Origin of the sequence: Sphingobium psychrophilum (assembly GCF_012927105.1) — a bacterium.
Classification (GTDB): Bacteria; Pseudomonadota; Alphaproteobacteria; order Sphingomonadales; family Sphingomonadaceae; genus Sphingobium; species Sphingobium psychrophilum.
Genome location: NZ_JABBFV010000019.1, coordinates 1 through 81620 on the forward strand (window position 1 = coordinate 1; position 81620 = coordinate 81620).

71 protein-coding genes and 8 pseudogenes are annotated in these 81620 nt (G+C 61.2%); 47 read left to right on the forward strand and 32 right to left on the reverse strand.

The features are described 5' to 3' along the window. Positions 1–250: 250 nt before the first annotated feature. Positions 251–802: a hybrid sensor histidine kinase/response regulator gene (locus HHL08_RS19540; RefSeq protein WP_169574700.1), complete on the forward strand. Its 552-nt coding sequence runs from the start codon at positions 251–253 to the stop codon at positions 800–802. Between the two features lie 212 nt (positions 803–1014). Here the strand turns inward: HHL08_RS19540 and HHL08_RS19545 are convergent. Continuing rightward, positions 1015–1527: pseudogene (locus HHL08_RS19545) on the reverse strand (efflux RND transporter permease subunit); the annotation flags it as partial. 268 nt (positions 1528–1795) lie between these two features. Here HHL08_RS19545 and istA point away from each other — a divergent pair. The 4 genes and pseudogenes from istA to HHL08_RS19565 all read left to right on the forward strand — a co-directional run bounded on the left by istA (position 1796) and on the right by HHL08_RS19565 (position 6262). Then, positions 1796–3400: pseudogene (gene istA / locus HHL08_RS19550) on the forward strand (IS21 family transposase). After that, entirely contained in the window at positions 3387–4115 is a 729-nt protein-coding gene (gene istB / locus HHL08_RS19555) for an IS21-like element helper ATPase IstB (RefSeq protein WP_169574701.1), read from the forward strand. Before istA ends, istB begins: the two are co-directional and overlap by 14 nt. A gap of 147 nt (positions 4116–4262) precedes the next feature. Further along, positions 4263–6002 (forward strand): NACHT domain-containing protein, encoded by a 1740-nt coding sequence (locus HHL08_RS19560; RefSeq protein WP_169574702.1) that lies wholly within the window; start codon positions 4263–4265, stop codon positions 6000–6002. Beyond that, entirely contained in the window at positions 5999–6262 is a 264-nt protein-coding gene (locus HHL08_RS19565) for a hypothetical protein (RefSeq protein ID WP_169574703.1), read from the forward strand. The genes HHL08_RS19560 and HHL08_RS19565 overlap by 4 nt, the downstream gene beginning before the upstream one ends. A gap of 121 nt (positions 6263–6383) precedes the next feature. Here the strand turns inward: HHL08_RS19565 and HHL08_RS19570 are convergent. Beyond that, a pseudogene (locus HHL08_RS19570) lies at positions 6384–7823 on the reverse strand (IS1182 family transposase). Between the two features lie 470 nt (positions 7824–8293). On the opposite strand from HHL08_RS19570, the gene HHL08_RS19575 reads away from it, so the two are divergent. The 8 genes from HHL08_RS19575 to HHL08_RS19610 all read left to right on the forward strand — a co-directional run bounded on the left by HHL08_RS19575 (position 8294) and on the right by HHL08_RS19610 (position 15702). Beyond that, a complete protein-coding gene (locus HHL08_RS19575; protein WP_169574704.1) occupies positions 8294–8950 on the forward strand; it encodes an isochorismatase family protein in 657 nt (218 codons plus the stop codon). 65 nt (positions 8951–9015) lie between these two features. Then, a complete protein-coding gene (locus tag HHL08_RS19580; RefSeq protein ID WP_169574705.1) occupies positions 9016–9855 on the forward strand; it encodes an alpha/beta fold hydrolase in 840 nt (279 codons plus the stop codon). Between the two features lie 25 nt (positions 9856–9880). Further along, the gene (locus HHL08_RS19585; protein ID WP_169574706.1) at positions 9881–10129 is read left to right on the forward strand and encodes a XapX domain-containing protein; all 249 of its coding nucleotides are present in this window, start codon (positions 9881–9883) and stop codon (positions 10127–10129) included. After that, complete coding sequence (locus HHL08_RS19590; RefSeq protein ID WP_169574707.1) at positions 10126–12054, forward strand: amidohydrolase; 1929 nt, start codon at positions 10126–10128, stop codon at positions 12052–12054. The genes HHL08_RS19585 and HHL08_RS19590 overlap by 4 nt, the downstream gene beginning before the upstream one ends. 160 nt (positions 12055–12214) lie before the next feature. Continuing rightward, positions 12215–13123 carry a glyoxalase gene (locus HHL08_RS19595; RefSeq protein WP_169574708.1) on the forward strand — a complete coding sequence of 303 codons (909 nt, stop codon included), beginning with the start codon at positions 12215–12217 and terminating at the stop codon, positions 13121–13123. After that, positions 13120–13548, forward strand: coding sequence for a DoxX family protein (locus tag HHL08_RS19600; protein ID WP_169574709.1), 429 nt, complete (start codon positions 13120–13122; stop codon positions 13546–13548). Before HHL08_RS19595 ends, HHL08_RS19600 begins: the two co-directional genes overlap by 4 nt. Then, a complete protein-coding gene (locus tag HHL08_RS19605) occupies positions 13541–14902 on the forward strand; it encodes an alginate export family protein (protein ID WP_169574710.1) in 1362 nt (453 codons plus the stop codon). The genes HHL08_RS19600 and HHL08_RS19605 overlap by 8 nt, the downstream gene beginning before the upstream one ends. Positions 14903–15006: 104 nt before the next feature. Beyond that, positions 15007–15702, forward strand: coding sequence for a YoaK family protein (locus HHL08_RS19610; protein ID WP_169574711.1), 696 nt, complete (start codon positions 15007–15009; stop codon positions 15700–15702). Here the strand turns inward: HHL08_RS19610 and HHL08_RS19615 are convergent. Both HHL08_RS19615 and HHL08_RS19620 read right to left on the reverse strand, forming a co-directional pair. Beyond that, entirely contained in the window at positions 15699–16310 is a 612-nt protein-coding gene (locus tag HHL08_RS19615) for a TMEM175 family protein (protein WP_235955171.1), read from the reverse strand. The genes HHL08_RS19610 and HHL08_RS19615 overlap by 4 nt on opposite strands. Next, positions 16303–17232, reverse strand: a complete 930-nt coding sequence (locus HHL08_RS19620; protein ID WP_169574713.1) for a LysR family transcriptional regulator — start codon at positions 17230–17232, stop codon at positions 16303–16305. Before HHL08_RS19620 ends, HHL08_RS19615 begins: the two co-directional genes overlap by 8 nt. Positions 17233–17343: 111 nt before the next feature. Between HHL08_RS19620 and HHL08_RS19625 the strand changes: the two genes are divergently transcribed. After that, a complete protein-coding gene (locus HHL08_RS19625; RefSeq protein ID WP_169574714.1) occupies positions 17344–18042 on the forward strand; it encodes a pirin family protein in 699 nt (232 codons plus the stop codon). A 225-nt stretch (positions 18043–18267) separates the two neighbouring features. Here the strand turns inward: HHL08_RS19625 and HHL08_RS19630 are convergent. From HHL08_RS19630 to HHL08_RS19640, 3 genes and pseudogenes are all read right to left on the reverse strand, one after another. Then, a pseudogene (locus HHL08_RS19630) lies at positions 18268–18497 on the reverse strand (integrase); the annotation flags it as partial. A gap of 68 nt (positions 18498–18565) precedes the next feature. Further along, positions 18566–19726 (reverse strand): MFS transporter, encoded by a 1161-nt coding sequence (locus tag HHL08_RS19635; protein ID WP_169574715.1) that lies wholly within the window; start codon positions 19724–19726, stop codon positions 18566–18568. Continuing rightward, the gene (locus HHL08_RS19640) at positions 19723–20061 is read right to left on the reverse strand and encodes an antibiotic biosynthesis monooxygenase family protein (protein ID WP_169574716.1); all 339 of its coding nucleotides are present in this window, start codon (positions 20059–20061) and stop codon (positions 19723–19725) included. Before HHL08_RS19640 ends, HHL08_RS19635 begins: the two co-directional genes overlap by 4 nt. A gap of 106 nt (positions 20062–20167) precedes the next feature. Between HHL08_RS19640 and HHL08_RS19645 the strand changes: the two genes are divergently transcribed. The 4 genes from HHL08_RS19645 to HHL08_RS19655 all read left to right on the forward strand — a co-directional run bounded on the left by HHL08_RS19645 (position 20168) and on the right by HHL08_RS19655 (position 24454). Next, positions 20168–20974 (forward strand): LysR family transcriptional regulator, encoded by an 807-nt coding sequence (locus tag HHL08_RS19645; protein WP_206377992.1) that lies wholly within the window; start codon positions 20168–20170, stop codon positions 20972–20974. 349 nt (positions 20975–21323) lie between these two features. After that, positions 21324–21533 carry a hypothetical protein gene (locus HHL08_RS26305; protein WP_408021795.1) on the forward strand — a complete coding sequence of 70 codons (210 nt, stop codon included), beginning with the start codon at positions 21324–21326 and terminating at the stop codon, positions 21531–21533. A gap of 201 nt (positions 21534–21734) precedes the next feature. Then, positions 21735–23621: a molecular chaperone HtpG gene (gene htpG / locus HHL08_RS19650; RefSeq protein WP_169574717.1), complete on the forward strand. Its 1887-nt coding sequence runs from the start codon at positions 21735–21737 to the stop codon at positions 23619–23621. A 338-nt stretch (positions 23622–23959) separates the two neighbouring features. Then, positions 23960–24454, forward strand: a complete 495-nt coding sequence (locus HHL08_RS19655; RefSeq protein WP_169574718.1) for a nucleoside deaminase — start codon at positions 23960–23962, stop codon at positions 24452–24454. 234 nt (positions 24455–24688) lie between these two features. Here the strand turns inward: HHL08_RS19655 and HHL08_RS19660 are convergent, their stop codons facing one another. Both HHL08_RS19660 and HHL08_RS19665 read right to left on the reverse strand, forming a co-directional pair. Next, the gene (locus HHL08_RS19660) at positions 24689–24877 is read right to left on the reverse strand and encodes a hypothetical protein (RefSeq protein WP_169574719.1); all 189 of its coding nucleotides are present in this window, start codon (positions 24875–24877) and stop codon (positions 24689–24691) included. Further along, the gene (locus HHL08_RS19665; RefSeq protein WP_169574720.1) at positions 24874–25620 is read right to left on the reverse strand and encodes a Crp/Fnr family transcriptional regulator; all 747 of its coding nucleotides are present in this window, start codon (positions 25618–25620) and stop codon (positions 24874–24876) included. Before HHL08_RS19665 ends, HHL08_RS19660 begins: the two co-directional genes overlap by 4 nt. Before the next feature lie 260 nt (positions 25621–25880). On the opposite strand from HHL08_RS19665, the gene katE reads away from it, so the two are divergent. The 9 genes from katE to HHL08_RS26175 all read left to right on the forward strand — a co-directional run bounded on the left by katE (position 25881) and on the right by HHL08_RS26175 (position 37102). After that, on the forward strand, positions 25881–28055 hold the full coding sequence (gene katE / locus HHL08_RS19670; protein WP_206377993.1) for a catalase: 2175 nt from the start codon (positions 25881–25883) through the stop codon (positions 28053–28055). A 77-nt stretch (positions 28056–28132) separates the two neighbouring features. Next, positions 28133–29287 (forward strand): glycosyltransferase family 4 protein, encoded by a 1155-nt coding sequence (locus HHL08_RS19675; RefSeq protein ID WP_169574721.1) that lies wholly within the window; start codon positions 28133–28135, stop codon positions 29285–29287. Continuing rightward, a complete protein-coding gene (locus tag HHL08_RS19680; RefSeq protein WP_169574722.1) occupies positions 29280–30215 on the forward strand; it encodes a glycosyltransferase in 936 nt (311 codons plus the stop codon). The genes HHL08_RS19675 and HHL08_RS19680 overlap by 8 nt, the downstream gene beginning before the upstream one ends. After that, positions 30212–31255 carry a glycosyltransferase gene (locus HHL08_RS19685; protein WP_169574723.1) on the forward strand — a complete coding sequence of 348 codons (1044 nt, stop codon included), beginning with the start codon at positions 30212–30214 and terminating at the stop codon, positions 31253–31255. Before HHL08_RS19680 ends, HHL08_RS19685 begins: the two co-directional genes overlap by 4 nt. Beyond that, positions 31252–32367 carry an acyl-CoA dehydrogenase family protein gene (locus HHL08_RS19690; protein WP_169574724.1) on the forward strand — a complete coding sequence of 372 codons (1116 nt, stop codon included), beginning with the start codon at positions 31252–31254 and terminating at the stop codon, positions 32365–32367. Before HHL08_RS19685 ends, HHL08_RS19690 begins: the two co-directional genes overlap by 4 nt. 8 nt (positions 32368–32375) lie before the next feature. Then, the gene (locus tag HHL08_RS19695; RefSeq protein ID WP_235955173.1) at positions 32376–33041 is read left to right on the forward strand and encodes a PIG-L deacetylase family protein; all 666 of its coding nucleotides are present in this window, start codon (positions 32376–32378) and stop codon (positions 33039–33041) included. Continuing rightward, positions 33038–33628 (forward strand): SAM-dependent methyltransferase, encoded by a 591-nt coding sequence (locus HHL08_RS19700; protein WP_169574725.1) that lies wholly within the window; start codon positions 33038–33040, stop codon positions 33626–33628. The genes HHL08_RS19695 and HHL08_RS19700 overlap by 4 nt, the downstream gene beginning before the upstream one ends. Continuing rightward, a complete protein-coding gene (locus HHL08_RS19705) occupies positions 33625–34476 on the forward strand; it encodes a glycosyltransferase family 2 protein (protein ID WP_206377994.1) in 852 nt (283 codons plus the stop codon). Before HHL08_RS19700 ends, HHL08_RS19705 begins: the two co-directional genes overlap by 4 nt. A 634-nt stretch (positions 34477–35110) precedes the next feature. Continuing rightward, a complete protein-coding gene (locus HHL08_RS26175; RefSeq protein WP_328804702.1) occupies positions 35111–37102 on the forward strand; it encodes a sensor histidine kinase in 1992 nt (663 codons plus the stop codon). Between the two features lie 264 nt (positions 37103–37366). Here the strand turns inward: HHL08_RS26175 and HHL08_RS19715 are convergent, their stop codons facing one another. From HHL08_RS19715 to HHL08_RS19750, 8 genes are all read right to left on the reverse strand, one after another. Next, positions 37367–38884 (reverse strand): TPM domain-containing protein, encoded by a 1518-nt coding sequence (locus tag HHL08_RS19715; RefSeq protein WP_169574727.1) that lies wholly within the window; start codon positions 38882–38884, stop codon positions 37367–37369. Between the two features lie 142 nt (positions 38885–39026). After that, on the reverse strand, positions 39027–39869 hold the full coding sequence (locus HHL08_RS19720) for a DUF3667 domain-containing protein (protein WP_235955179.1): 843 nt from the start codon (positions 39867–39869) through the stop codon (positions 39027–39029). A gap of 74 nt (positions 39870–39943) precedes the next feature. Beyond that, on the reverse strand, positions 39944–40150 hold the full coding sequence (locus HHL08_RS19725) for a hypothetical protein (protein WP_169574729.1): 207 nt from the start codon (positions 40148–40150) through the stop codon (positions 39944–39946). 5 nt (positions 40151–40155) lie between these two features. Then, positions 40156–41343, reverse strand: a complete 1188-nt coding sequence (locus HHL08_RS19730) for a metallophosphoesterase (protein ID WP_235955174.1) — start codon at positions 41341–41343, stop codon at positions 40156–40158. 31 nt (positions 41344–41374) lie between these two features. Continuing rightward, entirely contained in the window at positions 41375–43693 is a 2319-nt protein-coding gene (locus tag HHL08_RS19735) for a xanthine dehydrogenase family protein molybdopterin-binding subunit (protein WP_169574730.1), read from the reverse strand. After that, on the reverse strand, positions 43690–44676 hold the full coding sequence (locus HHL08_RS19740) for an FAD binding domain-containing protein (RefSeq protein ID WP_169574731.1): 987 nt from the start codon (positions 44674–44676) through the stop codon (positions 43690–43692). The genes HHL08_RS19735 and HHL08_RS19740 overlap by 4 nt, the downstream gene beginning before the upstream one ends. Further along, positions 44673–45179, reverse strand: coding sequence for a 2Fe-2S iron-sulfur cluster-binding protein (locus HHL08_RS19745; protein ID WP_169574732.1), 507 nt, complete (start codon positions 45177–45179; stop codon positions 44673–44675). Before HHL08_RS19745 ends, HHL08_RS19740 begins: the two co-directional genes overlap by 4 nt. A 74-nt stretch (positions 45180–45253) precedes the next feature. Then, the gene (locus tag HHL08_RS19750) at positions 45254–45685 is read right to left on the reverse strand and encodes a MarR family winged helix-turn-helix transcriptional regulator (RefSeq protein ID WP_169574733.1); all 432 of its coding nucleotides are present in this window, start codon (positions 45683–45685) and stop codon (positions 45254–45256) included. 322 nt (positions 45686–46007) lie between these two features. Here HHL08_RS19750 and HHL08_RS19755 point away from each other — a divergent pair, with 322 nt between their 5' ends. Then, on the forward strand, positions 46008–47576 hold the full coding sequence (locus tag HHL08_RS19755) for a Na+/H+ antiporter (RefSeq protein WP_408021796.1): 1569 nt from the start codon (positions 46008–46010) through the stop codon (positions 47574–47576). Between the two features lie 167 nt (positions 47577–47743). On the opposite strand, the pseudogene HHL08_RS19760 reads toward HHL08_RS19755, so the two are convergent. Then, positions 47744–49183 (reverse strand): annotated as a pseudogene (locus tag HHL08_RS19760) (IS1182 family transposase). A 288-nt stretch (positions 49184–49471) separates the two neighbouring features. Continuing rightward, the gene (locus HHL08_RS19765) at positions 49472–50206 is read right to left on the reverse strand and encodes an SDR family NAD(P)-dependent oxidoreductase (RefSeq protein ID WP_169574734.1); all 735 of its coding nucleotides are present in this window, start codon (positions 50204–50206) and stop codon (positions 49472–49474) included. 119 nt (positions 50207–50325) lie between these two features. Here HHL08_RS19765 and HHL08_RS19770 point away from each other — a divergent pair, with 119 nt between their 5' ends. Together HHL08_RS19770 and HHL08_RS19775 are read left to right on the forward strand one after the other, a co-directional pair. Then, entirely contained in the window at positions 50326–50715 is a 390-nt protein-coding gene (locus tag HHL08_RS19770; RefSeq protein ID WP_235955175.1) for a winged helix-turn-helix transcriptional regulator, read from the forward strand. A gap of 179 nt (positions 50716–50894) precedes the next feature. Beyond that, a complete protein-coding gene (locus HHL08_RS19775) occupies positions 50895–51179 on the forward strand; it encodes a Rossmann-fold NAD(P)-binding domain-containing protein (RefSeq protein WP_169574736.1) in 285 nt (94 codons plus the stop codon). Between the two features lie 53 nt (positions 51180–51232). On the opposite strand, the gene HHL08_RS19780 is transcribed toward HHL08_RS19775, so the two are convergent. Together HHL08_RS19780 and HHL08_RS19785 are read right to left on the reverse strand one after the other, a co-directional pair. Continuing rightward, positions 51233–51793: a YkgJ family cysteine cluster protein gene (locus tag HHL08_RS19780; RefSeq protein WP_169574737.1), complete on the reverse strand. Its 561-nt coding sequence runs from the start codon at positions 51791–51793 to the stop codon at positions 51233–51235. Positions 51794–52010: 217 nt separating this feature from the next. Beyond that, the gene (locus HHL08_RS19785; protein ID WP_235955176.1) at positions 52011–52337 is read right to left on the reverse strand and encodes a hypothetical protein; all 327 of its coding nucleotides are present in this window, start codon (positions 52335–52337) and stop codon (positions 52011–52013) included. A gap of 92 nt (positions 52338–52429) precedes the next feature. Between HHL08_RS19785 and HHL08_RS19790 the strand changes: the two genes are divergently transcribed. Further along, positions 52430–52744 carry a hypothetical protein gene (locus HHL08_RS19790; RefSeq protein WP_169574738.1) on the forward strand — a complete coding sequence of 105 codons (315 nt, stop codon included), beginning with the start codon at positions 52430–52432 and terminating at the stop codon, positions 52742–52744. Positions 52745–53019: 275 nt separating this feature from the next. Beyond that, on the forward strand, positions 53020–55470 hold the full coding sequence (locus HHL08_RS19795) for a TonB-dependent receptor (RefSeq protein ID WP_169574739.1): 2451 nt from the start codon (positions 53020–53022) through the stop codon (positions 55468–55470). 94 nt (positions 55471–55564) lie between these two features. Here the strand turns inward: HHL08_RS19795 and HHL08_RS19800 are convergent, their stop codons facing one another. The 4 genes from HHL08_RS19800 to HHL08_RS19815 all read right to left on the reverse strand — a co-directional run bounded on the left by HHL08_RS19800 (position 55565) and on the right by HHL08_RS19815 (position 60571). After that, entirely contained in the window at positions 55565–56632 is a 1068-nt protein-coding gene (locus HHL08_RS19800) for a hypothetical protein (protein ID WP_169574740.1), read from the reverse strand. A 443-nt stretch (positions 56633–57075) separates the two neighbouring features. Continuing rightward, entirely contained in the window at positions 57076–58266 is a 1191-nt protein-coding gene (fdhA, locus tag HHL08_RS19805; protein WP_169574741.1) for a formaldehyde dehydrogenase, glutathione-independent, read from the reverse strand. A 78-nt stretch (positions 58267–58344) separates the two neighbouring features. Further along, positions 58345–59448: an aromatic ring-hydroxylating oxygenase subunit alpha gene (locus tag HHL08_RS19810; protein ID WP_169574742.1), complete on the reverse strand. Its 1104-nt coding sequence runs from the start codon at positions 59446–59448 to the stop codon at positions 58345–58347. Between the two features lie 58 nt (positions 59449–59506). Next, the gene (locus tag HHL08_RS19815) at positions 59507–60571 is read right to left on the reverse strand and encodes an aromatic ring-hydroxylating dioxygenase subunit alpha (RefSeq protein ID WP_169574743.1); all 1065 of its coding nucleotides are present in this window, start codon (positions 60569–60571) and stop codon (positions 59507–59509) included. Positions 60572–60653: 82 nt separating this feature from the next. On the opposite strand from HHL08_RS19815, the gene HHL08_RS19820 reads away from it, so the two are divergent. The 5 genes from HHL08_RS19820 to HHL08_RS19840 all read left to right on the forward strand — a co-directional run bounded on the left by HHL08_RS19820 (position 60654) and on the right by HHL08_RS19840 (position 65716). Continuing rightward, on the forward strand, positions 60654–61625 hold the full coding sequence (locus tag HHL08_RS19820; protein ID WP_169574744.1) for a LysR family transcriptional regulator: 972 nt from the start codon (positions 60654–60656) through the stop codon (positions 61623–61625). A gap of 169 nt (positions 61626–61794) precedes the next feature. After that, complete coding sequence (locus HHL08_RS19825; RefSeq protein WP_169574745.1) at positions 61795–62916, forward strand: thiolase family protein; 1122 nt, start codon at positions 61795–61797, stop codon at positions 62914–62916. After that, a complete protein-coding gene (locus HHL08_RS19830) occupies positions 62913–63320 on the forward strand; it encodes a Zn-ribbon domain-containing OB-fold protein (RefSeq protein WP_169574746.1) in 408 nt (135 codons plus the stop codon). Before HHL08_RS19825 ends, HHL08_RS19830 begins: the two co-directional genes overlap by 4 nt. A gap of 102 nt (positions 63321–63422) precedes the next feature. After that, positions 63423–64202, forward strand: a complete 780-nt coding sequence (locus HHL08_RS19835; RefSeq protein WP_169574747.1) for an enoyl-CoA hydratase/isomerase family protein — start codon at positions 63423–63425, stop codon at positions 64200–64202. A gap of 47 nt (positions 64203–64249) precedes the next feature. Beyond that, positions 64250–65716: an aldehyde dehydrogenase gene (locus HHL08_RS19840; protein WP_169574748.1), complete on the forward strand. Its 1467-nt coding sequence runs from the start codon at positions 64250–64252 to the stop codon at positions 65714–65716. Between the two features lie 67 nt (positions 65717–65783). On the opposite strand, the gene HHL08_RS19845 is transcribed toward HHL08_RS19840, so the two are convergent. From HHL08_RS19845 to HHL08_RS19855, 3 genes are read right to left on the reverse strand one after another with little or no spacing between them, the layout of a single operon-like run. Next, positions 65784–67001: a CaiB/BaiF CoA transferase family protein gene (locus HHL08_RS19845; protein WP_169574749.1), complete on the reverse strand. Its 1218-nt coding sequence runs from the start codon at positions 66999–67001 to the stop codon at positions 65784–65786. Next, entirely contained in the window at positions 66998–68158 is a 1161-nt protein-coding gene (locus HHL08_RS19850; protein ID WP_169574750.1) for a CoA transferase, read from the reverse strand. Before HHL08_RS19850 ends, HHL08_RS19845 begins: the two co-directional genes overlap by 4 nt. Further along, the gene (locus tag HHL08_RS19855) at positions 68155–69363 is read right to left on the reverse strand and encodes an acyl-CoA dehydrogenase family protein (protein ID WP_169574751.1); all 1209 of its coding nucleotides are present in this window, start codon (positions 69361–69363) and stop codon (positions 68155–68157) included. The genes HHL08_RS19850 and HHL08_RS19855 overlap by 4 nt, the downstream gene beginning before the upstream one ends. Before the next feature lie 205 nt (positions 69364–69568). On the opposite strand from HHL08_RS19855, the gene gcvA reads away from it, so the two are divergent. From gcvA to HHL08_RS19870, 3 genes are all read left to right on the forward strand, one after another. Beyond that, positions 69569–70525: a transcriptional regulator GcvA gene (gcvA, locus tag HHL08_RS19860; protein ID WP_169574752.1), complete on the forward strand. Its 957-nt coding sequence runs from the start codon at positions 69569–69571 to the stop codon at positions 70523–70525. 130 nt (positions 70526–70655) lie between these two features. After that, complete coding sequence (locus tag HHL08_RS19865; RefSeq protein ID WP_169574753.1) at positions 70656–71606, forward strand: SDR family NAD(P)-dependent oxidoreductase; 951 nt, start codon at positions 70656–70658, stop codon at positions 71604–71606. Between the two features lie 53 nt (positions 71607–71659). Then, complete coding sequence (locus HHL08_RS19870) at positions 71660–72442, forward strand: N-acyl homoserine lactonase family protein (protein ID WP_169574754.1); 783 nt, start codon at positions 71660–71662, stop codon at positions 72440–72442. Between the two features lie 52 nt (positions 72443–72494). Here the strand turns inward: HHL08_RS19870 and HHL08_RS19875 are convergent, their stop codons facing one another. Next, positions 72495–73316: an SDR family NAD(P)-dependent oxidoreductase gene (locus tag HHL08_RS19875; protein WP_169574755.1), complete on the reverse strand. Its 822-nt coding sequence runs from the start codon at positions 73314–73316 to the stop codon at positions 72495–72497. Positions 73317–73674: 358 nt separating this feature from the next. On the opposite strand from HHL08_RS19875, the gene HHL08_RS19880 reads away from it, so the two are divergent. From HHL08_RS19880 to HHL08_RS25720, 5 genes and pseudogenes are all read left to right on the forward strand, one after another. After that, positions 73675–75300: a GMC family oxidoreductase gene (locus HHL08_RS19880; protein ID WP_169574756.1), complete on the forward strand. Its 1626-nt coding sequence runs from the start codon at positions 73675–73677 to the stop codon at positions 75298–75300. 174 nt (positions 75301–75474) lie between these two features. Further along, positions 75475–76620: a serine hydrolase domain-containing protein gene (locus HHL08_RS19885; protein WP_169574757.1), complete on the forward strand. Its 1146-nt coding sequence runs from the start codon at positions 75475–75477 to the stop codon at positions 76618–76620. A gap of 1 nt (position 76621) precedes the next feature. Further along, on the forward strand, positions 76622–77434 hold the full coding sequence (locus HHL08_RS19890) for an SDR family NAD(P)-dependent oxidoreductase (RefSeq protein WP_169574758.1): 813 nt from the start codon (positions 76622–76624) through the stop codon (positions 77432–77434). A 25-nt stretch (positions 77435–77459) separates the two neighbouring features. Then, positions 77460–78644 (forward strand): cytochrome P450, encoded by a 1185-nt coding sequence (locus tag HHL08_RS19895; RefSeq protein WP_169574759.1) that lies wholly within the window; start codon positions 77460–77462, stop codon positions 78642–78644. A gap of 88 nt (positions 78645–78732) precedes the next feature. Beyond that, positions 78733–78846 (forward strand): annotated as a pseudogene (locus HHL08_RS25720) (2Fe-2S iron-sulfur cluster-binding protein); the annotation flags it as partial. A 235-nt stretch (positions 78847–79081) separates the two neighbouring features. Here HHL08_RS25720 and HHL08_RS26180 read toward each other — a convergent pair. After that, a pseudogene (locus tag HHL08_RS26180) lies at positions 79082–80253 on the reverse strand (3-hydroxyacyl-CoA dehydrogenase NAD-binding domain-containing protein); the annotation flags it as partial. A 107-nt stretch (positions 80254–80360) separates the two neighbouring features. On the opposite strand from HHL08_RS26180, the gene HHL08_RS19905 reads away from it, so the two are divergent. Next, positions 80361–80591 carry a hypothetical protein gene (locus tag HHL08_RS19905; RefSeq protein WP_169574760.1) on the forward strand — a complete coding sequence of 77 codons (231 nt, stop codon included), beginning with the start codon at positions 80361–80363 and terminating at the stop codon, positions 80589–80591. Positions 80592–80599: 8 nt separating this feature from the next. After that, entirely contained in the window at positions 80600–80743 is a 144-nt protein-coding gene (locus HHL08_RS26185) for a hypothetical protein (RefSeq protein ID WP_169574761.1), read from the forward strand. Between the two features lie 23 nt (positions 80744–80766). Here the strand turns inward: HHL08_RS26185 and HHL08_RS26190 are convergent, their stop codons facing one another. Continuing rightward, positions 80767–80958 carry a hypothetical protein gene (locus HHL08_RS26190; protein ID WP_169574762.1) on the reverse strand — a complete coding sequence of 64 codons (192 nt, stop codon included), beginning with the start codon at positions 80956–80958 and terminating at the stop codon, positions 80767–80769. Positions 80959–81152: 194 nt separating this feature from the next. Beyond that, a pseudogene (locus HHL08_RS26310) lies at positions 81153–81431 on the reverse strand (transposase). Positions 81432–81620: the final 189 nt, after the last annotated feature.

The following is an 81620-nucleotide window of genomic DNA, read 5'->3' on the forward strand; positions in this document are numbered from 1 at the left end:
CCACGACAACATCATCGACCTATGCTGCGACGCCTGGAATAGACTGATCGATCAGCCGTGGCGCATCATGACTATCGGACGCCGCAAATGGGCACGTGGGTCGTAATCAATGCAGCTTGGTATAACATCAGCCGATCACCAGCATCCGGCTCCAAGGCAATGGTTGACTAGCTATCCAGGCTACCCGGATGGTAAGGGATCGAATGGACAAGGATATAAGCCAGCACCTTCGCGTGATTCCCGAGAGGCTATGCGGTTTCCCCAGAACCTCGCGCTGGCCGTCGCAGCGGCGGAAGAAACTCACCTCGCTTTAGTCGTCGTTGATGTAGCGCAAGTTGGAAATCCAGTCGTTTTTGCTGATGAGGCGTTCAGGGCCTTGACCGGCCTTGACGATTTTGGGCTCCTGCAAAATCCGTTCGATCTCTTGCTCAAAAAACTATCCGATCCACGCGATTTGACGAGTGTCGAAACGATCATGGATTTCGCAACTATTGGGTCTTGGCAGATCGCGTGTCGACACTCTGACTCAACTTCGTTTCCCGCGATCGTGTTCGGCAGCCCGCTGCGCAACGAGAGTGGCAAGATTTCGCATCGCATCTACGCATTTGTTAAAGTCGGCGGTCAAGTCAGCACCATGCACGACCAGCGTAATGAGTTTTATGCGCTGTACGATCAGGCTCCTGGTTTCATTGCGATGGCAGAAGGGCCCGAACACCGCTTTACGTTTGCAAACGCATCCTACAAAAAAATTCGTCGGTCGCAGCGAGTTGGTTGGCAATACGGTAGCAGAATCCATGCCTGAAATCGCCGATCAGGGTTTCGTCGCCGTACTGGATGAGGTGTACCGTTCTGGGAAGCCCTTTATCGGGCGCGACGTGGCGATGGAAATGCTCGATCGTGCCACCGGCATGACCACCGTTCGCTATTGCGATTTTATCTACCAGGCTGTGCGTAATATCGATGGCGTAATAATCGGCCTTTTTTGCGAGGGCTATGATGTCACCGAGCAACATGGATCGCGACCAAAGCCGAGCGGACGTGCCAGAGGAACAGGCCGCAGACGATGGCGACGACGATGAATTCCTCGATCAGCTTGTGGGTGAGGTTTTCAACCGCGCGGTCGATCAGCTGCGAACGATCGTAAGTGGTGACCAAGTCGACGCCGGGCGGCAGGCTCTTCCTCAGATCTGTGAGCTTGTCCTTGACCGCGGCGATCGTTTCGCGCGCGTTCTTGCCTGAACGCAGGATGACGACTCCACCGGCGACCTCGCCTTCGCCGTTATATTCAGCGATGCCGCGCCGCATCTCAGGGCCAATCTGGATCGTGGCGACATCACCCAGCGTCACCGGCACGCCGCCCGCAGCGGTTCTGAGCGGGATCGAGCGGAAGTCGTCGAGCGACTTCAGATAGCCCGAGGCGCGGACCATATATTCGGCCTCAGCCATCTCCAGTACCGAACCACCCGTCTCCTGGTTGGCCTTTTGAATGGCATCGACCGCCTGGGCGTGAATGACGCCGTAGGCGGCGCTCCTTCCTAAGCCCTTCGCGGTCGCCGGCAACCCGTCTGCGCTGCGCTTGCGGGTGCTCCACTTCGTTGTGCCCTGCGGTGCCTGCGCCCGCCGAGGCGGGCCTTTCCAGTCGCGTTTCGCCGCCCATCCCCGCTTTCCGGGGAGGCTCATGTTTGTGGATCGGCGTGCAAAAAGGCCCCCGTTAGCGGGGTGATCGGCGTCTAAAAGGGCCCCCTCATTTCGATGGTTTAAGTAGCTGGCTGGATTTTCAGGCGGCGAGATCGGGATGTTGGTTTTGGAGACAGTTTTACGGATCCGGCGTGAGTATGCCGGAGGCAAGGCGATCAAGGCGATCGCGCGGGATCTGCATGTGTCGCGGAAGGTCATCCGCAAAGCGGTCCGAGCGCCGGAGGGCGCCTTTGATTATCAGCGCAAGGTTCAGCCGCTGCCCAGGATCGGTCCGTTTCAGGATCGCCTGAACACGCTGCTGGAAGAGAACGAGCTGCGCGGCAGGCGTGACCGGCTGCGGATGACGCGGATCCATGACCTGCTGGTGCGCGAAGGCTTTGAGGGTTCTTACGATGCGGTGCGGTGCGGTGCGGTGCGGCGCTATGCGACGCGCTGGAAGATCGAGCGGCGCAAGGACGCTGGCGATGGCGTCACCGCCTTTATCCCGCTGATGTTCAGGCCGGGCGAGGCCTACCAGTTCGACTGGAGCCATGAAGATGTCGAGATCGCCGGGGCGCCGATGCGGGTGAAGGTCGCGCATATGTGCCTGTGCGCGTCACGTGGGGTCTATGTCCGGGCCTATCCTCGCGAGAGCCAGGAGATGCTGTTCGACGCGCATGCGCGCGGTTTTGCCTTCTTCGACGGCGTGCCAGGGCGCGGCATCTACGATAATATGAAGACGGCAGTGACGAGCGTGTTCATCGGCAAGGAACGTGTCTTCAACCGGCGGTTCCTGATCATGACCGACCATTATATGGTCGAGCCCACGGCCTGCTCGCCTGCGGCGGGATGGGAGAGCCGCAGGCCAACGCCCGCAGGGCGTAACGGTCAGGTCGAGAACCAGGTGCAGACGATCCGGGGTCGCTTCTTCCAGCCCCGGTTGCGGTTCGCCAGTCTCGAAGAGCTCAATGGCTGGCTGGAGGCCGAGTGTCGGCGCTGGGCGGAACGGCAGCCCCATCCTGAACAGGGCGAGCTGACCGTGGCGCAGGTGCTGGAGATCGAACGATCTGCGCTGCAGCCGATGCTAGGGCCGTGAGCCAAAATCTATTCGGGGCTTCAATGAGAGCGAGCATGCCGTGACCGGCACCTGCCTGATCAGCTTCGACCGCAACCGCTACTCGGTACTCTCGACGGTGGCGCGACGCACGGTGCAGGTCCGTGCCTATGCGACACGCATCGTGGTTCGCTGCGGTGATGAGGTGGTTGCCGAACATCCTCGCCACTTCGGGCGCAACCGCACGATCTATGACCCCTGGCATTATCTGCCGGTGCTGGCCCGCAAGCCCGGCGCGCTGCGGAACGGTGCCCCCTTCCAGGACTGGGATCTGCCACCAGCGCTTGCCCGCCTGCGCCGCAAGCTGGGTAATGGCGACTTGCCTGTCCTGAGCGGCTGGCTTGCCAGCCAGTCGAAGGGCCGACCGCCGGTTCGTTCGTGTGCTGTCGGCCGTGCTGACCGATGGCCTGGAGTCCGTCGAAGCCGCTGTGCGTGAGGCACTGGCGACGGGCACGGCGAGCGATGACCTGATCCTCAACATCCTGGCACGACGCCGGGAACCCCCGCGTCCGCTGACGATCATCACCTCCGAGGATAGCGCTTTGCGCCATCCCCCGATCGCACTGTGCCCGTTACGACCAACTGAGGACCTTCGATGCAGCGGCATGACATGATCGAGGCCATGCGGGGTCTGGGCCTCAAGGGCATGGCGGGCGCGTTCGACGATGCCGTCACCACCGGCCTTCAGCGCCAGCGCACCACCATGGAGATACTGACCGACCTCCTGCGAGCGGAGGCGACGCATCGTCATGCCGCGTCGATCCGATACCGGATGGCCGCTGCCAGGCTGCCAGTCGTGAAGGACATCGACGCCTTCCGGTTCGAGGGTACCCCGATCAACGAGGGACTGGTGCGTTCATTGCACAGCGGCGCGTTCCTGCCCGCACGGCGTAATATCGTCCTGGTCGGCGGAACAGGCACTGGAAAGACCCATCTTGCCATCGCCATCACCGCCAATGTCGTCCGTTCCGGTGCCCGAGGCCGCTACTTCAACACGGTCGATCTGGTGACCCGCTTCGAAGAGGAGGCCAGGATCGGCAAGAGTGGCGCTCTCGCCGCCCAGCTATCCCGTCTCGATCTGATCGTACTCGACGAACTGGGCTATCTGCCGTTCGCCCGATCAGGCCGCCAGTTGCTGTTCCACCTGATCAGCAAGCTTTACGAGCAGACCAGCGTCATCATCACCACCAACATGGCGTTCGGGGAATGGCCCACCGTGTTCGGCGATCCCAAGATGACCACCGCGCTCCTCGATCGGGTCACGCATCATTGCGACATTGTCGAGACCGGCAATGACAGCTGGCGCTTCAAAAACCGCAGCTGATCCGCCCTAGCAGCGATCAATTAAAAGATGCTTTGCGCTGCGCGCGCCTCCGGTCGGGCTACGCCCTCCCTACGCCGCGCGCAGCGCAGGGAAGCCCGTCACATCAACGTTCCGCCATCCTGACAGGGGGTCCCGTTTGCGCGCCAATTGACAGTCGATGGACTGAACCGCTATTATATTCCCGCGCGCGCCAGGCAGGCCCATTATGATGACCAGCACAAGAGCGCTCTGCGGGGTGACGATGTTTCGCTCTTCGAAGCGGTACAGGATTGGCTCGTCGAAAACCGGCCGCCACCGCTCGCAATCCTGGGCGGATACGGCGCCGGCAAGAGCAGTTTCGCCAAGCGACTGATGGCGGACCAGGCGAACAAGGCACTGAGCGATCCGACGGCCAGGCGTCCTGTATTGATAAAACTAGGCAACATCACCCGATCCAGCAGCCTCGACAGCCTGCTGGGTTCACTTTTCACATCTGAATATGTCGTACGTGGATACAGCTTTCCTCGGTTCAAGGAACTCAATGCGAAGGGCCGGCTACTGATCATCCTCGATGGGTTCGACGAAATGAAGCATGCGATGACCTGGACCGAGTTTCGAAACGAAATCCAGGAGCTCAATGCTCTCAACGATGGGGAATCGCGCGTCTTACTGCTTGGGCGGCCAACAGCCTTCACATCGGATGACGAGCATCTTGAAGTGCTCAGAGGCAGGCGCCGCATTGCTGGTGGAACAAGGCGCCTGCACGACTGGCCGGAGTTTCGCGAATATGACCTCGAACCATTCACCCGCGCAGAACGGATAAGGTTCGTCGAGCAGCTTCTTCTCTCCATAGAGCTTGATCGATGCGGCGAAGCGCTTAGCGATGCGCAAATCCTGTCGGTTGAAGGACGCGCACAGGAAGTGAATGCGCTCGCCGACCTAGAGGATGAGGTTTTCGGCAAGACGGTTCATGCCAAGATTCTCGTAGATCTTGCTGTAGACCCCGACTTCGATCCCGGTGCCTTCAAAGGAAATGTCACGCGTTGGAGCCTGTACTCGGAATTTTTTGCGATGTTGGCTCGACGGGAAACAAGCAAAGCAGCGCGTAGCCCGATCGAAGGCGAGCACCGCCTCGAGTTCCTTCGTCGGGTCGCCCTTTGGCTTTGGGAAGAGCGTGACGGCATGACGTCGTTTCGAGCGTCAGACATACCGACGCAGACATTCATGGACCTTCCCGACGGCGACGCGGACAATCCTGAAGAGAAGCGCCGGGAATATCTGGCAGGGGCGTTCCTCGAAAGAAAGGCGGCGGACACCTTCTTCTTTCCACATCGCTCCTTCGCCGAATTCCTGATCGCGGAACATCTCGTTCGCCATCGGCCAGCCTCGGGGCAGCACGAACATTACGACAAATTGATCCAGGGTGGCGTGGAGACATTCTTGCAGGACGCGCCTCCAGAAGCACGCGTCGGTGAATGGGGCATGTCGCTCAGCGCCAACTCAGGCATCCTGTCCATCGAGTATCTCATGTTCCTCGGCGCCGCTGCGGGTGGCCTCGACATCTTGGCCGAAGCCATGCCCAAGGAGTCGCCCTGGCAACCACTGGTCGGTGTATTCGCCTTGCCCGTTAACGCGGTCAACGAGCGTCGCGAGATTATTGCGAACACCATCGTGTCAGCACCCCTGGAGACTGTCGCCCTGCTCCTGTGCAGAATATCGCGCTATTGGGCGTTACTGAGCGAGCTCGATATGGCGCCAAAGGAAGATGTGCTCTGCGACTATAGTCAGGTCGTCGCCGCTGCTCTTATCACCAGGGGCATCGGCTTGTCCGGGAAGACAAGCCGATGCCCCGCCACACAGTTTCTGAAACCTCAGCCGAGTTCCTCCACATGGGGCGTGCAGCCATGAACCTTGACGTCAGCGAGGACAGCCGTGCGATTGTCTTCTCGTGGGTCCGGCTCGGGGAGGAAGCCGCTCGGATCGCCGACAGCACACATCTCTCGGTAGTAGGTAGCCCGACCATCGCAGGTGTCAGCGACCTTGGTGATGAGCGAATTGCCTATTTCACCGTGCGCAACATCATGCCGCCTAAGGATTCACAATTCTTCCATCAGATGGTCTTGAAGCGGGGATGGCTGAGCAACATGTCGATCGTAAGCAGACGTTGATTGCTGTCGTGGGTAATAGGCGGCTACCGACCGAGGCTGTGTAGAAACGCTCCCGAGGTGGAAGTCGCGCGGTAGGATCGGGAGGCCGCGGTGGCGGAATGTCGGCCTTCGCATCGGCCTTTCAGGTGCGGATCGCTGCGATGAGTGGCTGAATGCCCATGATCTGGATCATCCGCTTCATATTGTAGGCCAGCACGCACAAACTCATCTCGGTTCTGACGTTTTTGAGCGTCCTGGTCAGGAAGTGGGTGCTGCCCATCCAGGATTTGAGCGTGCCAAAGACATGTTCGATAGTCTGGCGTCGGATCCCCATGGCATTGGGTAACAGGTCCAATCGCTTCTGCATGGCATCGATCACCGCTTCATGCTTCCATCGTTTGACGCGCTTCACATATTCAGTGGTGCAGCGCGGTCGCAAAGCGCAGCTCTGGCAGGCGCTCAGGTTGCGGTAATGGTCGATGTCGCCGTGATGATCCAACCGCGGACGCGCCTTGGTCAGATATTCCCCTGCCGGGCAGGTATAATGGTCATGGTCGGCGTCGTACACGAAGCCGGCCTTGGTAAATAAACCGCGCTGCGCCTAGCCGGACGTGTCGGTTCTGGGCACGCAGGGTAAAATGCCGGTGCCTTCGCATTCCATTACCTGTTCGCCGTTCATATAGTCGCGATCCGCCAGGACGGTGATTTCAGGCGCGCCGATGGCGGCTTGCGCTTGCCGACCCATCGGCGCGAGCTGTGCCCGGTCATTGCCCTCGTTCACCACTTCATGCGCGACAAAGAGGTGGTATTCGGCATCCACTGCTGCCTGCAGGTTGTAGCCGACAATGCCAGTGCCGCGACCACTGCTGTTCATGGACCTGGCATCCGGATCGGTCAGCGACACCTGATGATCGGGCGCAGCCTCGACCTGTGCGGCCATTTCCTTCAAGAAACGCATCTGGCCGCGCAAGCCCGCGATCTTTTCTCGGATCTGATCAACCCGCGCTTGCGGAACGTCGCTGGCCTCACGATCGGCACGATCGAGGGCCGCAAGGTACCGCTCGATACTGGCCTCAACCTGTTCGATCCGCTTGGCCGCTATGTGTTTTGTGTAGTTGCGATCCCGGTTGTTCACGGCTTTGAACTTGCTGCCGTCGATCGCAACGGTTGCCTGTCCGAACAGCCTCAACTGTCGACACAGAGCCACAAACTGGCTGCACACCGCCCGGATCGCTGCACCATTATCCCGTCGAAAGTTGGCTATCATCTTGAAGTCCGGTGCCAATCGACCGGTCAGCCACATCAACTCGACATTGCGCTGCGCTTCACGCTCCAGTCGTCGGCTAGACTGGATCCGGTTCAGATAGCCGTAGCGGTAGATCTTGAGCATCGTCGAAGGATGATAGGCTGGGCGCCCGGTAGGCGCTGGGTTTGCCCCGGCAAAACCAACTGCCACCAGATCCAACTCGTCGATAAACGCCTCAACGACCCGAACCGGGTTATCTTCAGCTACATAATCATCGAGCGATGCCGGCAATAAAAAATCCTGTCGGCGGTCTTGTTCTTCCACGAAACGGCCCATCGGTAAGACTCCCGAGATCCCGGAAAACTCTACCACAAAACGGCGTTTTTACACAGCCTCGACCACACCCGGTCATTCGTCGGCAGGGTCGGCAACGTCTGCAATTGATAGGAGCCGTCGTTCCAGATTGCTAAGACCTCGCGAACCCTATTGAAATAATCACACCACAGAACATCTCGACGCAGCAAAAATCGCGGTGATGCAACCGGCCTGTTCAATTACCTGGGCTTTGGCACCGAAGCGCCAGCGGCAATGGGATTTGGCTCAGTAGGGACCTACGAGCTACACAGTCCGCAGCTCGGCTCAAAGACCTGCTGAAATATTAGAACCGGGCTTTGGCTCACATCAATCATTCGATTTAATCGAACGATGGGCCAAGTTTTATCAGACTGCGCAGCAAAACTCGATACCGCTAGACCCTCAATCACACCGGAACGAGCCGAGTGTACGAAATTCGATTGGAGACCGACATGACCATCAAAGCGACCCCGACCCCCGGCAAATCCCTGATCACGCCGACCGATCACACCCTCGTGATGATCGACTTCCAGTCGCAGATGGCCTTCGCCACCAAGTCGATTTCCACCGAGCTTCTGCGCAACAACGCAGCTCTGGTCGCCAACGCAGCCGCCGGCTTCAAGGTCTCCACCATCCTGACCACGGTCGCCGTCGACAGCTTCTCCGGCCCGATGTTCAGCGAGATCACCGACGCCTTTCCCGATCAGGCGCTGCTCGACCGCACATCGATGAATACTTGGGAAGACGCTGCCGTCATCGACGAGGTCAACCGCATCGGCAAGGAGCGCATCATTTTCGCGGGGCTGTGGACCTCGGTCTGCATCGTCGGCCCCGTCGCCTCGGCCATCGATCAGGGTTTCGACGTCTATTTCATCTCAGACGCCTGCGGCGACATCTCCGAAGAAGCCCATGAGCGCGCCGTCGAGCGGATGATCCAGCTGGGCGCCAAGCCGATGACCTCGCTCCAGTACCTCCTCGAGCTGCAGCGCGACTGGGCAAGGACTGAAACCTACGACATGACCACCGGCTTCGCGAAGAAGTGGGGTGGCGCCTATGGCCTGGGCATCACTTACGCCAAGACGATGTTCAACGCCTCCGAGGCGCATTGATCCAGCCCGGCGGCCGGGCATCCCCCCCCCCGGCCGCTTCTCCCCATCGTGCCAAGGATTTTCCCATGAGCAACTTCATCACCACCACGGACGGCGTCGACATCTTCTACAAGGATTGGGGCAACAAGGACGCCCAGCCCATCATGTTTCACCACGGGTGGCCGCTGTCGTCTGACGACTGGGATGCGCAGATGCTGTTCTTCCTGTCGAAGGGCTATCGCGTCGTCGCCCATGACCGTCGCGGCCACGGCCGCTCCGCCCAGGTCGATTTCGGCCACGACATGGATCATTATGCCGCCGACGCCGCTGCGCTCGTCGCGCATCTCGACCTCAAGAACGCCATTCATATCGGTCACTCCACCGGCGGCGGCGAAGTGGCGCGCTATGTCGCCCAATATGGCCAACCTCAGGGCCGCGTCGCCAAGGCGGTGCTCGTCAGCTCGGTGCCGCCCCTGATGGCGCAGACCGATACCAATCCCGACGGCCTGCCGATGGAGGTGTTCGACGGTATCCGGGCGGCACTGGCAGCGAACCGTGCGCAGATGTACCGCGATTTCCCCACCGGGCCATTTTACGGATTCAACCGCCCCGGCGCTACCGGCCTAGCCGGCGTGATCGACAATTGGTGGCGCCAGGGCATGATGGGCAGCGCGCTTGCCCATTATGAGGGGATCAAGGCCTTTTCGGAAACAGACCAGACCGAGGACCTCAAGGCGATCACGGTGCCCACGCTGGTCCTGCAGGGCGATGACGATCAGGTCGTGCCTTACAAGAATGCCGCAGTAATACAGGCCCAGCTGTTGCAGAACGCGACCTCAAAAATCTACGAGGGCTATTCGCACGGTATGCTGACCGTAAACGCCGACGTGCTGAACGCCGACATTCTCGCCTTCATCCAGGCTTAACCCCAGACAGCGCCGGAGAACGGACATGAAAGCCTACATCCTCTCCCTCGGCGCCGGCCTCATCGTCGGCATCGTCTACAGCCTGATGGGCGTCCGTTCTCCTGCGCCGCCAGTTATAGCCCTCGTCGGATTGGCCGGCATTCTGCTTGGAGAACAATTGATCCCGGTCGTCAAGCGGGTCGCCAGTCTGCCAGAACTGGCCCGGTTCGTCCGCCAGGACTGCGCCCATCATGTGCTGGGCGAGTTGCCGACCCATGGAAAGCGCGACGCATGATGACCCGCCGCCAGCTGCTCGCCAGCGCCGCCGCCACAACCGCCCTGACTGCACCTATGGAAAGTTTCGCCATGACCCAGACCGATCTCATCCTCACCAACGCCAAGGTCACGACGCTGGACCGGGAAAATCCGCAGGCACAGGCAGTGGCGATCCGTAGCGGCAAGTTCCTGGCCGTCGGCACAGAGCAGGAGGTGCGGGCCGCCGCCGCGCCCAACGCCCGTGTCGTGGATGCTGGCGGCCGCCGCCTGATCCCCGGCCTGATCGACAGCCACATCCATGTCATTCGCGGCGGCCTCAACTATAATATGGAATTGCGCTGGGAAGGCGTGCCGAGCCTCACCGAAGCGATGGCGATGCTCAAGCGGCAGGCCGAAAACACCCCGCCGCCCCAATGGGTGCGCGTCGTCGGCGGCTTCACCGAGCATCAGTTCGCCGAGAAGCGCCTGCCCACCATCGCCGAGATCAACGCCGCCGCCCCCGACACGCCCGTCTTCATCCTCCACCTTTACGACCGCGCCCTACTCAACGCAGCAGCACTACGGGCTGTGGGTTATACGAAGGACACGCCGAACCCGCCGGGCGGCGAGATTGTCCGCGACGCGCAGGGCAATCCCACGGGCCTACTGCTGGCCCAACCGAACGCAACGATCCTCTATGCTACGCTCGCCAAGGGACCGAAGCTGCCGCAGGACTATCAACTCAACAGCACGAAGCATTTCATGCGAGAACTCAATAGTCTGGGCGTTACCAGCGTGATCGACGCGGGCGGAGGCTCGCAAAACTATCCTGACGATTATGCGGTCATCGACAAGCTGCACAAGGATGGCGAGCTGACGCTGCGCATCGCTTACAACCTCTTCACCCAGAAACCGAAGGAAGAGCTAAAGGATTTCGCCAGCTGGTCGACACAGATCAAGCCGGGCGACGGCGACGACAGCTATCGTCACAATGGTGCGGGTGAGATGCTGGTCTATTCGGCCGCCGACTTTGAGGATTTCCGTATCGCTCGTCCCGACATGCCGGCAGAGATGGAGGGTGATCTCGAACCCGTCATCCGTTTGCTTGCCGAGCGCCGCTGGCCCTGGCGCCTGCACGCGACCTATGATCAGACGATCAGCCGCGCGCTCGACGTGTTCGAGAAGGTGAATAAGGATATTCCGCTTAAGGGCCTCAACTGGTTCTTCGACCACGCCGAGACGATCAGCGATCGCAATATCGACCGGATCGCGGCCTTGGGCGGCGGCATCGCGGTGCAGCACCGCATGGCTTTCCAGGGCGAGTATTTCGTCGAGCGCTATGGCGCGAAGGCCGCCGAAGCTACCCCGCCGATCAAGCGCATGATGGATGCGGGCATCCCCGTCGGCGCCGGCACCGATGCGACCCGCGTCGCCAGCTACAATCCTTGGGTATCGCTAAGCTGGCTGGTCACTTCCAAGACTGTGGGCGGCCTAACGCTCTATCCGGTGCGTAACCGTCTCGATCGCGAGACCGCGCTGCGGTTGTGGACGGAGAAGAACACATGGTTCTCGAATGAGGTCGGTAAGAAGGGGCAGATCAAGGCCGGGCAACTGGCGGACATAGCGCTTCTATCCGACGATTATTTCAGCGTGGCCGAAAGCGAGATTGCCCATCTTCGCTCTGTGCTGACCATATTGGGCGGCAAGATCGTCTATGGCGAGGGCGGTTTTGGTCCGCTCGCACCGCAAGCGCCGAAGGCGATGCCCGACTGGTCGCCTGTCGCGACGTTCGGCGGTCATTGGCGCCGGGACGAAACGGCCAAGAAGATGGCATCGGCCTGCGGCTGCGCCTCCTCCTGCAATGTCCATGGCCATGACCATGCGGCGGCGCTCGGCGCGAGCGTACCTGCTGCCGATGTCCAGAGTTTCTGGGGCGTCATGGGCTGCGGCTGCTGGGCTGTTTGATCCTAAGAGTGCGCCCTCCTAGCTAGAGGGGTGCTCTTCTTACGTTCGATAAACTGGAACGCACTCTCTGATTTTATGCGGATCGTTTGGATGGTCCCCGTCGCGTAGCACGGGCTTGCAACCTCATCGGAAGCCCAACGCCATTCAACCGGAGAAAAAAATGAACCGCATCGCCCTCCTGATGGCGACCGCCCTGGTCGCCATCAGTCCTGTCGCCGCGCCTGCGCAATCGAGCGCGCCAACGCAAAGTTCGGCCGACGACTTTTCCGTCGGCCCGCAATATGACACCACCCATGTCTATGTCGCGCCGGAAGATTTCGATCGCTTCGTTGCGAGTTTCAGCGCCACCTTCGGCGGCATGGCAAGCAAGCAGGGCGTTTTCCAAGTTACGCCGACGGACAGCAAAACGAAGTCGCAACTCGCGCTGACCCCCGCCGGCACCGTTTCCGTCTTCGGTTTCCTCACACCGATTCCCGTCCCGTTCGGTGCCGAACGCACCGGCTATCTCGTGACCGACCTCGACGCAGCGGTCGCTTCCGCGATGCGGCACGGCGCGACGCGGCTCATCACCAGCTTTCCCGATCCCATCGGCCGCGACGTGGTGGTGCAATGGGCCGGCGGTGTAAACATGCAGCTCTATTGGCACACCGCGAAGCCCAACTATCCTGCGCTCGTTACCGTACCGGAGAACCGCATTTACCTGACCGCCGATGCCGCCGACCAGTTCGTGAAGCAGTGGCGCGGCTTTGCCCATGCGACGGTCACCTCCGACGACAAGGCCGCACCGGGCGGAGAAATCGGTCAGTCGGGCAAGACCTATCGCCGCATTCGGATGACGTCGGGCTATGGTAAGATGAGCGTCATCGTGTCCGACGGTCAGCTTCCCTGGCCCTATGGTCGCGACATGACCGGATATGAGGTGGGCGATCTGCCCGCGACCCTCGCAAAGGCGACGGCAGCAGGTGTCGAGACGCTCGTCCCTGCCCATGTCGAGGGTGATCGCCAGACCGCGATCGTCCGCTTCCCCGGCGGCTACATCGCCGAAATTCACGCGCCGGTGAAGCCATGACCGGCGCGGATGAACCCCGATTCGTCGATGCGATCCTTAACTGGCGCCTCACATGGTTCCTGGCGCGTCTCGCGCTGGTCAGCGCCTATTTGCTGGGTGGCATCGTCAAGGCGACTGACTGGCCAGCGGCGGTCGCCGAACAGGCGCATTTCGGCATGAGCCCACCTGCCTTCTGGGCGGTATTGACTATCGGCGTAGAGCTGGTCGGGCCGATCCTGATCCTGACCGGCCGCTTCGTCTGGCTGGGCGCTGGGATGCTGGGCGTCTTCACGCTGCTGGCCGCCTTCACCGCCAATGCCTTCTGGACGATGCCAGCGGGGCAGGAACGCTTCATGGCGACAAATGCTTTCTTCGAGCATGTCGGGCTGATCGGCGGCTTCATACTGGTGGCGCTCATGTCCGCGCGGGAACGGCGACGTGCTTAGGATTCTCCTCGCCGCCGGGCTGCTGGCGGGGGCTGTCCCGGCCCCTGCCAGCGCCCAGCAGCGCGAGGCCTGGCAGGCCCCCACACTCAGCATCACGCGCTATGACGAGGACTGGTCCGATCTCGCCGATGCAGAGAAACGCGCGCATCATTGGACTGGTCCGCTCAAGCATATCCCGCTCGGCGACGATAGCTGGGTCACGACCGGCATCGAACTGCGCGCCCGCAGCGAGAATTATCAGAACAATCTCTGGGGCGGGGCGGACGCACCGGACGACAGCTATCTGTGGCTGCGCGCGCTCCCCTATGCCGATCTGCATGTTGGCAAGGTTCGGGCTTTCGTGCAGCCGATCCTGGCCTACGCGATCGGCGTATCGCCGTCCGCCAGCCCGATAGATCAGACGCGGGCCGATCTGCTTCAGGGGTTCGGCGAAGTCGATCTAGGCCCGGTCACCTTGCGCGCCGGTCGCCAGATGCTGTCGCTCGGCACGGAACGGCTGGTCGGCACTCGTTATGGCCCCAATGTTCCGCTCGCTTTCGATGGTGCGCGGGCGGACGTCACGATTGGTCGGGCCAAAATCAGTTTGCTGAACATGCGGCCCGTCCAGCCGGGCCCCGGCAGTTTCGACGACGCGACCTCCGACGCTAAGGCGCTGTGGGGTGCCTATACGACGCTGCCGGAGCTGGACATTTACTATCTGGGCTACCGCAACCGGCTTGCGCATTTTGGCGGACAGGCCGGGCGCGAAGTGCGGCATAGTATCGGCCTGCGCTCCCACGGGGCGCGTGGCGACTGGCACTGGAATGTCGAGGGGGCGGCACAATTCGGCCATTTCGAAGGACAGAGGATTTCGGCATGGACGCTGGGCACGGAGGTCGGCCACAGCTTTCCCACGCTACCCTTCGCGCCGGACGCTACCCTGCGGGTCAATGTCGTCAGTGGCGATAGCAAAGCGGGCGACGGCAAACTCGGCACGTTCAATGCGCTCTTCCCCAAGGGCAAATATTTCGGCGAGCTGTCTCCTGTCGGTCCGACCAACATTGTCAGCGTCAATCCGCGCGTCAGTGGTACTTTTGGTGGGGGCGTTTCGTTCAGCCTCGCCGCCATGGCTTATTGGCGGTACAGCATTGCGGACGGCGTCTACGACATTCCCGGCAATCTGATCCGCGAAGCAAATGGTAGCAAAGCACGCTTCATCGGAAAGGAGGCCGAAGCGACAATCGCCTGCCAGGCGACGCCCGAATGGGAGTTGTCGGCGTCGCTGTCCGCTTTTGCGCCAGGCGCGTTCATCAAGGAAACCGGTCCGGCAAAAACGATCACGATGCTAGGCCTGGAAAGCAACTTCCGCTTCTGATCCCATCGTTCCAATTTATCGAACGACAAGGCCGATCTTATTCGGCTGCTCCCATGTCGAGGCTGCGGCTAGGCCATATGGCATAGACATTCACGGAGACCGTTATGACCGCCGACAAGCCTGCTACATCGCCGCTCCCCTGGCTCCTCCTGCTCCTCTCCGTCACGACCGGGCTGGTCGATGCCATATCGGTACTCGGCCTTGGCAAAGTGTTCACGGCGAACATGACCGGCAACGTCGTCTTCCTGGGGTTCGCCGCCAGCGGCGCACCGGGGTTCAAGATCGCGCCTTATGTCTTCGCCATCGCGTCATTCATGGTCGGCGCGCTGATCGCCGGGCGCGTTGGCAAGCGCCATGCAGGCTCGCCCCTTCGCCGCTGGCTGCTCATCGCGGCTTCGGTCGAAGCCAGTCTCCTCTGGATCGCAGCTGGTGTCGCCGTCGGGTTCGACGTGGCCACGCAGACGCCCGGTACGAGCGTCTATATCATCATCACGCTGACCGGCCTCGCCATGGGCTTCCGCAACGCGACCATCCGCCAGCTCAAAGTGCCGGACCTCACCACGACGGTCCTTACGCTCACGATCACTGGCCTCGCGGCCGATTCCAGCGCCGCTGGCGGTTCCAACCCCAACTGGGCACGCCGTATCGGTAGCGTGACCGCCATCTTCCTGGGTGCGGCCATCGGCGCCTATCTCGTCACCCATGGTGGGCTGGTCGCTCCGCTCATCCTCGCCGGCGGGCTGATCTTCGCCGGCACGCTCGCCTGCACGCTGCACCCAGCCGCTGGTAAGCCCCTCTAATCCTCCAGTTCGCGCTCGATCCGGCGGTCAGGCGCGAGCCAGAACGCCAGCACCGCAACATAAAGAATGATCGCCACCGGCCGGGCGAAAAAGGCGGCGGGCACGGCAACTGCGTAAAGGGCAAGACTGATCTTGCCTTTCCAATCACGACCGATGGCCCTCCCTATCGCCGACTGACGGCCATTGCAGGCGATGATCGACCGCTCGGTGAGTTCATAGCCGATCGCTGCCATCCCCAGCACGACGCCATAGGACGCTGTCGCCATGGCCGAGAAGCCGCTGGCATCGAGCCACCGGATAACGAAGGGTACGAGCGAGAGCCAGAACAGCAGGAAGAGGTTTGCCCACAGCACGCGACCGTCAATCCGCTGGGTCGCCTGCATCAGGTGATGATGATTGTTCCAATAGAGCCCGACGTTGATGAAGGACAGAATATAGGCTAGCAGGATCGGCATGCTGTCCGACAGCGCTTCAAGCGTCCCGTCCTGTGGCACCTTCAACTCGAGCACCATGATCGTGATGATGATCGCGACTACGCCATCGGTGAACGCCTCGAGTCGGCCCGACCGCATGCCGCGCTTCGGCCTGCCTTCGGCCTGATTAGACATCGCCCATGCCCTCCAGTTCCTTGTCGTTGGCACCCAAAGCGACAAACTGATCGAGCAGCCAGGAGGCGGCAGGTCCAGGTGGAGCGTCCCGGCGCCAGACACCTGCAAAGCGGTAGGTTCCGCCGATGTGATCCGGCATCACGAGACGGACCAAGGTGCCATCAACAAGGTCGGGCTCGATCATCGGCAGCGGCATGTTGCCCCATCCAATCCCTTCGCGCAGCAGCGCGTGCTTCGCCCCCAGGTCTGCCAGCCGCCACGTCTTGGGGCTCATGACTGAGTAATCCTGCCCCTCGGTAAAGCGCGAGCGATCCGTCAGCACCAACTGGGTATGCTCGCGCCCGGCGCCAGGTGGAATGCGTTCCAAGCGGCCGAGCGGATGATCCGGCGCTGCCACCGGCACCATCAATACCGAACCGGCGGCAATGCACTCGACGCCCTCCACGCCGGCCGCCAGCGGCCCGGAAATGCCGATAGCCGCGCCCCGGTCCAGCACCATGGCGGTGATCGCGCCGAGCGCTTCGACATGGAGGCGCAACTGGACCGTTGGAAACTCGGTCGCGAAATTGCGCAGGACTTTCCCTAGCCGCTCGGACGGCAGCATGACATCGACGGCGAGGTCCACTTCCGCCTCCAGCCCGTCGAGTAGACCCTTCACCTTCGCGCGCAGTCCGTCGAAACCATGCGATATGCTGCGCGCCTCCGCGAGCAAGGCGCGTCCCTCGACTGTCAGCTGGGGTTTTCGCGTGCCCTCCCGGTCGAATAGCATCAGCCCGAGCTGTGCTTCCAGATTGGCGATACCATAGCTGATCACCGACACGGCGCGATTGAGCTTCCGCGCGGCAGCCGCGAAGCTGCCCAGATCGACGATGGTGAGGAAGATACGAAGCTGGTCAAAGGTCGGGGTACCGGGTGAATTCATTGTTCTACTTTCTCGAACGAATACAACGGATTTATGTATCTGCTTCGAAGTTATCGCAAGACGTAAAAGACATCCAACGACAGCCCGACGCTGTTCGAAAGGAGACATCACATGATCGAAGTTCGCCCATTCGCAGACCTTGGCGGTGCCAACCACGGCTGGCTCGACGCCAAGCATCACTTTTCGTTCGGCGGCTATCACGATCCGGCGCGTATGAGCTGGGGCAACCTGCGTGTCTGGAATGACGACACAATCGCGCCCAAGACTGGCTTCCCGCCGCACCCGCACCGCGACATGGAGATCATCACCTATGTCCGCGAAGGGGCCATCACGCACGAGGACAGCCTAGGCAATAAGGGCCGGACCGAGGCCGGTGACGTCCAGGTCATGAGTGCTGGATCCGGCGTGCGTCACTCCGAATATAATCTGGAGGATGTAACGACCAAGATCTTCCAAATCTGGATAGTGCCTACGAAGAACGGCGATGCTCCAAGCTGGGGTGCCCGTCCCTTTCCCAAAGGCGATCGGACTGGCCATTTCGTCACGCTGGCATCCGGCTACGAGAAGGACAATGACGCGCTACCAATCCGCACGGATGCCCGGATTGTCGCAGCAACGCTGAGAGCCGGCGAAAGCGCCGAATATCCGATCGGCAAGGACCGCAAAGCGTATCTCGTCCCCGCCACAGGCGCGATCAGGATCGATGACGTCCAGGTCAACGCCCGTGACGGCGCCGCAATCACGGATGTCGATGTCATTCGTGTAACCGCAGTCGAGGACAGCGAGATTGTCATGGTCGACGCTGCCTGAAAAAGGTTCTGGGAGGGCTGATTGCTCTCCCAGTTTCCCCGGCTTCAGACCAAATGATCGACATGTAAGCGCCAAAGGGTCCGTGATGGTGATTGCGCTCGCGGCCTGGGATTGCATATTGTTCACCACAGCAAGCCCTCCAATGCGCTTCGCGTTCGAAGGTCGCCTTACAGCCGAAGCGGTCGTTTGAGGCATTAGGTTAAATGACAGCTAATTCCCAAAGGCTTGGTCAACCCGGCTGGGAAAGACATAGTCATCGACCGTGCCGCCCCGCCGATCGAGCCAGGCCAGCAGGCTAGCCAGAGCATCGGGGAGCAGTTCGAACTGAACGGGGCGACCTGTTTTCTGCTGCATGACGATCGCATGCGTTCGGATGTGCGCCCGCTGACGATGTCGCCGATCTTGATCTACACCAAGTCGCAGCCCCGAAGCTCCTGTCGACCACGACAAGACATTCGATCTGTAGCAAATGGCGACCGCTTTTTTGGAAAGCGGTCGTTCGTCGAACGCAAAAGCGGCCCCATCAAGAAAGTGGCCGTTTTGCACGACCTGACATTTCTGCCCAAGCCGCAACTATCAACACAGTGAAGCCTGCCCAAGGCAATATTCCAGCCCCAACACGGTCGAGCAGGACGCCGCCGGCCAAAGCGCCGCCGGCAATTGCGGCGTTCCAGACGGTGACGATCATGGCTTGCGCGACATCGGCGGAAGGCCCCGCAGCACGGGCAGATGCGGTCTGGAAGAGGGTTGCCGCGCCGCCGAATGCCAGTCCCCAAACCATGGCCGAACCGTAGATGAGGATCGGCATACCCCCGGCCCAGGCTAGCGTCACGGATGATAGCAGAAACAGTGCGATGCTGGCGATGGTCAAGGGGCGGAGCCAGCGATCGATCAAGACACCTGTCACGAGAATACCCGCCACTGCTGCCCCCCCGAATGCCAGCAGCACGCGGTCGGCTTGGCCGACGAGACGAAGCTGGTCCAGCAGCGGCGCGACATAGGTGTAGAGGATATTGTGCGCGAGCACGAAGCTGAACGTGACCATCAGCACCGGTCGCACGCCGGGGATCTTGAAGACCTGCGCCAGCGACGGACGATCGGCGCGCGTCTCACCGTCAAAGTCCGGTACAACCGCTAGAATCCATATAGCCAGCATCAAGGCCACCGCGCTGAGCAACCCGAACGCCAACTGCCATCCCATCAGCATGCCTAAAAACGTACCTGCTGGAATACCGACGGATAGCGCCAGTGGCGTGCCCGACATAGCGATTGCCATAGCGCGCCCCGACAAGGCGGGCGGGGCTATGCGGGTCGCATAGCCCGCCAGCAATGCCCATAGCAGGCCAGCCGACACACCACCGATGAAGCGCCCGACAAGCGCGATGATGAAGCTTGTCGTCACGGCGGTGACCAGATTAGCGATGGCGAAGCCGATGATCGCGAAGAGCAATAACGGCCGCCTGCGCCAACTTCGCGTTGCCGCCGTCAACGGGATGGCGGCGGCCAGCGAACCGAGCGCATAGACGGTGATCCATTGTCCAGCCGAACCCTCGCTGACTCCCAACGTCGCACCGATCTGCGGAAGGAGGCCGGCAGGCAATGCCTCGGTCAGGATCGTCACGAAGCCGGCAAGCGCCAGGGCGCATAGTCCCGCGACAGGAAGCCGGTCGGTCCCGGCGGTCACGATGCGGATTTCGGCAGCACGAGATCGCCCACCGTGTAGGTGTGGAATTCGCTCGACGACACTTCGTCGAGCAGTGCGAACATCTCACGGAAAATCGGGTCGGCGAAGAACGTATCGACATCGCCGGCGTCGGCGATCGCCTCGATATTCACCACGGTCAGCCCATCAGTACTTCTGGCAAGATTGCTCCACTGAAAACCTGGCTGACGCTCTGCGACGTAGTGCACGACGTTTTGGATGAGACGGAAGGCCTCATCCTGCTTGCCCGGATGAACATGAATCACATTGACGATGAAGGTGGTGGGATTCGGATGAATGGCGAAGGTTGGGGTCATGAAGGCTTCCTCGAAATGGACCCATTCGAGATAGCCATTGGCAGATTTGATAACATTGCTCTGGTGTTCCGATGACTACGGAATATTATTCTGGTATCATGTCGATATGGACAGGCTCGCTGCGTTCGAAGCATTTATGCAATCCGCCGAAACCGGCAGCTTCGTGGCTGCCGGGCGCCAACTTGGTCTGTCGGCCTCGGCTGTCGGCAAGGCGGTGACCCGACTGGAGCAGCGCCTCGATGTGCGCCTGTTCCATCGCAACAAGCGAAACATGGCCCTGACCGAAGAAGGACGCATGTTTCTCGAACGCTGCCGGAGCATCTTCGAGGAAGTCGATGCCGCGGAGGCCGAACTGGCACACGCAAATTTGACGCCACGCGGGCGGCTTCGGGTAAGTCTTCCGCTGGTCGGCATGCTGCTCATGCCGGTGCTCACGGACTTCATGCGGGCGTGGCCGGAGGTGCAGATAGACCTCGATTTCTCCGATCGGCTCGTAGATGTGGTGGAAGAGGGTTTTGATGCTGTCATCCGGACCGGGCAGCCCTCGGATAGCCGATTGATGAGCCGCAACATCGGGCGCTTCCGGTTGAAGATCGTCGCTTCGCCGACCTATCTGGAACGGCATGGCGTACCTGTCGCGATCGATGACCTGATGCATCATCATTGCCTGCACCAGCGCTCACCCTCCACCGGCAAGATCCGCCATTGGCCGCTAGTGCGTCCGGAGCAGGGGAAGAAGATAGTCTTGCCGGAACGAATGAGCGCGACCGCCGTCGATCCGCTTGTTCACCTTGCCGTGGAGGGCATGGGCATCGCCTGCCTGCCTGCCGCCCTTCGCGATCCGCCAGGAGACCGCCGATGGGTCTCTCGTATCGATCATGGAAGACCTTGTTACAGAGCAGGACCAGTTTAACGTGCTCTGGGCGGCTAGTCGCCAGATGACGCCAAGGCTGAGAGCCTTCGTCGACTTCATGGCCGAACATCTCAACCCGCAGTGACGACAACTGCCTTACTGCCTGAAATCGGTGATGCCGTCCTCGGCCTCAGTCTTGCGTCTTAGTTCAATACCGCCATTCACGGATGTCTGCTTCTGCCGACCACGGCCATTCAATCCGGTGACGTTGAGCGACCGCAAAGTCCCACGACGCGGCGTTCGCTTCCGGTAGCAGTCGACCCTTATCGGACGCTAAGCCTGAAATTTTTGTTCCTCAGTTGCGGTCGGTCCGGTTTTTTCTGCGTTTCCCTTCAAGAGACGCCATGGTTTGGGGAAGGAGACGGGATATCTGATTGGAACGGACAGCGCGGGCGTGGCCGATATCGTGACTTCGACATTATGGACTACTATGGCGGATCGCTTTTCCGTCATCGCCATCACCTTGGACGAGACAGCGCCCCACGTCGCATCTATGTCGCGGCGGTTGCACAATAAGCCCGCCTTGGCGCAACTGAACAAGGCGTCAATCAGGGAATAGGGCGATGCCTATTGTGGCGGTGAGATCGAGAAATCCCTGCGCAGGGTTGCTGTGGAACAAAGGTAGCGAATAAATGCGGGCAGGCACCGCTTTCACAGGCAGGGCCAAGAAGGGCGGTGCTTTCAAGCTCACCCCTTGAATGGAAATCGCATTCGATCCATCTGACCGTCGCACAGCCTGCCATATGAGAGAGCAAAGACCATGACGACCGACATCGTGAGCGCCCCTGAAACGCATGCCTTCGAGGCGGACGTTTCAAAGTTGCTGCACATGATGGTGCACTCGGTCTATTCCGACAAAGACGTATTCCTGCGCGAGTTGATCTCCAACGCGGCCGACGCGTGCGAGAAACTGCGCTATGAGGCAATTTCCAATCCGGCCCTGTTCGGCGACGATCCCCAGCCGCGCATCACGCTGGCGCTCGACAAGGAAGCCGGGACAATCGTCGTCGAGGACAATGGTATCGGCATGAGCGCAGCCGACATGGGGGAGACGCTGGGCACGATCGCGCGGTCGGGGACCAAGGCCTTCATGGACAAGCTGACCGCTGACAAGAATGGTGAAGACCAGCAGTTGATCGGACAGTTCGGGGTCGGCTTCTATTCCGCTTTCATGGTGGCGGGGAACGTCGATGTCGTGTCGCGGCGTGCGGGAACTGATGAGGCCGCCAGCTGGTCGTCGGACGGCCTCGGAACATACACGATTGCGCCAGTCGACAAGGCGGAGGCGCCAGCGCGCGGCACGCGGGTGACCCTGCATCTGCTGGATGATGCAAAGACCTATGCCGAGCGTTACACGGTCGAGCGGATCGTGAAGGCGCAGTCGGGCCATGTCCCTGTGCCCATCTTCATCAAGGAGTTGGGCAGCGAAGAGGAAGAGCGCCAGGTCGCTGATGGGGCGGCACTGTGGACAAAAGCGAAGTCCGATATCAGCGAAGAGGATTATGCCGACTTCTACCGCAGCGTCGCGGGCCAATTCGACAAGCCCGCACTGACGCTCCACTATCGCGCGGAGGGGCGGCACGAATATTCGGTGCTGACTTTCATTCCCGAAACTAAGCCATTCGACCTGTTCGATCCCGACCGCAAGGGTCGGATCAAGCTCTATGTGCGCCGCGTCTTCATCACCGACGAGGCGGAAATCCTGCCTCGCTACCTGCGCTTTGTGCGGGGTCTTGTGGACTCCGCCGACCTGCCGCTCAACATGTCGCGCGAAATGATCCAGGACAGCCCCGTCTTGTCCGCGATTCAGAAGGGCGTGAGCAACCGCATCCTGTCGGAACTGGACAAGATCGCAACCAGCGACCCCGACCGCTATGGCGCGATCTGGGAGAATTTCGGGGCGGTGCTCAAGGAAGGCCTCTATGAGGATTTCGAGCGGCGCGCGCAGTTGCTGGGCCTTGCCCGGTTCAAGACCAGCACGTCGAACGGCGAGTGGCGCTCGCTCAAGGACTATGCGGCCTCCCTCAAGGACAACCAGACCGCGATCTATTATGCGACCGGGACCGATCTCGATCGCATCGCTCAATCGCCGCAGCTCGAGGGTTTCAAGGCGCGTGGGATTGAGGTTCTGTTGCTCCCCGACCAGGTCGACAGCTTCTGGACGACCGTTGGTGTGGATTATGACGGCAAGCCCTTCAAGTCGGTGACCCAAGGCGCGACTGACCTTAGCCTGATCCCCCTGGCTGAAGGCAGCGCAACGCCGGACGCGCCGAACGAGGATGTGAGCAGCTTCATTAGCTTCGCCAAGGACGTCCTGGCCGACCAGGTGTCCGATGTCCGGGTGTCCGACCGGTTGACGACCAGCGCCGTCTGCATCGTTGCGTCGGAAAGCGCGATGGACCTGCAGCTTGAGCGGATGCTGGCTGCGGCGGGGCAGGTGCCCGAGCGCGCAAAGCCGGTGCTGGAGGTCAATGCCGGCCATGCGCTTATCGCCAAGCTCGGCCAGACCGGAGCCAGCGATCAGGAGCGAGCCGACCTTGCGTTCCTGCTGCTTGACGAAGCGCGTATCGCAGAAGGGCAGCCGCCCGCCGATCCGCATGCTTTTGCGGAGCGGCTGGAGCGGTTGATGGCGAAATCACTGAACTGACGCATCATGTCCCGACAGCGAGGTTTGCACTTGTCTAAGGCCAGGCCGTGAAAAGCTTGGCCGGAGGCGGGAATAAGGGTGCCGATCGTTTCGCCGGTAAATGGGAACGGTCGACACCGGAAATCATGGCAGCGTCAAATGCCAGATCTGACCCTTTAAGCCGCCTTCCCGTGATCGACCCATTACAGCCATTTACGGTGGAAATTCGCGTTCCAGGTAGCCAACAGTCGCTTTTTCATTGTGAATGAGAAAGTCCCTCACCGCCAACCGTCTCCTTATGGAACGGTCGCCATTCAAGATCGTCAATGTCGATCAGCAGACGATGGACCGCAGATATTATGACTCATGAGACGGACAAGGCGTGGATGGAGCAGACTATCAATTTGGCAATGAGCAAAGGAAAATTTCCCGAGGATACGCCGATTGCAGCCATTATCGTGCTGGATGGAAAGATTCTCGCACGAGCAATCAACCAAACAGAGGAGCTATGTGACGCTACTGCCCACGCGGAGATGATGGCGTTCAGGAAAGCCGGCAAAGTGCACGGCGACATGGATCTGAGGGGGGCCACTCTCTATTCCACCCTACAGCCGTGTGGGATGTGCACGATGGCATCCATCTGGGCAAAGGTCGGGCGCATTGTCTACGGCGCGGGCCGGGACGATGTACACCGTATGTATTTCGAAGATCGTCATCTCGATACGATGAATTTCATCAAGGATGCTTGGCGCGAGGATTTGATGCTAGAGGGAGGATGCCTAAAGGAACAATGCGCGGCTCTATACTTCAAGCCGGACGATAACGTGCCGATCGAGATGCAAGGTAACATATAGGCAGAAGCAACTTGGGATCATGGCATGCAAACGTATAATTTGCGGCAGAGCGGCATATCTTACAACGACCCGGATCGGCCATTTTGCGGGCTTAGCAGCGGAAGGTCTGCTATTTCGGAAAACCAAACGCTGCTCCGTATATTATGGCGAATTATTTTCGGAATTCGGCCGGCCAACGAAATTTAATTTCAATCATGTAATATTCCAAATCATTGTGCGAAAATCTGTTTTCTATCATTTGTCATTGTGCTCTTTTCCTTCAATCAGCCGAGCCGCTTCGAGCAGACTTTTGCCGGTTTCCGATGCGGCATAAGCCGTCATGGTGACGGCTATACCATTCGGCCCGTCGAGCAGGACAAGGCCTTCCTCTACGCTCGCCTTGCCGGGCAGGGATTGAATGCCGGAATCTTCTGGCGAAATCATGCTAATAGCCTTTCGATGTCCGGACGACCGGATGTACTTTCGATGTAGAGATATGCGGGATTGAACTGCCCTCTACGGGCCAGGCCCTGAACGTCGAGAATTTCCACGAGCGATGAGCGAAAAATGCACAATCGCTCTTCCCGCAACTGCCGCAGCACGCGATTGGCGTGCACACTTGTTATGCCGCAGACTTCCGAAATATCTGCTTGCGTTATCCCCAGGGCGAAGCGCGTGCCGTCGCTCAGACCGGCGGAAACCAGGCGGGCATTGGTTTCGGACAGGAAATGCGCCACGCGCCCGACCGCATCCAGACGCCCCAGGCGGAACAGCCATGCCCTGTGCATTGCAGCGTCGAGGAGTGTGGAAAACCACAGCTTGCGCGTGAGTTCGGGCATGGCCGCATTGATCTCGTCCAGCGCTTTGTGGGGAATGACCGCAATCGTTGCAGCCGTCAGGCTGGCGACATCATGATCCAATATCTTCAGCGGATAGGCGTGCAAGTCCAGAAAATCTCCCGGCACTTGTACGGCGACGAGTTGCCGCATTCCTTCACGGTCGTCGAGATAGCGACACATGAAGCCTTCCAGAAGCAACATGCTTACGGACAGGGTTTCGCCAGCCTGCACGACAGTCTTGCGTGCCTCTATCGTCCGTATCTCGAAAATGGCTTTTTCCAGTACAGCCCGCTCATGAACATCCAGCTCGACGCCACGACGATCCCTGAGAAATTTGTCCGTAAACAATAGCGGCCCTTCATAGTGAAATGACTTGATTTTGAAATACAGAAACGGCCCGTGACGACGCCGTATCCGGCCGCCGGAAATAAATCGCTATGATGCACGTTAGTTTTGCGAGCGCCTCGGCAACTTGCTGAAGAGCGGTGGGTTATCTCTCCAAATGCTGCGGGTTTGCTCTGATGACCGGGGACTCGCATTTTAATTGATCATCGCTCCCTATGTGCTGGCCCTGCGTCCGGCACATCTCTCGTGCATTAGGATGCCCCATGGCCAAGTCCCCTTCGACTGTCGGTAAAGCCTCCGAGGCGCCCAAAAAGTCTCCCTCACCCGCGCCTGGCGAAATTATCTCGAACAGCTTTGCCGAACCGCAGGCAGAAGGTGGCGAAACGCATCAGTTTGCTGGAGGGGACGTCGCAGTCTTGACGACGGCGCATGGCATACCGGTCGCCGATGATCAGAACAGCCTGAAACAAGGCGCGCGTGGGCCCATTTTGCTTGAGGATTCCCATTTCCGCGAAAAAATGTTCCATTTCGACCATGAACGCATCCCCGAGCGCGTCGTCCACGCCCGCGGCTATGGTGCGCATGGCTATTTCGAACTGACGGAATCCCTTAGCGACGTCACCCGCGCGGATGTGCTTCAGCGGGTTGGCGAACGTGTACACGCATTCGTACGCTTCTCGACTGTCGCAGGGTCCAAGGGTTCGGCCGATCTAGCCCGCGATGTACGCGGCTTTGCCGTGAAGCTTTACACGCAGGAGGGCAACTGGGATATCGTCGGCAATAACATCCCGGTTTTCTTCATTCAGGACGCGATCAAATTCCCTGACCTGATCCACGCCGCCAAGCCGGAGCCTGACCGCGACTTCCCGCAGGCGCAGACCGCACATGATAATTTCTGGGACTTTATCAGCCTGACGCCCGAAAGCTTCCACATGGTCATGTGGACGATGTCGGACCGCGCTATCCCGCGCTCGCTGCGTATGATGGAAGGATTTGGCGTTCATACCTTCCGCCTCGTCAATGCGGACGGCAAATCCACCTTCGTCAAATTCCACTGGAAACCCAAGCAGGGCCTGCAGTCGGTCATGTGGAACGAGGCGGTCAAGATTAACGGCGCCGACCCCGATTTCCATCGTCGCGACCTGTGGGACGCGATCAATGCCGGGGATTTCCCCGAATGGGAGTTGGGGGTCCAGTTGTTTGACGATGCGTTCGCCGACAGCTTCGACTTCGACGTGCTGGACGCGACCAAGCTGATCCCCGAAGAACTGGTGCCGGTCTGCATCGTCGGGCGTCTGGTGCTGGACCGGGTGGTTGACAATTTCTTCGCCGAGACAGAGCAGGTCGCCTTCATGACCCAGAATGTCCCGCCGGGCATCGACTTTTCGAACGATCCGTTGCTCCAGGGCCGCAATTTTTCCTATCTGGATACCCAGATCAAGCGCCTTGGCAGCACCAATTTCAGCCATTTGCCGATCAATGCGCCCAAATGTCCGATGGCCCATTTCCAGCAGGACGGGCATATGGCCATGCGTAATCCCAAGGGTCGCGCCAATTATGAGCCCAATAGCTGGGGCGCCGCGCAGGGTGGGCCGCGCGAAGACCCCGCGCGCGGTTTCACCAGCTTCGCGCAGGACGCCGACGGTCCCAAACAGCGGGTGCGTTCGGAAAGTTTCGCCGATTATTACAGCCAGGCACGGCAATTCTTCACCAGCCAGACGCCGATCGAGCAGAAGCATATTGGCGACGCCATCGTGTTTGAACTCAGCAAGGTCGAACGCCCCGATATTCGTTCGCGCACGGTCTCCCACCTGCTCAACATCGACGCTAAGCTGGCGCAGACCGTCGCCGACGGGCTTGGCCTCCCCTTGCCCGATCCTGCGCAGGCCGCGCGGCCGACGATGATGGACCTGCCGCCGTCCGATGCGCTGAGCATCCTCAAGAACGGACCGGACAGCTTCAAGGGGCGCAAGCTCGGTATCCTGATGACCGACGGTGCCGATGCCGCCATCTTCAACGCGCTGGTCAAGGCGGTGGGAAAAGAGGGCGCGGTTTACGAGGTAGTCGCGCCCAAGATCGGCGGCGTGACCCTGTCGGATGGCACGGCGGTTGCGGCCAAACAGAAGATTGACGGCGGTCCCTCTGTTCTGTTCGATGCGGTTGCTGTAGTGGCGTCGGAAGAAGGCGCTGCGCTGCTGGCAATCGACGCGGCCGCCAAGGACTTCGTCACAGACGCCTTTGCGCATTGCAAATATATCGGCCTGACCGCCGAGGCGCAGGCCCTGTTTGAAAAGGCTGGGATAGCCGATGATCTGGACGAAGCCTGCCTTCCGCTGGCGACGGCCAAGGACGCCGGCGCTTTCATCGCCGCCTGTCGCGCATTGCGCCACTGGCCGCGCGAACTGGCGGTCGATCTGGACGCCCAGCCCGCCGCCTGATCGCGGACCTTTACGAAAATCGATGGGGGGATGGCTTCGCGCCATCCCCCACCAAGCGTATGACAGGATGACACTCTATGCGGATCGGCATTATCGCCCATCTTAAACATCCGATTGCCGAACCCTTCGCCGGTGGGCTGGAAATGCACACGCATTTGCTGGCGCGGTCGCTGCGGGATCGTGGCCATGCGGTCACTTTGTTCGCTTCATCCCGATCGGAGCCTGGGATCGGCCTGGAAGCGATCTGCACCGAAACGGCGATCCAGACGGTAGGTACGACAGAAGCGAGCGACGTGCCCTTCTTTCGTGAGCATCACGCCTATCTCAGCCTGATGATCGACCTGCGCCATCGCGATTTCGACATCATCCACAATAATTCGCTGCATTATCTGCCCGTCGCGATGGCTGACAGCCTGCCGATGCCGATGGTGACGACGCTGCACACGCCACCTTTTTGCTGGCTGGAAAGCGGCATCCGCCTTTGTGCTGCGCGCAACCATAGTTTCGTTGCCGTGTCCCGCTCGGTTGCCGCTCTTTGGAACCATGTAACCCATAGCGACGCGGTGATATGGAACGGCATTGACCTGCAAAAATTCGCTTTCCATCCTCGGCCCGACGTTGATCCCTATCTGGTCTGGTACGGCCGCATCGTCCCGGAAAAGGGATTGCATCTGGCGATCGAAGCTGCCCGGCAGGTCGGCCTTCCGCTCAGGATTGCGGGGCCGATCCTTGACGATGATTATTACCAGACACAGATCGCGCCATCGCTGGGCGAGGATGTCACCCATGTCGGACATCTGGCGCATCAGCAACTGGCCCGGCTTGTGGGCGGCGCGGCGGCCTTTCTCTGCACGCCCATGTGGGACGAACCTTATGGGCTTGTCGTTGCAGAGGCGCTCGCCTGCGGCGTGCCGGTCGCGGCCTTTGCGCGCGGGGCGGTGCCGGAGATATTGGATGCGACGTGTGGTGTGCTGGCCACCCCGGACGATGTCGCCTCGCTTGCCAAGGCAGCGCTGTCGGCGCTGGCGCTGGGCCGCCGCGCGTGCCGGACCAGAGCGGAACAGATGTGCGATGCCGACCGCATGGTCGATAATTATGAGGCGCTCTATCTGCGCCAGATCGACAGGGCGGCGGCACCCGCCTGTAACGACCGTACAGCATCGATCCACCTGATGCCGTCGACGCTCCCGTCCCATGCGTCGCTTGACACAAGATCGGCCTCTCATGGCTGACCCCAACCCAATGACCCTGTGCGTCTGCGTTCCTGCGCGGAACGAGGCGGCGCGGTTGCCGATGTTGCTCGACGCGCTGGCGATGCAGGACTGGCCCGGTCCGATTCCTGTTGCGATCGCGATCAACAACAGCACGGACGACAGCCGGGCTGTGGTCGAATCGGCCCGCGTCCGCTACGCTAAACGGCTGGCCGTCCACATCAGCGAACGCACCTTCGCGCCAGGCCTCGCCCACGCCGGATCGGCCCGTCGGCTGGCGATGGATACGGGCCTTGGCCTGCTGCCCGCGCTGGACGGCGCAGCCCTTGTGAGCACGGACGCCGATAGCCGACCGCCGATGGACTGGTTGCGCAATATCGCTGCTGCCTTCGCGCGGGGGGCCGACATGGTTGGCGGCCGGGTCGATATCGATGGCAACGAACCGTTGCCACCGCGGGTGCATCGCTTGCGCACGGCATGGGACCGATATTGGGCGGAAGTCCGTGCCATCGAGGATACGATCGATCCTCTGCCCTGGGACGCGGCGCCCCGCCATGGCGACCATACCGGCGCATCGCTCGCCATCCGGGCAGAGCTTTATCTGGCCTGCGGCGGCGTTCCGGCCATAGCGAGCGGAGAGGATCGCGCGCTGGTTGCAGCGGCGCTGGCGCTGGGCGCGCGCCTTGTTCATCCCCCTGCGGTTTACACTCGCGTTTCGCCGCGGCTGGAGGGACGCGCGGAAGGGGGCATGGCGATCGCGATGCAGACATTGTTCGCCAGCGCCCAAGCGGATGCTGCGCCCCTGGCGCCTGGCTTCAACCATTGGCGCGAGCGTGCGCACTGGCGCAAGCATTTGCGTGCGCAGCCCGATGGCGCTGCTTTGATCGCCCGGCGGGAACCGCTGTTGCCCCCGATGCCGCATGACATGATGCTGGACCTCCAGCCATGACCCGCCGCCCCATCGGCTATTATGTCCATCATCATGGCGCAGGGCATCGAGCGCGGGCGGAGGCGATTGCCGCCGCCATCGACTGGCCAATAGTCCTGCTGGGTACGGGGCTGGGTACGGCTGGGATCGACCTTGATGATGACCGGCCCATTTCCGGTCGCTTCGACGGGGTGGACGAAACGGCTTCACGCCCCGCCGCCCTGCACTATGCGCCTCTTGACCATAATGGCGTGCGGTCGCGCGTGGCCAGGATTACCCGGTGGATAGCAACCGAACGTCCTGCGCTGATGGTCGTCGATGTCTCGGTCGAAGTGGCGATGCTGTCGCGCCTCGCATCGGTGCCCACCATCTATGTGCGGCTCAACGGCGACCGCATCGATGCGGTGCATCTCGACGCTTTCCGCGGTGCGACGGCATTGATTGCGCCGTTTCACCGCGATCTGGAAATGGCATTGATGCCTGCGTGGATCAGGGACAAGACCTGCTATCTGCCCGGCATCACGGCCGCCGCCTATCCAACTGCCCGACAGGACAACCGCATCCTGGTGGTGATCGGCCGGGGCGGGCCGCCGGGCGATGGCGCGGCGATTGCCCAGGCCGCGCGGGCCTGCCCGGATATGGACTGGCGCGTGATCGGTCCGGTGACCCCGTCGGCCGATCGACCCGCCAATCTCGATCTGGCTGGATGGGTTGACGATCCGGGCCGGGAAATCGCCCGCGCCGGGCTGATCATCGGCGCGGCCGGGGACGGGCTGGTGAATGCGGTCCTCGCCGCCGACAGCCCCTTCCTCTGCATCCCGCAGGACCGGCCCTATGGCGAGCAGAGGGCGACGGCGCGCGCGCTGCACGCGCTGGGCGCGGCGATGACGCTCGAAACATGGCCGTCCCCCGACCAATGGCCATCTTTGATCCGTCAGGCAAAGGCACTGCCGCCCCACGCTCGCAACCGCCTGCACGATCCTCGTGGCGTCGACGCCGCAGCGACCTGGCTCGCGACGATGGCCGCCGCTGCGGTCGATCAACTGGAGCCTGTCGCATGACCCTGTCCCGCCATCCCCGTTCCGGCATCGACACGCCGATCATGCGCGCCGAGGCAATCACGCCCGCCCTCGTCGCGCTTGGCAGTCGCTATGATGCTGCGCCGGTCTTTCCTTTGGAGAGCATGAAAGCGCTCGTCGCCGCGGATATCCATCGCACCTTCGCCCCACCCGAAAGCGGCGGCGCGGCGTTTGACGATGCTGCCTCCCGAAACCAGTGCCTGACGACCGTCCTGCGCATCATCGGTCGCGCGGACCTCAGCGTCGGGCGACTCTATGAAGGCCATGTCAACGCACTCGCGCTGTTCGACTGGTTTGGCTCCCCCGCACAAAAGGCCGATCTGGGGCAGAAACTCGCTCAGGGCGCCTTTTATGGGGTGTGGGCCACCGAGCCACAGCCGGGCGTGCAACTTTGCCAATCGGCACTTCATGGGTGCAAATCCTTCGCGACCGGCGCTGGCGGCCTCGCCTATGCCGTCATCACCGCGCAGCCCGAACAGGGGGAGCGACGACTGGTCGTCGTTCGGGCCGATGAAACCGCCCGGACCGACCTGTCACAATGGCGGGTCAGGGGTATGCGGGCAACCGGCAGCGGCGTCTATGACCTGGAGGGTATGGCGGTCGATCCGTCCCACCTACTCGGCCAGCCCGGCGATTATGATCGTGAACCCCGCTTCACGACCGGCGCCTGGCGCTTCACCGCCGTGCAACTGGGCGGGATAGAGGCGCTGTTGACCGAAATCCGGCTTGCCATGTCCGACGCGGCGCGCGCCGATCCGCTGCAACGCGCCAAATTCGCTGATGCGGTTGCCGCAACCCGGACCGCCTACCTATGGGTCCGCGAATGCGCGCTTAGGGCAGCACATGACGATGGCGATGGCCCCGCCTTCGCCCGCATGACGCGCGGCGTCGTGGAGCGTGCGGGTCTGGACGTTATGGAACTGGCGGCCCGGATCACCGGCACGCGCAGCGCAATGGATGGGCAACGGATTGACAAGATCATCCGCGACCTCAGCCTCTATCTGCGGCAGGGCGGTCCTGACTATGCCCGCGATCAGGCTGCGCTCGCCTGGCTAGATCATGACGCATGGGGCGCGGAGGATGCCTTGTGGTAAGCCTCTCCTTGTCTGCTAAACCCTGGCGCAAGATGCGCTGGTTAGTCCTTGCGCCGCATCCCGATGACGAGACGCTGGGGGCTGGCGCGCTTATCGCGCAGACGGCGAAGGCGGGGCGACTGGCGGGCCTTGTCTATCTCACCGACGGGTCTGGATCGCATGAGACAGCGAAGGGCCAGTCGGGAAAGTTGGTGAGCAGCCGCAAGCGCGAAGCCGCCGCCGCCTTGCACCGCCTGACCGGTAGCCGCCGCCAATCGCCACTACATCTTGACTGGAAAGATGCTGCTCCCGCTCAGCCGGGCTGTCGGGCATTTGAACGGACCGTTCGGCGGTTGACCGCCTTTTGCCGGCGCTGGCACGTCGATGCGCTTGCCGTCACCGCTGCCCATGAACCCCATTGCGATCATGAGGCCGCAGCACAACTGGCCTACACAGTGGAGAAACGCGCCAGAGGCAGGCTGGTCGTCGCCGAATATGTCGTCTGGTCGCAGGCCCCCGACTCCCGAACCCATCGGATGCTGTACACAGCGCCCATGCTACGTGGGCAACGCCGTCATGCTCTGGCCGCGCACCGAAGCCAGCTTACCGCGTCCCACGGTCCCGGCTTCCGGCTGCCTGCCTACCGTCGTGCCATGCCTGCCAGCGATATCCTCTACCTGCGGAGAGCCTCATGACGCGGCACAAGACCAGCCTGGGTCACGATTATTTCGAGACGATGTTTCGCGCGACCGACGATCCCTGGGAACTGGAAAGCAGCGCCTATGAGCAGGATAAATATGCTCATAGCATCCGCGCCCTGGCCGGACGGACCTATGGATTGGGCTTCGAGATTGGATGCGCAAAAGGCGTCCTGACGCAGTCGCTGGCGCTACATTGCCACGCGTTGTTGGCGATCGACGTCAGCGAAACCGCGCTCGAGGCTGCCCGCGCGCGCTGTGCCATGTTCGACCATGTCTCCTTTGGCCAAATGGCTTTCCCGGGACAGGCACCTATGGGCGGTGCCTTCGACCTCACCATCCTGTCCGAAGTTGCCTATTATTGGGATGATGACGACATCGGCCGCGCCGCCCGGTGGATCGCCGACCATATAGCGCCCGGTGGGGACATATTGCTCGTCCACTGGACAGGCGACACCGACTATCCCCAGAGCGGGAATGATGCGGTGCGCAAATTGCAGGCCGCACTCGGCTCTGCCGTCACCGTCATCACGGCCCAACGGATGCCCCACTACCGCCTGGACCTGTGGCGCGCGCACGCATGACCCTGAGCGTCCTCACCATCGTCAAGGACCGGTCGGCCCATCTAGCGCAACTGATCGAAGGTCTGCGCCGCAGCACGCATCGCCCCGACGAGCTCATTATTGTCGACATGGCCAGCAGTCCGCCGATCAGTGCCGAACAAGCGCGCTTCCCGATTCAGATCCTGCGTCTCGATGGCCCCGGACTACCACTCGCAGCAGCCCGGAACGCCGCCGCACGGGCGGCCAGCGGGCAAAAGCTGTTGTTCCTGGACGTCGACTGCATCCCGATGCGCGCGCTGACCGGGGCCATCGCGCAATGCCTCACCGACCATGATGCGCTGATTTGCGCCGACATACGCTATCTTGGCCCCAACGATGCCCGTGGTGAATGGGAGGAGGCCAATCTCCTGTCGCGCGCGCAAGGTCATCCGGTTCGACAATTTCCTACAAACGGAGTGCGGCAAGAGGATAATGCCGGTCTTTTCTGGTCGCTGGCGTTCGGCATCCATCGCCAGCGATTTCTGGATATGGGTGGTTTTGACGAAGCCTTTACCGGCTATGGCGGTGAAGATACCGACTTCGGGTTCCGTGCGCGGGCGGCAGGCTTGCCCCTGTTATTCATGGGTGACGCTGGTGCCTTTCATCAATATCACGACGTTTTCGACCCTCCGCTCCAGCATCTGAAAGATATCGTCCGCAACGCCAGCCTTTTTCGAGCACGATGGAATATATGGCCGATGAAAGGATGGCTCGACGCCTTCGAGAAGGCGGGTTTGATTGGACGGTGCGGGGACATGATCCATGTGCTTCGCCAACCAAGCGACCTCGAAATTAGGCTTGCACGAATGTCGCCGCCTGTCTCGCCCTGACAGAAAGCGGCAGAATCGTCTCCGCTGGCCCGGTTCAACCTCCCATCGAATGTAGTCGCCTTGTTCCAAACAGATCGCGTAACCATTGTTTATAGGAACGTGTCCCGTAGAAGGGGCGCGTGGGGTGCCGTATTGCTCCAACAAGAGCGTTTGGCGGGGGCGAGTTCATAATCTGAGGTTGGGGTTTCCTATGATGAATGGAATCACAGCACTGATCAGCCCGCCACGCCAGTGTGTACCGGACGAGATGATAATAAAGAGACTCGGATTTGCGCGCGTCAGTGTCAACTTACCTCGATTTGATTCCGAAGCTAACGGTCGCAAATGTACCACTTCTTGCTGTAAAACGGATGGCCCAAGGCACCCTACAGCCGGCCGCTATCGGACCGGCTGTCACAAGTGTTGGAGAGCGGCAAAAGTAACCCCGCCGCGGATAATGTCGACGGTGGGGTCGTAGTTCAGGGAGGTGTCGCTCCAAAGGGGGGGAGCGACAGTCTTGGTATGGTTCGCGCCGGTGACATTACAATGACTGAACCGTTTGTCGCTTGTCGGCGTCATCGACACTCCAAAACATCGGATTGCGTATCCAGTTGTTGACCGCGGATTTCCCAGGTATAGCGTAAGGCGGCTGACAGTGGTCAGCTTCGTTACTGCGCTGCTACGGATAATATTGCTGGGCGAGGCGATCTACGAGACGCCAGCTGATTGGGAATTGCTCATCTCATGTACGTTGGTCGGCGTTGTATGCATCGGCGCGCTTAATGTGGCGACGGTGCCCCGGTCCAGTATGGGGTTCATCGCCGGATGGTTGGTAATTGCACTGATCGATATGTTCCTGATCGCAAAAGTGCCTTTCGAAGTTCTGGTTGCACTAACGGTATTGATTGCGCTGTTCGCGCGAAGCATTCTCTCGATTTCGCGTGCTTCGTCCGAGGCGATCCGGGCGTATGACGATCTTGTCGCGGTGTCTCGCGAGCATGAGCATCTGGCATTGCATGCGGAGACCGCACGGGTTCAAGTGACGGCCGCCGAAGATAACGTTCAAGCACGGGCAAACAGCGTCGCTGTTGAGCATCTTCGACAGGAAATGACAGCCCTGGCCGCCCAATTTGATCGGACGGTGGCGGACGCGGTCTCGGCGCTGCCGCGAAGACTGCGCAACATTCAACGGCATCACTCGCTGCGATCAGCGTCGCGGATTCAAATGCGGCGGGTCGAACCGGCGATGTCGCATACCAGTCGAGCAGGCTGCGCAGGTCATGCGCGATACCACAGCACAGCTTTGCCACTCGGCCGACGCGGAGTGCATATCACGTTCGGACATCATGGTGCTTTTCATTACGGGCTTTGCCAAGAATGCTGCTGTTGGAAACGGCCTGCTCGATGCCGGCATGTAGGTCATCACCAAGCCCTTCGATGTCGTGGCGCTAGGCGGCAAAATGCGCGAGATGCTCGACTGCCAGGCACCTTGATCGACCCACCCTCAATTCCCTGCTTTCTTGCACTCTTTCATGCTAAATGGCTGCAAGGGAGCGTGCTATTGGATAATATGGAAAACGGAATGGCGCAGGTCGGGCGATTGCTCGATACCCCAGGACTGGCCGATGCGCTGGAGAGCGACCGCTTCAAGCAGTTTCTCGATCACATGCCCGTAGCGATAGCGGTCTCCGAACTGTCGCCCTCAGAGCGGATCACCTATGCCAATCTTGAGTTCGAACGGCTGACCGGGCAGCCTGCTTCAGACCTCGAAGGCATGAGCTGGCAAGCCTTGCCCGGCGTTGCCTCCGCGCCAGATGACGATCGGCGGCTCAGCGATGCGGTAGAGGGCGATGAGGAATATATCGGCACCTTCTCGATCACTCTCGGCGGGGAGACGGTCTATATCGATGCCTGGTCGAACACGATCGAGGGTGATCATGGCGAGCCGCTTTTCCGGCTGGTCGCGCTTGCCAGGACCGGCCAGGGCCTTCGCGAAGACGACGAAGCGGTGCGCCAGTCTCTTCGCGACAAGGACACATTGCTGTTCGAATTGCAGCACCGGGTAAAAAACAACCTCCAGATGATCACCGCGCTCATCCGTATGGAAGCGCGCAATGTTTCCGATCAGGAAACAGGCGAGCGGTTCGATCGGCTCGCGGGCCGGATCAATTCGCTGGCGCTACTTTATCGCTCGCTTTCAACCGAAGGGCAGGGAGATACGATCGACCTTGGCATATATCTGAGTCAGATCGCCTCGTCGGTCATGCAGGCGCACGCGCCAGAAGGCATTCGGCTTGATCTGAAGGTCGACACTTGGCCGGTCGCCTTAGATGTGGCCATGCCGGCAGGCCTGGTCGTTAACGAATTGCTGACCAATTCTCTCAAGCACGCCTTTCCTGACGGCGAGGGCGGCACCATCACCCTGCATAGCCTAGTGGACGAGACAGGATGTCGCGTGACCGTTGCCGACGACGGCGTAGGGTTGGCCGAAGGGACGACCTGGCCAAAAGCCGGGAAACTGGGTGCCGTAATTGCCCAATCCCTGCGTCAGAATGCGAAGGCCGAATGGACGGTCACGTCCGGTACAGGAAAGGGAATGCGGGTGAACATTCATTTCGCCAGGAAAGACGCCGCACCAAAGGCGTGACGTCATGTCAGATGGGAGGTTTCAAAACAGATATATTCACCCGGCGTGCTCGGAGGTCGCGATATGGAGCAGTCGACCCTTTGCGGACGCTCGGCGTGCGAATTTCTCTCCCTTAATGCGGAAGGGCAGCTTGCTCTTCACGCGCCACGATCAGGCCATGTTTAAGTCCTGCATTTAATGGCTACCCTGAGATATCGCTGTGACTAACCAGTAATAGCATATTGCGAATTGAGCACTCTTAAAGGCAAAAAATCTGTGACATCCTTAAACCGGATCATAGCTGAACAGCCACATTGATGACGCCTGCTTACTCTCCTTATCCCCCGTACTTTGGAGACGACCAACCATCGTATATTTGGTGTCGGCCTTGATTGCCCCGGATGGCATTAGGGGTGAGAGGTGCGGAGCCACGTAAAGCACCACATCATGCCCATCGTCTGTCGTCATACTGACAGCCGTGTAGCCAAGCTTGCCACCCAGCAGCCGCGCGTTCGCCTGACCCACGCCTGTAGGTGCCTTGAGGCTCGTGATTCGCCCCGTCACGCGAATGAGGTTGCCATTGGGCTGATCGGTATCTGGATTAAACGCACGCTTGGTGCGTGTTCGATCATCATCGACCCGCTTATAATGCGCGAGCAGCTCGCCCAATGTCTGGAACTGAATAGTCCACTTGCTTCGTTCCGCCCAAAACAATGTCCCGTTGAAATTCGTAAAAAGTGCGTCGGTCCAGCCAGCGCAGCCATCCGCATCCTCGCAATTGGGCCAAGCTGCGCCGATCCATTGCAACAACTGCTTCTTAGGGTCGGAAAATTCGGCTTCCTTGGCGAGGCCTGGGCCGAATGCGACTGCCGCTTGACCCTGTCGGGGCGCAACCACTACGACGGCGCCATTGCCCACATCCAGCTTGCCGATCCGCAACTGCCGCATCATGGCCCACGCATAATCGTCCGGGCTCATTCCCTTGAGATCGTTGACGACCAGAAAACTCATTTCCACGCCGACATCCTTGGCAAGGCGATAAAGCCGTTGCTCCATCACTTTAACCCGTGCCGGGTCGAGCCTTCCAGTCTCGTCAATGATGAAGCGACCATATTTGAACGGAATCGAACCAGGGTTGGGCAGAGCACGACCAGGCGTTGATCCATTGGTGACCAGCGACCCGTTGGATGCGTCAAGGGAGGGCAGGCTGTCGGCGGTCAAGCCCGACCCGGGCGTTTTTATCGCGGCGGCTGTGCCACCCGGGCAACCCGTTCCGCCTGCTTGCATACAAGATTGCGCCCAGCCCTGCTTAATCGCTTCTGCGCGCTGCCCTTTGGCCGGGTGGGTTAGCGTACCGTGACTGGTGCCCACTGAGAGGATCATCTGCTGCGCAGCGGCAAGCGGCGCCCCCATCTTTTGCAGGACATACCCGCTGAATTTGTCGGCCTCCAGTTCGATCTCCGGGCGACTGCCGCCAGGTACGATCGTATGGCCCGACAGATGATGCGCAATCTCATGCGCCATGATGCTGATGGGCCCCCATGGGCTCCCACCCACTTGGGCTTCAGCGGCTTTCATAAACTGGGGATTGAATGCGATGACGCGACGCGGCACCCGATTGTCGTCCAGCAGGATGACCGCGGCGGCATTGGGAACCGGGCCGGATACGACGACGAAGTTGGCGGGAAGGCCTGTATAGCCCATGATGCGGGATACGGCGCTGGCGCAATCTTGGGGCGCGCCGCCGGAAAGTGCCGAAGCCTGTGCCTTGATCGGTTCGCCGTCATAGGAACAGGCCTGCAACGTGGATGCAATCGCCTCGACCTTATCGGCACCTGACAGCGCGCCATCTGCCCCGCCGCCTTTGTCGCACCCATTAAGCAGGAGCGCGGCTGCCGCCGTCGTCGATGCCAGGACTATGCGTCGCATATGTTCCTCTCCCTCGTCAGCGGCTCACCAGCCAGAAAATTCCGAACGCATAGATCCGCAACAAAACCCAATTGATCGTCGCGTAAATGAGGCAAGCCGAAAATAACTTCAGCCAATCGGACTTGATTTCGATTAGGAAGAACTGGCGATAGGCTACTGCCACGATAAGCAGCTTGAACATGGGCACATAATATTGTGACGCGCTCTTGTGCCACAGGATGAATTCCGGACTGCGCCAGATGAGCGTCGGCAAAAGGTTTATGATAATCAGCGCCAGGATGATCGATTGGCAGTAGATGGCAAGAATTGCCTGCTCGATGACGTTGTAGCCAAGGCGGCGACCCAATACGATCCATCCGCCCGCAAAAATCGCGAGGATGCCCAGCGAAAAGCTCCAATTGGCGAACGCCATCACCCGCTGCGCCATGCGGTCAACAACCACATCGCGACCGGCGTAGCTATAATGGCCGAAATATTGGTTGGCGGCGAGCAGAAGGACGAGAATGGCGACGAGCGCCAAAAGCAGCTTGAGTGGATGCATGTGCGCCGCTCGGCGCCCCAACACATATTCTCGTGCGACGGTCCCGGGCGAAAAAAACAGACGACCTAATGTGCGTACCGACTGGATTTCGAACAGGCGTATCCTGTCCCAGCTTTCGTTACGGATGTCGCGCCAGACAAAACGATGCGCTGCTTTTTGTCCGCATTGACCGCAATAAGGCGTGGGCGTGGCGGCACCACAATTACGACACACGTCTCGCCCAAACCAGTCGTCACTTACCGGACCATCTGGGATAGCGGTGGCCGTTGATGCTTTCATGCCAAGAGTTTCGGCAATCTTCCGACGGATATTAAGCATCAAATCCGCTCGCCATGATGGTTCGCTGTGCCACGATCCTAAAACGCCGTGTTAGGCTTTACGGTTGCATAACATTACGAGGCCTGCCGTTCATCCGCGCTGCAGCCGATGTCCCAGACTCCATTATCGACCCTTATCGGCCGCTCCATGACCAGTTTTTGCTCCCAAGATGCGGGCAGTCCGGGTTCCATCAGGTGTTGGTGAGAACCAATCGCTCCCTCGACGTTGAGAAAAGATCGCTTTTGGAAGATCGCCCCCCGAGGGTGACCGGCGTCGGCCATGCCCGTCAGGATTTCCTGTGAAGCGTAATCCGAGTGAGTTCGGCGGGACGGCCCAGACGCATTGCAAATCCAGGCCATATACCAGTCCCATTGTTCACATATAGCGTCATCCCGTCGACCATATAGTGTCCGGACACGAAGCCACTATTTCCCATCGCCACAAGGCGATCCAGTCCAGAGATCATGCCGCCATGGGTGTGGCCGGACAGCTGAAGCGAAACGCCGCGCGCCGCCGCCATGCGTGCTGGACCGGGCTGGTGGTCGAGCAGGAGAATGGGCGCGCCTGTCGGCGCACCAGCCAAGGCGGCTGCCAAATCCGGTGGCGGCATCCCCGTCGCCGGAGCCGTCCTGTCCGTCACGCCGGCGAGTACGAGGTTGCCGCCCTGACGGCGGAGAACCACATGGTCATTGGCCAGGATGTGCAGACCCATTTCAGCGAAATGCCGCATCCATTCCTGATAGCCGAGAAAATATTCATGGTTGCCCGGACTCATGAACACGCCATCACGCGCGCTTAGGTCGCGCAAAGGTTCGACATCCGCCCGGCGCATCGCAAGGCTGCCGTCGATGACGTCGCCTGTTATGACGATCAGGTCGACATTAAGCCCATTCGTGCGATCGACAACGGCCCTCGTCCATGCGGCCGGAAACAGCCGGCTGATGTGCAGGTCGGTCAGTTGCACCAGGGTGTAGCCGTCGAACTGTGGCGGCAGCCCGGCAATATCGATCCTCACATCCTTAAGTGATGGAACCCGCGTCGCATTGTACACACCGACACCGGCAAGGGTCATGGCCGCGGCAGCCATTGCATAGCGAATTTCGATGGCCATCGCGGCTGTTCGCCCCGCTGCCAGCCACAGCGCGAGCATAGCTACATCGGCGAGCACCTGCATCAGCGCGAGGAACAGGATCGCGCCGCCCGCCCAGTTGAACAGGATGATGGTGGCGCGCGGGAACTCCGGCGCGAAGATCGATCCGGACGACAGCTTGCTCCAATATTGGAACTGCGAAGCGACCAGCATCAGCACCGCGATAACGATCTTCGCTGCCAGCGGCCATGGCAGAGGCCACAGGAAGCGCGTGATGACGAGCACGGAGGGCAGTGCGAAAATCAGGTGGGAAATGAAATTTGCTCCGGTGACATTGACGAGGGTCGGCGCATGGGATGCTGCCCGCGCCATTAGGGCTGGCAAGTCGAAATAAGGCAGGCGCGGATACCGCACTTCAATCCGGCAGCAGCTTGTCCAATGTTATCGGCAGGTCGCGCACTCGCTTGCCAGTCGCGTTGAACACCGCGTTCGCCACTGCGGCACCGACTCCCGTTATGCCGATCTCCCCGATGCCCCGCGCACCCAGTGGCGACCGGGGATCGGGAATATCCGTCCACATCACGTCTATCTGTGGCACGTCCAGATGGGTCGGGATGTGATAGTCGGCCAGTGAGGCATTCATGATCCTGCCGCTGCGCCCGTCGAACAAGGTTTCCTCGGTGAGGGCAAGGCCGAGGCCCATGATCATGCCGCCCCGGAATTGGCTGGCCGCGGTCTTGGGATTGAGGATCGTGCCGCAATCGAAGGAGCCCAGGAGCCGATCGACGCGCACTTCCCCGGTCACATCGCTGACGCGCAGTTCACAGAAGACGGCGGATGTGCTGTGCATGGCGAATTTGAACATTTCGAGCGGCATGCTGCCTGCCGCGGTCACGGTCATGTCGTCCCGCGCAGCCCGTGCAAGGATGGATTCGAAACTGTCATGCCGCGACGGATCGGCAATGCTGGCGATGCCGCCATCGGTGAGTCGAACCTCGCCCGCGCGCAGACCAGCGACGGGGCTGGCATTGCCCGCCAGACGCAGCATCTCGCCCGTCAGCTTTTCCGCAGCGGCAATGATCGCTCCGGCGACGGAAGCCGTCTGCGACGATCCGCCCGCCATAGGCGATGCGGGCAGGTCTGAATCGCCCAGTTCGAATCGGATCGCCTCCAGCGGTAGCCCGAGCCGGTCGGCCGCGTGCTGCACCTGGACCGTGGCCGTGCCCATCCCCATTTCCTGCGCGGAGCAGGCAATGGTCGCCGACCCGTCACCATGCAGCGTGATGCGGACATTGGCACCCGGCATCCGTGCATAGGGAAAGCTACCCGCCGCGCAGCCTATGCCGATCCGCCATTCGCCCTCGCGTCGCGAACCTGGCTCCGCCACCCGCCGGTTCCATCCGAACCGTTCGGCACCGTCGGTAAAAGCCTGCTTCAGCGCATGCTGAGAAAAGGGAGCGCCGGAAACTGGATGCCGCTCGGCGATATTGGCCATGCGCATGTCGATCGGATCAACGCCCATAGCATGTGCCATCTCATCGACCGCGCTTTCTACCGCGAAAGTGCCGATCGCCTCGCCAGGCGCGCGCATGAAGGTGTTGGGCACAATGTCTAGATCAACATGGCGCTGAAGAAATTCAAAGCTCTTTGCGTCATAGATCGCCCGCGAACCGAGCGTATATTGCTCAGGGCAGGCGCCATAAGGCGGCATAACCGAATAGCCGCTATGGATCAGCGCGGTGAACCTGCCCGCTGCATCTGCGCCAATGGCGACACGCTGTTCGGACGGGGTCCGGCCGCCTATGATGCGGTAGACGCCCTCCCGACTGAGCGTCAGGCGCACCGGGCGTCCCACCATCCGCGCCACGGCGACGGCAACGATCTGGTGATCCCACATGCCTTTCCCACCGAAGCCGCCGCCGACGAAGGGCGAAAGTACGCGCACCTGTTCCCTCTTCAGGCCGAAGAGCTTGGCTAGCGCCGTCGCGCTTGGCGCGACCATCTGCGTCGTGTCATGCACCAGCAGGCCATCGCCCTCCCACATGGCGGTGACAGTGTGCAGTTCGATAGCATTGTGATTGTGCGGCGGCGTCCGATAGACATTGTCGACGATATGGGCTGACCGCGACAGTTCGCGCTCGGCATTGCCGACCGTGACATGGTTCTTCTCAATCAGGACGGATGCGGGAGTCCGGGCCGTCGCCTTGGCCTCCTCGAAGAGGGTCTTTGCCGGTTCGGCCGTGTAATCGATCATGATCAGCGAGACGGCGTGATCGGCCTGTTCTTGGGTTTCTGCGATCACGGCCGCGACGACTTGACCATTATAATGGACCTGCGCGTCCTGCAGGATCGGCAGATCGCTGTTCCCGATGGCGGACATGTCGCTCATGCCGATCAGCGCCAGGGTGCCAAGCCGCGGCATGTTCCGATGCGTCACGACCAGGATCACGCCGGGCGCCGCATCCGCCGCATCCGTGTCCAGCCGCATGATGCGGCCCCGGGTGATCGGGCTGTGCACCAGCGCGGCATAAGAAAGATTGTCCACCGCCACTTCGGCGGCAAAGCGCGCCTCTCCTGTGACCTTCAATGGTCCGTCCAGTCGCGAAGCCTGCCGCCCGATCGCGGCCCGGCGTTCTATCAGCGGATCGGGCGAGCCACCTGGCAGCCAGCCTGCGGGAACCCAGCCGATGACGGTCCGAACCGAGCCGATCACAGCGTTCTGGATCTTGGTCATTGGGCGGGTCCCCCCAGTTCGGTGAGCATGGCGGACAGGGTTCGTTTCGCCAGTCCACGCTTGAAGCCATTGCCCGGCAACAGCGTCGCGTCAGCGAATTCCGCCTCGAATGCTTTCTCTATCGCAGACGGCGAGAGCGATGCGCCGCGCAGGGCGTCCTCTATCCGGGCCGCCCGCCACGGCTTGGGCGCGATACCGCCGAACGCAACACTTATGGCATCGACCCTGTCTTCGCGCATTGTCAGCCCTACCGCGACCGAGACAAGGGCGAAGGCATAGCTCGCCCTGTCGCGTACCTTGCGATAGGCCGAGCGTGCGGCGAAAGGGGATGGCGGGAGTGTGATCGCGACGACGATCTCCGTGGGGTCGAGCACCGTCTCGATGTCGGGCCGTTCGCCCGGCAGGCGGTGGAAGGCAACGAGGGGGACGGTGCGTTCGCCTGCTGGACCCGCGATATGCACCTGACCATCCAGGGCGGCGAGAGCGACGCACATGTCCGAGGGATGGGTGGCGATGCAGGCGTCCGAGCCGCCCAATATGGCATGATAGCGGTTGAAACCGCCAATGGCGTCGCACCCGCTGCCGGGCACCCGCTTGTTGCAGCGCGCGCCTGCCACGTCGTTGAAGTACAGGCACCGCGTCCGCTGCATGACATTTCCGCCGACGGTCGCCATGTTGCGAACCTGCGCCGATGCTGCGGCCAATATGGCGCGCGCCAGCATCGGATAACCGGACCGGACGAGAGGATGCGCCGCAACCGCGCTGTTGCGCGCTGCCGCGCCGATGATAAGGCCGCCATCCTCCGCCCGATCTATCCCGTCCGGCAGCGCCGTGACGTCGACAAGCTGCGACGGCGTGTCGACCCCCTTGCGCATTAGATCGACCAGATTGGTGCCGCCGCCGAGCAGGCGCGCACCCTGCCCGCCCGCCATGTGCAGCGCGTCCGCGACCGAAGCCGCGCGGGAATAGCTGATGGGGTTCATGGTCGGTGCTCCCCGGCAACGTCGAGAATCGCGTCGATGATCCCGTTATGCGCGCCGCAGCGGCACAGATTACCGCTCATCCGCTCCTGCACTTCCTCCCGCGAAAGGGTGATGCGATCCGCCGCAAGATCGACGGTGAGATAGCTTGGCATGCCCGCAGCCACCTCTTCCAGCATGGCTGTCGCCGCGCAGATCTGGCCCGGCGTGCAATAGCCGCACTGGAAGCCGTCATGCTCGATAAACGCGGCTTGCAGCGGATGCAGAGCCTCGGCCGTACCCAGCCCCTCGATCGTTGTCACGGATCGCCCGTCCGCCTGTACCGCCAGGGTGAGGCAGGAGAGGACGCGCCTGCTGTCCAGCAGCACAGTGCACGCTCCGCAGGCCCCTTGATTACAGCCGACCTTCGTGCCGGTCAGGTGCAACTGCTCCCGCAACAGGTCGAGCAGCGATACGCGCGCATCGTCTGGAGGCGGAAAATCCTGTCCGTTGACCTTAATCGTCATGGGGCTTGCTCCTCATTCGTCGCCAGTAATGCGACCGCGCGCTGCTCTCCTAAGTAAAACGAATGTCGTATTATTCAATCATCGTTATATACGATTTTCGTAATCAGTGCGATGAACGGATCGCGCTCTTCCGGCGCCAGCCGCTCCAGCATCAGCCGGTACATGTCCCGATACGTCTTGCACTGGACGGTGACATAAGACTGGCCTTCACCAGTAAGTTCCAAGGCAACGGCGCGGCGATCCTTTTCGACACGGGCGCGTTTGAGCAGGCCACGCTTGACTAGCCGGTCGGTCGCGGACGAAACCGTGGTATTGGCCGTGCCCAAAAAGCGCGCCACGTCGCTCGGTCCGCAGGCAGGATGCTGGGCGACATAGAAAAGCGTCTGCTTGTCGAGTTCGTTCAGAGGTTTTTCCGCGCTGATAGCTTCGGCCAGCTTGTAACGGCGCGTGAAGGTTTCGAACGCAGAGCCCAGCGTGGCGAGTTGGTCGTCGGTCGGCTTTGTCATAGCGATCGCATAACGCGCCATGCCTGCTTATGGCTAGATGGCCTGGAGCATAAGTTTGTGACCAACATGGTCGACCCATCATCGACCTTCAGCGATCAGATTTTGCTCGCCAATAGCGGTCCTTCCGCTTCTTATTGACTTCGGAAATTGGCCTTTGTCGAAATTGGAGGATGACCGCGCGCACATCGACGGGTATCCCGGCAAGGGCGAGTTCTCATGGGCACCGCATCACCATCAAGTTCCATGGAGCGCCTGCTTGGAAATCGTTTCGATCATTCTGATATTGTTGGTTGCTGTTGTCGTCAGCGGCGCCATTTCGCGCATGCTGCCCATCGCTCTGCCAACACCACTTGTTCAGATTGCGCTCGGCTTCCTGATCGGCCTTGTCTCCAACCTGCGTGTAGCGCTCGATCCCGAACTCTTTCTGCTGCTTTTCCTTCCGCCCCTGCTTTTCCTGGACGGTTGGCGCATTCCCAAGGATGAACTGCTCAAGGACGTCGCCACCGTCTTCGAACTGGCGCTCGGGCTCGTACTGCTCACCGTCGTGGGTGTCGGCTTCTTCATCGACTGGCTCATTCCCGCGATGCCGCTGGCCGTCTGCTTCGCACTGGCCGCCGTGATCTCGCCGACCGATCCTATTGCAGTGTCCGCCATCGCGGCGCGCGTCCCCATTCCCAAGCGGATGATGCATATATTGGAAGGCGAATCCCTCCTCAATGACGCATCCGGCCTCGTTTGCCTGCGCTTTGCCATTGCGGCGGCGCTGACGGGCAGCTTTTCCGTGGGCGAGGCGAGCCTCACCTTCCTGTGGCTTGCCATCGGCGGAATTGCCATCGGCGTCGCCGTGACATTGATGGTCACGCGAACGAAAGCATGGATATCGGAGAGATTCGGCGAGGATACCGGATCGCAGATCCTTATCAGCGTGCTCATCCCCTTCGCCGCCTATATATTGGCGGAGCATCTTCATTGCTCCGGCATCCTTGCAGCCGTCGCCGCGGGCGTGACCATGACGTTCGCGGAGATAAGCCGGCAGGCGCTGCCCGCCACCCGTATGCGCCGCAATTCGGTATGGGACACGCTCCAGTTTGCGCTCAACGGCATTATCTTCGTTTTGCTGGGTGAACAATTGCCTGGCATCCTCGCCGCCGCCAAGCAGACCGTGCGCCTGACCAATCATACCAATCCCTGGTGGCTGGGCATCTATGTTTTGGCGATCATGCTGGCGCTGGCCGCGCTGCGCTTCGCATGGGTGTGGATATCCTTCCGACTGACCCTTTTCCGTGCGCGCTACGACATGCCCTATCGTCGACCCGACTGGCGTCTGGTCGCCGCAATGTCCTTTGCCGGTGTACGCGGCGCGATCACGTTGGCGGGTGTGTTGACCATCCCGCTGACGCTGACCGATGGGACCGCTTTTCCCGCGCGCGACCTGGCGATCTTCCTCGCCGCGGGCGTCATCATCGTCTCTCTCATCCTGGCCAGTATCGGATTGCCTCTGCTGCTGCACGGGCTGACCATGCCCGCCGAACCATCGAAGCAGGCGGAAGAAGATGAAGCGCGTGTCGCCGCTGCGCAGGCCGCGATCAGCGCGATTGAGAATGTGCAGCACCAAATGGCGCAGGGACGCAACGATGCCGACATCTATGCCGCCGCCGGTGCCCGCATCATGGACCTGTATCGCGAAAGAATCGACAGCCGGATTCAGCAAAGCGGCGATACGCACGAAACCCGCAAATACGCCCTGGTGGAACGCGACCTGCGACTAGCGGGGCTGAAGGCCGAACGGGATGCCATATTCCTAATGACCCGCAACCGTTCAATTGGGAGCGAGGTTGCGCAAAAATTGATACGCGAACTTGATCTGTTGGAGGTTCGCTTCCGGATCTAGTTTTCGGTGAAAGCGCCTCACGGCTTATTTGAGAGGCCGGTCAAGTTCGACTGGGGGCCAGGCGTTCGTTATCGACCGAGGCTGTGTAGAAACGCTCCCGAGGTGGAAGTCGCGCGGTAGTATCGGGAGGCCGCGGTGGCGGAATGCCCGGCCTTCGCATCGGCTTTTCAGGTGCGGATCACTGCAATGAGTGGCTGAATGCCCATGATCTGGATCATCCGCTTCATATTGTAGGCCAGCACGCACAAACTCATCTCGGTTCTGACGTTTTTGAGCGTCCTGGTCAGGAAGTGGGTGCTGCCCATCCAGGATTTGAGCGTGCCAAAGACATGTTCGATAGTCTGGCGTCGGATCCCCATGGCATTGGGTAACAGGTCCAATCGCTTCTGCATGGCATCGATCACCGCTTCATGCTTCCATCGTTTGACGCGCTTCACATATTCAGTGGTGCAGCGCGGTCGCAAAGCGCAGCTCTGGCAGGCGCTCAGGTTGCGGTAATGGTCGATGTCGCCGTGATGATCCAACCGCGGACGCGCCTTGGTCAGATATTCCCCTGCCGGGCAGGTATAATGGTCATGGTCGGCGTCGTACACGAAGCCGGCCTTGGTAAATAAACCGCGCTGCGCCTAGCCGGACGTGTCGGTTCTGGGCACGCAGGGTAAAATGCCGGTGCCTTCGCATTCCATTACCTGTTCGCCGTTCATATAGTCGCGATCCGCCAGGACGGTGATTTCAGGCGCGCCGATGGCGGCTTGCGCTTGCCGACCCATCGGCGCGAGCTGTGCCCGGTCATTGCCCTCGTTCACCACTTCATGCGCGACAAAGAGGTGGTATTCGGCATCCACTGCTGCCTGCAGGTTGTAGCCGACAATGCCAGTGCCGCGACCACTGCTGTTCATGGACCTGGCATCCGGATCGGTCAGCGACACCTGATGATCGGGCGCAGCCTCGACCTGTGCGGCCATTTCCTTCAAGAAACGCATCTGGCCGCGCAAGCCCGCGATCTTTTCTCGGATCTGATCAACCCGCGCTTGCGGAACGTCGCTGGCCTCACGATCGGCACGATCGAGGGCCGCAAGGTACCGCTCGATACTGGCCTCAACCTGTTCGATCCGCTTGGCCGCTATGTGTTTTGTGTAGTTGCGATCCCGGTTGTTCACGGCTTTGAACTTGCTGCCGTCGATCGCAACGGTTGCCTGTCCGAACAGCCTCAACTGTCGACACAGAGCCACAAACTGGCTGCACACCGCCCGGATCGCTGCACCATTATCCCGTCGAAAGTTGGCTATCATCTTGAAGTCCGGTGCCAATCGACCGGTCAGCCACATCAACTCGACATTGCGCTGCGCTTCACGCTCCAGTCGTCGGCTAGACTGGATCCGGTTCAGATAGCCGTAGCGGTAGATCTTGAGCATCGTCGAAGGATGATAGGCTGGGCGCCCGGTAGGCGCTGGGTTTGCCCCGGCAAAACCAACTGCCACCAGATCCAACTCGTCGATAAACGCCTCAACGACCCGAACCGGGTTATCTTCAGCTACATAATCATCGAGCGATGCCGGCAATAAAAAATCCTGTCGGCGGTCTTGTTCTTCCACGAAACGGCCCATCGGTAAGCCTCCCGAGATCCCGGAAAACTCTACCATAAAACGGCGTTTTACACAGCCTCGATCCAAGTCGGCCGTTTAGCAGAAGATTTCTCGAATCCAGTTCCAGCCTGTCCGCTATCGCATTCTGGCTGTGTCGCAATCGTTCAGCCCAAGAGGCACATTTGAAAAAGCAGGAGCCATCGATCAAAGAATCAGATGGATTGGCGGTCTGCGCGCAATTTGCCTTTTCCGATGCCGGGCGTCGGCTTGCCTTAAAGCAAGCCGACGTGAAACCAGCGCGTGGAGGGCCTAGATCTGAGCTAGTCCGCCATCGGTGAATAGCTCGCTTCCGGTCATGAAGCTGCTGTCGGATGAGGCCAGGAAAGCTGCAGCGGCCGCCACTTCAGACGGATCACCGACATGACCGATCGGCGTCGTCGCGCCCATCTCGATCATGGCGTCCCTGCCGACGACCTCGGCCGCCAGTTCGGTCAGCGTTGGCCCGGGCGAAAGCACATTGACGCGGATTCCGGTGCCACGCAGATCCAGCGCCCAGCTTCGCGCGAGGTTGCGCACGGCCGCTTTGGACGCGCCGTAGATACTGAAGGCCGGCGTTCCCATCACGCCCGTGGTCGATCCAGTCAGGATGATCGAACCACCTGTGCCCATGAGCTTCAGCCCTTTCTGCACGGTGAGGATGGTGCCCTTCACATTGACGTCGAAGGTCTCGCTATAATGATCGGGCGTGATGTCCGGCAGCGGCACCAGCGCGCCCGTTCCGGCATTGGCGAAGAGGATGCCTATCGATTCGCGTTCGGCCTTCACTGTCTCGAACAGGCGATCGAGATCGGCTGGGTCGGCGACCGAACCGGCCACGGCGCGGGCGTTGGACCCAAGTTCGCGCAGGGCGGCGTCGAGCTTTTCTTGTCGACGCCCGAAGATGTAGACGAACGCGCCCTCCGCGATGAAGCGCTTGGCCGATGCCAGGCCAATGCCCGTGCCGCCGCCGGTGATGATGGCGGTCTTGCCTTCCAGTCTGTTCATAAGTGCCTCCAAATCTAAGGTTGCACATAGCTGGCGGCCGACCTACCTAGAGACAAGTATGCACCTTTAGGTAAGTATCAAAAATGTCAAAAGGGCCTGAACCGGCACCCAGTCCTTCATTGATCGCAGGGGCACGCTCGACCGGAGCCGGTGCCCCCAATTTCACCTGCGGTCTCGATGCGACGCTCAAGGTCATTGCCGGCAAATGGAAGCCGTTGATCCTCTATTTCCTGCTCCAAGGGCCCAACCGCTACGGCACCCTCAAACGCGCGATCCGCGACGTGAGCGATAAGGTGCTGATCCAGCAATTGAAGGAATTGGAGGCCGACGGAATACTTCTGCGCACTGATTACAAGGAGGTGCCACCGCGGGTCGATTATATGCTGACACCCCTGGGCTACAGCCTCGCCCAGGCGCTTGAACCGCTATGCAGCTGGGGCACCGAAAATATCGCGGAAGTGCAGAGGATTTTCGCCGAGCGCGATGGCTGGCGGCGCAAATCGGCTTGATGCGTTTCTCGCCTTGTCGGACCAACGAGAATGGCCTGGCAAAGAGTCGATATGGCGAGGATACTCATCACCGGCGTTTCCACCGGCCTGGGCTTGGGTGCCGCATAGCCACTGTTTGCCGCCGGACATGCATGCAGATCATCGCGCTTGCCTTCGCGGTGGCGTGACACTGGCCCGGCGTGCTCAGCAATGCTGTCGATCCGGGTTGGGTGCGCACCCACATGGGCGGTGCATCGGCACCCGTCGACATCCTGACTGGTCGGGCAACGCAGAGTTGGCTCGCTGCGAGCGAGGACGACGCGGCGCGGACCAGTGGCGGCTATTGGCAGGCCATGCAGCGTAAGGAGCCGCCGACTTCTGCGGCGAGCCCCGACCATGGGGATCGCCTGATTGCGGCGATCGAGGCGCTTACGGGCGTGACGGTCGGTGCCAGCGGCCAACCGCGCAGCCGGCCGAGAGCCTAATCTTCGGGCTTTTTCCAGCCACTCGCAGCCAGTCCAAAATCAGGTGTCCAAGGCTACCTCTTGGTCGCGAATGCGGCGTAGCGCTCTCGCCAGGCGGCCACTTCGGCTCTCAAATGCGCAGGCGCTGTCTCTCCCGACAAGACGAAGCTGGCGACGTTTTTGTCGGGGTGCATCAGCATCTTCTTTGATCCATCGGTGAACCAAACCGGCACCAACTCATCGCACACGCCGTCGAGGATGGTGCCGGCCATGCTATTTTCGATCGCCTCGCTGCCGGGGAGCAAGCGGACCATGATCGATACGCCTTCGAAGCAATTCCGTGGCTCACGGACAAAATCGAGCGACACCAAAATGCCGGATCGGTCCGGACGGGCCTCGTCAGGCAACTCCGTCATCCTGCGCCAGCCGCAAAACCAGTTTCGGCAAATATGCGGACGTACGGCATGAATGCTGCACCCTTGCTCCGTCAGATGCGTACAATGGGTTCCGCCCGGCTTTTTGAAATCAGGCGTATCGACGGTGAGGATAGTGCAACAGATCGTGCAGTCGCCACACCCCCGGTCAGGGAGGACTGGGCCTAGCAACGTAGTTTCGAGATCTTCCTCAGCGCGCATGCGGGCTGAGGTGCCCGGAGCTCGCCTAGAATGCAAGTAGGGTCGGGCGCGCGCAATCGCGCAGAATAGTTCCAAACGAGCGGCACCGACACCGATGCTACAGTCGACCACAATCCGGACCTTGACGACGTTGGCTGGACCTTTGGAGACGTTCAGCAGCAAAAATTTCTTTCACCGGGAGCAGACAGTCCGCTAGCGAGCCCAAGCCAAAGAAATATTAGCCCCGATGCTCGGCCAATACATTGGCGCGCTGTAATTGTGTCGTCCCACATCGACCCCGATCATAGCTGCCCACTGTCCGAATAATCTCGCGCTGCTCCGGTTCGACGCGATGTCCTTCCACGATTCCCGCGAGCACAGGCGAAATCAGTTGGTCCAGCCGAGTCACGACATAGCAGGAGATATCCGGCTTTGCATGTCCGTTGCCGATACCACTATCGTCGGGAAGTAAAATATAGCGCCCTCCGGTGAGTGCTGCCATCGCCCGCATGACATATTGGGCGTTATCCTCGACGCCGCTTGCCGCGACCGGGACAATCCTCATGCCCTGCTCGTCTCGTCCTTTGCCGGGGGAGCATCTGGCAGCGATGGCAGGGAAGCCTCGCCGCGCTGTGCGCTTTGGTCTTCTGTGGTGCGTTGATCCTCGATCCCGGACCACTGGTCTGGATACTCTTCTGGGTGGCGATCAGCATGGCCGCTCTATTTGGTATGATGACGCCCTATCACGATGGCTGGTTGCGGCTCCAGCGCCTGGTCCTGCATGGCGTGCGCTCGCCAGTCGCACCTTTTATCGATGTCAGGAAGTTTGCACGCGTCTGGCAAAAGCCGCGTAACAGGTGCTTCCAGATTAGAACCCTGGTTCCAGTAATGGCCCTGCCACTTGGTATACGAAACTGGATGGGTTCTCTGCTCGACCGCAGCTATTCGCTTCAGATTGTCAAAGCGGCATAGCAGTCCTTTCATCTGAAAGGCTGCTCGACTGCGTGACCCCTCAAGGGATTGCGAATACCAGCGGAAGCCCGTGGAGCGTCGATGCAGCCTAACCGGCATCCCTATCCGGCAAAAGGGGGAGTATCTTGCCGCAATGCTGACTGGGCCTGCTTCGTTGACGTCAAGTCAACTGAACAGAAGAAAAGTCCTTCACGCTCTGCCCGACCGTGGGGGTATCGGGTGAGGACGACGCGATCAACGACATCGTGCAGCTATGAAATTCCAGGGGAGGTTATATGCGCAGGGCAATTCCATTTTACGGCGCGATGATGAGTACGGCAGCGTTGCTTGCATTCGCGCCCACTATCAGCGCGCAGGAAACGGCCTCCAGCGCACCCGCACCCTTGGTGGGGGACCAGGATATCATCGTGACGGCGCGCAAGCGCGACGAACGGTTGCAGGACGTACCGGCCGCCATCGCGGCGGTTGGCGCGCAGGAAATCGCGCGCTATTCCACCAACAGCATCACGCAGATATCAAGCCGCGTGCCGCAGCTGCAGGTCGGCACCGTCAGCGGTCCGGGTGGCGGATCGATCAACCTGCGCGGCATCGGGTCGCCCGGCACCAGCCCCAGCGTCGACCAAGCCGTTTCGATCAACATCGACGGCATCCAGGTGAGCCAAGGTAATGCGATCAACATGGGCATATACGACCTCGACCGGGTTGAAGTGCTCAAGGGGCCGCAGGCGCTGTTTTATGGCAAGAACAGCCTGGGCGGGATCATTTCCTTCGTGTCTGCCGATCCGGGCAAGGATTTCGAATGGCGCGCCCGCGCTGGCTATGAATTTGCGCAGGACCGCCAGCAATATGAAGGGATGATCTCCACGCCGCTGGCCGAAGGGCTGGGCCTGCGCGTCGTGGGCGCCTATTCCCGGCAGGACGGCTGGTTCCGCAATGTGTCCAATGATGTTCCAGGCGGCACCGGCGTTCCGGGCAGCAGCGCGCCGCAATCGGAAGATTATTTCGTGCGCGGCACGGTAAAGTTCGAGGGCGCGGACGGCAAGTTCGATGCCAAGCTGAAGCTGAGCTATTCCCAGATGGATCGGGAAAACGGCCCCGGCGGCTCGACCCAGATTTTCGATTGTCCGATTGGCGCGCCGCAACTTCAGGTCTTTGCCGGCAACGTCGGCGGGGTGAATGATTGCAAGCTCGATCGTAACCTGGTGGATCCCAATATCTCTGCCACGACCACGGCGGCGGCCCCCTATTATCTGGGCAACGGCAAGCCCTTCCTGAAGCAGAAGCAGTTTCTGTCGTCGCTTCAGATGACGCTGCGCCCCACCGACACGCTGACATTGACGTCGGTGACGGGCTTTTATGACTTCAAGGAGGATTTCAGCTGGAACGTGTCGGCGGGCGAGGCGGAAAGCCTGGTCACGGGCGGCCATGTACGCGACAATCAGTTCACCCAGGAATTGCGCGCGGCGACGTCGTTTGAATCACCGTTCAACGTCGTTGTCGGCAGCTATTACCAGTTTTCCGAAAAGCGGTTCGAAGCGCCGTTGATCACCACCGGTTTCCTGACCGGCTTCACCGGGCCGCTGGTTCTGGTCGACGACCGCTTCCGCCAGAAGACGGAGGCCTATTCCTTCTTCGGCCAGGGCATATTGACTCTGTCCGAACAACTGGAAATCACGGCGGGCGGCCGCTATTCGATCGAGGATAAATGGCTGCATTTCGCCCGCTATCCCAGTGCCCTTTCGGGCTTCTCCCCCACGCCGGTCCAGATCGCGCTTGACCCGCAAAAGGTCCACTTCACAGACTTTTCGCCCGAAGCCACGATCCGATTTCGCCCAACACGCAACATCACCTTCTACGGCGCCTATCGGGAAGGATTCACGTCGGGCGGTTTTAACACCGCTCCAGCCAGTGGCGGCGGCGATATCACCTATCGGCAGGCACGGGCGCGCGGTTTCGAAGCGGGTGTGAAGGGCAGCCTTCTGGACCGGCAACTGAGTTTCGATGCGTCCATTTATACCTACAGATATGACGATCTTCAGCTTAACGCCTTCGATCCCGTCTCCATATCGGTCAAGGTGCGCAATGCCGCGTCGGCCCGGACCAAGGGCGCGGAAATGGCGCTGACTTTCGCGCCAAAGGCCGTGCCGGGACTGACGCTGCGGTCCAGCGTCGCCTATAATCATGCGCGCTACCTGAACTATAGCGATGCGTCCTGCTATGCCGGTCAATCCATTGCGCAAGGGTGCAACCGCAACCTGGTGCCACGTTTCGACCCGGCGACCGGGGCGGCCATCGGTTCCAGTTTTTCGTCGCAGGATCTGTCGGGTACGCAGCTTGAACGCGCGCCCGATTGGACGATGAGCCATGGCATCATGTACGACCTGCCGATCTCCAGCGCGATGAAGATCAGCTTTGGCGGTGATGGCAATTATACCGGCAGTTTCAACCCAGAGCCGGCCCATAATCCACGGGCATTGCAGCGCGGGATATGGCGTTTCAACGCCTTCGCGGCGCTGGCGGCATCCGACGATTCATGGGAATTGTCGCTGATCGGTCGCAACCTGGCCAACAAGTTGCGGGTCGCCACGGCGTTCGAATATCCGCTGACCGGCGCGTCCTTCCCCGGTTACACATCGCCCGGCCTGGGAGCAGACCTTGCCGGCGCGCCGACCGAACCGCGTACGGTGATGGTGCAACTGACGCTGCGCAGTCCCCTGTTCAAGTAAGGACGTTCCAATAAGGATGTTCGATTAAAAATACGAAAGGGCAGCGCCACCACGGTGGCGCTGCCCTTTCGTATTTGACCAACGCCTGCGACCGTCAGGCCATGGGGCGATCGCTCTTGGCCTGACGGTCTTGCTCGCACGCACGAGCGCCCAGGGCGGCGATCAAGGCCGTGATCTCCATCAGATGTTCTGAAGTCTTGACCAGCTTGTCGGCGCAGGTCGGATCGGCATCGGCAAAGCGGGACGGGCCCCACCACCCCTCCGGTGCCTGCCGATCGATGAACCATTGGGTCATGGGGGCCAGCCACTCGCCCCAGCCGCCATCGGGATCGGCCTGGTGCATGACGCCCACGGCCCAGCCGAACTTGCACGCCTGAACGCTGTCGATGTCGGTGAACTGCGCCTGCGTCCCGTTCACATTATAGGCCAGGAAGCCGCGCGCGATGGCGATCGCTTCGGGCCGATGGCGGATATGCGCGTAGCGGGCCAGGAACACCGCGGCCATGGCCGGTCCGTAAAATGCCTGTCGCGGCTGGTCGAACGGCACGATCGCAGCCCAGGCGAAGGCGGGATCGGGCGTGCGCCACACCGCGTCACCCTGACGGAACATGTGGAAGGTGGTATTGGATGGTTGGGCGGCGAGCAGTCCATCGAGCCACTCATAGGCCTTGTCCGCCACATCCAACTGCCCGGTGATCAGTGCCGACAGGCCGACCTGCGCGGTGGAAAGGATGTCGCAAATCCCGGCCGGGTGATTGCCGCTGCCCAGCCGCGTCGGCAATCCCCCATGGACGGGGTCCTGCTGACTGGCCAGATAGTCCATGGAGCGCAGCGCGATATCGTAGCTGCCCGCCATCCAGGCGCTGACGACGAAGGTGCCGAGCCAGTAATTGGCATATTGGGCGATATAGCCCTGGCCCTCCATATAGCCCGGCAGATAATCCCCGTTCGCAGCGATACGGTTTTTGGCTGCCCAATGGACGACCGCGCTGGCCGCTGCGGGTTCGCCGGCTACCGCCAGCCCCCATCCAAGGCGGCTCCACCCCGTCCGGGTTTCGCAATCTGCGGGCCGACCATCCGGGCCGATATGCTTTAGCAGCCAGTCGACGGATCGATCCCGCGCGGCCAGGGCCGTCCGGGTCAGCGCGTTCGGGGTGAACATGGGGCAAAGTCTCCAATAATCGGCGGTAAAGCTATTTTCTGCGCCTTCGCTTCGGATGGCTGCGCGGCAGGGAACAGCGCGCGCGGACCGCAGCCATGACAATCCGAACGCCGGATTTCGAAGAACCCGTCGGTGGTATGCCTACCAAATGGAAAGGAGCGATGCTGCGGTATTGGTCGCGCGTTATCGCGTGACTGGGTTCGTCAGGGGTGGTCCGCCATGATGATGTCCTCCCCGGCACCTGTCGTCGAATTTCAGCGCCGAAATTCGAGCAAATGGCTGATAGTGTCAAATGACATCGCGGTCGCACCGGTGCGTAGAACTCAAAGCTGGATCGCCGAAACAGCGGCTTACTTGGCGAAGCGCTGTCCGCCCATCTTTTCCGGGGCCTGGTTCGAGACGGTAGAAGGGCGGGGGCACCACCGGGCGCCCCTCACCTGAAATCAGGCTGCATTGGCAACCATGCCGTGCGGATCGAGCACGAATTTCTGCGCGGCGCCATTGTCGAAGGTGGCATAGCCCTTCGCAGCGTCCTCCAGTGGGATGACCTGCGCGCCCACGATGTCGGCAATGGGCAGGCGATCATAAAGGATCGCCATCATCAATTGCCGGTTATATTTCAGAACCGGAGTCTGGCCGGTGTGGAAGGACAGGGCCTTGGCCCAGCCCAGGCCGAAGCGCAGCGACAGGCTGCCTTGTTTCGCCGCGCTGTCGACGGCGCCGGGATCTTCGGTCACATAAAGGCCGGGAATGCCGATCTGCCCCGCGGCTCGCGTGATCTCCATCATCTGGTTAAGCACGACGGCGGGCTGTTCGCCGCCGCTATGGCCGCGCGCTTCAAAACCGACCGCATCGATCGCTGAATCGACTTCGTTGCTGCCGGTAATATCGGCGATCAGGTCGCCCAATCGATCGTTTTTCGTCAGGTCGACCGGTTCGAACCCGACCTTTGCGGCGTGCGCCAGGCGATCCTTGTTGAAATCGCCGATCATTACGACCGCAGCGCCCAGGATACGGGCCGACGCTGCGGCGGCTAGCCCCACCGGACCGGCGCCGGCAACATAGACGATCGATCCCACGCCGACACCGGCCTTGAGCGCGCCGTGGAAGCCGGTCGGCAGGATGTCCGACAACATCGTCAGGTCGCGGATCTTCTCCATCGCGCGGTCGCGATCGGGGAATTTCAGCAGGTTGAAGTCGGCATAGGGGATCATGACATATTGGGCTTGGCCGCCGATCCAGCCGCCCATGTCGACATAGCCATAGGCGCCGCCTGCGCGCGCCGGGTTGACGGTCAGGCATACACCAGTGTCCTGCGACTTGCAGGTCCGGCATCGGCCGCACGCCACGTTGAAGGGCACCGACACGATGTCGCCGATGTCGAGCATCTCTACATCGGCCCCCTTTTCGATCACCTCCCCGGTGATTTCATGGCCCAGCACCAGGCCTTGCGATGCGGTGGTGCGGCCCCGGACCATATGCTGGTCGGAACCGCAGATGTTGGTTGTGATGACTTTCAGAATGACGCCATGGTCGATCGGCCGCCCGTCGGGTGCCTCGAATTTCGGATATCCGATCGACTGGACCTCCACCTTGCCGGCCCCCAGATATACGACGCCGCGATTGTCGGACATGTCCATTCCTCTCCCTGTGAATTTTTGCAATATGGCCATGGTTGGCCAGCCCGCGGGCTGGCCAACCATGGCTGTTGATCAGGCAGCCGCCTGATCGAAGATGCTGTCGCTATCGTCAGACGCGTCGCCGTTTTCGGCCGCGATCGCGCGATCGATCATCATTCTGGATCGCACGCCGCCCGCATCGATGTTGAGTTTCAGCAGGCGTCGCGCGGGATGGCGCAGAAGATTGGCCTGCTGCTGTTCCAGCATGTCGAGGTCTTCGGTGAAAATTCCACCCTGGCCCTCGCGGATTTCGTTGGTCAGCAGTTCATTGTCGACGGCAAATTGCCGCGCCATGCCCCAGAAATACCAATGGGTGGTTTCGGTTTCCGGCGTGATGAAATCCACCACGATACTGGCCGCCTTGTTGGCCATGTCGGCATCATAGCCGCCGGTTCCCGCCAGCGCCACGCCGACCTCTATCATGACATGGCTGGGCAGCGAGAAACGACAAATCTGCCACCGATCTACCGTGGCGTCGCCATCCAGTCCCGCGCCGCGCAGGGCCATTTGCCAGAAGGGGGGTGCCTTGACGCCATCGATGGTCCGGCTCGTCTGCACTTCATCCCCGACGATGCGGGTCTTGACCGGCGTTTCGTCGATTTCCTTCTGCCCGATGCTGGACGCATGGACGTAGGTTTCATGGGTCAGGTCCATCAGATTGTCGACCATCAGGCGATAGTCGCATTTGATGTGGAACAGGCCGCCGCCATAGGCCCATGCGTCGCTTTCGGCCCATTCGAGATGATGCAGCTTGTCCAGGCTGGCCTGTTCCGCGTCGCCCGGCCAGACCCAGATGAAACCATAGCGTTCGACGATGGGGAAGGTGCGTATCGGCGGGAAGCCCTTGACCTTCTGCCCCGGCATATTGTCCGCCTGGCCTTTGCAGCCCATGGCCAGGCCATGATAGCCGCACACGAGCAGGTCGTCCCGCACGAAACCCAGGGACAGGGGCGCGCCGCGGTGCGGGCAGAAATCTTCCAGTGCAACCGCGTCCCCGCTGGCCTTGCGGTACAGCACCATGCGTTCGCCGCAAATCTGCCGACCCAATGGCTTGTCGGCAATCTCGTCCGGGGTGCAGGCGACATACCAGGCGTTGCGCGGCCAGGTGGGGGTGGTGGATTCCAGCGCTTCGCTCATGTTAAACCTCCTGAAAATAGAAACTGCGCCTCCTGTTCGGGAGAGGCGCGGGGCGGGGTCAGGCGGCGACCTGCATATCATGCTGTTCGGCCTTCATCAGGCGGTGGAGTACCTGCCGGGCCTGGCGGCTTCCCACGTCGCTCGCGATGTCGAGAAGCGGGCGATCGGGGTCGGCGCTGATCCGCAATTGCTGAAGTTCGAGCACTTCCTGGTCTTCGCGGAAGGTGTCCGCCGTCTGCTGGAAGATCTGTTCCGGCACGCCCGGGGCGACAGCATCCGTCGCGATCGACCAGAAATAATGGGTCGTCGCTGCCGTTTCGGGTGTGATGCCGTGAAAGCCGATCATCGAAAAACCATGGTCGCGCGCACCGTCATAGGCGCCGGTCCCCGCGTCGCACGCGCCGGTATTGATACGGATCAGCACCGGCTGAAATTCGATTTCCTGCCAGCGGTCGATCGTCCCGGCGAAATGCTTGGCGGCCTTGTAGGTCGGCGGTGGTTCTGAATCGGGCATGTAGCGCGACACCCGCACGTTGTCGCCGTCGCGCACCGCTTGGGTCTTCACGCCGAAATGCAGGTCGGGATTCCCGCCGATGGTCCGGGCATGGATATAGGGCAGGTGGGACAGATCCATCAGATTTTCGATCAGCAATTCCCAATTGCCCCGCACGTCGAAATGGTGGCTTTTCCATGTAAAGCGGGGATCGCAATGCCAGGGATGATCGGGAATTCGGCTGGCATCGGCCAAGTCGATGTCTCCCATCCAGATCCAGAGCAAAGCGTCCCTTTCGACCAGCGGAAAGCGACGGACGCAGGCGGTGGATGGAATGCGGTCCTGGGCCGGGATCTTTTCGCACTGGCCCTCTACGTTGAATTCCAGGCCGTGATAGCTGCAACGAATGCGTTCGCCATCGACGGTGCCGAAGCTGAGCGGCAGGGCGCGGTGGCAGCAGCGATCCTCCAGGGCCGCCGCCTGGCCGCCTTGGGTGCGAAAGAGGACGATCGGCAGGTCGAGGAAGGTGCGGGCCACGCGCGCGCCGGGCACCAGGTCGGCGCTCCAGCCGGCGACATACCAAGCATTATACAAAAATTTGGGCGCTTTGGCCGTGCCGGCTCCAGCCATGACTCTCTCCTCGTGCAGAGGATTTGAATTACTGCTAAACGCCGCTATAAGCATCACTCATTTACTTATAGAAACTATAAGCATGGCTTATTCCGATCTGGACTTTAATCTCATCAAGGTGCTGGAGGCACTGTTCGTCCACCGCAGCGTGTCGGCGGCAGCGGAAGCGCTGTGCGTCACCCAGCCAAGCGTCAGCCTTTCGCTCAAGCGCCTGCGTGCACATTTCGGCGACGATCTTTTTGTCCGTCAGGGGGGGCGGATGGTGCCCACGGCGGTGGCCGAGCGGCTGCGCGAACCGGTCTCGCGGGTCATCGCCACGGTGCAGTCAGACATCGTACCGTCCGGCCCGTTCGACCCGGAATCCTCCGACCGCTGTTTCGTGCTGAGCCTGTCTGACCTGGGCGAACTAACCTTCCTGCCGGACCTGATGGCGAGCTTGCGCACGCTGGCGCCGCATGTGACCGTGCAATCGGTCACGCTGCCGACGCGGGATTTGAAGGCGGCGCTGGTGGATGGCAATGTGGACCTGGCGCTGGGCTATTTTTACGGGTTCGATGGCGACAATCTGTTTTCGCAAAAATTGTTCGACCAGACTTTCGTGTGCCTGGCGCGCGTCGACCATCCCCATATCGGCGACAGCCTGACCACCGAACAATTCTTACAGGCCGAGCATGTCATCGTCGAGCAGGATGGCCGCAGCCAGGAGGTCTTCGAGCGGCGGCTGGAGACGCTGGGGCTGCAACGCCATGTCGTGCTGCGATCGCCCCATTTCATGAGCGTGCCGCTGCTGATTTCTCAATCGGACATGATTACGACCGTCCCCTTGGCGGTGGCGCGCATCTATACCAAATTAACCGACTTGAAGATGCTGCCCTTGCCCTTTCATTCGCCCGCGGTGGAGCTGAAACAATTCTGGCACCGCAGGTCGCATACTGATCCCGGCACGCTTTGGCTAAGGCGGCTGGTCGCCCGGTTATTTACCGGACATGATCCCACGATCGGCGATCAATCGTCCTTCTGGAAAAGTTTCCGTGGCAGCGGCATGTCATCCTGATTTTCAGCTCGCCAAACGGACGGGTCGCGTGATTTCCAGTCAATCGAACCGACTTTTGGTCGTTTGACAGTTTAGCCCGCCAACCCGCATTCGATCCCCAGAGCATGGCCGCGCAGGCCAGGCGGACGTCGGCGCAAACAGCGACCGCGCCATGATTTTGGGGAGCGAAATGCTGGATTGGAACTATCGCGACAAGGCGTGCATCGTGGGCGTGGGGTCCACCGACTATGGTGTATTTCCCGAAACCGACGCCGTCGGCCTTGGCGTGGCGGCGCTGAAGGCGGCGGTCGATGATGCAGGCATCAGTTTCGACGATATAGACGGCGTCATCCTCAACCGCCTGCCCTATGATCGCTTTGCCGAGGTTTCGAACCTCAACACGCCTTATCTGCAATCGACGCCGGCGCATGGCCGCTTTTCCGCGATTGCGCTGATGATGGCTGCGGAGGCGATCGCATCGGGCGCCGCGACCACGATCGCCCTGGTCTATGGCAATGACGGTCGGTCCGCCGCGATGAAATATGGCGGCGATCCCAATTTCTGGGCGCCCTGGGGCTTTACGTCGCCCGGCGCATCGCACGCCATGATGTTCCGCCGCCATATGGCGCAATTTGGAACGACGTCGCAGGATCTGGCCCATATCGCCGTGGCGTTTCGCGATCATGCGACGAAGAATCCGGCCGCCGTCATGAAAAAGCCGATCACGGTCGAGGATCACCAGAACAGCCGTTTCATCTGCGATCCGCTGCACCTGCTCGATTACTGCCTGATCAACGATGGTGGCGTGGCCTGGATCATGACCACGCCAGAGCGCGCGAAGGATATGCGCAAGAAGCCGGTCTATGTCTCGGGCTTCGCGCGACAGGATGATTTCTCGCAAAACTCGCTGCCGCCCGACGATTATTGGTATCCCGCGCTCCAGAAAGTGGAGGCGCAGGTTTATGCGCGCGCCGGCATCAGCCGCGACGATATCGACGGGCTGATGATCTACGACAATTTCTCTCCCACGGTGCTGTTCGCGCTGGAGGGGATGGGCTTCTGCAAACAGGGCGAGGGCGGCCAGTTCGTGCGCGACGGGATGCTGCAGCTGGGCAAGGGGCGCTGGCCGACCAACACGAGCGGCGGGCATTTGTCGGAAAGCTATATGCAGGGATGGGCGCTGATCGTCGAAGGGGTGCGTCAGCTTCGCGGCGAAGTGCCCGCCGATCGCCAGATCAAGGATGCCAAAGCCCTTCAGTTCATCCTCGCCACGGCGGTTGCCAGTTCGATCATCATCAGGAACGACGCATGACCTATAGCAAACCGCTGCCCGAGGCAGATAAATGGAGCGGCCCCTTCTTCGCGGGTGCGCGGGAAGGGAAGCTGCTGGCCCAGAAGTGCAACAGTTCGGGCCGCTTCTTCTTTCCGCCATCCCCGGTATCCCCGGTCACGCGCGACGCAAATTGGTCCTGGGTCGCACTGTCGGGCAAGGGCATCGTCAGTTCGTTCGTCGTGATGCACCAGAAATATTTCGCCGGTTTCGGGGACGAAGTGCCCTATCCGGTGATCGAGGTGGAGCTTGAGGAAGGCGTGCGCCTGCTCTCCAACATCGTCGATTTGGGCGAACGCGCGCTGGTGGTCGGCATGCCGGTCGAAGTGATATTCGATCCTGTCACCCCCGATGTGACCCTGCCCAAATTCCGGCCGGCGGCCTGAACTGGGCAACCGTCAAAGGTCATCTGTTTTCCAGGTCCGTCGCGGCCTGAACCACCTGATAATGTCCCGCGCCGGTCCGTGCGCGTCGACGGAGAGAGCATCATGAGCGAAGACAATCTGGTCGTGGTCGAAGAGAAGGAAGGCTATGCCATCCTGCGCATCAACCGCCCCGACAAACGGAACGCGATGAACAAGGCCGCGCGCGTCGCGATGCTGGAGGCGATGGACGCGCTCAAGGGGCGTTTCGGCGTCATCGTCCTGACCGGCACTGATGTCAGTTTCTGCGCCGGGCTCGACCTCAAGGAAGCCAGCGCCGACCGCGAGGCAGGCGTCGAGGCCGATCCCGCCACATCCTGGCAGGCGGTCAATGTCGCCATCCGTGCGCATCCGTCGGTCTTCATCGCCGCCGTCAATGGCATGGCGCTGGGCGGCGGTGTGACGCTGATCAACGTCTGCGACCTGGCGATCGCGTCGGAACGCGCATCGATGGGCATGCCGGAAATGGGCTTTGCCACCTATCCAGGGCTGGCCGGCCCGTCGACCCAATATTCGCTGACGCGCAAGCGCCATGCCTGGATGATGTTCACCACCGAACGGATCGACGGCGCCACCGCCGAGCGCTGGGGTCTGGTCAACAAGGTGGTGCCGCACGACCAACTGCTGCCCGAAGCAGAAGCGATCGCCGCCAAGATCGGTCAGTTCAATCCCACCGCGCTGACGATCAGCAAGGGCGCGATGGACCAGATCCCGGTTGCAATCGACTGGGACGGCGCGTTCAATTTCGGCATCGGCAAGATCGACGAGATCAACCGGCTGACGGCCGCGGGCAGCGAGGGCTTGGCCCGCTTTTCCAAGGGCGAACGGCTGGTTGGTCAAGGCTGATCGTGGGGCTCAGGGTTCACGGATCGCAGCGGAATATGTGAGGTAGCGTGCAACAATATCAGATGTTCATAGGTGGCCAGTTCGTCGCCGCTGCCTCCGGCGAAACCTTCCCAACCGTGGAACCCTGGACCGAGGAGGCATGGGCAGACATCCCGCGCGGCGGAGCCGAAGATGTCGAGGCCGCAGTGCAGGCGGCGCATGGCGCACTGTCGGGCCCCTGGGCCGACTATAGCGCGACGGCGCGGGGCGCGCTGTTGCGGCGGCTTGCCGATCTGCTGGTCAAGGCCGCGCCGCATCTGGCCGAAATAGAGGTGCGGGACAATGGCAAGCTATTGACGGAGATGCGGGCCCAAACCAGCTATCTGCCCGACATCTATCATTATTATGCCGGTCTGGCGGACAAGATCGAGGGGTCTGTTCCGCCGGTGGGCCGTCCGGGCATTTTCGGCTACACCCGCTATGAACCTGTTGGCGTTGTCGCGGCGATCACGCCCTGGAACTCGCCACTTTTGCTGGCAGCGGCCAAGATCGCCCCGGCGCTGGCGGCTGGTTGCACGGTCATCCACAAGCCATCGGAACATAGTTCGGCATCGGCGCTGGAATTTGCCCGCCTGGTGCAGGAGGCAGGCTTTCCCGACGGCGTGTTCAACGTGCTGACCGGCTTTGGCGCACAGGTCGGCGATCCCTTGGTCCGCCACCCCAAGGTCGCGCGCGTCAGCTTCACCGGCGGCACGCAGGCGGGGCGCGCCATAAACCAGATCGCCGCTGCGCGGTTTGCCCGTTGCGACCTGGAACTGGGCGGAAAATCGCCCAATATCGTGTTTGACGATGCCGATCTGGAGGCGGCGGCCAACGGCGTCATATCGGGCATCTTCGCCGCGTCCGGGCAAAGCTGCATCGCCGGGTCACGCCTGCTGGTGCAGGATGATATTCACGATGCCTTTGTCGAACGGCTGATCGCAATCGCCAGCACGGCGGTGGTCGGCGATCCGACCGATCCTGCGACGCAGATCGGCCCGGTGACGACGCGGGACCAGTTCGACAAGGTGCTGGCCTATATCGACATTGCGCGCGGGGAGGGTGCCCGGTGCGTCCTGGGCGGCGATCGCCTGGCGCGAACGGGCTGGTTCGTCCAGCCGACGATCTTTACCGGCGTGACCAACCAGATGCGGATAGCGCGCGAAGAGGTGTTCGGGCCGATCCTGTCGGTCATCCGCTTCAAGGACGAGGCAGACTCCTTGCGGATCGCCAATGACAGCGATTTCGGGCTGGCGGCCGGTGTGTGGACGCGCGATTTCGGCAGGGCGTTTCGGATGTCCGAAAAGCTTCAGGCCGGCACGGTATGGATCAACAGCTACCGGATGCTGAGCGTGATGATGCCGTTCGGCGGCGTGAAGGATAGTGGCGCGGGGCGCGAGAATGGCATGGATGCGATCATGGCCAATCTGGAGGCCAAGAGTGTTTTCCTGAACCACAGCGCCCCGGTCGCCAACCCGTTCATCATGAAGCTGTAGGCCCGGTTCGGCATCGTAGCAGGGGGCGTCGGCGGCGCTGACGCCCCCTTCGCGGATGTGCGCGCCGCTAGACCAGGACGCCCTGTTCCGTCAGATCATCGATGTCGGACAGCGAAAGGCCCGCCCGTTCGGTGAGTATCTCCACCGTATGTTCGCCCAGCAACGGGGCGGCGAAGCGCGGGCCGATCGGGCCGGATGCAAATTGGAACGGGGGGCCGTTATAGAGCGAATTTCCCATCTCGCTATGCGGCAGATAGCGCCAGTGACCGCGATGCTTGAGTTGCGGATCATGATCGACAAGGTCGGCCGCATTCTGGACGACGCCGGCGGGCACGCCACGGTCCTGCAATGCCTGCATCAGGGCGTAGCCGTCGTGATCGGCCGATCGTGCGGCTATCGCGCGATCGATCACGTCCAGGGCCGCGTGACGCCCCGCTTCCTCCACCCATTCCACCTTGCCCAGATCGCTGCCGCCCAGGACGGCGCACAGCGCACGCCATTGCGTGTCCGACGCGATGCTGATCGCGATCCAGCGATCTTCGCCACGGACCGGATAGACGCCGCGCGGCGCATAGCCCGCCAGGCGATTGCCGGTCCTGCCCACGGTCCGCCCGTTGGCACCATGTTCCATCACCGGGATCGGCATCAGGCTCAGCATCGGTTCGGTCTGCGCCATGTCGATCGACTGGCCCGCACCGGTGCGCGCCTTGTGCCGCAACGCGCACATGATCGCGAAGGCACCATGGCAGGGGTTGGGAACATGGTCGGGATAGTTGGTGCCGGTGCCGGTCGGTTCCCGGTCGGGATAGCCGCTCAGGCCCAGAAAGCCGGTGAGCGCGGCAATGGTGATGCCATAGCCCAGCATCGTGCGGTCGGGGCCTTCGTCGCCGTTCATCGACATGCCGATGAAGATCAGGCCCGGATTGATGTGCCGCAATGTTTCGTAACCGACGCCCAGTTTCTCCATCGTCCCTGGCCGGAAATTATTGGCCACGATGTCGCAATCGCGGATCAGCCGATGGACGATCGCAACGCCGCGCGGTTCCTTCATATTGATGGTGATGCTGCGTTTGGAACTGTTGCGGTCCGCGAAATAGCCGCTGCGGTTGACCCCCCTGATCCCACCGGCATAGGGCGACGCCAGGCGCAGGCTGTCCAGCGACCTGGTGCTTTCGACCTTGATGACGTCGGCGCCCAGATCGGCGAGCAATTTGGTGGTGTAGGATCCGGCACCGATCCAGCAGAAATCGACGATCTTGACGCCGGAGAGCGGGAGGTCCGTCATGACGTTGCATCCTTGCCATCTTGTGTCCCAGGCACCAGTGCGGGGGCGGGCGTGCGCAACGCCCATGGCGTGGCGCTCAGCTTGTAGGGCGCGCCAGGGACACAGGTGCCGCCCAGGCGGGAATCTCCGGGGAGTGGGACGAAATAGTCGCGGTAGAGAAGCTGGCGGTTGCCCAGCAGATCGCCCGGCGTGGACATGGGCGCGATGGGCACGCCCCATGTCTTGCCGCCCTGATATAGTTGGTCCTTGGTCTGCCCCATGGCAAAGGGCAGGAAGACGGACTGGAACATCTCGTCCGCGCCGGGCGCCGTGTCGTCCCAGTCGGCCGCTGCAAAAATCTGTGCGCCAGGGCACCGCTCCGCCGTCATCCAGCGGGCGAAATTGCCCCACATGGCCGTTTCGCCGATGCCGCCCGCCAACAGGTAGATCTGGCCGTCCTTGCACGCAAAGATGCCGCTGCCCGCGCGCCGGGCACCTGCTGTCCGTTGGCGCACCTTGCCTTCAAGCTGATAGGTCTGGGCCGCATTCTCCAGCGCCATGACGATGGCTTCCTGGATCGACACGTCGATCACCTCGCCCTGGCCGCTGCGTTCCGCCCGCAAAAGCGCGGCGAACGCCGCGACGGCCGCGAACTGGTCGGCGGCGAGCAGGCCCTGTTCGCCATAAGCCACGACCGGCGCACAGTCGGGAAAGCCGGCCATCGTCAGCAGACCGCCCATCGCCATGAGGGTGAGGTCGTCGCCCACATAGCCGCCATAGGGGCCGTCGCTGCCATAAGGCGTGATGCGCACGCAGACGAGGCGCGGATTGGCGGCGCTCAGCGTCCCAAGGTCCACTGCCTGCGCGTCGGGATGATCCGACAGGATCAGCAGGTCCGCTTCAGCCGCCGCCTGAACCAGCAGTGCCTGCCCCTGCGGGGTGGCAAGGTCGGCACACAGGCTCTGCTTGTTCGCCGCGAAATAGGCGAAGGCCAGGCTGTTGTCCTGGCCCGGCCTGTCGCCGACAAAAGGCGGCTTGGCCCGCATCGGCGAACCGGAAGGCGGTTCGAACAGCGTGACCTTCGCCCCCATGTCCGCGAACAATTTGCCGCAATAGGCGCCATAGAGTCCCGACAGTTCAAGAACCCGGACGCCTTCCAGGGCGGTAGGGTCGCTCATAGGTCGCTGGGCCTGCCATCGCGCAGCAGGTCGCGTGCGATCATCCAGCGATGCACTTCGGACGGCCCTTCCACGATGCGCAGCACGCGCACTTCGCGGGCCATGAATTCCAGCGGCAGTTCCTTGCTAAGGCCCATGCCGCCGAACATCTGGATCGCCCGGTCGATCACGCGGGTTGCCATCTCGGTCGCCTGAACCTTGACCATGGACGCGCCCCGCCGGATGTCCGCGCGCGCGCCTTCGTCGATCTCCTGATCGAGCTGCCAGGCGAGGCGGTAGGTGAGCAGTTTCACCATCTCGATTTCTTGGAAACTGTCCGCGATCCACCATTGGATGGTCTGCCGGTCGGCCAGCGGCGCGCCGAATGTCAAGCGGGCCTTGGCTTGTTCGATCATCATGTCGAGTGCGCGCTGCGCATAGCCCAGGCACCAGCAGGCGCATTCCATGCGGCGGATGCCAAGTCGGTTCTGCAACGGGGCGAACGCCTGGCCCACGTCGCCCAGCACCTGGTCGTCGTCGACCACGACCTCATCGAAATTGACCGAATAAGCGTGGAAGTTGCCGCCGATGACCGAAAATTCCTGCGGGATCGTCACGCCGGGCGTGCCCTGGTCGATCAGGAAGGCGGTCATGCCGCCGCGCGTGCCCTTGGCAGGGTCGCTCGACGCGATCACGATCATGAAGTCGGCGGTGCGCGCGCCGCTGATCCACATTTTCTCGCCGTTCAGCACCCATGTGTTGCCACGTCGTTCGGCTTTCAGCCTGATGGCACCCGCATCAGCGCCTGCACCCGCCTCGGTCAGGGCCAGGCAGGATTTTTTCTCGCCCGCAGCATAGGGCAGCAGATAGCGTTCGATCTGATTGCCCTTGCAGGATTCCTGCAGGAAATGCAGGTTGGGGCTGTCGGGCGGCAGGGTGAAGGGCGTGATCGAATAGAACATCTGCTGCGTCACGACGCATTTGATGAGCGCGCCCATGCCATGGCCGCCAAAGCGTTCGGGCACATCGATGCCCCACAGGCCCAGTTCCTTCGACCGTGCCTTCAAACGCATCTCGATATCGTCAGGGATCAAAGGGTCGCCGCCCATGCCGCGATTGGCTTCGCGTTCGATGACAAGGCGTTCCAGCGGGATCAATTCGTCTGCGACGAAACGCGCGGTCAGTTCCCCGATCATGCGCGCATCGTCCGATAATGTGAAATCCATGCCTCTCCCGCCCTCTCAACCGGGTGCCCCCGGCACCTTATCCTTGCTTCTGATTGAAGACGCTTGGGGTGCGCCGCAATCGAAAGACTTTCTGCACGGTTGATCTAAACTCACACATCTGGCAGCATTGTCGGGACGGGGTCGCGCGCTGGCGCATCAAGCCATGCGCGGCGGTCCACAGGGTCGAAAGAAAGAGGATGAGAGGATGCGGATACCGCCGCTAACGGCACTGCGTGCCTTCGAATGCGCCGGGCGAAAGCTCAGTTTCACGCTCGCGGCCGCCGAACTCGGCGTCACGCCCGGCGCGGTCAGCCGGCAGATCAGGGTGCTGGAGGATTTCCTGTCGCTTCAGCTTTTTCATCGGGCGAACCGGGAAGTTAGCCTGACGCAGGAGGGGGCCGACTATCTGGCGAAGATCACCGATGCCTTTGCTCTGATCAAATCGGCGACCGAACATCTGATGGAGGTGCCCGAGGGCGCGCCGCTGCGCGTATCGACATCTTCCACTTACACACTGCGCTGGCTGATGCCGCGTATGCACTCCTTCTATTCCCAATATCCGGGTAACAATCTGCAATTGACCATGAGCCTGGCCGCGGTCGATTTTCAGCGCGACGATCTGGATGCGACGATCAAACTCGGCAATGAAGACACGCCCCAATCGGTGGTTCGCTACCTGTTCGATGCCGATCTGGTCGCGGTGTGCAGCCCCAAATTGCTGCAACAGGGGGTGCCGCTGGACAGGATTTCGGACCTGGCGCGCCACACCCTGCTCCATTCGACCGCGCGTCCCTCCAACTGGGCGCTCTGGCTGAAGGAGGCCGGGATGCCCGATCTTGTGGGTGCCAACATCATGCGGTTCGAAAGCTCCAGCCTGGCCTATCAGGCTGCGGCCGATGGCGTGGGCATTGCGATGGCACAGTTGCCCTTGATCCTTGACGATCTGGAGTCCGGGACGCTGATCATGCCGTTCCCGATTTCGACCCCCGACGACTGCCGCTACAATCTCATCTGGCCCGACAGGATGCCGCGCAATCCCAGTTTCAAGCCGTTTCGCGACTGGATGCTGGAGGAAGCGAGAAAGACCAGCGCCCGCATGGAGGCGTTGAAACTGGACATGGCCCGGCGGCGTGCGGAATGGCATCTGGCCGCCGTCGCGTGACCTGAAGTCAACGCGCCCGCAAAAATCTCGCTTGAATTCACGGCCTGAGCGGTGAGAACGAACCCGGTAAAAGCAGACGGCATCGACATGCATCGCGCGCCCATGCCCGTCGTTTCAAGGAGAGATGTCGATGCCGATTGCTGGCAAGGTCGCGCTGGTAACGGGCGGTGGCCGGGGGCTTGGCCGGGACCATGCCCTGGCCCTGGCAGCCGCGGGTGCCAAGGTCGTGGTCAACGATCTGGGCGGTTCCAACATAGGGGAGGGGGGCGACGCCGGTCCCGCCCAATCGGTGGTGGCAGAGATTGAGGCGCTGGGCGGCACGGCGGTTGCCGACACGCGCAGCGTTGCGGACTGGGCCGGTGCCCATGCCATGGTCGACGGGGCGATCGCGACCTTTGGCGACATCGACATCATCGTCAACAATGCCGGCATCAGCCGGGTCGCGGCCTTTGGTGACATGTCCGAACAGGATTGGGATTTGTCCGCCGCGGTGAATTTCAAGGGCGTGACGGCCACCATGAACGCCGCTGCGGCCCATTGGCGCAGGACCGGGCCGAAAAAGGGCCGCGCCATCATCAATACAGCGTCGCCCGCCGGGCTGCATCCCATGCCCCCGATCAACATCTACAGCGCGACCAAGGCCGCCGTGGCCGCCCTCACCGTCGCTGCGGCGCTCGAACTCGCGCCGCTCGGTGTCAGGGTGAATGCCATTGCCCCCATGGCCCGCACCCGGATGTTGGAGGGCGCGCCGCCCGACATGATTGCGATGATGGCCCCGCGCGAAGGGTTCGACCCCAATTCGCCGGAACATGTTTCTCAAGTCGTACTGTTCCTGGCGAGCGCCCAATGTCCGTTCACTGGCCGGGTGTTCGGCGCATGGGGCGACGACCTCTTCCTGTTCAACGAATGGAGCGCGGCCCATCATGTCAGCAATGGCGGGCAGAAATGGACTGTCGCATCGCTGGAGGCAGCGAGCGCCGACCTGCCCCGGCAGGATCACCGCTGGACCCTGTTCCCCGGCGGCCGCTTTGAAACCGACATGCCGCCTGCGGACATATTGGCGGCGCTGGCAGCGGTCTGATGATCCGCGCCCTCGCACCCCAGCGCCGATGCAGATGATGATGGAGAGAGCCGATGAGCGCCGTTGAAATTCCCACCGCGCCGCGCAAACCCGGCGATGGCGTTCGCCTGTTCGGTTTTACGGTCGGCCATGTGAACATGCCGATCGGCTTCTTTCTCGATGGCGAGCCGGGCGAAATGCGCGCGCCGGTCACGGCCTTCCTGATCGATCACCCCAAGGGTCTGGTGCTGTTCGATACCGGGCTGGGGCCGCGTTTCGTGCGGCCAAGAGGCACCCAGCCGGACAGCTTCATCGACCTTGAGCAGGGCGACACGATCGACGAGCGACTGAACGCGATCGGCGTCGATCCTGCCGCCATCCGCTGGATCATTACATCGCATTTGCACACCGATCATGCGGGCGGCAACGCCTATTTCCCCAATGCGACCGTCATAGTGCAGGAACGCGAATATGATCATGCCTTCCACAATATCACGGACGATCCCATCTATGAGATCAGCGAATATGATCTGGGCCAGCCTTTCCTGAAGATCCACGGGGAGCATGACCTGTTCGCCGATGGTACGATCGTCATTTTCCCGACGCTCGGACATACGCCGGGCCATCAATCGGCCAAGATCAGGACCGATGGCGGCGACATCGTCCTGACCGGGGATTGTTGCAGCCTCAAGCGATCGCTCGACGAGTTCCGACTGCCCAACCATTGCCATGACGCCGATCAGTTCCTGACATCGCTCAAGTTGCTGTCGTCGCTGGAGCGCAAGGGCGCCCGGGTGTTTCCAAGCCACGACCCCGATTTCTGGGCTACCATTCCCAAGGTAGGTCCGATCGGCTGAACGAACAGGGCCCGGCCCGGCGGCAACGGTCCGTCGCCGCCGGGCCCAGGCTTCAAATACCCTCGCTATCGGCGATCGATTGTTCGATCTGCCTGAAGCGGGCCAGGATCGGCGCCGTGCCGTCGGGATGGGTCCAGATATAGAGTTGGCCCGCCAGCATCGCCCGCACCGCGATTTCGCCAGCTTCGTCTGCGTCCATCCATGGGATCGTGACATTTTCAAAACCCTCGGCATCCTCCAGCCGACCGCTTTTGAGTTGCCCCTCGCCCAGTTGATCGGGACGGTTCCGGTCGCTGTGGTGGATGTTGGATCGTACCGGGCCGGGCAGGAAGACGCTGACGCTGATCTTCCCCCCGTCCTGCGCCATTTCCGCCGCCAGCGTTTCCGACATGGCCACCACCGCATATTTGGTCGCCGCATAGCCGCCGATCGTCGGAACGGCAAACATCCCACTGATCGAGGATGTGTTGAGGATATAGCCGGGGTCGGGGTTCGCCTGAAGCAGCGGAAGGAAAGAGTCCAGACCGTTGATCACGCTCCATATATTGGTGTCGATCATCCACGCCCAATCGGCCCTGGTCATATCGGCCATGCGCGCGGTGGGGCCGATGCCGGCATTGTTGACCAGGATGTCGAGGTGCCCGAACCGCGCCTTGATCGCGTCGGCCACATCATGCAGCCCCTGGGCATCGGTCACGTCGGTGCGGAATGCGGTGCCGTTCAACGCCGCCGCCGCCTCGTCCAGCGCCTGCTGGTTGCGGCCGATGAGGACGACATGGCAGCCGCGCGCGGCCAGCCGCTGCGCGATACCCAGCCCGATGCCGGACGAACCGCCCGTGACGACCGCCACCTTGCCCTGTAATAACCCTGCCATTCGGCTCCACTCCCTATCGTCTGTTGCGCAACAATAGCGCGGCCGGGCGGTGACGCGAGCGACCTTTGCGCCGCTCGCTTGACTTTAGATCAACGCCGCTCTCCAAAAGTCGGTTGACGCAAAAGGGCGGGGATGATGACCTTTTCGCAGACCCCGTCGACGAACCGGGGGCAAGCAGACAGAATTGGCCGCACGGCCAAAAGGAGAGAGCGCGGCATGATCAATCCAGGATGGACCGTCCCGCGATCGCCCCTGGGCACCTATCATCCATTCTGCTTCGTCCTTGTCGATCAACGCCATGTCGACAGGAGGGGGCGACCGCACCTAGCCAGCGGGCAGCATGAATGGACCAGAAGCAATGACTGACTTTGACTATATCGTCGTAGGTTCGGGATCGGGCGGTGGCGTCGTTGCGTCCAGGCTGTCGGAAGATCCAGCCAATTCCGTGCTCGTCCTGGAAGCTGGCGGGTCCGACTGGAATTTTGTGTTTCACATGGGAATCGGCTTTTACCGGAACCGCCCCGCCAACCTGAACTGGGGGTTCCAGTCGCAGCCCGAACCCCATCTCGATAATCGCCGCATCGACCTGCCGCAGGGCCATGTGCTGGGCGGTTCGTCCTCGATCAACGGCAAAGTCTATTCGCGCGGCAACCCGATCGACTATGACGAATGGCGCCAGATGGGGTGTGAGGGCTGGTCCTATGACGAGGTGCTGCCTTATTTCCGGCGTGCCGAGGGGAGTTGGCGGTCGGGCAGCCGCTATCATGGCGAGGACGGCCCGCTCAAGACCACGGCGATCGCCCGTCGCGGCATGTTGTCGGAGCCGCTGGTCGAAGCGGCGCGCAGCCTGAACTATCCGATCGTCGATGACCTTGATGCCGCCCCGTTTGAGGGTATTTCGCCCGGGTCCGACATCACCGTCGATCGCCGGGGCCGTCGGTCCAGCACGGCGCGGACCTATTTGCGTCCGGCGATGCGGCGGGGGAATGTGAAGCTGGAACTGCATGCCCGCGCGACGCGCATCCTGGTCGAGGATGGCAGGGCCGTCGGCATCGAGTTCGTCCAGCGCGGCAAGGTGCGACAGGTCCGGGCGCGCAAGGAAGTCATCCTGTCGGCGGGCGTCTATAACAGCGCGCGCCTGCTGCTGCTGTCGGGTATCGGCAATGCAGACGAACTTGATGCGATCGGCATCGCGCCGGTCCTGCACCTGCCCGGCGTCGGTACGAACATCGCCGATCATGCGGCCACGATGATGGAAAACCTGACCAAGGATCCGATCACCCCACTGGGGCAGCTGCGGATCGACAAGGTGGCGGTGCATTTCCTGCAATGGGCACTCCTTGGGAAAGGACTGTTCACCACCCAGCCGCTCAGCGCGCAGGGGCTGATCAAGACCCAGTCCGGGCTCGACCGCCCTGATGTCCAGGTCTTCTTCAATCCCCTGCGTCGCGACGCCCAGATCCACGTGCCGGGCATCACCCGCCGCCAGGAACACCGGGTTGAAGCGGCCATCGTGCTGCTGCGCCCCTATAGCCGCGGGACGTTGAAACTGGGCTCCTCCAACCCGGCCGAACCGCCCGAAATCCAGCTTAACCTGCTGTCGGACCAGCGCGATGTCGATACGTTGATCCGCGCCCTTCGGCAGGTGCGCAAAATCTATCAGGCGGAACCTTTGAGCGGCCTTCTCAAGCAGGAAGTGTCGCCTGGCATCGCCGCGCAGAGCGACGAGGCGCTGACCGCCTATCTGCGCCGCGCTCTGTACACCGTGCGGCATCCGGTCGGCAGTTGTCGGATGGGGCATGACGAGATGGCGGTGGTGGACAGTCAACTGCGCGTGCGTGGCATCGCCGGGCTGCGCATCGCCGATGCGTCGGTCATGCCGGCCATTCCGGGCGGTAACACCAACGCGCCCGCCATCATGATCGGTGAAAAGGCGGCCGACATGATCCAGGGCAAACCCGCGCTCCGCCCCGTTATCGATTGAGTTGAAGTCAAGGAAGACGAAAATTTGGCGCTGCATGGTGCCTGGCCTTTGGGATAGACCGCAAAGGCCTTTTATCCCACGGGCATCGCAGCCTGACCGGCTGTATGGAAGAGGATGCAGGGCGGCGCCAGGCAAGGCGTTGCTCGCTCGATGATAAGAAGGATCAAGGAGAATATGGTGCAAGTCTGGCAGGAACGACTGGATCATTTCAAGGAGATGATCCGCGAGGATATCGACAAGGGCCTCTATTATGGGGCTTCGGTCCGCGTCGGTCGCGGCGGCACCCTGGTCTTCAACGAAACGATCGGCCATGCCGACGCCGCCGGTGAAAAGCCGATCAATCCTGACTCCATTTTCTCCATCTTCTCCATGACCAAGGCGTTCACCAACATCCTGACGCTGCGCGCGATCGAGATGGGTCGCTTTGCGCTGACCACCAAGGTGTCGGACATCATCCCCGAATTTGCCGGCCCGCCGCGCGACCAAGCGACGTTTTTCCACCTGCTCACCCACACGGCCGGGTGGCCGGGCCTTTGGGAAATCCGCCCCGGCGCCCTGCAGGACCAGTTTGACGAAGTCATCGCGGACATCTGCGCCTTTGTCAGCGGGACCACGGAACCTGGGCAGCGCTGCAACTATCAGCCCCTGGTCAATCATGCGTTGATGGGCGAAGCCATTCGTCGCACCGATCCCAAGCAGCGTTCGCTGCGTGACATCTATCGCGAGGATCTGTTCGAGCCGCTCAAGATGCACGACACGGCCATGGGCGTCCGCAAAGACCTCCAGCCGCGCCACATCATTCCCGACATGCGCGGCACGCTGCCCGTCACCACGCCGGGGCATAACAACAAGAGCGACTATGGCATATTCGAGGAAGAATTTGCCGAAATGCCCCATGTGGGTTGCGTCGCGACCGCCGACGACATGTGGCGCTTTACCGAAATGCTGCGCCGCGGCGGCGAGCTTGACGGGGTGCGGATTCTATCGCCCCGCACGATCAAGCTGGCCACCCAATGCTGGACCGGCGAGATGGAAAACGAGCTTTATCGCTGGCTGGCGCTGTCGATGGGGTGGAAGGCCTATCCCGCCTATATGGGCCTTGGCTTCTCGCTGAAGGGCAAGACGCTCAACCATAATCAATATGGCACGCTGACGTCGGAGGGGACGTTCGGCAATAATGGCGCGGGCAGTTCGATCTATTGGGTCGATCCGGTGGCCGACGCCACCTTTGTATGCCTGACCGCCGGCGTAATGCATGAAGGGCATAATATGCTCCGCTTCCAGCGCTATTCCGACACTGTCGCATCGGCGATGGTGTAATATGGGAACGCTTTCCTATGATTATGCCGACACCGTCACGCTGGTGACGGGTGGCGCGTCGGGTATCGGCCGCGCCATATCCGAAGCGTTCGCGGCGGCAGGCGGCATGGTCGCCATCGCCGACATCAATCTTGAAGCGGCACAAAGCGCCGTCGGGGCGATCGAAGCGATGGGCGGGCGTGCGCGCGCCTTTCATGTCGATGTGGCCGATGAAAATTCCGTCCGCGCGTTGATCGATGCGATATGGGCCGATCTGGGACGGTTGGACCATGCGATCAACAATGCGGGGATAGAGGCCAATACCGTACCGCTGGCCGATCTTGACAGCGACAATTGGCGCCGGGTGACGGACGTCAATCTCAGCGCCATCTTCTACTGCATGAAGGCGCAGTTGCGCAGCTTCCTGGATCGGGGCGTCACTGGCGCGATCGTCAATACGGCCTCCATTTCGGGGCTGATAGGCGGCTATAATCTGGCGGCCTATACCGCGACCAAACATGCCGTCGTCGGACTGACCAAGGCGGCGTCGATGGACTATGCGGCACAGGGCATTCGCATCAACGCCCTGTGCCCCGGCCTGGTCGACACGCCCTTCATCGCCGCCTTGCCCCAGCCGTTCATGGATCGGCTGGTGTTCGCCATTCCGATGGGGCGGCCCGGCCGCGCGGATGAAATGGCCAAGGCCGTGCTGTGGCTGTGTTCGGACGATGCCAGCTATGTGACCGGCCATGCCATGGTGGTCGATGGCGGGACGTCGCTGGGCGGCACCGGGACGAAAATGGACGACCTGGTGGGCGCCGCCGGTTCGCACTGAGACTGAAGCTGGATTGGATTAAACGATGTCGACGGCTCAACTGATGGATATTCCCGAAATTTCGCCGCTTGCCAGCCGGGAGGACTATGCCGCCGCGCGTCGCAGGAGCTGGGTGGGCAAGAGCGAGCGCGGGTTCGAAGTGCTGACCCATGATCAGGGTTGGGAGATCATGAGCAGCAAGGCGTTCGACATCGGCGGCGGCTTTGGCGTCGTCCTGGATGCCGTCGACCTGACTTCAGGCCCGTATCGCGAGGAATGGAACAAGCAGATCGTCTGTCATGAGGGCGACATGCGCACCAAGATGCGCGAGCCCTATATGCGGCTGCTCAAGCCCCAGCAGGTCGCCAAGCTCCAGGGTGATGTCCGCGCCATCATCCACGGCATTCTGGACGATATCAAGGATCCCACCGATGTCGATTTCATGGCGGAGATCGCCTGGCGGCTGCCAACGCAGCTTTATTGCGACCTGATTTCCGCGCCGCGCGAGATGGCGCCGTGGATCGGGCGGGTGACCGAATCCATCAATCCGCCCCTGCTGATGATGGACAAGGATCGCATCGGCGAATCCGAAGCGGCCTATTGGGAGGGGCTGGCGTTCATCGAAAAACATATCGATGACAAGCGCGGCAATCTGGGCGACGACTTCACGTCGGAATTGATCCGTTGCGAATTGGAAGGGCTGATTTCCCACGATCAGGTCAAGACCCTCGCCATGTCGCTGCTCATCGCCAGCATGGACAATACGCTGCACCAACTCGGCCTGACTTTCGGCACATTGCTGGAGGATCGCAGCCGGTGGGAGCAGGTCCTGGCCAGACCCACCGCCGCGCCGCAGGCCGCGGAGGAAAGCTATCGGCTCTGCCCGCGCTTTGGCGTGATCGCGCGCCATGCGTCGAAGGATATCGCCATCAACGGCTTCACCTTTCCGGCCGATAGCTGGATTTGGATATCGACCCGTTCGGGGGGCCGCGACGAAAGCAAGTTCGATGACGCGGACAATTTCAGGATGGGCCGTCCGGCATCGCGCGCGCTGATGTTCGGGTCGAACCATTATAGCTGCCTGGGCGCCACACTGGCGCGGCTGGAGGTGTCCGAAACCATCAGGATCATCGCCGACCGCTTCCCCAATATCCATATCAAGGGCGATTGGCGAAAGGTCGAAAGCCCGCTCGTCACCGAGGTCGAACATCTGCGGGTGTCGCTCATATGATGGTGTCGGGGCTGCCGACGGCCTTCACGATCGGAGGCGTGCGATGAGCGCGGTAACCGTTACCACGCGCTAAGGGGAAGACCGTGCGCTGGAGGCTCAGGTCGGCATGAGCGTCATGGAAATCATCCGTGACGCCGGGCTGGATGAAATGCTGGCGCTGTGCGGCGGCGGCTGTTCATGCGCCACCTGCCATGTCTATGTCTCGGATAGGCGATCCCTTCGCCGACGAGGCGGGCGCCTTCGTTGATCAGCGACAACAAGCAGCGTTCCGTGATCTCGGCATCGCTAATCGACCGGCGTCCCACGCCGATCTCGCCTGAATAGTCGATGATCATTTTGTCGATGAGCGGGTCGAGCGCGGCGGTGCGGCCATCAGGATACAGATACATGCCTTTGCCAACCTTCTGGCCGAACCGTCCCATCTCGCAGACGCGGTCGGGAAGGCCAGAATAAGGACGGTCGGGCTGCTCGACGGCGCGGCGCTTGCGGATCGCCCAGCCGATATCCTGCCTGGCCAGATCGAGCACGCGGATCGGCCCCATCGCCATACCCCAATGCTCCATCGCCCCGTCGATCTGCTGTGGAAGCGCTCCTTCCTCCGGCAGGAAATACGCTTGGCGCAGATATTCCTCGAACATGCGGTTGCCGATAAAGCCGTCGCAAACGCCGGAAACGACGCCGACTTTGCCGATGCGCCGCGCAAAGGCCATAGCTGTGGCCAGCACATCGGGCGCGGTCCGCCCGCCGCGCACCACTTCGAGAAGGCGCATGACGTTGGCCGGGGAAAAAAGTGAAGCCCGACAACGCGAGAGGGATCGGAAGTGAACGTCGCGATCGCATCCAGATCCAGCGTGGAGGTGTTACTGGCCAGAATCGTGTCGGATCGCACGATGGAGTGCAATGTGGTGAAAATTTCCCTCTTAACCGCGAGATCCTCGAACACCGCTTCGATCACCAAATCGACATCGGCAAGCGCTTCGAGCGAAGGCGCGAGGGTTAGCGCGGCCAAGCGCGTGTCCGCCTCCGACTGCGATATGCGGCGCTTCTTGACGTCCCGCAGGATCGTCCGCCCAACCGTATCGCGCGCTTTATCGCGGGCATTGCCTCGGGTCTCGACGACGATCACATCAAATCCCGCGTTGAGCAACGCGATCGCAATACCCGTGCCCATGAGGCCGCCGCCGACGATACCCACGGTTTTGATCGAGCGCGGCCGGATGTCCGCCCCAATTCCCGGGATTCGCGCGACTTTCCGCTCCCCGAAGAAGGCGTGCTGCAAACCACGTGCGGCTTGCGAATCCATCAGCTCTGCAAAGAGCCGCTTTTCCACGGCTCGTCCGGGAGCGAAATCGGCCTCGATCGCTTCCACGCACTCAACGATCCGTTCCGGCGAGGCGCTCAGGCCGCCCTTGCGCAGCGAGGCGCGGGTTTCGGCGACAGCCTCCTTCAGGTTGACGGGGGGAGGAATCGAGCCCGTTCTGCGGATCGGCTGCAGCCTATTGGCGGACGCGATCTTGAAAGCTTCAGCGACCAGATCGCCATCCACGATCCGATCGACAAGTCCGATTTCATGCGCGCGGAGGGCGTCGATGGTCCTGCCGGAGATCATCAACTCCAATGCTCCGATCTCGTCACCATAAGAGATGAATTTCTATATGCATTCCGCGTCTTGCACCCGGCGTTGCCCTGCAAGAAAGCAATCATCCCGTCATGGGCATGACATCGCTTCGGATCACCCCATCTGCGTTACGGGCGATCATGCCGGGCTTTTTTGGGCCAGACCTCAATGGCGAACGCGGCGTTCTGCTGGCGGATATCGAACCCCGCTTATTCCCGCCAACTGCGGATATTGTCGGAACCGGTTCGATAATGATTGCACATACGCAGTCTAACTATCGCCAATGCCGTCGCAAGCCTATCGATTTGGTTCTGATACGTTCTCCATGATCAGAACCATGACCCACCCTGATTCTCTTTCGCTCGCCCAGAGCCCGCTTCACGCCCCGATCTGCAAAATGACAATTATCGCCGAACAGGTCAGCTATGGTTACAAGCCCGCTGGCCTCGATATCGAACAGCGCATATTCCGCACCGATTGACTGCCCGCCGAGCAGCCATGCCTTTAACTGATGACCGGTCGGCACATATGTATCGGATCGTCGGCCAGCGCCAGCCAGGCTTTTTGCTGGCTTTTGACGCCGGTGATCCAGAGACAGTGGCGCGCCAGTTTCTCGCCCTTTGTCAGTCGGGGTGGTATGCCGATGTTTTCCGGCACCAAACCGGGCCCTGCGTTATTGCCATAGCGGTAGCGCACGATGTTGAAAACGCGGTTGGGACATTTCTGGAATTGTGGGAAGCCAAGACATAGTTGTCCACGGAAGGGCATTTGTGGTGCGTTGGCTGCTCGATAGGATCAGCTATCTGGCTCAGCGAAAGCGGACAGACCGGACACATGAACTAGACGTTTCGGGTCTAACGTCTCGTAAGACTCGGGTTTCCTTTGAAGCATTATTCCTGCGGCCGCCCGGCAAGTTCCATCATCAGGGTTTTTTGCCGTCGGCATAACGGCGTATAATCCGGCATCCGCCAGTCCAACCCTACAAACTTGAGCAGGCTCGCAACCAAGCCCTTGACGTGTCGTCATGGAAGGTTGAAGAGCGCCTTCTGCACAAGGCACAACTCAATGGTGCCGTTCGAAAACTGCATCGGCCGACCGGGACGACCACATGGTGTCGTTAGCCGTTGCATCTCCAGATCAAACCACACCTCCAGCGAGCCACGCTGCATCAGAGCCGCATTATACGCGATCCAGTTCGTCGCGCGGTACTACCGGGCCGCAGGTTTTGGCGTCTCATACCAATATGCATTGATCGGAACCTACGACATGCTGTTCCCCGGCGAAGGCCGGGGTCCAGTCCGCAGCGTGGAACTGGACCCCGGCCTTCGCCGGGGAACGCTATGACCGTTCCCATGAGT

Coding starts and splice junctions, on each gene's coding strand:
- HHL08_RS19540 (WP_169574700.1), top strand. CDS start 251: ATGCGGTTTCCCCAGAACCTCGCGCTGGCCGTCGCAGCGGCGGAAGAA.
- istB (WP_169574701.1), top strand. CDS start 3,387: ATGCAGCGGCATGACATGATCGAGGCCATGCGGGGTCTGGGCCTCAAG.
- HHL08_RS19565 (WP_169574703.1), top strand. CDS start 5,999: ATGAACCTTGACGTCAGCGAGGACAGCCGTGCGATTGTCTTCTCGTGG.
- HHL08_RS19575 (WP_169574704.1), top strand. CDS start 8,294: ATGACCATCAAAGCGACCCCGACCCCCGGCAAATCCCTGATCACGCCG.
- HHL08_RS19580 (WP_169574705.1), top strand. CDS start 9,016: ATGAGCAACTTCATCACCACCACGGACGGCGTCGACATCTTCTACAAG.
- HHL08_RS19585 (WP_169574706.1), top strand. CDS start 9,881: ATGAAAGCCTACATCCTCTCCCTCGGCGCCGGCCTCATCGTCGGCATC.
- HHL08_RS19590 (WP_169574707.1), top strand. CDS start 10,126: ATGATGACCCGCCGCCAGCTGCTCGCCAGCGCCGCCGCCACAACCGCC.
- HHL08_RS19595 (WP_169574708.1), top strand. CDS start 12,215: ATGAACCGCATCGCCCTCCTGATGGCGACCGCCCTGGTCGCCATCAGT.
- HHL08_RS19600 (WP_169574709.1), top strand. CDS start 13,120: ATGACCGGCGCGGATGAACCCCGATTCGTCGATGCGATCCTTAACTGG.
- HHL08_RS19610 (WP_169574711.1), top strand. CDS start 15,007: ATGACCGCCGACAAGCCTGCTACATCGCCGCTCCCCTGGCTCCTCCTG.
- HHL08_RS19615 (WP_235955171.1), bottom strand. CDS start 16,310: ATGTCTAATCAGGCCGAAGGCAGGCCGAAGCGCGGCATGCGGTCGGGC.
- HHL08_RS19620 (WP_169574713.1), bottom strand. CDS start 17,232: ATGAATTCACCCGGTACCCCGACCTTTGACCAGCTTCGTATCTTCCTC.
- HHL08_RS19625 (WP_169574714.1), top strand. CDS start 17,344: ATGATCGAAGTTCGCCCATTCGCAGACCTTGGCGGTGCCAACCACGGC.
- HHL08_RS19640 (WP_169574716.1), bottom strand. CDS start 20,061: ATGACCCCAACCTTCGCCATTCATCCGAATCCCACCACCTTCATCGTC.
- HHL08_RS19645 (WP_206377992.1), top strand. CDS start 20,168: ATGGACAGGCTCGCTGCGTTCGAAGCATTTATGCAATCCGCCGAAACC.
- htpG (WP_169574717.1), top strand. CDS start 21,735: ATGACGACCGACATCGTGAGCGCCCCTGAAACGCATGCCTTCGAGGCG.
- HHL08_RS19655 (WP_169574718.1), top strand. CDS start 23,960: ATGACTCATGAGACGGACAAGGCGTGGATGGAGCAGACTATCAATTTG.
- HHL08_RS19660 (WP_169574719.1), bottom strand. CDS start 24,877: ATGATTTCGCCAGAAGATTCCGGCATTCAATCCCTGCCCGGCAAGGCG.
- katE (WP_206377993.1), top strand. CDS start 25,881: ATGGCCAAGTCCCCTTCGACTGTCGGTAAAGCCTCCGAGGCGCCCAAA.
- HHL08_RS19675 (WP_169574721.1), top strand. CDS start 28,133: ATGCGGATCGGCATTATCGCCCATCTTAAACATCCGATTGCCGAACCC.
- HHL08_RS19680 (WP_169574722.1), top strand. CDS start 29,280: ATGGCTGACCCCAACCCAATGACCCTGTGCGTCTGCGTTCCTGCGCGG.
- HHL08_RS19685 (WP_169574723.1), top strand. CDS start 30,212: ATGACCCGCCGCCCCATCGGCTATTATGTCCATCATCATGGCGCAGGG.
- HHL08_RS19690 (WP_169574724.1), top strand. CDS start 31,252: ATGACCCTGTCCCGCCATCCCCGTTCCGGCATCGACACGCCGATCATG.
- HHL08_RS19700 (WP_169574725.1), top strand. CDS start 33,038: ATGACGCGGCACAAGACCAGCCTGGGTCACGATTATTTCGAGACGATG.
- HHL08_RS19705 (WP_206377994.1), top strand. CDS start 33,625: ATGACCCTGAGCGTCCTCACCATCGTCAAGGACCGGTCGGCCCATCTA.
- HHL08_RS19720 (WP_235955179.1), bottom strand. CDS start 39,869: ATGCTTAATATCCGTCGGAAGATTGCCGAAACTCTTGGCATGAAAGCA.
- HHL08_RS19725 (WP_169574729.1), bottom strand. CDS start 40,150: ATGGCCGACGCCGGTCACCCTCGGGGGGCGATCTTCCAAAAGCGATCT.
- HHL08_RS19735 (WP_169574730.1), bottom strand. CDS start 43,693: ATGACCAAGATCCAGAACGCTGTGATCGGCTCGGTTCGGACCGTCATC.
- HHL08_RS19740 (WP_169574731.1), bottom strand. CDS start 44,676: ATGAACCCCATCAGCTATTCCCGCGCGGCTTCGGTCGCGGACGCGCTG.
- HHL08_RS19745 (WP_169574732.1), bottom strand. CDS start 45,179: ATGACGATTAAGGTCAACGGACAGGATTTTCCGCCTCCAGACGATGCG.
- HHL08_RS19750 (WP_169574733.1), bottom strand. CDS start 45,685: ATGACAAAGCCGACCGACGACCAACTCGCCACGCTGGGCTCTGCGTTC.
- HHL08_RS19755 (WP_408021796.1), top strand. CDS start 46,008: ATGCTGCCCATCGCTCTGCCAACACCACTTGTTCAGATTGCGCTCGGC.
- HHL08_RS19765 (WP_169574734.1), bottom strand. CDS start 50,206: ATGAACAGACTGGAAGGCAAGACCGCCATCATCACCGGCGGCGGCACG.
- HHL08_RS19780 (WP_169574737.1), bottom strand. CDS start 51,793: ATGCGCGCTGAGGAAGATCTCGAAACTACGTTGCTAGGCCCAGTCCTC.
- HHL08_RS19785 (WP_235955176.1), bottom strand. CDS start 52,337: ATGAGGATTGTCCCGGTCGCGGCAAGCGGCGTCGAGGATAACGCCCAA.
- HHL08_RS19795 (WP_169574739.1), top strand. CDS start 53,020: ATGCGCAGGGCAATTCCATTTTACGGCGCGATGATGAGTACGGCAGCG.
- HHL08_RS19800 (WP_169574740.1), bottom strand. CDS start 56,632: ATGTTCACCCCGAACGCGCTGACCCGGACGGCCCTGGCCGCGCGGGAT.
- fdhA (WP_169574741.1), bottom strand. CDS start 58,266: ATGTCCGACAATCGCGGCGTCGTATATCTGGGGGCCGGCAAGGTGGAG.
- HHL08_RS19810 (WP_169574742.1), bottom strand. CDS start 59,448: ATGAGCGAAGCGCTGGAATCCACCACCCCCACCTGGCCGCGCAACGCC.
- HHL08_RS19815 (WP_169574743.1), bottom strand. CDS start 60,571: ATGGCTGGAGCCGGCACGGCCAAAGCGCCCAAATTTTTGTATAATGCT.
- HHL08_RS19820 (WP_169574744.1), top strand. CDS start 60,654: ATGGCTTATTCCGATCTGGACTTTAATCTCATCAAGGTGCTGGAGGCA.
- HHL08_RS19825 (WP_169574745.1), top strand. CDS start 61,795: ATGCTGGATTGGAACTATCGCGACAAGGCGTGCATCGTGGGCGTGGGG.
- HHL08_RS19830 (WP_169574746.1), top strand. CDS start 62,913: ATGACCTATAGCAAACCGCTGCCCGAGGCAGATAAATGGAGCGGCCCC.
- HHL08_RS19835 (WP_169574747.1), top strand. CDS start 63,423: ATGAGCGAAGACAATCTGGTCGTGGTCGAAGAGAAGGAAGGCTATGCC.
- HHL08_RS19845 (WP_169574749.1), bottom strand. CDS start 67,001: ATGACGGACCTCCCGCTCTCCGGCGTCAAGATCGTCGATTTCTGCTGG.
- HHL08_RS19850 (WP_169574750.1), bottom strand. CDS start 68,158: ATGAGCGACCCTACCGCCCTGGAAGGCGTCCGGGTTCTTGAACTGTCG.
- HHL08_RS19855 (WP_169574751.1), bottom strand. CDS start 69,363: ATGGATTTCACATTATCGGACGATGCGCGCATGATCGGGGAACTGACC.
- gcvA (WP_169574752.1), top strand. CDS start 69,569: ATGCGGATACCGCCGCTAACGGCACTGCGTGCCTTCGAATGCGCCGGG.
- HHL08_RS19865 (WP_169574753.1), top strand. CDS start 70,656: ATGCCGATTGCTGGCAAGGTCGCGCTGGTAACGGGCGGTGGCCGGGGG.
- HHL08_RS19870 (WP_169574754.1), top strand. CDS start 71,660: ATGAGCGCCGTTGAAATTCCCACCGCGCCGCGCAAACCCGGCGATGGC.
- HHL08_RS19875 (WP_169574755.1), bottom strand. CDS start 73,316: ATGGCAGGGTTATTACAGGGCAAGGTGGCGGTCGTCACGGGCGGTTCG.
- HHL08_RS19880 (WP_169574756.1), top strand. CDS start 73,675: ATGACTGACTTTGACTATATCGTCGTAGGTTCGGGATCGGGCGGTGGC.
- HHL08_RS19885 (WP_169574757.1), top strand. CDS start 75,475: ATGGTGCAAGTCTGGCAGGAACGACTGGATCATTTCAAGGAGATGATC.
- HHL08_RS19890 (WP_169574758.1), top strand. CDS start 76,622: ATGGGAACGCTTTCCTATGATTATGCCGACACCGTCACGCTGGTGACG.
- HHL08_RS19895 (WP_169574759.1), top strand. CDS start 77,460: ATGTCGACGGCTCAACTGATGGATATTCCCGAAATTTCGCCGCTTGCC.
- HHL08_RS19905 (WP_169574760.1), top strand. CDS start 80,361: ATGACATCGCTTCGGATCACCCCATCTGCGTTACGGGCGATCATGCCG.
- HHL08_RS26185 (WP_169574761.1), top strand. CDS start 80,600: ATGACCCACCCTGATTCTCTTTCGCTCGCCCAGAGCCCGCTTCACGCC.